Source organism: Streptomyces humi (assembly GCF_001005085.2).
Taxonomy (GTDB): domain Bacteria; phylum Actinomycetota; class Actinomycetes; order Streptomycetales; family Streptomycetaceae; genus Streptomyces; species Streptomyces humi.
The window spans coordinates 113936-229278 of record NZ_LBMU02000003.1; the positions used below are offsets into that span (position 1 = coordinate 113936).

Genomic DNA, 115343 nt, shown 5'->3' on the forward strand with positions numbered 1-115343 from the left:
GCCCTGCCGATCGGCCTCGGCACCGTACTGATCGCGGGCTGTATCGCGCTGAGCGCGTCCGCCGGCGACCTGACGACGTTCGCGTCCGGCGAGATCGCCTGGAACCTGCTCTACCCGGTGGTCCTGTCGTACGTCATCGGGCTGGCCGCCGCCCTGGACCCGCGGGGCCGCTGGGCCGTCCTGGTCGGCTCGGCGTCGTCGCTGGGGACGGCCGTCGGCCCGATGACCGGCAGCCTGCTGGCGGCCCGGGCGGGTTTCCCGGCGATGGGGGCGGTCCTCGCGGTGGGCCTGCTGGCGGTCGCGGTACCGCTGACGGCGGTGGCGCTGCGGCGCAGGACCACCACCGTCGCGGCCGGCCCGGCGCTCACCGACGCCGACGGGGCGACGGTACGGCTGGACGTGGCGGCCTAGGCGCCGTCCGGCGGATCGTAGGCACCGTCCGGCGGATCCTGGGCGCCGTCCGGCGGATCCTGGGCGCCGTCCGGCGGATCGTAGGCACCGTCCGGCGGATCCTGGGCACCGTCCGGCGGGTCAGGCGGGTCCGGCGGGTCCTAGGCGGGTCCGGCGCCGAACTCGTAGGCCTCGACCTCGGCGAGGTAGCGGGCCCGCAGTTCCTCGTCGTCCTCCAGGAAGGACGCGAGGAAGGAGTTGCGGGCCAGCTCCCGCATCTGCTCCCGGGACAGGCCCAGGGTGTCGCGCACGGCGTGGTAGTTGTCGGCGACGTACCCGCCGAAGTACGCCGGGTCGTCGGAGTTGACCGTGCACAGCAGCCCGGCCTCGATCATGGCCGGAAGCGGGTGCTCGGCCAGCACGTCGACGGCGCGGAGGCGGACGTTGGACAGCGGGCACAGCGTCAGCGGGATCCGCTCCCGCACCAGCCGCGCCACCAGTTCGGGGTCCTCCATGCAGCGCAGCCCGTGGTCGACGCGTTCCACCCCGAGCAGGTCCAGCGCCTCGGTGATGTAGGCCGGCGGCCCCTCCTCACCGGCGTGCGCCACCCGCCGCAGCCCGAGTGCGGCGGCGGCCTCGTACACCTCGCGGAACTTGACGGGCGGGTTCCCGACCTCGGCCGAGTCCAGTCCGACACCGGTGATCCGGTCGAGGTACGGCTTCGCCGCCTCCAGCGTCGCCATCGCCGACCCGGCGGACTCGTCCCGCAGGAAGCACATGATCAGGCGGGTGGTGATCCCGTGGTTCTCGGCGCTCCGGCCGAGCGCCCGCCACAGGCCCTCGACGACCGTCCCCATGTCCACGCCCCGCGCGAGGTGCGCCTGCGGGTCGAAGAAGATCTCGGCGTGCCGCACGCCCTGCGCGGCGGCCCGCGAGAGGTACGCGTCGGCGAGGTCGTCGAAGTCCCGCTCGGTGCGCAGGACGGCCATGAGCTCGTAGTACAGGTTCAGGAAGGACTGTAGGTCCTCGAACTGGTAGGCCTTGCGCAGCGCTTCGGTGTCCGCGTAGGGCAGCTCGACGCCGTTGCGCGCGGCCAGCATGAACGCCAGCTCGGGCTCCAGGGTGCCTTCGATGTGGAGGTGCAGTTCTGCTTTCGGGAGGGGCATCAAAGCATCGTACGGCCGCTTCACCTGCGCTTCGGTACCGGCACTCGGAGCAGGTCGTGGGCGACGGTCAGCTCGCCGTCGTAGCCGGCGGCCCGTGCCTGCCGTTCGAACTCCTCGGGGTTCGCCGGTTCGGGATAGCGCTGGCTGAAGTGGGTCAGAACCAGGTGCCGTACACCCGCGTCCCGGGCGACGGCCGCCGCCTGCCCGGCGGTCAGGTGACCGTGTTCCTCGGCGAGCCGGGCGTCCTCGTCGAGGAAGGTGGACTCGATGACGAGCAGGTCGCAGCCCGCCGCGAGGACGTGCACGCCCTCGCACAGCCGGGTGTCCATGACGAACGCGAACCGCTGGCCGCGCCGCACCTCGCTGACCTCCTCCAGCGTGACGTCCCCGAGGACGCCCTCGCGCTGGATCCGGCCGACGTCGGGGCCCTTGACGCCGTGCGCGGCGAGCAGTTCGGGCAGCATGCGGCGGCTGTCGGGTTCGACGAGCCGGTAGCCGTAGGACTCCACCGGGTGGGAGAGCCGGCGGGCCTGGAGCGTGTACGACCGGGTGGCGGCGACATCGCCGTCCGCGTCGACGGGGACCTCGGTGATGCCGACGGTCTCGCGGTAGGCGGTGGCGTGGCGGAGCCGGTCGAAGAAGTGCTGCCCGGACCTCGGGTAGTGCGCGGTGACCGGGTGCGGGACCTGGTCGAGGTTGATCCGCTGGATCACGCCCGCCAGACCCAGGGAGTGGTCGCCGTGGAAGTGGGTGACGCAGATCCGGTTCAGGTCGTGCGCGGCGACCCCGGCGCGCAGCATCTGCCGCTGGGTGCCCTCGCCGGGGTCGAAGAGGATGCCCTCGCCGTCCCAGCGCAGCAGGTAGCCGTTGTGGTTGCGGTGCCGGGTGGGCACCTGGCTGGCCGTGCCGAGGACCACCAGTTCACGTACGGACACGGTGGCCTAGCCGGGCGGCCACTGGAGGCCGCGGCCGCCGAGGATGTGGGCGTGGGTGTGCCAGACGGTCTGGCCCGCGCCGCTGCCGGTGTTGAAGACGATGCGGTAGCTCTCCAGCTTCTCGTCGTCGGCGACGGCCTGGGCCTCGCGCAGTATGTCGGCGGCGATCGCGGGTTCGCCCTCGGCGAGTTCGGCCGCGTTCTTGTAGTGGACCCGGGGGATCACCAGGACGTGGGTGGGGGCCTGGGGGTTGATGTCCCGGAAGGCGACGGTGGTGTCCGTCTCCCGGACGATCGTCGCGGGGACATGACCTGCGACGATCTTGCAGAAGAGGCAGTCGTCCTGGGGTTCCCCTGGCATGTTTTCTCCTCACCCGGTGATCGGTTTCGGGGGCATCGTATCGTCGTCGGGTGCGGGTCCGGTGGGGGCTTGTCGCGCGGTTCCTCCCCCGGCCTTCGGCCGGGGGGGGGGTACCGTCGGCGCCCCTCAGGTGGGCAGCGTGGGCGGCGTCTTGGCGGGAGCCGTCTCCAGCGCCTCCAGCGCGAGGCGGACGGCCTCGTCCAGTTGGGGGTCCCGGCCCGCGCCCCAGTCCTGCGGGGTCTGTACGACCTCCACGTCCGGGTCGACGCCGTGGTTCTCCACGCCCCAGCCGTAACCCTCCAGCCAGAACGCGTACTTCGGCTGGGTGACCAGCGTGCCGTCGACCAGGCGGTAGCGGCTGTCGATGCCGATGACGCCGCCCCAGGTACGGGTGCCGACCACCGGGCCGATGCCCAGCGCCTTGATCGCCGCGTTGACGATGTCGCCGTCCGAACCGGAGAACTCGTTCGCCACGACGACCACCGGCCCCCGGGGCGCGTCCTTCGGGTAGCTGAGCGGGCGCATGCCGCGCGGCAGGTCCCAGCCGACGATGCGGCGGGCCAGTTTCTCCACCACGAGCTGGGAGGTGTGCCCGCCGCGGTTCTCGCGGACGTCCACGACGATGCCCTCACGGGCCATCTCCACGTTCAGGTCGCGGTGGATCTGGGCCCAGCCCGGCGCCTGCATGTCGGGCACGTGGAGGTAGCCGAGCCGGCCGCCGGACGCCGCGTGCACGTGGGCGCGGCGGTCGGCGACCCAGGCGTGGTAGCGCAGCGGTTCCTCGTCGGAGACGGGGACGACCACGGGGTGGCGCAGGTCGCCGCCGCCGGCCGGGGACACGGTCAGCTCGACCGCCTTGCCGGCGGTGCCGACGAGCAGCGGGGCGGGGCCGGTCACCGGGTCGACGGGACGGCCGGCGACGGCCACGATCGCGTCGCCGGGGCGCACCGCGGCGCCGGGTGCCGCCAGCGGGGATCGGGCGCCCGGGTCGGACGTCTCGGTGGGCAGGATCCGGTCGATGCGCCAGCTGCCGTCCTCGTGACGGGAGATGTCGGCGCCGAGCAGGCCCTGGTGGGCGCCGCCGCCGTAGCCGCCGCGCGGGGTGACGTAGGCGTGCGAGGTGCCGAGTTCGCCCTGCACCTCCCAGAGCAGGTCGACGAGGTCGTCGTGGGTGGCGCACCGGTCGACGAGCGGACGGTAGCGGTCGAGGACGCCGGCCCAGTCGACGCCGCCGAGGTCCGGCCGCCAGAACTGGTCGCGCATGATGCGGCCGGTCTCGTCGAACATCTGCCGCCACTCGGCGGCCGGGTCGACGGTCTGCCGGACCCGGGACAGGTCGACGGTGATGTTGCTGTCGCTGTCGTCGTCGCCGGAGGCGCGGCGGTCGCTCGGTACGACCCTGAGCTTGCCGTCGGCCCACAGCAGGACGCGTTTGCCGTCGCCGCTGACCTCGAAGTGGTCGGCGTCGGAGGCGAGGTACTCGATGCGCTGCTGGGCGAGGTCGTAGCGCTCCAGCTCGGTCTTGGGCGCCGGGTCCTCGGGGTGGGCGCGGGAGGCGCCGAGCACGCCGCGCACCGGGTGACGCAGCCACAGGACGCCGTCCTTGGCGGCGCGCAGCCCGGAGTAGCGGCCGGCCTCCACCGGGAACGGCACGATCCGGTCGGCGAGACCCTCCAGGTCGATGCGGGTGGCGGGGGTGCCCTCGGCGTCCGGGGTCTCGTCCTTGTCGGGGGTCTCGAAGGGGCGGCCGTGGCGCTGCGGGCCGAACGGCGACGGGGTGGTGGCCGCGAGCGTGATCAGGTGCGGGCGGTCGCCGACCACGAACGCCAGGTCGAAGACGTGCTCGTCGTAGACCGGGTCGAAGGAGCGGGTGGAGAGGAAGGCGAGGTGTTTGCCGTCGCGGGTGAAGACGGGGTCGTAGTCCCGGAACCGCAGCGGGGTGGCCTCGGTGACGGTGAGGTCGGTGGTGTGGGCGACGCGGAGCTGGCAGAGACCGCCGGCGCCGGGGTGGGACCAGGCCAGCCAGCCCGAGTCCGGGGAGAAGACGAGGCCCGACACGTCGCCGTCCTCGCTGCGGTCGACCTCGCGGACCTCGCCCGTCTCGCGTTCCACCAGGAGCAGCCGTCCGTCGTGCGCGGCGACGGCGACCCGGCCGCCGTCGGGGGCGACGGCGAGGTCCAGGACCCGGCCGAGCTGTCCGGCGGCGATCCGGCGCGGGGTCGAGCCGGGGACGAGGCCGGTGGCGGGGGCGAACTCCAGGGCGTCCTCGCCCTCGGCGTCCGTCACCCACACCACCCATTCCTCCGCGTCCGCGCGGAAGGTGACGGGCAGCCGGGCCCGCACCCCGGGCCGGGCGGCGAGGGCGCGCGCCGGCCCGGACCGGTGGGTCACCCAGTGGACGCCGCCGCGTACCAGGACGGCGCTGCCGCGCGCGGTGTGGTCGGGCGAGGCCGAGCTGAACCAGCGGGCCGCGTTGACCGGGTACGGCTGCCGGTCCACCCGCTGCCCGCCGAGCCGGACGTCCAGCGGGCGCGGCTCGGCGCCCTCCAGGTCGTCGAGGAGCCAGAGCTCACCGGCCGAGGCGTAGACGACCCGGGTGCCGTCGGTCGCCGCGTGCCGGGCGTAGAAACCGTCGAGCGGGGTGTGCCGGCGCAGGTCGGAGCCGTCGGCGAGGGAGGAGTACAGCGCTCCGGTGCCCTCGTGGTCGGAGAGGAACGAGATCCGGTCGCCGACCCACCCGGGGTACTCCAGGTTCCCGTCGAGTTCCTCGTGCAGCCGTACGAACTCGCCGTCCCCGGCCCGGTCGATCCACAGCTTCCCTGCGGTGCCGCCGCGGTACCGCTTCCACCAGGCCGCCTCCCGTCCCATCGGGGCGGACAGCAGCACGGTGGCCGGACCGTGGGCGACATGGCCGACGGGGCCGTACGGCAGGACGGTGGAGGGACCGCCGTCGAGCGGGACCGTGTGGGCCCAGCTGCGCCGGAGGCTGGACTGGCCGTGGGTGGTGATCGCGAGGACCTGCCCGTCGTCGGTCCAGCCGCGCACCTGGGTACGGGAACTCCCCCAGTGCGTCAGGCGGGTCGAGGGGCCGCCGTCGACGGGGGCGATGTGGATCTCGGGCGCGCCGTCGCGGGTGGACGTCCAGGCGACGGTGGTCCCGTCGGGCGAGATCCGCGGCAGGGCCACCGGCATGTTGTCGGCGCTGGCCCGCCAGGCCCGGCCGCCGTCGAGGGGCGCGAGCCACACGTCGTCCTCGGCGGTGAAGGCGATCAGGTCGCCCTGGACGTGGGGAAATCGGAGGTAGGACCGCGGTCCTGTCGCTGCACCCTGAGTCACCCGCTCAGCCTATGCACCACGGCCCGTCCGCGGCGGCCGATTTCGATCACTTTCCCTGCACGGGCCGGCACTTGGGGTCACTCTCACACCAGATCGTCCTCGTCACGGTCACGGTGGCGCCCGGCTGCTGCCCGTAGGTGGGCGGCCGGTAGGTGCTGTACGCGGGTCCGGGCGTGGCGTCGCAGTTCCCCAGGCCGTTCACCCGGAACCACTCCTTGCCGCCGACCTTCGCGACCAGGTTGCCGCGCACACAGGCCCCGCTGACCGCCTTCGTGACCCGCCCGGTGACGGTGATCGCCCGCCCGTCCTTGGTCCGGCCGTTGCAGTCGACGGAGACGACGGTGGTCTCGGACGCCGAGGGTGTCCTGGCCGACGAACCCGCCGCGCGGGTCGTGCCGGCCGAGCCGTAGCTGCCGTTGCAGGTGAGCCAACTGACGTCCACGTGCTGCCGTTTCAGCTCGGCGGTGGCCGTCTGGTCGGTGGTGTACGCGACGGTCGCGGTGTTCAGGTCGCTGGGCCGGCAGCCGACCAGGCCGCCGACGGCGACCACCGCGAGCCCCGCCACGGCCGCCGCCCTGCTGCCGCGCGGCCGGCGCCAAATCCGCCTCAATGCCCCCATGGAGGGCAGCCTGCCACCGTACCGGCCGCGGCGGTAGAGGGCTTACGGCCACTCACGTGTTCGGAACCGTCACCCGTCAGGTGCGGAGCAGCAGCCACTCCTGGAGTTCCACCAGGTTGCCCTCCGGGTCCTTGAGGTGGGCGACCCGCATCCGCTGCGTCATGGGTGCGGGCCCGTGCACCAGGACGGCGCCGCGTCCGGTGATCTGCTCGCAGTAGGCGTCGAGGTCGTCGACGCGGAGCACCACCAGCGAACGGTGCCCGGTGGCCGCGTCGCCGAGTTCACCCAGTATCTCGGCCATCATCGCCCGGTCCTGCAAGGCGATCCCGGCGGACCCGGCGTGCGGACCGAACTTCTCGTACGGTCCCTCGCCCGTCCCCGACTGCGGCCTGAGACCCAGCACTTCGGCGTAGAAGCGGTAGCAGGCGGCGAAGTCGGTGACCAGGAGCCGGACTTGGGCGAGTTCCACGGCGTGTGCCCCCAGGATGCGGTGCGGGTGTGCTGCGGTGCGGGTGTGGTGCGGGTCTTCTGCGGTGTGGGTGTGGTGCGGGTCTGCTGCGGTGCGGGTCTGCTGCGGTGCGGGTGTGGTGCGGTGCGGGTGTGGTGCGGTGCGGGTGTGGTGCGGTGCGGGTGTGGTGCGGGTCTTCTGCGGTGCGGGTCTGCTGCGGTGCGGGTGTGGTGCGGGTGTCGTCGGGTCAGGACCAGCGGCCGGTGCGGCCCAGCAGCAGGGCCGCCGCCACGGTGCCCGCCGTCGACGTACGCATCACCGTAGGCCCCAGGGTGTACGCCCGCGCACCCGCCTCCTCGAACAGTGCCAACTCGTCCCGGGCGACGCCCCCTTCGGGCCCGACGACCAGCACGATCTCGCCCTCGGCGGGCAGTTCGGCGGTGGCGAGCGGCGCGCTGTCGTGCTCGAAGTCGGAGTGGAGCACGGCGGCGAAGTCCGCTCCGGCGAGCAGCGCCGCGACCTGCCTGGTGGTCGCGGCGTCCGCGACCTCGGGGAAGCGCACCCGGCGGGACTGCTTCCCGGCCTCCCGGGCGGTGGCCCGCCACTTGGCGAGCGACCTGAGCCCCCGGTCGCCCTTCCACTGGGTGATGCAGCGGGCGGCCTGCCAGGGCACGACGCCGTCGACGCCGACCTCGGTCATGGTCTCCACGGCGACCTCCCCGCGGTCGCCCTTGGGCAGTGCCTGCACCACGGTGATCCGGGGCGCGGGCACCGGCTCCTCGGCCACCGTGCCCAGGTGCACGACCAGCCGGTCCTTGCCCTCGGCGGCGATCACCTCGCACACGGCGTAGCGGCCGGCGCCGTCGGTGAGCACGACCTCCTCGCCGGCCTCCAGCCGTTTCACGGAGACCGCGTGCCGCCCCTCGGGGCCGTCCAGTACGTACTGACCGCCGCCTGCGGCAGGCAGCCGCTCCACGACGAACACGGGAGCTGTCATCGCCCCTCCTCCTTGGCGGACAACGCTGTCGAAGCGGCCGCGAGTTCTTCCACCAAGGCCGCCACCAGCCGGGCCGCGGGCAGTTCCCGGGCCAGCCGGTGGCCCTGCCCGGCCCACAGGGCCATGCCCTGGGCGTCCCCGGCACGGGCGGCGGCCTTGCGCAGCGGGGCGGTGAGGTGGTGGACCTCCGGGTAGGCGGCGGGCGCGTACGGGCCGTGCTCGCGCAGGAAACGGTTGACGAGACCGCGGGCGGGCCGCCCGGAGAACGCCCGGGTCAGCTCGGTACGGGCGAACAGGGGATCGGTCAGGGCCCGCTTGTGCGGGTCGGCGGCGCCGGACTCCGGGGTGGCCAGGAACGCCGTGCCCAGCTGCGCCGCGGTCGCCCCCGCCGCGAGCACGGCGGCCAGCTGGCTGCCGCGCATGATCCCGCCCGCGGCCACCACCGGCAGGCTCACGGTCTCCCGTATCTGCGCGAGCAGCGCGAGCAGCCCGATCCCGGCGCCGTCGTTCTCGGGGACGTCCCGGTGGGTGCCCTGGTGCCCGCCGGCCTCGACGCCCTGCGCGATCACCGCGTCCGCGCCGGCCCGCTCGACGGCGCGGGCCTCCTCGGCGGTGGTCGCGGTGACCAGGGTGAAGGTGCCCGCCCGGCGCAGCGAGTCCAGCACCTCGGGGCTCGGCACGCCGAAGTGGAAGGAGACCGCTGCCACCGGGTCGTCGAGGAGCACGGCGAGCTTGGCGTCGTACCCGTCGTCCCGGCCGCTGTCCGGATCACCGAGCTCGGTCCCGTACCAGGAGGCCTCACCGGCCAGCTGGTGCGCGTAGAGGTCCACGGCCCCGGACTCCGCGTGCTCCGGCTGCGGCACGAACAGGTTGACCCCGAAGGGACGGCCGGTCAGCCCCCGCATCTGCTTGATCTCCTGGTACATCCCGTCGGCGGTCTTGTACCCGGCGGCCAGGAACCCCAGCGCGCCCGCCTCGGACACGGCGGCGGCGAGCTGGGGTACGGAGACCCCGCCCGCCATGGGGGCCTGCACGATCGGAAAGCGGCAGAGATCGGTCAGTGCGGAGGACATGACGGCATGTTGTCACGTCCTCCGAACAAGACCGAATCGGCCGTCGCTTTGGCACATGCCAGAAATGTCGCGGGCGGTCAGCGCCCGTCGAACGCGGTCAGCGTCCGTTGAACGCGTCCTTCAACCGGCTGAACAGGCCCTGCTGACCGGGCTGGAACTGCCCCGTCGGCCGCTCCTCCCCGCGCAGCTTCGCCAGCTCCCGCAGCAACCGCTCCTGCTCGGGGTCGAGCTTGGTGGGAGTGGTCACCTCGACGTGGACGATCAGGTCGCCCCGGCCGCCGCCCCGCAGGTGCGTGACCCCGCGCCCGTGCAGCGGGATCGACTGCCCGGACTGGGTGCCCGGCCGGATGTCGACCTCCTCCAGCCCGTCCAGCGTCTCCAGCGGCACCTTCGTACCGAGCGAGGCCGCCGTCATCGGGATGGTCACCGTGCAGTGCAGGTCGTCACCACGCCGCTGGAACGTGGAGTGCGGCAGCTCGTGGATCTCGACGTACAGGTCACCGGCGGGACCGCCGCCGGGCCCGACCTCGCCCTCACCGGCGAGCTGGATCCGCGTGCCGTTGTCGACGCCCGCCGGGATCTTCACGGTCAGCGTCCGCCGCGACCGCACCCGCCCGTCACCGGCGCACTCGGGGCACGGCGTCGGCACGACCGTCCCGAAGCCCTGGCACTGCGGACACGGCCGGGACGTCATGACCTGGCCCAGGAACGACCGCGTCACCTGCGAGACCTCACCACGGCCCCGGCACATGTCACACGTCTGGGCGGTGGTGCCCGGCGCCGCGCCCTCACCGTTGCAGGTGTTGCAGACGACCGCCGTGTCGACCTGGATGTCCTTGGTCGTGCCGAAGGCCGCCTCGTCGAGCTCGACCTCGATCCGGATCATCGCGTCCTGGCCGCGCCGCGTCCGCGACCTCGGCCCACGCTGCGACGCCGTACCGAAGAACGCGTCCATGATGTCCGAGAAGTTCCCGAACCCACCGGCGCCGAAGCCGCCCGCGCCCCCGCCGCCGCTCTGCGACAGCGGATCCCCGCCCAGGTCGTAGACCTGCTTCTTCTGCGGATCGGAGAGCACCTCGTAAGCGGCGTTGATCTCCTTGAACCGCTCCTGGGTCTTCGGATCCGGGTTGACGTCCGGGTGCAGCTCGCGCGCGAGCCGACGGAAGGCCTTCTTGATCTCTTCCTGCGACGCGTCGCGGCGCACGCCGAGAACGGCGTAGTAGTCCGTGGCCACTTACGACTCCGCCAGGATCTGTCCGACGTACCGTGCCACCGCTCGTACCGCTCCCATCGTTCCCGGGTAATCCATGCGGGTCGGTCCGACCACGCCGAGTTTGGCGAGTGCCTCGCCGCCCGAACCGTAACCGACCGACACCACGGACGTGGAGTTGAGTCCCTCGTGGGCGTTCTCGTGACCGATGCGTACGGTCATGCCCGAATCCCCTGCCTCGCCCATGAGTTTGAGGAGGACGACATGCTCCTCCAGAGCCTCCAGGACGGGCCGGATCATGAGGGGGAAGTCATGCCCGAAGCGGGTGAGATTGGCGGTGCCGCCGATCACCAGCCGCTCCTCGTTCTCCTCGACGAGCGTCTCCAGCAGGGTGGAGAGCACCGCCGAGACCGCGCCGCGGTCCTCGGCCTCGAAGGCGTCCGGCAGGTCCTCCACCAGCCGGGGCACGTCCGAGAACCGGCGCCCCGCGACCCGGCTGTTCAGCCGCGCCCGCAGATCCGCCAGCGACGTCTCCCCGAACGGCGCCGGGCAGTCCACCAGCCGCTGCTCGACCCGCCCGGTGTCGGTGATCAGCACCAGCATCAGCCGCGCGGGGGCGAGCGCGAGCAGTTCCACATGCCGCACGGTCGACCGTGTCAGCGACGGGTACTGCACCACGGCCACCTGCCGCGTCAGCTGGGCCAGCAGCCGGACCGTCCGCGCCACGACGTCGTCGAGGTCGACGGCGCCGTCGAGGAAGTTCTGGATGGCACGCCGCTCTGGCGCGCTCATCGGTTTGACACCGGCCAGCTTGTCGACGAACAGCCGGTAGCCCTTGTCGGTGGGGATCCGCCCCGCACTGGTGTGCGGCTGCGCGATGTAACCCTCGTCCTCCAGGGCGGCCATGTCGTTGCGCACCGTCGCCGGCGAGACGCCGAGGTTGTGCCGCTCGGTCAGCGCCTTCGACCCGACCGGCTCCTCGGTCCCGACATAGTCCTGGACGATGGCGCGCAACACCTGGAGCCTGCGTTCACTCAGCATCCGCGCCACACCTCCAGAGAGTCGTCCCCGTGGCCTTTCGGGTCCTTCGAGTCTTTCGAGTCTTTCGTCTGGCACTCTGCGAGCCCGAGTGCCAGCGTCCCCGGCCCAGTGTACGGCCGTCGGGTACTGACTGGGCAAGGTCGGTACGGGGACGGTACGGACCCGCCGGGTGCTACGGCTAGCGTCGCGGTATGACGGTGACTTGGGAAGAGCAGGGCTGGGAGCGGCTGGCCGAGGGCGTCGGCCGGTGCCGGCTGCCCGGCTGGGACTGCACGGCGGGGCTGGTTCTCGGGGTGGGCACGGCCCTCATGGTGGACGCCGGGTCGAGCCTCGCGGAGGGCGCGCGGTTGCGTACCGAGGCGCAGACGCTCGCCGGCCGCCGTGTGACCCATCTCGCGCTCACCCACCCTCACTTCGATCACGTCCTCGGCGCGGCGGCCTTCCCGGACACCGACCTGTACGCGGCGGTCGGCATGGAAACCCTCCTCGCCCACGGCCGTGAGGAGCTGCGCCTGGACGCCGTCCGCAACGGCCTCCCGGCCCCCGAGGCGGAGGAGGCCGCCGACGCCCTCGCCGTCCCCCGGCACCTGGTCTCCGGCGAGTGGACCCTCGACCTCGGCGACGGCCGCCAGGCGCTGCTCGCCAACGTGGGTCCCGGCCACACCGCCCACGACCTCGCGGTCCTCGTCCCCGGCGACCCCGAGGTGGTCTTCTGCGGCGACCTGGTGGAGGAGTCCGGCGACCCGCAGGCCGGCCCCGACGCCGTACCGTCACGGTGGCCGGCCGCCCTGGACCGGCTGCTGGCGCTCGGCGGCGACCGCGCCCGGTACGTACCCGGTCACGGAGCGGTGGTGGACGCGGCGTTCGTACGGGCCCAGCGCGACGCCCTGGCAGCACGTTTCGGCGTGTCGTAGGCGCGCCGGATCCGCTTCTCCTATCGTCATCCGAATGCGCCAGTACTCGCCCGACCTGACTCCGCCCTGGAAGAAGCCGAAGCCGGTGCCCGAGGTGGCCGCCGAACCCGGCCTGGTCGTCGAGGAACCCGGCACCGGATTCTGCGGCGCGGTGATCCGCTGCGAGGCGGGCACTGTCACCCTGGAGGACCGCTTCGGCAAACACCGGGTCTTCCCGCTGGAGCCGCGCGGCTTCCTGCTGGAGGGCCGGGTGGTCACCCTCGTACGGCCCGCGTCCGGCGGTCCGGCACGCCCCTCCCGCACCGCCTCCGGCTCGGTCGCGGTCCCGGGCGCCCGCGCGCGTGTCGCCCGCGCCGGCCGCATCTACGTGGAGGGCCGCCACGACGCGGAACTGGTCGAGAAGGTGTGGGGCGACGACCTGCGCATCGAGGGCGTGGTCGTGGAGTACCTGGGAGGCGTCGACGACCTGCCGTCGATCGTGGCCGAATTCGCACCGGGCCCGGACGCCCGGCTCGGCGTGCTGGTGGACCACCTGGTGCCGGGCACCAAGGAGTGGCGCATCGCGCAGGCGGTCACCGGCGACCACGCACTGGTGGTCGGGCACCCGTACATCGACATCTGGGAGGCCGTGAAACCGTCGTCCGTGGGGATCGACGCCTGGCCCCGCGTCCCGCACGGCCAGGACTGGAAGACCGGCGTCTGCAAGGCACTCGGCTGGCCCTCGGACAACACGGGCGCGGTGTGGCAGGCGATCCTCGCGCGCGTGGGCACCTACAAGGACCTGGAACCGGAACTGCTGGGACGGGTCGAGGAACTGATCGACTTCGTCACCGGCAGCGGCGCGGCCTGACCTTCCCACAAGCAGCGAACTCGCCGGTCTCCGGTGTAGTGCCGAGAGGTTTCTCGGCATCCGCCGTCCTCCGGTGGAATGCCGAGAGGTTTCTCGTCGGCATTCGCCGGTCTTCGATGGAGTGCCGAGAAGTTTCTCGTCGGCATTCGCCGGTCTTCGATGGAATGCCAGGAGTTCCTTGGCCCGCTCCGGTGCCGCACCCGGCCACCACGAGGTCAGGCCGGTCCACCCGCCCAAGTGATCAGTCGACCAGATCCCTGACCACCGCGTCCGCCAGCAGCCGCCCGCGCAGCGTCAGCACCGCCCGCCCCTCGTCGTACGCACCGCTCTCCAGCAGCCCCTCCCCCAGGGCCCGCCGCGAAGCCGCGAGGCCCGCCTCCTTCAGCAGCCCCAGCGGCACCCCCTCGCGCAGCCGCAGCTCCAGCAGGATCCGCTCCACCCGCCGGTCCTCGTCCGACAGGACCTCGCGCCCGGCCCCCGGCGACCGCCCGGACGCCAGCGCCGCCGCGTACGCCCCCGGATGCTTGACGTTCCACCAGCGCACCCCGCCGACGTGCGAGTGCGCCCCCGGTCCCGCGCCCCACCAGTCCGCACCCCGCCAGTACAGCTCGTTGTGCAGGCAGCGGCCCGCCTCGGAGGTCGCCCAGTTCGACACCTCGTACCAGTCGAAACCCGCCTCCGCCAGCACCGACTCGGCGATCAGGTACCGGTCGGCGTGCACGTCGTCGTCGGTCATCGGCACCTCGCCCCGCCGGATCCGGCGCGCCAGCTGCGTACCCTCCTCGACGATCAGCGCGTACGCCGACACGTGGTCGGGTCCCGCCCCGATCGCCGCGTCGAGGGAGGCCCGCCAGTCGTCGTCGGACTCACCGGGCGTGCCGTAGATCAGGTCCAGGTTGACGTGCTCGAAGCCGGCCGCGCGGGCCTCGGCCACGCACGCCTCGGGTCGTCCGGGGGTGTGCGTCCGGTCGAGCACCCGCAGCACGTGCTGCCGGGCGCTCTGCATGCCGAAGGAGATCCGGTTGAAGCCGCCCTCCCGCAGGGCCGCCAGGTACGCCGGGTCGACGGACTCCGGGTTCGCCTCCGTGGTGATCTCCGCGTCCGCCGCGAGCCCGAACTCGTCCCGGATCGCGCCCAGCATCCGCACCAGGTCACCGGCGGCCAGCAGGGTCGGCGTACCGCCGCCCACGAAGACCGTGCGCACCTCGCGCGGGTCGTCGCCGAGGACCTTCCTGGCCAGCCTGACCTCGTCGACGAGTGTGTCCGCGTAGTTGTCACGGGAGGCCAGCACCCCGCCGGTGCCGCGCAGCTCGGTCGCCGTGTAGGTGTTGAAGTCGCAGTAGCCGCAGCGGGTCGCGCAGTACGGGACGTGCAGGTAGAACCCGAGGGGGCGGGCGGCGGCGCCGGCCAGCGCGGACGCCGGGAGCGTGCCGTCGTCCGGAACCGGCTCGCCGTCGGGAAGTGCGGAAGGCATGTCCCCCATTGTCCCGTACCCGCCGCGAACCGGTTCCCACCGCCGGCACGGCCCGTACGACACCGTACGCGCGCGTGCCCTGCACGACCCTGTACACGCGCGTGCCCTGCACGACCCTGTACACACGCGTGCCCTGCACGGCCTCGTCCGCGGGGCGTGCCCCGGTCCGGTGGGGCTCCGGCCTCGTGCGGCCCCGGCGGCCGCGTGGTCATTCCGCCTGGAGGACCAGCAGTGCCAGGTCGTCCTCGGGCTGGCCGCCGCCGAACTCGTGGACGAGCCGTCTGATCCGCTCGGCGATCAGCTCGGCGCTCAGCCCCACGCAGCCGGCCAGCGCCTGCGCGAGCCCGTCGCCGTCGTCGAACTGGCGGGAACCGGAACGGCGCTCGGTGACCCCGTCGGTCACGCACAGCAGGCTGTCGCCGGGCGCGAGCTCGATGGTCTCGCTGGTGTACGTCTCGTCCTCGACGACCCCGAGCAGCGTCTGCGGCCGGGCGGCGGTGCGTACCTCGCCGTCGGGGCCGAGCAGCAGCGGCAGCGGATGCCCGGCGCTGGCGAGGGTACAGCGGGCACCGCCCTCCTCCAGGAGGGTCAGTTCGCCGTAGAGGAGGGACAGGAACCGGGTCTGCGGCCCGTCCCCGGCGGGCAGCGGATGGCCGCCGGCGGCGACCAGGGCGCGGGCGGCGGCGTCGGCGGCCTCGGTGGCGTCGTCGAGGAGCAGCTGGTTCAGGCGGTCGAGGACGTCGGCGACCCGGTAGCCCTCGCGCGCGAGGAGCCGCAGCCAGGGCCGCGCCAGGCCGATGACGACGGCCGCCTCCGGGCCCTTGCCCTGGACGTCGCCGACGGCGAAGCACCAGCGGCCGTCACCGGCCGGGAACAGGTCGTAGAAGTCGCCGCTGGGACCGCCCATGTCACACGGCTCGTAGACGAGCGCGCTGCGCAGGCCCGGGATCTCGGCGACCGCGCCGGGCAGCAGCCCCCGCTGGAGGACGGCGCTGATGGTGGCCTGCCGGGCGTACTGGCGGGCCGCGCCGATGGCGAGGGCGACCCGGCGTCCGAAGTCCTCGACCAGGCCGGTGATCTCGTCGGGGAAGCCGTCCGGGCCGGCGCGTCCGATGACGAGGGTGCCGAGCGGACGGCCACCCGCGATCAGCCGGTAGGCGAGCGCCGCGCCGTGGGCGCCCTGCGGGCCGAGCGCCGCGCCGGGCCAGGGATACGGCTCGGGCCCGGACCGTAAGCCGCCCTTCGCGCCCGGCGGGTCCTTCTCCAGGGCCCTGCGCAGTTCCTCGATGCGGTTCTCGCTGCTGTGCCAGACCCGGGCCAGCCGCGGCCCGCCGGCACCCGTGGGGTCGTTCCAGCCGCCGCGTACGGTCGCCTCGTCCTCCAGCCACACCGCGCACCAGTCGGCGAGCCTCGGCACGATCAGCTGGCCGGTGAGCGCGGCCACCAGGTTCTCGTCGAGCTGTCCGGCGAGCAGGTCGGAGGCCTCGGCGAGGAAGGTCAGGGCGCCCCGGTTGAGCCAGTCCCGGTCCCGCTCGGGCCGGTGCGGGCATCCCTGGTCGGGCGCGGGCGACGGCGCGGGAGACGGGGTGTGCGGCTCCGAGGAGGCAGGCGGTTCGGGGGCGAGGATCCCGGCGACCCGCAGTTCCTGCTCGTCGGGCAGGGTGCCGCCGCGGCCGGTCAGCCGGGCCCACACCGACTTCGCGCCGGTCCGGTAGGTCACCCCCCAGGACTCGGCGAGCGAGGCGACCAGCCGCAGCCCCCGCCCGAACTCCGGCGTCTCGTACGGCGTCTCGCCCGCGTGGTCGCGGGGGGCACGAGAGGGATGGTGGTCGGTCACCTCGACGACGAGCGCCGTCCCTTCATGCCGCTCGTGCTGTTGGTGCTGTTCGCGCTGTTCATGCTGTTCATGCTGTTCGCGCTGTTCGCGCTGTTCGCGCTGTTGACGCTTCTCGCGTTGTGCATGTTGCTGGTGCTGTTCGACTGCGGGCTGCTCCAGCCACCAGTCGATCTCGACGTCGGTGCCGGCGTGCACCACGGCGTTGGTGACCAGTTCGCTGACGACGATCATGGCGTCCTCGGCGACCCGCCGCTGTTCCCGGCCCAGCAGTCCGCAGTCCGTCCACTCGTCCAGGGAAGCGCGCACCAGCGCGCGGGCGGAACCGGGTGCCAGCGGGCTCCCCGGCAGAGTCGCGCGCCCCTGCGCGCGCGGGACCGTGCTTTCGTGCGCGGGCGCCTCGTCGCGCGCAGGCGCCTCACGGACCGGGGAGACGGTCTCCCGTTGCGTGGGTATGGCCCCCATGTCCAGCTCCCCGAGCAGTTCGGACGAATACATCCCGATGGATGCGGACAGAGTGACAGACTGACTGCGCCCATAAGCACCGAGTTACCGAAGTGGGCCGCCATGAGTGAGAACAGTGCTACGCGTGTGCTCGAAGACGGACAGAAACCGGAACAACTCCGAGCATCCGAACTGCGCCCGCTGCTCGCCGCGATGACCGCCGCGCGGGACGGCGACTTCACCAAGGCGCCGGAGACCGGGGAGGGGATCGTCGCCGAACTCACCGCGGTCTTCAACCAGATCTTGGACCGCAGCGTTCACTTCAACACCGAGGTGCAGCGCGTGAAACGGGAACTGGTACGCCACGGCCGTCTCGACGAACGGCTGTCGGCGAGCCCCGGCCAGGGCGCCTGGACCTCCCGTGTCAACGACGTCAACCAGGTGCTCGACGCCCTGGTCGCCCCCGCGGCGAACGCCACGCGCGTGCTCGACGCGGTGGCCGGCGGCGACCTCACCCAGCGGGTCGACCTGCACGACGGCAGCCGCCAGTTGCGCGGCGACCTGCGCCGGCTGGGCCGCACGGTGAACAAGACGGTCGACCAGCTGTCCCTGTTCACCGGCGAGGTGACCCGGGTGGCCCGCGAAGTCGGCACCGAGGGCCGGCTCGGCGGCCGGGCCAAGGTGCAGGGCCTGTCGGGCAGCTGGCGGGACGTGACCGAGGCCGTCAACACCATGGCGTCCCGGCTGACCGCGCAGGTCCGTGACATCGCCCTGGTGACGACCGCGGTGGCCCGCGGCGACCTCACCCGCACGGTGACCGTCGAGGCGACCGGTGAGCTGCTGGAGCTGAAGCTCACCGTGAACACGATGGTCGACCAGCTCTCCGCCTTCGCCGACGAGGTCACCCGGGTCGCCCGCGAAGTCGGCACCGAGGGCCAGCTGGGCGGCCGCGCCCAGGTACGGGGTGTCTCCGGCGTGTGGAAGGACCTCACGGACAACGTCAACTTCATGGCGTCGAACCTGACGTCCCAGGTCCGCAACATCGCCCAGGTGACGACAGCCGTCGCCAACGGCGACCTTTCGCAGAAAATCACCGTCGACGCGAAAGGCGAGATCCTTGAACTGAAGTCGACCATCAACACGATGGTCGACCAGCTCTCCGCCTTCGCCGACGAAGTCACCCGCGTCGCCCGCGAAGTCGGCACCGAAGGAAACCTCGGCGGCCGAGCGCAGGTCAGAGGCGTCTCCGGCGTCTGGAAAGACCTCACCGAGAACGTCAACTTCATGGCGGACAACCTGACCTCGCAGGTCCGCAACATCGCCCTCGTCTCCACGGCCGTCGCCCAGGGCGATCTCGGCAAGAAGATCACGGTGGAGGCGAAAGGCGAGATCCTTGAACTGAAGTCGACCATCAACACGATGGTCGACCAGCTCTCCGCCTTCGCCGACGAAGTCACCCGCGTCGCCCGCGAAGTCGGCACCGAAGGAAACCTCGGCGGTCAGGCGCAGGTCAGAGGCGTCTCGGGCGTCTGGAAAGACCTCACGGACAACGTCAACTTCATGGCGCTCAACCTGACCTCGCAGGTCCGCAACATCGCCCAGGTGACGACAGCCGTCGCCAACGGCGACCTTTCCAAGAAAATCACCGTCGACGCACGCGGCGAGATCCTCGAACTCAAGGACACCGTCAACACGATGGTCCAACAACTGCGGGCCTTCGCCGACGAGGTGACCCGCGTGGCCCGCGAGGTCGGCACCGACGGCCGGCTCGGCGGCCGGGCCCAGGTCCTCGGCGTCTCCGGGGTCTGGCGGGACCTCACCGACAACGTCAACTACATGGCCGACAACCTCACCTCCCAGGTGCGCAACATCGCCCAGGTCGCGACGGCCGTCGCCCAGGGCGACCTGTCCCGGAAGATCGACGTGGACGCGCGCGGCGAGATCCTGGAACTGAAGACCACCATCAACACGATGGTCGACACGCTGTCGTCCTTCGCGTCCGAGGTGACCCGCGTGGCCCGGGAGGTGGGATCCGAGGGCCAGCTCGGCGGCCAGGCCCGGGTGGAGGGCGTGTACGGCACCTGGAAGCGCCTGACGACCAACGTGAACGAACTCGCGCTCAACCTCACCACCCAGGTCCGCGCGATCGCCGAGGTCGCCTCCGCCGTCGCCCAGGGCGACATGTCCCGCTCGATCACGGTCGAGGCCCGCGGCGAGGTAGCCGAACTGAAGGACAACATCAACCTGATGGTGGCCAACCTGCGCGAGACCACCCGCGCGAAGGACTGGCTGGAGTCCAACCTGGCCCGGCTCGCCGCACTGATGCAGGGCCACCGGGACCTGATGGAGGTCGCCGACCTGATCCTGCGCGAACTGACCCCGCTGGTGAACGCCCAGTACGGCGCGTTCTTCCTGGCCGACCCGGACGACGACGGCGCCACCGTGCCCACGGCCGTACCGGCGAAGGGCCTCGCCTTCATCGCCGGCTACGGCTCCGCGCAGGGCGCGACCGTCGAGACCGGCGGTCTCCCCGTGCACGGCCTGATCCACCAGGCAGCCCGTGAGAAGAAGCGGATCCTCGTCGAGGAGACCCCACCGGACTACATCAAGATCAACAGCGGGCTGGGGGAAGCCGCGCCGACGACGATCGTCATCATCCCGATCCTCTTCGAGGACAAACTCCTCGGCGTGATCGAACTGGCCTCCTTCTCCCGCTTCTCCGACGTCCACCTGGCGTTCTTCGACCAGTTCGTCAACACCATCGGTGTGGCGATCAACACGATCATCGCCAACTCCCGCACCGAGTCCCTGCTCGGCGAGTCGCAACGGCTGGCGATGCAGCTCCAGGAACGCTCGGACGAACTCCAGGAACAACAGGCCGAACTACAGCGTTCCAACGCCGAACTGGAGGAGAAAGCAGCCCTGCTGGCGACCTCCTCCCAGTACAAGTCCGAGTTCCTGGCGAACATGTCCCACGAACTGCGCACCCCGCTGAACTCCCTGCTGATCCTGGCCCGGCTGCTGTCCGACAACCCGGACGGCCGCCTCTCCGACCAGGAGGTCCAGTTCGCCACGACGATCCACCGTTCGGGCTCGGACCTGCTCCAGCTCATCAACGACATCCTCGACCTGTCGAAGATCGAGGCCGGCCGGATGGACGTCCGCCCCAAACGACTCCCCCTGATCAAACTCCTCGACTACGTCCACGCCACCTTCCGCCCGCTCACCCTGGACCGGGGGCTGGCCTTCGAGGTCGCGGTCGGCGAGGACGTACCGCGCGAGATGTACTCGGACGAACAACGCCTCCAGCAGATCCTGCGCAACCTGCTCTCCAACGCCATCAAGTTCACCGCCAAAGGACGCGTGGAACTCCGGGTGTCCCGGGTCAAGGACCCCGAGCACCACTACGTCCGCGACAGCGACGACGTGATCGCCTTCCAGGTCACCGACACCGGCATCGGAATCGCCGCCGAAAAACTCCCAGTGATCTTCGAGGCGTTCCAGCAGGCCGACGGCACCACGAACCGCAAGTACGGCGGCACCGGCCTCGGCCTGTCCATCAGCCGGGAGATCGCCGGCCTGCTCGGCGGCCACATCGTCGCCGAGAGCGAACCGGGCACCGGCTCGACGTTCACCCTGTACGTCCCGGTCGTCAGCCCCGGCCACACGGCCGCCGGCCCGACCGCACCGGAGGGCCGCCCTCTCGCACTGCCCGGCCCCGCCGCCCCCCACGACACGGACGACGCCTGGCCCGCACCGGCGAAACTCAAGGCCTGGCAGTCCGGCCGCGCCGGCCGGATCCTCCCCGGCCGCCGCGTCCTGATCATCGACGACGACATCCGCAACGTCTTCGCGCTCACCCACGTCCTGGGCCGCGTCGGCATGCCGGTGCTGTACGCGGAGAACGGCCGGGAAGGCATCGAGACCCTCGAACGCAACCCGGACGTCGAACTCGTCCTGATGGACATCATGATGCCGGAGATGGACGGCTACGAGACCATCGCGGCCATCCGCCGAGCCCCACGCTGGACAGGCCTGCCGATCGTCGCCCTCACGGCGAAGGTGATGCCCGGCGACCGGGAGAAGTCCATCGCGCACGGCGCCAACGACTACGTGCCCAAGCCGGTGGACGTCGACCGGCTGCTCACCGTCGTCACGGCGCTCCTGGACCCCGACACCACGGAAACCGTCGCCACGGCCGACAACGAACGGACGGAGCAATGATCCCTGACGAGCGGGCCGGCATCCTCCTGGTCGACGACATGGAGGACAACCTCATCGCGCTGGAAGCCGTTCTCGGCTCACTGAACGAGCCCATAGTGCGGGCACGTTCCGGTGAGGAGGCGATGAAGGCCCTGCTGCGCCGCCGTTTCGCCGTGGTCCTCCTCGACATCCGCATGCCGGGCATGGACGGCTTCGAGACGGCCGCGAACATCAAACGACTCGACCAGACGAAAGACGTCCCGATCATCTTCCTGACGGGCATGGAGGAGGACGCGGGATACGCGTTCCGCGGCTACGCGACGGGCGCGGCCGACTACCTGACCAAGCCGTTCGACCCGTGGGTGCTGCGGGCGAAGGTCAACGTGTTCCTGGAACTGCACCGGAAGAACCAGCAACTCCAGGCACTGCTGAACCGGGAACAGGCGAGCTTCAACGAACTCAGCAAGCGACTGGCGGTCCTGGAGGACCGCCTGTCCGAGGAACCCGTCGACGTAGCAACACTGAAGAAAGAAGCCGGAAAACTGCGTCAACTGCTGAGCAAGGAAAGGTCGTACTGACGCGAACGGGCGCGGGGAACCGTGCGACCGGCCCCCACGCGCCCGTACCTGACAGCTCTAGGCTTCCCGCGCCCCGGCGTACATCTCGTCGATGAGATGCTTGTACTCCCGCTCCACGACCGGCCTCTTCAGCTTCAGACTCGGCGTGATCTCCCCGTGCTCCACGTCGAGGTCCCGGGGAAGCAGCCGGAACTTCTTGATGGTCTGCCACTTCTGGAGACCTTCGTTGAGCTGCTTGACGTATCCGTCGACCATCTCGACGGTCACCGGCGCGGCCACGACCTCGGCGTAGGACTTGCCGTCCAGGCCGTTCTCCTTGGCCCATTCGAGGATCGCGGGCTCGTCGAGGGCGATCAGCGCGGTGCAGAAGTTCCGGTCGGCGCCGTGCACGAGGATGTTGGAGACGTACGGGCAGACCGCCTTGAACTGTCCCTCGACCTCGGCCGGCGCGATGTACTTGCCGCCGGACGTCTTGATGAGGTCCTTCTTCCGGTCGGTGATCCGCAGATAACCGTCAGGGGACAGTTCGCCGATGTCACCGGTGTGGAACCAGCCGTCGCTCTCCAGGACCTCGGCGGTCTTCTCCGGCAGCCCGTGGTAGCCCTGCATGATGCCGGGGCCGCGCAGCAGGATCTCCCCGTCGTCGGCGATCCGGACCTCGCAGCCGGGCAGCGGCTTTCCGACCGTACCGGTGCGGTAGGCCTCGCCGGGGTTCACGAAGGACGCGGCCGAGGACTCCGTCAGGCCGTAGCCCTCCAGGATGTGCACGCCGGCGCCGGCGAAGAAGTAGCCGATCTCGGGTGCCAGCGCGGCGGAGCCGGAGACACAGGCCCGCAGCCGTCCGCCGAAGGCCTCGCGCAGCTTGGAGTACACCAGGCCGTCGGCGACCTTGTGCTTGGCGGCCAGCCCGAAGGGCGCGGTCGCGGCGCCGGTGCGGCGGAAGTTGTCCTGGGTGACCTTGGCGTACTCGCGGGCGACCTCGGCCGCCCACTGGAAGATCTTGTACTTGGCCGCGCCGCCCGCCCGGGCCTTCGCCGCGACGCCGTTGTAGACCTTCTCGAAGATGCGCGGCACGGCGGCCATGTACGTCGGCTGCACGACCGGCAGATTCTCGATGATCTTGTCGACGCGGCCGTCGACGGCGGTGACGTGACCGACCTCGATCTGCCCGGAGGTGAGCACCTTGCCGAAGACGTGGGCGAGCGGCAGCCACAGGTACTGCACGTCCTCGCCGCTGATCAGCCCGGTCGCGGCGATCGCCTTCGCCATGTACGACCAGTTGTCCTGCGGCAGCCGCACACCCTTGGGGCGGCCGGTGGTACCGGAGGTGTAGATCAGCGTGGCGAGCTGGTCCTTGGTGATCGCGCCGACCCGCTCCTTGATCAGCTCGGGGTGCTTCTCCAGGTACTTGGCGCCGCGCTGTTCCAGTTCGGCGAGGGTGATGACCCAGTCGCCGGTCTCGACGCCGGCCCCGTCGATGACGACGACCTGGGTGAGCTCGGGCAGTTCCGCGCGCTTCTCGACGGCCTTGGCGAGCTGGGCCGCGTCCTCCGCGATCAGCACCCGGCTCTCGGAGTCGGAGAGGATGAACGCCGACTCCTCGGCGTTGGTCTGCGGGTAGACGGTCGTGGTGGCCGCGCCGGCGCACAGGATGCCGAGGTCGGCGAGGATCCACTCGACGCGGGTGGAGGAGGCGAGGGCGACCCGCTGCTCGGGCTGGATGCCGAGTTCGATGAGGCCGGCCGCGATGGCGTAGACCCGTTCGGCCGCCTGCGCCCAGCTGAGCGACTTCCAGTCGTCCGGGCCCTCGCCGGAGGCGGCGGGTACCGGGTAGCGGTAGGCCTCGGCGTCCGGTGTGGCCGTCACCCGATCCAGGAAGAGGGCCGCCACGGACGGCGGTCGGTTCTCGATCAGTGTCTGTGTGTCGCTCACGACATCCTCCGGGACCCGCGACGGTGCGGCTGGCTCAGTGCGGCTGGGTGTACTCACGGTGGGGCTGACGCTGGTTGTTTAACTCGCGAGTAACTATCGAGCAGGGATCAGAGTAAGCCGCGACCGGGCTGTGCGTAAGGGGCATCGGCCTGTCTGTTTCCCCGCATCTTCCACGCAGAGCGACGCTACGCGCGCGTAGGGGCCCGCCGCGCTTTCGTACGGCGGACCCCTGTTGCGCCCGGTTTGCGACCGCGATCGACTGTTACCGTCGGTTACTTCTTGCTCTTGGCCGATCCCGCGCTGTCATCACTGCTCAGGACCGCGATGAAGGCCTCCTGAGGAACCTCCACGGAACCCACCATCTTCATCCGCTTCTTGCCTTCCTTCTGCTTCTCCAGCAGCTTGCGCTTGCGGGAGATGTCGCCGCCGTAGCACTTGGCGAGGACGTCCTTGCGGATGGCACGGATGGTCTCGCGGGCGATGACCCGGGAGCCGATGGCGGCCTGGATGGGCACCTCGAAGGCCTGCCGGGGAATCAGCTCGCGCAGCTTCGCGACGAGCCGCACACCGTAGGCGTAGGCCGCGTCCTTGTGCGTGATCGCCGAGAACGCGTCGACCTTGTCGCCGTGCAGCAGGATGTCGACCTTCACCAGGCTGGACGTCTGCTCACCGGTGGGCTCGTAGTCGAGCGAGGCGTAACCACGGGTCTTCGACTTCAACTGGTCGAAGAAGTCGAAGACGATCTCCGCGAGGGGAAGGGTGTACCGGATCTCGACCCGGTCCTCGGAGAGGTAGTCCATCCCGAGCAGCGTGCCGCGCCGGGTCTGGCACAGCTCCATGATCGAGCCGATGAACTCGGTCGGCGCGAGGATCGTGGCCCGTACGACGGGCTCGTACACCTCGTTGATCTTCCCCTCGGGGAATTCGCTCGGATTGGTGACGGTGTACTCGGTCCCGTCCTCCATGACCACGCGGTAGACCACGTTGGGCGCGGTGGCGATGAGATCGAGACCGAACTCGCGCTCCAGCCGCTCCCGGATCACGTCCAGGTGCAGCAGGCCGAGGAAGCCGACGCGGAAACCGAAGCCGAGGGCGGCGGAGGTCTCCGGTTCGTAGACGAGCGCGGCATCGTTGAGCTGCAACTTGTCCAGCGCCTCGCGCAGCTCCGGATAGTCGGAGCCGTCGAGCGGATAGAGCCCGGAGAAGACCATGGGCTTCGGGTCCTTGTAGCCGCCCAGGGCCTCCGTGGCGCCCTTGTTCTGACTGGTGACGGTGTCACCGACCTTGGACTGCCGGACATCCTTCACACCGGTGATCAGGTAACCGACCTCGCCGACGCCCAGGCCGTCCGCGGACAGCATCTCCGGCGAGTTGGTCCCGATCTCCAGCAGCTCGTGCGTGGCACCCGTCGACATCATCCTGATGCGCTCGCGCTTGTTGAGCTGGCCGTCGATGACACGGACGTACGTCACGACACCGCGGTAGGAGTCGTAGACCGAGTCGAAGATCATGGCCCGGGCGGGCGCGTCGGCGACACCGACCGGCGCCGGAATCTCCTTGACGACCTTGTTCAGCAGCGCGTCGACGCCGACACCGGTCTTCGCGGAGACCCGCAGCACGTCGTCCGGGTCGCAGCCGACCAGGTTCGCCAGTTCCTCGGCGAACTTCTCCGGCTGCGCCGCCGGCAGGTCGATCTTGTTGAGCACGGGGATGATCGTGAGGTCGTTCTCCATCGCCAGGTACAGGTTGGCGAGGGTCTGCGCCTCGATGCCCTGGGCGGCGTCGACAAGGAGGATGGTGCCCTCGCAGGCCGCCAGCGACCGCGAGACCTCATAGGTGAAGTCGACGTGCCCCGGGGTGTCGATCATGTTGAGGATGTGCGTGCTGCCCTGGTCCGGGCCCTCGGTGGGGGCCCAGGGCAGACGCACCGCCTGGGACTTGATCGTGATGCCGCGTTCGCGCTCGATGTCCATCCGGTCGAGGTACTGAGCACGCATCTGCCGCTGCTCGACCACACCGGTCAGCTGGAGCATCCGGTCGGCGAGCGTGGACTTGCCGTGGTCGATGTGCGCGATGATGCAGAAATTGCGGATCAGAGCCGGGGCGGTACGGCTCGGCTCGGGCACATTGTTAGGGGTCGCGGGCACGCAGGGTCCTGTCTCTTGAGGCGCCTTATGCCTCGGGTCGGATCGATACGTAGCCTCCATGGTCCCATGGAGAGCGACCGGGGGACGGTTTGGGCTGGCAGCCACCCCGCTGCTAGTCTGGGCAGCTGTGTCTCATGCCCTCTCAGCGCGAGGCACTGTCAATCAGAAAACACCCGGTACGCGACCCGGATCTCTCCATGCCTTCGTTGCCCGGAGAAATCCTGGCCCGTGCCTGAACCTGAAAAGGCTCATTCGTGGCGAACATCAAGTCCCAGATCAAGCGGATCAAGACCAACGAGAAGGCTCGGCTGCGCAACAAGGCCGTCAAGTCCTCCCTGAAGACCGCGATCCGCAAGGCCCGCGAGGCCGCTGCCGCGGGTGACGTCCAGAAGGCCACCGAGCTCCAGCGCGCTGCCGCGCGTCAGCTCGACAAGGCCGTCTCCAAGGGCGTCATCCACAAGAACCAGGCCGCCAACAAGAAGTCGGCGCTTGCTTCCAAGGTCGCTTCCCTCCAGGGCTGAACCTCTTCTTTCTTGATCTGACCGCCGGAAGGACCCAGAGCGGGCCCTCTCTCATCCGCTCCCGACCGGCACACCGAGGATCGACGCGCGGCCTGCGTTCGCCACGCGGGCGTTGATCCGACAGCTTGAACCGAAGGCCCCGTCCTCCGCCCTTCCCCAGGGCGACGGACGGGGCCTTCGGTGCGCGCGGCTCCGGGCACCCGGAGCACGGGCCGGCCGGCGCTAGCCGCGCCCCCGCGACCGTGCGGCGCGCGCGATGGTCACCACGGCCTTCTCCAGGGCGTACTCGGGGTCGTCCCCGCCGCCCTTCACCCCCGCGTCGGCCTCGGCAACGGCCCGCAGCGCGACCGCGACCCCGTCCGGTGTCCAGCCGCGCATCTGCTGCCGTACCCGGTCGATCTTCCACGGCGGCATCCCGAGTTCCCGCGCGAGATCGGCGGGCCGGCCGCCCCGGGCTCCGGACAGCTTCCCGATCGCCCGCACGCCCTGCGCGAGCGCGCTCGTGATCATCACCGGTGCGACCCCGGTCGCCAGCGACCAGCGCAACGCCTCCAGCGCCTCGGCCGTCCGTCCTTCCACGGCCCGGTCGGCGACGGTGAAGCTCGACGCCTCGGCCCGCCCCGTGTAGTACCGCCCGACGACTGCCTCGTCGACGGTGCCCTCGACGTCCGCGGTGAGCTGCGACACCGCCGACGCCAGTTCCCGCAGATCACTGCCGATGGCGTCGACGAGGGCCTGGCAGGCCTCCGGCGTCGCGGACCGCCCGAGCGCCCGGAACTCACCGCGTACGAACGCGAGCCGGTCGGCGGGCTTGGTCATCTTCGGGCACGCGACCTCCCGCGCCCCCGCCTTGCGGGCCGCGTCCAGCACTCCCTTGCCCTTGACGCCGCCCGCGTGCAGCAGCACGAGCGTGATCTCCTCGGCGGGCGCCCCGAGATACGCCTTCACGTCCTTGACGGTGTCGGCGGACAGGTCCTGCGCGTTGCGTACGACCACGACCTTGCGCTCGGCGAACAGCGACGGGCTGGTCAGCTCCGCGAGGGTGCCGGGCTGCAACTGGTCCGGGGCCAGGTCCCGGACGTCCGTGTCGGCGTCGGCGGCCCGGGCGGCGGCCACCACCTGCTGCACGGCACGGTCGAGCAGCAGGTCCTCCTGGCCCACGGCAAGGGTCACCGGGGCGAGCGGATCGTCATCAGCAGTCTTCTTGGCCATCGCGCCAAGCATCCCACGGTCCACTGACAACGCGGCCGGACAGCCGGCCGCCGCTCACCGGCACCTCCGCCGGGAACGGCACCTTCGACAAGAACGGCACGTCCGCCGGGAAGGGCAGGTCACGGCTCCTCCCGCCAGCCCTCCCACTCCCCCGCGAACTCGTCCAGCGCCGCCGGGTCCAGCAGGCCTTCCTCGTCCCTCAGCAGCACCAGCCACTGCGCGTCCTCCGCGTCGTCCTCCCCCGCCAGCGCGTCCCGTACCAGCCGTGGCTCCTCGGCGACTGCGAACCGCTCCCCGAGCGCCTCGGCCGCCTCCTCCGCCGCGTCCCGGTCCGGCAGCACCAGCACATGTCTCACATCGCTCACGGCATCATTCTCGGGCACCGCCGCGCACCGGACCGAGCCAGGACGGCCGGCTCAGCCCTTGGGCACGATCTGCACGTCCAGGTCGATCCGGATGCTCGGTCCGACGACCGCGATCCCGCGCGCCAGCATGGTCTGCCAGCTCACGGTGAAGTCGTCGCGGTGCAGTTCGGTGGTGGCCCGGCAGGCCGCCCGCACCTCGCCCTCCATGCCGTTGCCGAGGCCGAGGTACTCGGTGTCCAGCGTGACCGTCCGCGTCACGCCGTGCAGCGACAGCGCCCCGGTGACGGCCCACCTGGCGCCGCCCCTGTGCACGAACCGCTCGCTGTAGAACTCCAGCGTCGGGAACCGCTGCACGTCCAGGAAGTCCGCCGACCTCAAATGGTCGTCCCGCATCCGCACACGCGTGTCGATGGTCGCGGCGTCGATCACCACGTGCATCGCGGACTGCTCCATCTGTTCGGCGATCCGCACCGCACCCGCGAACGAGTTGAACCGCCCGTGGATCCGGGCCAGCCCGATGTGCCGCGCGGTGAACCCGATCGAGGAGTGCGCGGGCTCGATCTCCCAGTCCCCGGGGGGCGGCAGTTCGGGCGGCTGGGCGACCTGAAGTGTCACGTCGCCGAGCGAGGCGAGGGAGTTCTCGCCGACCTGCGCGGTGGCCCGGTACGGCGTGAACCCCTCGGCGAACACCGCCAGCCGGTACTCCCCGGCCGGCACGGTCGTCATGAACGACCCGTAGGGGTCGGCGCCCCCGCTGACCACCGTGCGCCCCATGGCATCGCTGACCGCGAACTCCGCATTCGCCACCGGTTCGTTGACCGGGTCGAGCACCCGGCAGCTCAGCACCCCGGCATCCGGCGGAATGTGCACCGCCGCGAGGGGGCTCGTCCGCTGCACCCGGTTCGTTCGGTTTCCCATCAAGCGGCCGAACATCCACGCCACCCCTGTACGCCTCGCCACCACCCGTTACCGGAGATACATTCGATCACTGATGAGGCTTTCGAGGCAACACAGGCCCACATAGCGGTAATCCAGCCCATGCGCCGCGACTACCCACGAGTAGCACACTATGCGGCACTAGTGGCGTGTAATCCCGTGACGACCGAATCAGCCGATCTGGTCGTCCTTTCGTAGCTTTCGCACAGCCGGCACACGGTCCAGTTCGATCCCGAACCGAACCCGGTAGACCCCGAGCACCTCCTCGTCACTCCCCAACTCCCGCACGTCGCGCGCTCCCTCCGCCGTCGTCACCGTCAGCGTCCGTCCCCCGAGCGTGATCCGGCCGCCGTCCTCGGTGACCCGGGAACAGACCAGTGACTGCGTGAAGTGCGACGCCGGCGAGGTGCTGTGCCACCACACCCCGGCCGTGAAATCCCCGAGCACCCGCGGCCTGACCTCCAGCCGGTACTCCGGCCGCCCGTTCCGCAGCACGTCCAGATCCCCGGACGCCCCGTCGCCCGCTCCGCCCGCCGCCGCCTCCGCCGCGTCCGGTCCGGTTTCCGTGATCCGGAACGACCCGCCCGGGTCAGCCTGTTCGCCCCGCTCCGCGAACGCCAGCGGGTAGTGGCTGTGCGCCCCGAACCCGACGTCCGCCAGCCATTCGCTCCCGTCCACCGTCCGTACCCGCAGCGCGAGATGGTCGTACGGGATCCCCAACCTCCCCGCCTCCCCGTACACCCGCCCCGCCAGCGGCGTCACCCCGAAGCCCAGCGCGGTGAGCAGGACGGCGAACGCGCCGTTGAGCTCGTAGCAGAACCCGCCGCGGCCCGCACCCACCACCTTGTCCAGCAGCCGCTCCTCCTCCAGCACGATCTCCTCACCGAGGTGGATCGACAGGTTCTCGAAGGGCACCGTCAGCAGATGCCGCAGATGCAGCTCACGCAGGGCAGCGGCGCTGGGCCGGGGCGGACGGGCGGTGCCGAGACGGTGGAGGTAGGCGTCGATCCGCGCGGAGTTCACCGAGTTCATGCCCTCAGTCTCGCGCCACTCCCAGTTCCCCCGCCCGCCGTCCGCTGCCGCCACCGGTCACCGCGAGCGCCCCGTCCCGGTCCGTGCGCAGCACGACCGCCCCCAGGGCCTCCAGTCCGGCGACGGTCCCCGGTGCCGGATGCCCGTACGGGTTGTCCGCCCCGCAGGAGATCAGCGCGATCCTCGGCGCCACCCGCCGTATCAACTCCGGGTCCTGGAAAGCGGACCCGTGATGGGCGACCTTCAGCACATCCACCCGGCCCAGCACGGCGGCCGCCGGTGATCTCAGGAGTTCCTGCTGGGCCGGGGGTTCGAGATCCCCGAGCAGCAGCATGCGCAGCCCCGCCGAACGCACCAGCAGGGTGACACTGGCGTCGTTCGGCCCGTCCGGTTCCGGCGCCGGATCCGGCGGCGGCCACAGCACCTGCCAGTCCAGCGGCCCGGTCCTGCGCCGCTCCCCGGCCACCGCGCGCGTGAGAGGGACACCGTGCGCGGCCGCCTCCCGTGTGACGAACTCCGCCTGGTCCGCCGGTTCCGGAAACCCGGTCGTCTCGATCTGCGCGACCTCACGTCCCCGCAGCACCCCGGGCAGTCCGGCCACGTGATCGGCGTGGAAGTGGGTGAGGACGACCAGCGGAACGCGGGTGATGCCGAGTTCCCTCAGGCAGTGGTCGACCAGCTTCGGATCGGGCCCGGCGTCCACCACCACTCCCGTGCCCGCGCCCGCCGCGAGCACCGTCGCGTCGCCCTGCCCCACGTCGCACATCGCCAGCCGCCAGCCGGGCGGCGGCCAGCCCGTGACCACCCGGGTCAGCGGCGCCGGCCGTACCACCAGCAGGACCAGCAGCACCCCCAGTGCCCCGCACCACCACGGATGCCGCAGCAACCGCCGTCCCAGCGGTACGACGGCCACCGTGATCCCGGCCAGCAGCAGCGCCCCCGCCCAGCTCCCCGGCCAGTCCACCCCCGCCCCTGGCAGCCCGGCCCCGGTCCGGGCGATCCCCGCGATCCACCCGGCGGGCCAACCCGCGCACCACGCCAGCACCTTGGCCACCGGCATCGCCACCGGAGCGACCGCGAGCGCCGCGAACCCCAGAACCGTGGCCGGCGCGACCGCGAGCTCCGCCAGCAGGTTGCAGGGCACCGCCACCAGACTCACCCGCGCCGACAGCACCGCTACCACCGGCCCGCACACCGCCTGCGCGGCGGCCGCCGCGGCCAAACCCTCGGCCAGCCGCTCCGGCACCCCACGCCGCCGCAGCGCCTCGCTCCACCCCGGCGCCAGCACCAGCAGCGATCCGGTGGCCAGCACGGACAGCAGGAAACCGTAGCTGCGGGACAGCCACGGGTCGTAGAGCACCAGCAGCAGTACCGCCGTGGCCAGCGCCGGCATCAGGGACCGGCGGCGGCCGGTGGCCAGGGCCATCAGGGCGACGGCCCCGCAGGCAGCCGCCCGCAGCACGCTGGGATCCGGCCGGCACACGACGACGAACCCGAGCGTGAGCGCCGACGAGAACAGCGCGGTCGCCCGCAGCGACAGCCCCAGACGCGGGGCGAGCCCGCGCCGCTCGACCTGCTGCGCCAGTCCCGGCGGCCCGATGAGCAGCGCGAGCAGGATGGTGAGGTTGCTGCCCGACACCGCGAGGGTGTGTGCGAGATCGGTCTCCTCGAAGGCCTCGTCCAGTTCGGGGGTGATCCTCGAGGTGTCGCCGACGACCAGTCCCGGCAGCAGCGCCCGCGCGTCCTCGGGCAGCCCGTCGGTCGCCTCCCGCAGCCCTGCCCGCAGCCGTCCGGCCAGCCGCTGCGGTCCGCTCGGCTCGCCCACCACGGCCGGCGCGGGGTGCTCCCGTACCCGGAGCATCGCCGCGACCCGGTCCCCTCCCGTGGTCGGCGCCGCCAGCCGCCCGGTCACCCGCAGCCGCGTGGAGGGCAGCAGCCCCAGCCACTCGGCCCGGCCGCCACCGCCGGGCGCCGCCACCCCGGTGTCGACGACCACCAGCACCGGCGAACGCGTCGTCACCACCGTCCCGTCGCCCCGCTCCACCCGCCTCACCTCACCGCGCGCCAGCACGGCGGCCGACGTGGCGTGGTCTCCCCGTACCCGGGGCCTGCTGACCCAGGGGTCACCGGTGAGTTCCACCTCCGCGGTCACGGTCGCGTACTCGTGGGCCAGTCCCGGCACCGGCCCCCGGCGCACATCCGCCCCGTGCAACCCCGCGGAGACGGCCGCCCCGGCGACGCAGAGCAGCAGCGCACCGACGGAAGCTCCCCGCCAGGCCGGCCGGGGTGGCGGTGCGTCGCCGGTCATGTTCCGCGGTCGTGCCCCCGCCCGGCTCCGCCACAGCAGGATCAACCCGGTCACCAGGCAGCCGACGAAGATCCCGGCCGTCCACCCCGGCGGCGCGTCCAGCGCCAGCGCCGCCGTCACCCAGACCGCGAGGGCAGGCGGCACCAGCCGCAGGTCCGCGGTGCCGTCGTTCCGGGGAGGTACGGTCCCCCGCCGCGGGTCCGAGCCTGAATGGCCGGACCCGTGCGGGGCCGCGGACCGGGGCATGGGCAGGGGCAGGGGCATGGAGTGGGGCACGGATCGCGGCGGGGTGCCGTCGGTCGCCCGGCTCATGGCCGTACCAGGTCCCGCAGGTCGGAGAAGCGGCGATCGCCGATGCCCTTGACCTGGCGGAGTTCGTCGACCGAACGGAAACCGACATGCCGGGTGCGGTAGTCGACGATGTGCTGGGCCAGCACAGGCCCAACTCCCGGCAGAGCGTCGAGCTGCTCCACCGTCGCCGTGTTCAGGGAGACCGGCTCCGAAGGACCGGCTCCCGCACCGACACCCCCAGCGGTCCGGCCCGCCTGCCCGGCCTGGCCCGCCGCGGCCGGCGGAGCGGGACCCCCGACGACGATCTGTTCGCCGTCCATCAGGAAACGGGCCCGATTGAGTCCGTCGGTGTCCGCTCCGGGCCGTACCCCGCCGGCCGCCCGCAGCGCGTCGGCCACCCGGGACCCGGCCGGCAGGGTGTGCACCCCCGGCTCACGGACCTTCCCGGTGACGTCCACCACGACCTCACCACCGGCCCCACCGGCCGCCGCGGTGGTGCCGGGGCCGGCTGCGGTGCCCATGCCGGCACCGGCGGCCGCCACGTTCTCCCCGTTGTTCCTCTCGGGCCGCCCGGGCTGCGGATTCCTCTCGAACGGTGTCTGGGCGCGCACCACCTCCGGGGCGCTCACGGACTCGGTCCGGCCCGTCCAGAAGTGCTGCACGGCCAGCGCCCCGGCCACGACGAGAACCACCCCGAGGGCTACCGCACCCCGGCGTTCCAGACCGCAGCGCGTCTGCACCCACACCGGCATCCGTTCCCGCACGGCGACCCCGAACCGAGCCCGAAGCCCGGGAAGCGCCGACGCGCGCCGGTCCCTGTTCTCACCGGCGAGGGTGCGGGCCGACGACACGACGGCCGCCGCCGTCGACAGCGCCGCCACGGCGGTGCGCATCCCGGTGCCGGCCGTGCGCACCGCGGTGGTCGCCGCGGTCAGTCCGGGCGCTGAACCGGTGCCGGTCACCGTCCCCGCGGCAGGAGGTCCTTGTCCCTGCCCTCGCCGCTGCCTGGTGACCCCTCGTTCGCCGAAGAGGAGTTCCGCCCGGCGGCGCAGTTCGTCCGCGGGAGCGGGGCGGTGACGGGCGCCGGCCCGGACCGGGGGCCGCCGGTGCCGGGTGCGGCCGTCGGAAGCAGGGCCCCGGCCCGGGCCGCTGGTCGCGTGTGTCTCGTGTGAGCGTGATCGAAGTGCCATGCGACGAGGATCGGGCTTCGCACGGATCCGCGATGATCTTGCTCGGTTTCCGTGGACCACGACCGGGTTGTGGACAACTCCGCCACCCGGACGAGTGATCGTGCCGGGCCGGGGTCCGGGGTCCGCAGGTCAGCGTGGGGAGACGACCGCTCCGAGCAACCCGGGTCCGGTGTGTGCCCCGATGACCGCGCCGACCTCGCTCACATGAAGGTCGGCCAGCCCCGGCACCCGGGCCCGCAGCCGGTCGGCGAGAGCGGCGGCCCGGTCGGGGGCCGCGAGATGGTGGACGGCGATGTCCACCTCGGCGTCGCCGGCCCGCTCGGTCGCGAGTTCCTCGAGCCGGGCGATGGCCCGGGACGCCGTCCGTACCTTCTCCAGGAGATCGATCCGACCGCCGTCCAGCTGGAGCAGGGGCTTCACGGCGAGCGCGGAACCCAGCAGGGCCTGGGCGGCGCCGATACGGCCGCCGCGGCGCAGATAGTCGAGGGTGTCGACGTAGAAGTACGCCGAGGTGCCCGCGGCCCGCTTCTCCGCCGCCGTGACGGCCTCGTCCAAGGTGCCGCCGGCGTCGGCGGCCTCGGCCGCCGCGAGCGCGCAGAAACCGAGCGCCATCGCGACCATCCCGGTGTCCACCACCCGCACGGGAACCGGTGCTTGGCGGGCCGCGACGACCGCGGCGTCGTACGTGCCCGACAGTTCGGCGGACAGGTGCAGCGAGACGATGCCGGTCGCCCCCGACTCGGCGACCCTGCGGTAGGTTTCGGCGAACACCTCGGGGCTGGGCCGGGACGTGGTGACGGGACGCCGCTTCTGCAACGCCTGAGCCAGCGAACGGGTCGAGATCTCCGTGCCCTCTTCGAGTGCCCGGTTGCCCAGGACCACGGTCAGGGGAACCGCGGTGATGCCGTGCCGCTCCATCGTCCGCGGCGGCAGGTAGGCCGTTGAATCGGTGACGATCGCGACATGGCGGGACATGAGCTGGAGGTTACCTGGCGTAGCCCGGGCGCGGCAGCCCGCCCCCGCTCACCCGGACCGGGACCGGCCGCCTCAAGTGGTGCTCTCCGGCCGGGGCTTCTTCTGCCACGGGTACACCCGTGGCGGGCCGGGCGGAGTGATCGCGGACTGTCCGGGCTCCTCAGCCGTGTCCGGCCGGGGCGCCTCCGGCCAGGTCTGACGGTCACCCTGTCCGGGGGCCGCCGCGGGCCACGGCGGGGTCTCGGGCCCGGAGGCGGGCCGGGCCCAGTGGCGCAGGGCGTCCGCCTCGACACCGATCTGCGCGCTCAGGGTGTCCAGATCGTCGTCGGCGAAGCGGCGGGCCCGGTCGCGGGCCGCCCAGCGCAACGCGTCCGCGGACTCGGTGACACGCTTCGTACGCCGACGCAGCCCGGGCAGTCTCGTGACGAGCGTCGCCCGGTCCGGTTCGGTCTCCAGGCGCCTGAGTTCACCGTCCAGTTCCTGCCCGTGGGCGCTGAGCCGCTCGAAGAGAGCGAGGGACTCCTTCAGCGACTCGTCCTCGGTGACGCCCGCGTGCAACGCGTCCTGGGTGGCCCGCATGGAGGTGCGCAGGGCGAGGCGGAGCTGGGCGATCTCGGCCGCGGGGCCGATCTGGACCATGGACCTGGCGCGCAGTGTGTGGTCCTCGACCGTACGCCGGGCCTGCGTGATCGTACGGTCCACTCCGCGCTTGGCGGCACCGACCGCCTTGAAGGTGACATAGGCCCCGCCTGCGACGAAGAGCAGGAACAGCACGGCGAATACGGCGATCACTGCTTCCACGGTGCTCCTCCTCGCTCCCGACCACCCCGACCGCCCGAAGAGCCCGGCACGGGTGGCCGCGCTCTCCAACGGTAAACGCAGAGGGCAGGCCCGGAGTTCCAGAAAAACCCCGAACCTGCCCGTAGGGGACCACCCGGAGGCGGCCGGAGCGTCAGCCCGTGACGATGTTCACCAGCTTCGGCGCACGCACGATCACCTTGCGGATCCCGGCGCCGCCCAGGGCCTTGACGACCGTCTCGTCGGCCAGCGCCACCTTCTCCAGCTCCGCGTCGGAGATGGCCGGCGACACCTCCAGACGGGCCTTGACCTTGCCCTTGATCTGCACGACACAGGTCACGGTCTCGTCGACGACGTAGTGCGGGTCGGCGACGGGGAAGTCCCGGTGCACGACCGAGTCGGTGTGGCCCAGCTTGCGCCACAGCTCCTCGGCGATGTGCGGGGCCAGGGACGCGATCAGCAGCACCAGCGGCTCGGCGACCGCGCGCGACACCGCGCCGCCCGCCTTGGTCAGGTGGTTGTTCAGTTCGGTGACCTTGGCGATGGCGGTGTTGAAACGCAGGCCCTCCAGGTCCTGACGGACACCGTCGATCGCCTTGTGCAGGGCGCGCAGCGTCTCCTCGTCGGGCTCGGCGTCGGTGACGGTGACCTCACCGGTGGCCTCGTCGACGATGTTGCGCCACAGCCGCTGGAGCAGACGGAACTGGCCCACCACCGCGCGCGTGTCCCACGGCCGGGAGACGTCCAGCGGACCCATCGCCATCTCGTACAGGCGCAGGGTGTCGGCGCCGTACTCGGCGCAGATCTCGTCCGGGGTCACCGCGTTCTTCAGCGACTTGCCCATCTTGCCCAGCAGCCGGCTGACCTTCTCGCCCTCGTAGTAGTAGGCGCCGTCCTGCTCCTCCACCTCGGCGGCGGGCACCGGGAAGCCACGGCCGTCGCGGTAGACATAGGCCTGGATCATGCCCTGGTTGAACAGCTTGTGGAACGGCTCAGCGGACGACACGTGTCCCAGGTCGTAGAGCACCTTCGACCAGAAACGGGCGTACAGCAGGTGCAGCACGGCGTGCTCGGCACCGCCGACGTACAGGTCGACACCGCCGTGGGGCATGCCCTGGCGCGGACCCATCCAGTACTGCTCGACCTCCGGGTCGACCAGGTGCTCGCTGTTGTACGGATCCAGGTAGCGCAGCTCGTACCAGCAGGAACCGGCCCAGTTGGGCATGGTGTTGGTCTCGCGGCGGTACTTCTTCGGCCCGTCGCCCAGGTCCAGGGTGACGTTGACCCATTCGGCGTTGCGGGACAGCGGCGTCTCGGGCTGGGTGTCGGCGTCCTCGGGATCGAAGGTGCGCGGCGAGTAGTCCTCGACCTCGGGCAGTTCCAGCGGCAGCATCGACTCGGGCAGCGCGTGGGCGACGCCGTCCTCGTCGTAGACGATCGGGAACGGCTCGCCCCAGTAGCGCTGACGGCTGAACAGCCAGTCACGCAGCCGGAAGTTGACGGTGCCCTCGCCGATTCCCTTGCGGGCCAGCCACTCGGTGATGCGGGCCTTGGCCTCGGGAACCGGCAGGCCGTCCAGATGGATGTCGCCGTTGGAAGAGTTGATGATCTTCGCGTCGTAGGAGGCGAAGGCGTTCTCCCATGTGGAGGTGTCGGTGCCACGGCCGTCGGTCGGCTCGACGATGCAGACGATCGGCAGCTCGAAGGCGCGCGCGAACTCGAAGTCGCGCTGGTCGCCGGCCGGGACGGCCATGATCGCGCCGGTGCCGTAGCCCATCAGGACGTAGTCGGCGATGAAGACGGGGACCCGCTCGCCGTTGACCGGGTTGGTGGCGTACTCGCCGGTGAAGACGCCTGTCTTGTCCTTGGCCTCGGCCTGTCGCTCGACGTCGGATTTCGACGCGGCCTGCGCCCGGTACGCGGCGACGGCCTCAGCCGGTGTGGCGTGTCCGCCGGTCCACGCCTCGTGGGTTCCCTCGGGCCAGGCGGCCGGGGTGAACTTGTCGACCAGCGGGTGTTCGGGAGCCAGCACCATGTAGGTCGCGCCGAACAGGGTGTCCGGTCGGGTGGTGAAGACCGTGATGTTCTCGCCGTCGATCGGGAAGTCGACGCGGGCGCCCTCGCTGCGGCCGATCCAGTTGCGCTGCTGCAACTTGATGGCCTCGGGCCAGTCCAGCTCGTTCAGGTCGTCCAGCAGCCGGTCGGCGTAGGCGGTGATGCGCATGTTCCACTGGCGCAGCTTGGCCTTGAAGACCGGGAAGTTGCCCCGCTCGGAACGGCCGTCGGCGGTGACCTCCTCGTTGGCCAGGACGGTGCCCAGGCCGGGGCACCAGTTGACCGGCGCGTCGGAGGCGTAGGCCAGACGGAACTCGCCCAGGACGTCGCCGCGCTCGGCGGCGGTCAGCTCGTTCCACGCGCGCGTGTGGCCCGGTACGGCGCGCTCACCGCTCTCGAACTGGGCGATCAGCTCGGAGATCGGGCGGGCCTTGTCGGCTTCGTCGTCGTACCAGGAGTTGAAGATCTGCAAGAAGATCCACTGGGTCCACTTGTAGTAGTCCGGGTCGATCGTGGCGAACGAGCGGCGCTTGTCGTGGCCCAGGCCCAGCCGGCGCAGCTGCGCCTTCATGTTCTCGATGTTGGCCTCGGTGGACACACGCGGGTGCGTGCCGGTCTGCACCGCGTACTGCTCGGCGGGCAGGCCGAAGGCGTCGAAGCCCAGCGTGTGCAGAACGTTGTGGCCGTTCATCCGCTGGAAACGGGCGAAGACGTCGGTCGCGATGTAGCCCAGAGGGTGGCCGACGTGCAGGCCCGCACCGGACGGATACGGGAACATGTCCATGATGAACTTTTTGGGCCTGGCGACCAGCTCGGGGTCGCCGGCCAGGTCACCCTTGGGGTTGGGGGCCGCGTAGGTGCCGTCGGCGTCCCAGAAGTCCTGCCAGCGTGCCTCGATCTCGGCGGCCAGAGCGGCCGTGTAGCGGTGCGGCGCGGCCTCCGCCGACATGGCGGTGGCCGCGGGGTTCGTCTCGCTCATGATCCTCAAAGCTCCATCGGTCGTCTCTGCCTGCGGCTGCGAACTTCTAGAAACGAAAAATCCCCTCGCACAGGAGGGGACGCCGCGCCGATGCCGACCAGCCGTTTCGTCCGGCGGTCGGGACTGATCAGCGCGGCCCGCTAAGCAGAAGGCGTACGGCACGCATGGCGTCAGGGTACCGCAGCCCTTGAGCAAGCTGCGACGCGCTTACGTATCAACGGTTGACACGTGCGTCTAAGGCGACCATCGGGACGAGAGTTGAACCAGGTTCAAAAATTTCTTCGCGTAACGTCCGCTAAGGGACACCGCAAGGGCCGCGGCGCCCTTTGATAACAACGCAATAACTCAAACCTCGTACTGATCGGTATGGCGCCACTTAGGCTGCGGCACCGGGACCGCTTTCCCGAACTGCTCGGAGTTGCCCCCATGAACCCTCGTCGTAGTAACAGCTCGCTCCCCAAACCAGGCCGCTCGGCCTACGGGGTGGCGTCCGCTGTCGTCCTGCTGCTGATACCCATAGTCGTCCTGTTGGGAGGCGACTGGCTGCAGCAGTTCCTGAACTTCGGTGCGGGCGTTCTGGCGCTCGTCTGCCTCACCTGCTCGTGCATCTGGGGCCTGGTGGCCCAGGACCGCATCCTTCTCAACATCCGCCAGCGGATCGTGGCCCAGGCCATCCACCGGGTCACGGCGGTCGCCTCGATCGCGTTCCTGCTGGTGCACATCGGGGTGAAGATCGCGCTGGACCACGCCGACTGGATCGCGGCCCTGATCCCCTTCGGCTGGCTGGTCACCGGAAGCGGCGGCGCGAACCCGGGCAGCGCCACCCTCGTCGGCATGGGCTCCCTGGCCGCATACCTCATGATCTTCGTGGGCATCACCGGTGCACTGCGCAACCAGTTCGCCGCCCCGGCCATGGTGGCCGCCCGCTGGCGCGCGATGCACATGCTGGCCTACCCGGCCCTGTGCTTCGCCCTGCTCCACGGCCTCTTCGCGGGGCGCCCGGCGAAGACGTTCTTCATGGTGTCGTACGAGCTGTGCCTGGCCGGGATCATGGCGGCCCTGCTCCTGCGCGCCGCACCCCGCCCGTTCAAGCGCAGGTTCGCCGACCGGCTGGTCACGCTCCTCGGTGACTCGGACCGGTCCCGCATGAGCGACCTCGACGCGAGCCGCGCCAGGATGAGCGAATCCGGCCTGTCCGGCTACGACAGCCCCCGCGAGCGCGAGCCCAGGGGGCCGCGTGGCGACACCTCGTCCACGCAGTCGAACCCGCTGTTCCCGTCCGCCGCCCCCGCCTCCGACCCGGCCTCCGGCTACGCGGCCGCCTACCGGGCCACGAACGCGCCCGGGCAGTCCCAGTCGCCCTTCGCGGCCGGCCAGACCGCGCGCATGGAGCGGCTGGACGTCCAGTCCACCGGGCCCGTCCCGCGCGTGGACGGCCCCTCCAGCACCTCGGGCAGCTGGCCGGTCCCGTCCCCACCGCCGGTCGGCGAGGCACCCCCGTCGGCGTACGACCCGCTCCAGGACACCGGATACAACATCCCGGTCTATGGCAATCCGGGCGCCGGCGGTACAGGCGGACGTGATGTGTACGACACGGGTGAGACGAACGCCCGCTATGGGACGTACAACTCGAATGACACGTACAACAGCGGTCCCGCCAACGAACCAGCGCCCGGCGCGTCCTTCGACTCACCGGGTTCGGGCGAACCTTGGAACACGCCTTCCGGAGGCTATAGGTGAACGAGGCCCTGCCCGACGTACCAGAAGTCCGCGTGGTCGGCCTTCCGCAGCTCACGTCGGGCTTCGACCTTGTCGAACGACTCGATCTGCCCATGCACCTCAAGGTGCACGGGCCGCTTGAACCCCTGGGCGGGGAGCAGCTCGCGCAGCTCTCCGAACGCATCAACCTGAAGGGCCGCGGCGGCGCGGGCTTCCCCTTCCACAAAAAGCTGCGTTCGGTCGCCGAGGCCGCGATCAAACGCGGCGTACGGCCGGTCGTCGTCGTCAACGGCAGCGAGGACGAGCCGGCCTGCCGCAAGGACACGGTACTGATCAACCGTGCACCGCATCTCATCCTGGACGGCGCGCTGCTGTGCGCCGAGGCCCTGGGCGCCCGCACGCTCGTCATCGGTGTCACGCGGGAGTCCACCCAGCGCTCCATGGAGCAGGCACTCGCCGAGCGCGGCCTCAGCAACGGCCGCCGTTCCGCTCTGAAGGCATTCGTCCAGCGCAACCCGGTCCGTATGGTCACGGGTGCCGCCGCATCGCTGATCCGCTCGATCGACGGCGGCCCGGCGATCCCTCCCGGCCGCAAGACCAGCGCCTCGCAGAACGGCGTCGGCGGCGCGCCGACTCTGCTGTCGAACGCGGAGACGTTCGCGCAGCTGGCGATCGCCGCGCGTATCGGCCCCGAGCGTTATGGCAACACCGGCCTGTACGACGAGCCGGGCACCGTCATGCTGACGGTCTCCGGTGCCGTCGCCCGCCCCATGGTGATCGAGGTACCCACCGGCGTGCCGCTGCGCTACGTGCTACAGCTGGCCGGCGCCCCGCCGGTGCCGCAGGGCGTGCTCACCGGCGGTTACCACGGCAAGTGGATCGACGCGGCCACGGTCAACGAGGCGATCGTCTCCCGTAACTCGCTCGACGCGGTGGGTGGCGCGCTGGGCGCCGGGGCGATCCTGCCGATCACGCAGGACACCTGTCCGCTGGGCGAGTCGCTGCGGGTCGCCCAGTGGCTGGCGGAGGAGAGCGCGGGACAGTGCGGTCCCTGCTACCTCGGTCTGCCGGCGGCCGCGCGCGGCATGGAGGACATCCTCAACGGCGGCGGTCCGGCCGCCCTGGAGGCGCTCAAGCAGGTCGCGAAGAACGTGAAGCGCCGCGGGGCGTGCTCGCACCCGGACGGCTCCGCGATGTTCCTCGAGTCGACGATCAAGGCGTTCACGGACGACCTGGCCGCGCATGTCCTCGGAAATGGCTGCGGACGCCCCGTGGAAGGCGTTCTGCCGCTCTTCGAGGACGGCAAGATGCCCACCGGCATCCCCGGCGGCGGAGAGCCCGAGGACAACGGTGGCGGGAGCCGCCAGAAGATCTACGTCGACTGGACGCTGTGCCGGGGTCACGGTCTGTGCGCGGACATCCTTCCGGAGGTCTTCGAGCTCGGCGCGGACGGTTTCCCGACGGTCGCTCAGGCGAAGGTGCCGCGGTTCGCGGAGGCCAAGGCGATCCGTGCGGTGCGCCGCTGCCCGGCGCTCGCGCTGCGACTCGAGGAGGACACACGCTCCCAGGCGCCTGCGAAGAACCTGCCGGTGCTGTCGCAGGGTCGCGGCCGCCGGGCGCTGGGGCGCTGACCGCGGACCCACCGACGAAAGCGTGAAGGGGGCCACCCGCTGCGGGTGGCCCCCTTCGCGCACTCGGGTCGGTCGGGAAGATTTCCGGCAACGCCGAAGGCGGACCATCCGTCCGGATGATCCGCCTTCGATTTCTGTGGAGCTAAGGAGAATTGAACTCCTGACCTCCTGCATGCCATGCAGGCGCTCTACCAACTGAGCTATAGCCCCGTGTTTTGTTCCGCCCGGTTTCCCTGGTGGCGACGCCAACATTACACGGTCGACGGGGTGCATCACCAAATCGTTTCCGGTCTGTACGGATACGGGCGATAGTGTCGGGCTTCGTGACCGTGATCGCGTTCTCCGAGACGCGGCGCCGGGTGTCGGCGCCGCTGGGGGCGTGCCTGTTGTCGTTCACGGTGTTCTGGCTGGCGCAGCGGGCCGCGCACGTGTCGATGATCGACCTGATGGTCTACCGGGCGGAGGGGGCGACCGTCCGTGCGGGCGGCGACCTCTACGCGCTGCGCGTCACCGCGGCACATCTGCCGTCCACGTACCCGCCGTTCGCGGCTCTGCTGTTCACGCCGCTGACGCTGCTGGACGTACCGAGCATGCGCGCGCTGGCGACGGCCGGGAATCTCGCGCTCCTGCTGGCGTTCGTCGGGCTGTCGCTGCGGCTCGTGGGCCACGCGCGCGTGAGGTGCGTTCTGTGGGTCACGGCGGTGGCGGTGTGGTGTGAGCCGGTGTGGACGACGGTGCGTTACGGGCAGGTCAATCTGCTGCTGGCGGTGCTGGTCCTGTGGGATCTGTCACGCCGGCCCGCCGAACGCCCGGACCGCTGGGCGGGGGTGGGCGTCGGGCTCGCCGCCGCGGTCAAGCTGACGCCGGCCCTGTTCGCCGTCTTCCTGCTCGTCACGGGCCTGGTGGCGCGTTTCGGGGGCCGGGACGGGGGGCCGTGGCTGCGGCACGCGCGCGGGGCGGCCGGCGCCTTCGCGGGGGCGACCCTGCTGGCGGCGGCCGTCCTGCCGTACGACTCGTGGCGGTTCTGGACCACGATGGTGTTCCGCACCGGACGCGTGGGTCAGGCCGAGGAAACCGCGAATCAGGCCCTGCGTGGCGTTCTGGCGCGTTTGCTGCACACCGCTGAGCCGGGAGCCCTGTGGACGGCCGCGGCGGCTCTGACGGCCGTTCTGGGGCTCGCGGTGGCGGTCGTCGTGGAATTGCGTGGCGGGCGGGCCTGGGCGGTGGCCGTGTGCGCGGTCACCGCGCTGTTCATCAGCCCCGTGTCCTGGTCCCACCACTGGGTGTGGTGCGTCCCCGTGGTGCTGCTGCTGTGGTCGCGCGGGCACCGGGCGGTGGCCGCGGGGACGCTGCTGGTCTTCTGCTCGTACGCCCTGTGGTGGGTGCCGCACGGGCAGGGGCGGCCCGAACTGCACCAGAACACGCTCGACTTCGCGCTGTCGGCGCTCTACCCGGTCACCGGTGCGCTGTTCCTGGCGCTCGCCCGGACATCGTTGCCACGGCCGGCTCCCGCTCAGGCCGTGACGAACGAGTAGAACCTCTTGAGCGTGCAGTGCTCCTCCAGGAGACGGCCGTAGATCGGCTCGCCCTCCAGCTCACGGTAGGTCTCGATCGGGTCGCCTTTTATGATCAGCGCCCGCGCGCATTCCTCGCACCAGTACTGGTAGTCGGGGTTGATCGGCTCCATGTCGCGGACGATCGGGGTGCCGCTCCCGCACCAGTCGCACTTCCGCCTGTGTGCACCCATCGATCAGCTCCAGCTGTGGCCGCAGGCCGTGCACACGTAGGAGATCCCGCCGTTGTCGCCGAGTACTTGGGCCACATGCACGGAACCGCAGGAAGGGCAGAGCAGCCGGGTGATCGTGTCCCGTATCAACGCCGCACCGAGGAGGTGGCCGCCCTCCTCAAGGATGCTCGCAGGCATCGCTACTCCTCCCGTCGGGCCGCGCCCCCTTCCGGCCGTTTGATTCTGCCACGGCCGGACCAATACGGTCAGCGACGCCTCAGTACCAGTCCGGACACGGCGCCCGCGGCCGCCGTCGCGGCGAGCGTCCATGCGCAGGCTGACAGCGCCTCCGCAGAGGTATACGCCCCCGGGGCCCCAAGTGACTCAAGCCGGTTCAAGAACAGTGTGCCGAACGCCGCGACCCCGGTGAGCTGACCGAGTTGGGTGACGCTCGCGAGGAGACCGCTGGCGTCCGCCGCGTCCTCGGGGCGCACGGTTGCGAGCGCGCCCGTGAGGGTGGGACTGAAGGCAAGCGCGAGCCCTGCTCCCACTCCGGCGTACGCCAGAAAAAGCCACACGCCCCCGTCGCCGCCCCCGTGGAAGGCCACTCCGACGCCGGCCGTGCCCAGCGCGGTCAGCGCGAACCCGGCCGGGGTCAGCGCCCGCTGCCAGGAGCCGGGCCACCTGCGCCAGGTGAGGGCGACCGTACCGAACACGACGGCGGTCGGCGCGAAGGTGAGTCCGGCGCGCAGCGCGCTGTAGCCCAGGCCGTCCTGGACGTGCAGGGTGAGGGTGAACAGGAATCCCGCGTTGACGGCCATGACGGCGAGGATGCGCACCACGGCCAGGCTCATGCCGGGGTGCCGGAGCACCCTGGGGGCGATCAGCGGGGCGCCGCCGCGCCGGGCCAGCCTCGACTCGTAGCCGCAGAACAGGGCGAACAGGAGCGCCGCGGCGGTCAGGGACAGCCAGGACCACAGCGGCCAGCCTTCCTCCTGGCCGAGCACCAGCGGCACGGTCAGCAGGGACACGGCGGACCCCAGCAGGACCAGGCCGGGCAGGTCGAGGCCCCGCGCCCGCTGCGCCCCGGATCCGGTGCCGGACGGCAGGACACGCCGGCCGAGGACGAGGAGTACGGCGCCGACGGGCACGTTGACGAGGAACACCGGCCGCCATCCGGTGCCGAACAGGTCGGCGCCGACCAGGACGCCGCCGATGATCTGGCCGGCGGCGGCGCCGACCGCGAGGACCGCCGAGTAGGCGCCGAGTGCCCGGATCCGTGCCTCGCCGGTGAACGCGCGCTGGATGATGCTGAGGACCTGCGGGATCATCACGGCCGAACCGGCGCCCTGCACCAGCCGGAACGCGATCAGCGCGGTGGCCCCCTGGGCCAGGCCGCAGGCCAGCGAGGCCGTCGTGAACAGGGCGAGGCCGGCGAGGTGGACCCGGCCGTGGCCGAACCGGTCGCCGAGCCGGGCACCGGTGATCAGCAGCACCGCGTAGCTGATGGCGTAACCGGCCACGACCAGCTGCAAGTCGGCACCGGAGGCGTGCAGTTCGGAACCCATGGTGGGGGCCGCGACGTTCACGATGAAGACGTCCAGCACGGCCATGAACAGGGCCGCGAGGACGACCGGGAGGAGCAGCCGGGACCGGTTGTCGGTGCCGGGTGCTTCACTTTTGGCAGGGCTCGGAACGGGCGCGGGGCCCGGTCCGGTCCGGGATGTCGTCGTCATGTGTCCGAGCGTGACGACGGGCCGGTACGGGTGCCGAGAGCCCGCCGATGCTGGTACTGGCAGCACCTGGTACGCGGCGGGTGCCGCGGCCACGATGGAGGACGTGACAACGGGGGACATGCAGATGGGGACGGCAGGACACCGCCGCAGGCCGGAGCTGGCCGCGTTCCTGCGCACCAGGCGGGCGCGGGTGACACCGGCGGACGTCGGTATGCCACCGGGGCTGCGACGGCGCACTCCCGGGCTGCGCCGGGAGGAGGTCGCCCAGCTCTCGGGCGTGGGTGTGACCTGGTACACGTGGCTGGAGCAGGGCCGGCCGATCAACGCGTCGCCGCAGGTGCTGGACGCGGTGGCGCGCACGCTGCGTCTGGACACGCCGGAGCGGGAGCATCTGTACCGGCTGGCGGAGGTCGCGTACGCGCCGGCGCCGGAGGGCCTGTCCCGGTCGGTCGCCGCGGAGGTGCAGGGCATCATCGACGCCCTGGATCCGCTGATGGCGGTCGTGTACACGTCGCGCTACGACGTGCTGGCCACCAACGCCGCCTACCGGGATCTCTTCCTGGTTCCGGAGACGGTTCGGATCGGGGTGCCGAACGTGTTGTGGACGCTGTTCACGGTGCCGGAGGAGGACAGTCCCGTGGTGCACCTGGAGCGTGAGCTGCCGATGATGGTGGCGACCCTGCGCTCCAGCTACGGCAGACACGTGGGCGAGCCGGCCTGGGAGGACTTCATACGCGCGCTGTCCCGGACCAGTGCGCGCTTCGCCCGGTTGTGGGCGAGCGGGGCGGTGGCGCAGCCGGGGCCGCGGGTGAAGACGTTCCGTCACGGGGCGGTGGGCGAGGTGCGGATGACGTCGCAGTCGTTGTCGGTGGACGGGATGCCGGAGTCCCGGATCGTGGTCTACACACCGGAGGACGAACGGGCGCGGGAGAAGGTCGCGTTGCTGCGCGAGCGCAGGCAGCGGCTGTGGCCGGCGACGGATGAGACGGCCGCCGAGATCATCCGGGAGTGGAACAAAGAAAATCCCGCCCTCTGAAGAGGGCGGGATTCTCATCACCGATCTTTGACGACTCGACAGTGTGTGGAGTGTCGATCTGTGGAGCTAAGGAGAATTGAACTCCTGACCTCCTGCATGCCATGCAGGCGCTCTACCAACTGAGCTATAGCCCCTCGCGTTCTTCCCGTCTTTCCGCTCGGCGGGCTGAACAAGAAGAACTTTAGCCTGCGACCTGCCGGAAAGTGAAATCCGGGGTCCGGCGGGCCCGCGTCCCCGGTCGTCGTCAGTCGTCGTCGCCGAGGACGGGCTCGGGGAGGGTGCCCGCGTTGTGCTCCAGGAGCCGCCAGCCGCGGGCGCCTTCGCCGAGCACGGACCAGCAGCAGTTGGTGAGACCGCCGAGGCTCTCCCAGTGCTGGGCGTCCAGGCCGAGCAGGCGCCCGATGGTCGTGCGGATGGTGCCGCCGTGGCTGACGACCACGAGGGTGCCGTCCTCGGGCAGCTTCTCGGCGTGCCCGAGGACGACGGGAGCGGCCCGGTCGGCGACCTCGGTCTCCAGTTCGCCGCCACCGCGGCGCACCGGTTCGCCGCGCTTCCAGGCGGCGTACTCGTCGCCGTGGCGGGCGATGATCTCCTCGTGGGTGAGGCCCTGCCACACGCCCGCGTAGGTCTCGCGCAGCGCCTCGTCACGGACCACCTCGAGGCCGGTGAGCTCGGCGAGCCGGGCGGCCGTGTCGGAGGCCCGCTTCAGGTCGGAGGAGACGATCGCGTCGGGGGCCAGGGAGGCGAGCAGGCGGGCCGCGCGCCGGGCCTGGCCGATGCCGGTCTCGGTGAGCTCGACGTCGGTGGAGCCCTGGAAGCGGCGCTCCACGTTCCAGGCGGTCTGGCCGTGCCGCCACAGGATGATGCGGCGGCCGCGGCCCTTGCGGTCGGTGACCTCGCCGGTGGCGCTCATCACCACTCCCCGCCCGCCCCGGCCTCGCCGCTGTCGTCGGCGGCCTGCAACCTGGCGTGCTCCGCGGCCTTGCCGCGGGTGGCCTTGGCGTCGGCGGGCAGTTCGATCTCGGGGCAGTCCTTCCAGAGCCGCTCCAGGGCGTAGAAGACGCGCTCCTCGCTGTGCTGGACGTGGACGACGATGTCGACGTAGTCGAGCAGGATCCAGCGGGACTCGCGGTCTCCCTCACGGCGCACCGGCTTGGCGCCGAGTTCCTTCTGCAAGCGCTCCTCGATCTCGTCGACGATCGACTTGACCTGGCGGTCGTTGGGTGCGGAGGCCAGCAGGAAGGCGTCCGTGATCGACAGGACGTCGCTGACGTCGTAGGCGATGACGTCGTGGGCGAGCTTGTCGGCGGCCGCCTGGGCGGCGGCGGTGATGAGCTCGAGGGAACGGTCGGTGGCGGTCACTGCGTGGCTTTCCGTCGGCGGTCGTTTGAACCACAAGGGTCTCACGGACCGCCGGTCGCACCCCACGTGATTACCGCGTCACGTGAGGTGCGGCGGGCGGCCGCCTCAGGAGGAGGCCGGCTTGTAGTCCTGGCCGAGGACGACCGAGACGTCCGCGCCCGAGCCGACCGTGCCCTTGGTCACGTCCTTCGCGTCGAGGCCGAGGGTCTTGGCGACCTCGGTGGCGTTCTCCTTGTCGGAGGCGTCGGAGTACAGCACCTTGGAGACCGGCTGGGTGCCGGAGGCCGTACCGCCCTCCAGGAAGGTGTAACCGCCGTTGACGAGGACGACGCGGGCCTTCTCGGTGTTGTCCTTGACGCCGGTGGCGTTCTGGACGGAGACCCGGACCGCGGAACCCGCAGACGGGCTCTTGGCGGTGCCGCCGAGGATGTCCTTGACGACGCTGGAGCTGGTCTGGGCGCTGAGGGTGCCGTCCGTCTGGACGGGCAGCAGGGCGGTCTTGTAGTCGCCGCCCTTGGCGAGGTCGGCGAGCCTGGCGAGGAAGGTGCCGAGGTCCTTGTCGGTCAGCGAGGGGTCGAGGATCTGCGCCAGGGTCTGCACGGTGGTCGTGGCGGCCGACGCGTCGGAGGACATCTTGCGCAGCACGCCCTGCATGACCTGCCCGAACCGCTCCAGCTGGGCGTTCTGGGCCTCGCCCGAGGCGCGGTAGGTGGCGTAGGCGACGGCGGCCTTGCCGCCGAGGGTCTGGTCCTTGCCCTTGTTGACGAGGGGTTCCTCGCCCTTCTTCTTGGAGTCCGGGTCGGGGACGTCCGTGTTGGTGTCGATGTCGATGTTCCCGACGAGTTCGACGAGGTTTTGCAGGTATGGCGTGTCGAGGCGCCAGGTGCCCTCGATGTTGGTGCCGAGGACGGTGTCGAGTTGGTCGCGGGTGCCGGAGGAGCCGTCGTCGTCGACTGACTTGGCGAGGGTCGTGGTGGTGCCGTCGTCGTCGGTGAGGGCGAGGGCGTTGGGCAGCAGGACGGTGCTGCCCTGCTTGGTGGTGGTGTTGTCGACGAGCAGCGCGGTGGAGGTGCCGCCGCCGCTGGTGTTGTGCAGGTGGACGACGACGACGTCGCGTTTCTGGGCGGCCGCGGAGGTCGTCGTACCGCCCTTGGCTCCGGAGGAGGACAGTCCGGGGAGTTTTCCGGCGTACCAGAGGTAGCCGACGCCGCCGACCGCCACCAGGGCGAGGACGACGACCAGGGCGACCATCCGGGTGCGGGCGCGGCGCTTGGCCTCCTCGCGGCGCTCGGTGCGGTTCTCCGTGAAGTTCAGCCAGTCGATGACGTCCTCGGAGTCGCCGTCCGGCTCCTCGACGAACGCGAACTGCTCGGTGCCGTAGTCCCGGTCGCCCTGCCGGGCCTCGGCGGGCTCATCGGCCGGTCCGGCCTGCTGCGGGATGTGCGCGGTCTGTTCGGCGACGCGGGGCTGCCTGCCGCTGGCGGCCGTCTGCCCGTAGGGGGCGTAGCCGGTCTGGCCGGCGGTGTCGTACGGGTCGTACGCGGGCGTGGGCGGCTGGCGGCCGGTGTCGTGGACGGGGGCCTGCTGCCCGGTGTCGTACGACGGCGTGGGGTGCTGCCCGGTGCCGTAGGGGGCGTTGTGACGGCCGCCGTCGGCGTACGGGTCGTAGCCGTAGCCGTGTCCGGCGTACGGATCGTAGGTCTGCTGTTGTTGTTGCTGTTGTTGTTGCTGTGCCGGGATCTGGCGGTACACCGGCTGCCCGTACTCGTCGTAGCCGACGAGTTCGTACTGGTCGCTTCCGTAGCCCGCGTCGTATCGGTCGTTCACCGGTGCCCCTCTCGGCTCACTCGCCGCGGTACAGCTCGCGCTTGTCGATGTAGCGCACGACTCCGTCCGGCACCATGTACCAGATGGGGTCGCCCTTGGCGACTCTCGCACGGCAGTCTGTGGAGGAGATGGCGAGCGCGGGAACCTCCACCAGCGAGACACCGCCCTCGGGAAGACCGCGGTCGGTCAGCTGGTGGCCGGGCCGGGTGCAGCCGATGAAGTGCGCGAGGGAGAACAGTTCCTCCGAGTCCCGCCAGGTGAGGATCTGACCGAGGGCGTCCGCGCCGGTGATGAAGAAGAGATCGGTGTCGGGGTTGAGGGCCCGCAGGTCGCGCAGGGTGTCGACGGTGTAGGTGGGACCGCCGCGGTCGATGTCGATACGGCTGACGGAGAACTGCGGGTTCTCGGCGGTCGCGATGACCGTCATCAGATAGCGGTCCTCGGCCGGTGAGACCGCGCGGTGGGTCTTCTGCCACGGTTGCCCGGTGGGCACGAAGACCACCTCGTCCAGGTGGAACTGGGCGGCGACCTCGCTGGCCGCCACCAGGTGCCCGTGGTGGATCGGGTCGAACGTGCCGCCCATGACGCCGAGGCGGCGTTTGCCGGTGTCCCCGGGGCCGGCGGGTGTGTACCGCGGGGCTGTCACCGTGTCGTCGGCGTGGTCGGCCACGTCATTCGCCGGACCGGTAGGCATGTCCTGCTCTCCCATGCGTGCAGACCCTACCGGCCCGGCCCGTGGGCTCCGTCCGGAGGACGGGTGCCGGGTACGGCGGCCGGATCAGCGGTCGCGGTTGAAGCGGGTGGTGATCCACAGCAGGAGCAGCAGGATGATGAACGCGCTGCCCCCGGTGACGAGCGGGTTGAGGCTCTCGTGGTTGCCGCCGCCCTCGCCCTCGGCGGCGAGGGTGACCAACTGGGCAGCGGCGCTGTGGAGATTCATCATCTGCGGCAGGACCTATCGCGTGTGGGCGGGATAAAGATGTCGGCCCATCGTATGCGGGCGGTGTCGCGGCGATCACGCCGACTCCTCCGTTGGGCCGACGCACGCGTCCCCGCGCGCGGGGCACGAGGGGAACGATGCGGGCGGCTCAGTCGTCCTTCTGTTTGTACCCGCGCAACAGGAACCAGGCGGTCAGTGCGCAGCCGACGAACATGACGACGAGGACGACCCGGAGCAGATCGCCCGAGCCCTGATGCTGGGCGGCGCTCGCGGCCTGGGTGAGCCAGGCGGCCGGGGGGTGGTGCTCCATGAGGACTCCTTCGGCTGTACTGCCCGTCCAAGGTATCTCCGGCCTAGGCTGGGCCCTGCTTCGGGGGCACAGTGGGCACACTCACGTACATGGGGGATGACATGTCCGACGACGGCCACGAGCGGAACGGGCAGGGGCACGAGCGGGTGCCGAGCAGGCAGCGCAGGCGGTTCCCGGGGATCTCCTCGCGCGCGTACGAGCATCCGGCCGACCGTTCGGCGCTGGTGGCGCTGCGCAAGCTGAGCGGTTTCGACACGGTCTTCAAGGCGCTCAGCGGGCTGCTTCCGGAGCGCAGTCTGCGGCTGCTGTTCCTGTCCGATTCGGTCCGGGTCTCCGACCAGCAGTTCGCCCATCTGAACGACATGCTGCGGGACGCGTGTTACATCCTGGACCTGGAGAAGGTCCCGCCGATGTACGTCACGCAGGACCCGCAGCCGAACGCGATGTGCATCGGCCTGGACGAACCGATCATCGTGGTGACCACGGGCCTCGTGGAACTCCTGGACGAGGAGGAGATGCGGGCCGTCGTCGGCCACGAGGTGGGGCACGCCCTGTCCGGGCATTCGGTGTACCGGACGATCCTGCTGTTCCTGACCAGTCTCGCGCTGAAGGTGGCCTGGATCCCGCTCGGCAATCTCGCGATCCTGGCGATCGTGACGGCGTTGCGGGAGTGGTTCCGCAAGTCGGAGCTGTCCGCCGACCGCGCGGGCCTGCTGGTGGGTCAGGATCTGCGGGCCTCGATGCGGGGGCTGATGAAGATAGCGGGCGGCAATCATCTGCACGAGATGAACGTGGACGCGTTCCTGCGGCAGGCCGAGGAGTACGAGGCCGGCGGCGACCTGCGCGACTCGGTGCTGAAGATCCTGAACGTGCTGCCGCGTTCGCACCCCTTCACCACGGTCCGCGCGGCGGAGCTGAAGAAGTGGGCGGAGTCCCGCGACTACCAGCGGATCATGGACGGTCACTATGCGCGGCGCACCGAGGACAAGGACACCTCGGTCAGCGACTCGTTCAAGGAGTCGGCGGCGAGCTACGCGAGCGATGTGAAGTCCTCGAAGGATCCGCTGATGAAGCTGGTCACGGACATCGCGGGCGGGGCGGGTGGCCTGGGCGGCCGGGTCAAGCGGGGCTTCGAGGGCTTCGCGAGCGCCCCGCCGCCCAAGGGCGCGTCCGCGCAGGACTCCCCGCCGCAGGACTCCCCGCCGCAGGACACACCCCCGCGGGACGAGGAGTAGCGGGCCCGGCATCCGGGCGGCGGCGAGGTCCTAGACCTTCGGTTCCGCCGCGGCTGACAGCGTCCCGCACAGGGCCGTCGCGCTGTCCGTGGCGAACGGGTTCGTACCCGCCGGGCCGCCCGCCTTGGCCGTCTGGCCGGCCAGCAGGGGGTGCAGGTGGTCGGCGGCGTCCTCGGCGCAGGACAGCGGGCCCGCCTGGACGTAGGAGACGACCAGCTGGGCCTGGTGCAGGCGCAGGTCGTCGCGGTCGAAGCGGAAGGTCAGTTCGCGGCGGACGGTGAACAGGGAGGCCTGGGAGCCCGCCGGGGCGCCGGTGGGCCGCAGCGCGTAGACGAAGGTGTGGTCGGCGGTGACCTCCAGGGTGGCCGAGTCCGTCTCGGTCGCCGACAGGTTGCCCTGGACGCGGATCCTCGGGTCGGCGAGCTCGGCGCGGGTGGGGTCGAAGCGGACCAGCCATCCGGTGGGGGCGTGCCGTCCGTCCGCCGCGGGGTGGTCGAAGCTCTGGTCGAACTGGTCGAGCTGGCCGGGGTCGAGCAGCGCCCGCGCGGGCCGGACCGCGCTGCTGTCGAGGACCTCGGGGTAGAGCGAGGAGCGGACGAGGTAGTCCTTGGCGGTGGTCAGGGCGGTGACGACCTGGCTGTCGGAGAAGTGCGCGGTGCTGCGGGCGGGCGGCAGTGGTATCCCCTCGGCGCCTATCTCGTACTGCGCGGCGGGGCTGTGTGCGAACAGGGTCTCGGCGTTGGTGGCGCCGGGCACCGTGCCCTGCGGGGAGAGCGGGATGACGGTCATCCGCAGCGGTTCGACGGGCTGCTGCGCGTCCTGCGCGCCGTAGGGGTGGCGGACGCCCATGTAGATCGCGGTGCCGAAGGCGACGAGGACCAGCACGAAGAGGATCACGGCCTGCCGGGTGAGGCCCCGGCGCAGCGGCGGACGGCGGCGTACCGCGGGCGCGTGGTCGGTCATGCGTTCGCGCGCGGAGGACTCCTGGAGCCGGGCAGCGCGGACGAACGACTCGTCGAACACGACGGATCGGTACTCGTCCTCGCCACCCACGGGGCCGCCCTCGGGTGTCCCCTCCGGTGGGTCTCCTGGCCCGCCCATACTTTCAGAGTAGGTCTCGGGAGCCTCAGGTAAACGCCCAGCTACACGACAAGTTCTGACAGGTTCTCACCAGGAAGGACAAACCCCGTTCAGGGGGTGCGCGGGACCGCGGAGACCGCCTGCTGGGCGGGCTGGGAGTACTCGGCGGAGACCGAGGGTGCCGCCGCGGTGCCCTGTTCCAGGCCGGTGGAGGAGGGCCTGGGCACCTGGTCGCGGCTGCCGCCCGAGGAGGCGCTGCGGTAGACCGCGGCGAAGGCGAGCGCGACCATGCCTATGCCCATGACGACGGCGAGCAGCCAGGCGACGGGGCGGTGCCAGCGGACGTGTTTGCCGTACGTCCCGGTGGCGCCGTAGCGGTCCTCCAAGACGTCGGTGTCGTCCAGGTCGTCGAGTTCGCCGCCCGGATCGAAGACGGGTCCGTCGGGGCCGTAGCCCTCGTCGTAGCGGTCGCCTCTGCCGAGAGCGCGGCGGGCCTCGGCCTCGGAGGCCTCGGCTCTGGCCTGGGCGGCGGCAAGGAGGCGTTCGACCGCGGTCGGCTCGTGGATCACGGCCGCCTTCACGAAGGCCTCGTCGAAGACCACGGTGTCGAACTCTTCGTCCGACATTCCGTGGTCATGGTCGTCGTCGGGCTCCCAGCCGTCAGGGAACGGCGTGCCCCCCACGTCCTCCGGCACGGATCCAGAGTAGACCTGGGGGGTCAATTTGGGCAGACGGTATGGAAATTCATAGGCCCGGTGAGACGCCTCTCACGCCCGCCTCCCACGCCCCCTGGGGGTCCGGTGCGCCCTTGCGCGCGCCCGCGCGCCGTACGGGGGGCCGCGTTGGGCCGTACGGGTGGCCGGCGGCGGAGGTGTCGGTACGGGGCGACGGTCCGGCTGTCAGCGGCGGATGTGGCCGTCGCCGGTGACGATGTACTTGGTGCTGGTCAGCTCGGGCAGGCCCATGGGGCCGCGGGCGTGCAGCTTCTGGGTGGAGATGCCGATCTCGGCGCCGAAGCCGAACTGGCCGCCGTCGGTGAAGCGGGTGGACGCGTTCACGGCGACGGTGGTGGAGTCGACCAGCTGGGTGAACCGGCGGGCGGCCTGCTGCGAGGTGGTGACGATGGCCTCGGTGTGCCCGGACGTCCACAGCCGGATGTGTTCGACGGCCTTGTCGAGGGAGTCGACGACGGCGGCGGCGATGTCGTACGACAGGTACTCGGTCTCCCAGTCGTCCGGGACGGCTTCGACGACGGTCGCCTTGGAGTTCTCGGCGTAGGCGAGGACACGTTCGTCGGCGTGGACGGTGACGCCGGCCTCGGCGAGGGCGTCCAGGGCGCGCGGCAGGAACTCGGGGGCGATGTCCTGGTGGACGAGGAGGGTCTCGGCAGCGTTGCAGACGCTGACCCGCTGTGCCTTGGAGTTGATCAGGATGTCGATGGCCATGTCGATGTCGGCGTGGGCGTCGACGTAGACATGGCAGTTGCCGGTGCCGGTCTCGATGACGGGGACCTTGGACTCCATGACGACGGTCTGGATGAGGGAGGCGCCGCCACGCGGGATGAGGACGTCGACCAGGCCGCGGGCGCGCATCAGCTCGTGGACGGACTCGCGGCCCTCGCCGGGCACCAGCTGGACGGCGTCGGCGGGCAGCCCGGCGCCCCCGACGGCGTCCCGCAGGACCCTCACCAGGGCCGTGTTCGACTCGTAGGCGGAGGCGGAGCCGCGCAGCAGGACGGCGTTGCCGGACTTCAGGCAGAGGGCGGCGGCGTCGACGGTGACGTTCGGGCGGGCCTCGTAGATGATGCCGACGACACCGAGGGGGACGCGGACCTGTCGAAGGTCGATGCCGTTGGGGAGGGTGGAACCGCGGACGACCTCGCCGACCGGGTCGGGCAGCTTCGCCACGTCACGGACGTCGGAGGCGATGGCGCGGACCCGCTCGGGGGTGAGCGTGAGCCTGTCGACGATGGCTTCGCTGGTGCCGTTCTCGCGGGCCTTGGCGATGTCCTTGGCGTTGGCCTCGACGATCTCGCTGGTACGGACCTCCAGGGCGTCCGCGATGGCGAGCAGCGCGTCGTCCTTCACGGCGCGCGGCAGCGGCGCGAGGTCGGCGGCGGCGGCCTTGGCGCGGTAGGCGGCCTGCGTGACCGGGGACATGGCGTCGTACGGCGAGAGCGTGGTCATGAGGGAAGGGTAGTGCGCTCCGGCGGAGCGTCCACGCGTTGTTCCACACCGCGAGACGTAGAACAAAACGGGTCAATACCGGCCAGTGCGCAAGGCGGGTCAGAAGGGGTGGATGCCGACCGGTGTCGCGGGCGGCGGGCCGTAGCCCTCGGCGATCCGCTGGTGGTAGGTGGCGCGGTCGATGACTTCCAGGCCGACGATCTCCCAGGCGGGCAGGCCGGCGGTCTGCCGGTGCTCGCCCCACAGGCGCAGGGCGACGGCGGCGGCGTCGTGGAGGTCGCGGGCCTCTTCCCAGTAGCGGATCTCGGCGTGGTCGCAGGCGTAGCGGCTGGTGAGGAGGAACGGGTGGTCATGGGCCAGTTGTTCGAGTCCGCGGCGCAGTTCCGGCAGGGGGACCTCGGCACCGCAGACGCTGAGCGTGACGTGCCACAGGCGGGGCAGGTCCTTCGGCTCCTCGTAGGTGTCCCCGGCCGCGACGCTCGTCAGAGCACCGCGGGACGCCGCAGCCCCAGGGCGCACTCGTCTCACGACGGCCTCCTTCAGCTGTGCTCGTGCGGAACGTGGTCCTGGGACAAAGTTGAGCAGGCCGCAAGGGTTCGTGTGGCGGTTTTACGGAACGTCCCCCACCGGGGTCGTTCGTTGTGCCCCGTTTTACGGGTGCAGGATCACCAGGTCGTCCCTGTGTACGACCTCGCGTTCGTACGCCGGGCCCAGTTCGCGCGCCAACTCCCTGGTCGAACGCCCGATCAGCTGGGGGATCTCCTTGGCGTCGAAACTGACGAGGCCGCGCGCGACCGCGTGTCCGTCGGTGTCGCGCAGTTCGACGGGGTCGCCCGCGACGAAATCGCCCTCGACGGCGGCGATCCCCGCGGGCAGCAGCGACTTTCGGCCCTGTACGACCGCGCGCACGGCGCCGTCGTCGAGGGTGAGCGAGCCTTGCGGGGTGGAGGCGTGCTGAAGCCACAGGAGGCGGTCTGCGGACCGTTTGCCGGTGGGGTGGAAGTAGGTGCCGGTGTCGCCGCCGGAGAGCGCCTCGGCGGCGTGCACGGCGCTGGTGAGGACGACGGGGATGCCCGCGGCGGCGGCGATCCTGGCGGCCTCGACCTTGGTGACCATGCCGCCGGTGCCGACCCCGGCCTTCCCGGTGCTGCCGATCTCGACGCCCGCCAGGTCCTGCGGCCCCTTCACCTCCGCTATCCGCGAGGTGCCGGGCTTGCCGGGGTCGCCGTCGTAGACGCCGTCGACGTCGGAGAGGAGGACCAGCAGGTCGGCGTGGACGAGGTGGGCGACCAGGGCGGCGAGGCGGTCGTTGTCGCCGAAGCGGATCTCGTCGGTGGCGACGGTGTCGTTCTCGTTGACGACCGGGAGGGCGCCCATCGCGAGGAGTTTGTCCAGCGTGCGCGAGGCGTTGCGATGGTGGGCGCGCCGGCTCATGTCGTCGGAGGTCAGCAGGACCTGGCCGACACGGACGCCGTAGCGCGCGAAGGAGGCCGTGTAGCGGGCGACGAGCAGGCCCTGGCCGACGCTGGCGGCGGCCTGCTGGCGGGCCAGGTCGCGGGGGCGGCGACGCAGGCCGAGCGGGGCGAGACCGGCGGCGATCGCACCGGAGGAGACGAGGACGACCTCCTTCTCCCCGCCGCTGCGGCTCTTGGCGAGGACGTCGACGAGCGCGTCGACGCGGTCGGCGTCCAGGCCGCCGGAGGCCGTGGTGAGGGAGGAGGAGCCCACCTTGACGACAATCCTGCGGGCGTCGCCCACGGCCTGCCTTGCCCTTGCCACGTCCTGTCCCCACTTCCTCGCGCGTGGCAGAGAATCTACGCGAACGGGACCGGCGGCAGGCGGGCCCGTCCAGCCTGCGGACGACAGGGGGGCACGTCTCTGCGACGGGACGATCACAGTCCGCACACGGCAAAAAGGTTGCCCTGAATGCTTATAGAAACTGAAGCGAACGCAAAGTTAATTTGAAGTTTGTGTCATCTAAAGTTCGCCGCGTGAAGCGCATCCTCATCAGGTCGGGAAAGAGCCCCTACGACGTCGTCACCGTCGAGGAAGCCCTGCACCGGGACGTCATCGCCACAAACTCGGGCAACCTGATCTTCAGTGACGCCGCCCACAAGATCCTTGAGACGCCGGACACCGAGGTCGTCTCGAACGGCATGCCCTCCGACGTCTCCGCCGCCGCGCGCATCAACGAGGAGTACGACGCCTTCGTCGTCCCGCTCGCCAACGCCTTCCGTCCGTCCTTCGAGAGCGCGTTGAAGCGGATGACCCGGCTGATCTCGAAGTTGCGCATCCCGGTCGTCGTGCTCGGGGTCGGAGCGCAGACCGGTGTCAGCTACAACCCGGAACGGCTCAAGCGCATGGAGCCGACCGTTCGGGAGTTCTGCGCGGCGGTGCTGGAACGCAGCGCGTCGATCGGTGTGCGGGGCGAGTTCACCGAGCAGTACCTGCGGGACATGGGCTTCACGGATGTCGAGGTCATCGGCTGTCCTTCGCTGTTCATGCACGGTGACCGGCTGCCGGTGCACAAGACCGCGCCAGAGCTGACGTCCGAGTCGCGGATAGCGATCAACGGCTCGCACAGCGCCGTACGCGCGCAGGGCCTGGACCGGATCATCAGCCGTACCCACGAGCGTTACCCGAATCTCCGCTTCGTCGGCCAGAACCTCAGTGACGCACGGCAGTTGCACTGGCGGGACCTGTCGGATCCCAACGCCGCGGTGACCTCGATGCCGACCCACCCGGACCACCCGATGTACCGGGAGGACAAGGTGCGGGTGTACGTCGACCCCATCACGTGGATCGACGAGCTGCGTTCCTTCGACTTCTCCTTCGGTTCGCGCATCCACGGCAACATCGCGGCGCTGCTCGCCGGTACGCCGGCCACCGTGCTGTGCGGTGACTCGCGGACGCTGGAACTGTGCCGGTACTTCGAGATACCGCACCGGCGGCTGGACCAGGCCGCCAAGGATCCGGATTCGGCCGACCCGGCGAAGCTGTACGCGGAGGCCGACTTCGGCGGACTGGTCGGCGGTCACCGGGAGCGCTTCGAACGGTTCACGGGTTTTCTGGACAAGAACGGCCTGGACAACACGTTCACGCACGGGGACGGCGGGGCCGCCTTCGAGGAGCGGATGAGCGGGCTGGCGTTCCCGCCGGGCGTCCGCCCCTGGAACGACACGGACGTCACATCGCTCACCTCCCGGTTCGGCTGGCTGCACAGTCGTATCGACGAGCTGTCGCTCGACAACGCCCGGCTGGAGAAGGAACTGGCGCGCGCCGGGGCTCGCGCGAAGACCGCCGCCGCGGCGGCGGCGCCCACCTCGGTGTACCGGCGGGCCCGGCGGGCCGTGGGCAAGCCGCTCCGCCGGGCTCTGGGGACCGGCCAGTAGGACGGGGGCCGGCCTCGCGAGACCGGCCCGGTCAGGCGGCGGCCGTTTTGACGCCCCGGGTGGGCAGCGAGCGCCGGACCTTGCGCACCGCGCGTCGCAGGAAGGTGCCGGCGGCGTCCTCCCGGTAGCCCTCGACCGCGCGGGCCTCCCGGGGTTCGGCGAGGTAGATCCAGTCGGGGACACCGGCCGGCTTGGAACGGAAGTGGGGGTAGGCCAGGTACACGCGGGTGCCGCGCTTCTCCAGCAGGGCATCGGCCTGCTTCTTGGCGCGGACGAACTCGATGACCTCGGGGAGGAGTTCGGGGCGTCGTACGGCGACCAGGTGGAGTCGGAGTCGTTCGTGGACCCGCAGGCGGCGGGCGACCTCCGGGTTCCAGTGGGCGGCCATCAGCGGGGCGGCCAGTTCCATCTTGTGCTGCCGTATTCGCTCGTCATCCTTGAGGAACTTGGGGCCGAACTGCGGGAGCAGGGTGACGAGGAACGGCCGGACCATGAGGGTGTCACGGCGCGGTCCTGCCGGGACCATGTCGGCGATCAGGTTCATCAGGGCGCGCGCCGAGTCGAAACGCAGGGTGTAGCTGCCGCTCTTGGTGACGTGTTTTCCGTCCTCGCGGCCGACCAGGTAGTAGCAGGGGTAGTCGGCGACGACGGAGACGCCGTCGGCGCGGAGATAGGCCTCCATGGTGAACAGCGCGTCCTCGCCGGTCCACAGGGACTCGTCGAAGCGCATGTCGTGCCGTTCCAGGAGCGCGCGGCGGAAGAGTTTCTGGGCGCTGAGCGTGAACTTGATGTTGGACGAGAACACGTCGGTACGGTCGAGCGTCCTGCCCCACATCGACGTCGGGGGTTTGCGGTTGATCCCCTCGACCTTGCCGAGGACGACGTCCGTGCCGTTCTTGTCCGCCATGGCGACCATGCGTTCCAGGGCCTCGTCGCCGAGTCGGTCGTCGGCGTCCAGGAAGAACACGTAGCGGCCGGTGGCCTTGGCGAGGCCGACGTTGCGGGGGCCGCTGGGGCCGCCGGAGTTCTCCTGGCGGATCACGGTCACGGGCATGGCGGCGCGGGCCGCGAACTCCTCCAGGCACTCCCCCGTGCCGTCGGCCGATCCGTCGTCGACGGCGATGACCTCCATCCGTGCCGGGTCGAGGGTCTGGCGCTCGACGGAGGCCAGGCATTCGACGAGGTACGGCATCGCTTCGTACGCCCCGATGATGACGGTCACATCAGGCTGCGCAACGACGGTCACGTTTCCCCCTAATCAATGGTGCGTTCCCCCGGTGTCGACTCAGTCGCAACGTTGTAGATGGCTGATCGACGCGACCGGTTGCTCGGGAACGCACCTTCAGTGGCCCAGCTCACATGGCGAGCACACAGCCGGACGGTGTACGGCGGGTTACGCCGGACAGTACGGACGCGCGGTAAGAGCCACTCAGCGGAAACCGCGAAGCGCTGGTAAGAAGACACACCCTTGATCGCTAAGCAAAGGTAAGAGGAAGGGTTTGCGTGGTGGGGCATGCCGCATGCCGCATGCCGAACGGGCTCGGTTCCGGGGAGGAGTCCCCGGAACCGAGCCCGTTCGGTGTGGTGTGCGCGCGTGCGCGTGTCAGCCGGCGGTCGTGGTGCCTTCCGCCTCGCTGGCGGCCTTCAGCGGGTCCCCCGGCAGCGTCTCCGCGATGTCGGCGGCTTCCGCGTCACCGGCCGCGATCCGGGCCTGCTGACCGAGGTTGCGGGTTTCGGCCTTGCGGGCGAGTGCGGCCACCGCGCGGTTGAACTGCTCGATGGAGGTCGGCTCGTCCGGGCCCAGCAGGTAGTGCTTGAGTTCCTCGCGGTCCGCGGCCAGCGGATCGGCGGAGGGGTCGCGTACGGCGTCCAGCAGGCCGCCGAGTTCCTTGGCGCTGTTGGAGAGGATCACGGCGGCCCGTACAGCGGTGTTGGCCTGCTTGAACTCCTCCACGCCGACTCCGGCGGAGTCGGTGACGGCGTACGGCTTGCCGCTGGCGATGAAGTCGGAGACCACGCTGGAGATGTCGGAGACCATCGCGTCGGAGACGTTGAAGCAGTCGTACAGGCGGGGTTCGGCGCCCGTGATGACGCGGTGTTCGTGCTCGGGGAAGGAACGCCAGAGGGTGTCGTTCCATTCGGCGCGCAGCCGGGCGACTTCCTCGTGCTTCTTCAGGTCGACGACGTCGTCGCGGCTGGCCTCGGCCTCGTCGCGCTTCTCGTCGCCGGTGCCGGTCAGCTCGATCAGCCGGGCCTCGATACGGCTGAGTTCGGCCTGGGCCGCGGCCTGGGCGGCCGTGTCGACGGTGAAGCGGGGGTCGGTGGCGCGCTCGGCGGCGGCCTTCTCGATGAGGGCGGTGACGCGCCGGTGGGCGGCGCCGGCCTGGGCGCTGACGGTGCCGGTGAAGGGGTGCGGCTTGTAGAGGACGCGGACCGGCGGGTCGGCCTTGACGAGCTTCTTCACGATCTTCTCGCCGGCAAGTACGAGGGAGGTGTTGCCGGGGTTGCCGTCCCAGCCTTCCCAGGTGGGCGCGTAGAGGATGGTGGGGATGCGGCTGTCGGGGACGCCCTGCCAGGCCTGGATGGGGGCCAGCTGCGGGCGGCCGACCTCGACGATGTCGTCGTCGCGGACACCGACGTCGGCGATGGCGTAGCGGTCGCGGCCCGCGCGGCCGGCGGTCCACACCTCGTCGTACACCTTGCTGAACGGGTTGACGCTGGCCAGTTTGTCGCTGTCGCCGTGGCCGATGAAGACGTGCTTCATGGTGGGGACGCGCAGCAGGTGGATGTTCTTTCCGACGTTGGCCGCGTAGAGGGCGACGCGGACCGTAGACAGGTCCAGGTTCATCAGGTGCACGCCGCCGGGCACGCAGATGACGGGGGCGGTGGTCGGGGCGAGGCTCTGGAGGATGACCCGTTCGCGCAGCAGGACCAGCGGGCGCGTCTCCAGCTGCTCCATGGTTTCCAGCCACATGTTGACCTGGTAGGCGGAGTCCTTGGAGCCGGAGAAGTACAGGACGGTCTCGGGCTTGTACTCGGTGAGCCACTCGTCGACGGCGGCCAGCACGGTGTCGGCGTCCGGCGGGGTCTTGCGGCCGCGGACGTAGGGCATCAGCACCAGCACGTACAGGGAGCCGAGGGCGAGGGTCAGGCCGATGCCGACGAATCCGGCGATCGCGTTGTCCGTGATCGCCGAGATCAGCAGGCCGACGACGGCCGCGAGGTCGAGGTGCAGCATCTTCTCGGCGGAGCGGTCCAGCAGGCCCTGCGGCGGGGCGTCCGGGATGCGGATGCGGGACTTCAGGTCGACGTTGCGGGTGGCGACCGGCATCCGGCGGCGGTTGCGGATCAGCTGGACCAGCGCGCCGTGCGGGGCCTGTAGTCCGTAGAAGGCGATGAAGCAGGCGATCGCGCCGTAGAAGACCAGGCCGTTCGAGAGGTCCATGCGGGCCAGCAGCAGGATCAGCAGCAGCTGCCGGATCAGGAAGCGGATCGACAGGCCGGCCCGGACCTTGCTCAGGCGGCTGATGAGGTAGCTGCCCTTGCGGTGCAGGTAGTGGTCCGCCAGGTACGTGACGGCGGCCGCGGCCGCGAAGGCGTAAACGCTCGGGACGAGCGCGGCGATCATGAGCACCGGGAAGCCGAGGATCATGAGTGCCGCCGCGGCCAGCTCGGCCGCGCTGCCCACCCGGGCGACGCGAATAGCGGTGGATATCACGGAGAACCTTTTGCTGACAAAAAGGCCTGTATTTGACCTTGCGGACGATCTGGCGTGTGAGGCGATCTGAGTTTTTACGGGTTCAGGCCCCTGTGAATGCTCTACGAACAGAACACGCAACCACAGAGGCCTGAATTACAGATGACTATTGGAGGCTGATTATGCCACGCCGTCCTGCCGGTCCAGGACACTGGCCAGGGCCTGTTCGAAGCCGGAGGCCTCGCCGGCGGCCGCCGTCGGGTCCTGCTGGCGGACGTCGATGACATGGCCGGTGAGTTCGGAGAGCAGCACGTCGAGGGAGGTGCGGGCGACGGCCTCGGAGGAGAGCAGCGAGCCCGCCGGTTCCTGGCCGAAGGCCTTGGTGCGCATGGGGGTGGCGGTGCGTTCGGGGTTGATGCAGTTGACCCGGACGGAGTCGCCGGCCCACTCGTCGGACAGGGCCTGGGTGAGGTTCACCATGGCGGCCTTGGTGGAGGAGTAGAGGCTGTACTCGGCGCGGCCCCGGGTGTAGCTGCTGGAGGTGTAGAGGAGCAGCTGACCCTTGGTCTCGGCGAGGTACTTGTAGCTGGAACGGGCGATCTGCACGGGGGCCAGGTAGTTGACCTTCAGTGCTTCCTCGATGGTGGCGTTGTCGGTCTCGGCGAGCTTGCCGATGCGCAGCACGCCTGCCGTGTTGACGACGTAGTCGATCCGGCCGGTCTCGGCGTACGCCTTGGACAGGGCGTCGTCGACCTCCTCCGGGTTCTCCACGTGGGTGCCGGTGGTGGAGCGGCCCAGGGCGTAGACGTTGGCGCCGTAGGACTCGGCGAGTTCGGCGATGTCCTTGCCGATGCCGTACGAGCCACCGAAGATGACGGCGGTCTTGCCGGTGAGCAGTTGGCGGTAGGCCTCTTCGCCGTTCTGCTCGGGGGCGGCGGTGGAGGCGAGCTGGAACAGCTTGTCGGCGATGAAGACGTCGACGGGCTGGGTGACCTTCATGTTGTACTCGTCGCCGGCGACGACGTGGATCGGCACGTCCGGCAGGTACTTGAGGACCACGGAGCAGTCGTCGGTGGCCTGGAAGTTGGGGTCGCCGTCGGCGACCTGGTAGGCCCGCTTGATCGTGGACAGCTTGAACGCCTGCGGGGTCTGGCCGCGGCGCAGCCGGGAGCGGTCCGGGATCTCGGTGATGAACTCGCCGTCCTCGCCGTGGGTGCGGGTGACGATGATGGTGTCGGCGGACGGGATGGCGACGTCGACGGCCTGGTAGCGGTCCAGGGCGGCGACGCAGTCGTCGATGACGCGCTGCGACAGCAGGGGGCGTACGGCGTCGTGGAAGAGGACGTTGAGGTCCTCTCCGTCGGCCAGGCCCTCGCCGAGGGCCTGGATGGCGCGCTCGGTGGTCTCGTTGCGGGTGCTGCCGCCTTCGATGACCTTCTTGACCTTGGTGAAGCCGGCCTTGGCGACGATCTTCTCGATGTCCGCGACGTAGCCCGGTGCCATCAGCACGATGATGTCGTCGATCGAGTCGGCCTTCTCGAAGGTGGCCAGGGTGTGCTCGATGACTGCCTTGCCGGCGATCTTCAGCAGCTGCTTGGGGATCGACAGACCCACCCGCTGGCCGGTGCCACCGGCCAGGATCACTGCGGTGGTTCGGGGCTTGGCTATGTGCTGGGACACAGGTGACCTACCTTGGGGCATCAGGGAACGGGGAAAGCGTCCCACTTCGGGTAACCGCTGTGCAAGGTGAGCGCCGTCCGCCGCATATGTATCCGCAACCTTTCATTCACCTTGCACCGCTGGTGATGGCCTCGCCTGTCGGCCGCCCGGGGAAGTTCCGTGAATTTGCTGTGAGTAACTACACAGGGCATTCCGATTGCTGAGAGTGAGGTCCGAGCTTCAGTGATGCTAAGCCGTTCCGCACGGACGACTTAGCAGAGCTAAGCCGTCCGGCCTCGGTCACCGCCGTCCGTCCGGCCTCCGTCACCGCCGTCGCAGCCTCTTGAGACATCGGTGTCCCAGTACCCGCACGAGTTCCTTCGACGACGTCTGGTGCACGGTCCGGGCTTTCGCCTCCGCCGTGTGGCGGACCGGCGCCGCGGCCGCCGCGGCGAGCGCGCCATACAGGGCGTGGGCGGCGACCTCCGGAGCGATGCGGGCCTCGCCGGTGGCCGGTTCCGGGCGCTCCGGGGCGGCGGAGAGCAGGGCGGGGTCGCCGATGACGCGGACGCCCGTGGCGGCGACGCGTTCCGCCATCTCGGCGCCGATGCGCGAGGCGGCCTCGACGGCCCAGTCGGGGGTGGAGATCTTCACGTCACCGGCGGTGGGGCTGCACGTGTTCTTCATATGCATGACCGCGCCGTTGCGGATGAGCTTGGAATAGAGCTCGTCGGGCAGGCCATTGCCGCGGAATTCCATGTTGAGCTTTCGCAGCATTTCGGTCTCGGCGAGGGTGAGGGAGCGGTTCGCCGCGTCCGGAACCGGCTGGAGTAGTTTCTCGGGAAGGCCGAGCAGTGCTTCGAAGGTGCGCAGCAGGCCGTCGCGGTCGCGGTCGTCGACCACGACGACGGTGACCCGGTCGGCGCCGACGGCGCGGATCCAGCGTTCGACGAGCCGGTCGTGCCGGTGCCGGCGCCAGAAGCTGGGGTTGGGCTTCTCGTAGGGGGCCTTGCGGAGCATGTGGTCGAGCCAGTCCTCGTACCCCATGCGCAGGCCGTTCTGCACGTACTGCTGCCACTGCGAGGGCATGATCTTGGCGATCGGGCGCAGGGTGACGAGGACGTGGACGCGTTCGCCGCCGAGTTGCCGGACGATCCGGGAGACGGTCTCGTCGTCGGCGGCGTCGGCGAAGAACTCGCTGCTGATGACAGCCGTACGGGGCCCGGTGGCGTCGACCTGCTGGAGCAGCCGTGTCCAGTGCTTCTCGGTGGGCACGGTGTCGCCCATCATCGCGGGCCGGGCGCACGCCGCGAGGGCGGCTTCCATCGGGTGCCGGGTGGTCGCCGGGAACTCCACGCCGTGCGCGGGGAGTTTGTCCCTGGCGGCGAAGAGGGCGCCCTGGATGGCCGTGGTGCCGGTCTTGTGCGGGCCGATGTGCAGCAGGCGGGTGCCGGCGGGCAGGGCGGCGGGGGGACCGATGGGGCCTATCGGGGCGTTGTTCACCGGGGCTTCGCCTCTCGTACAGTCCGTCTCCATGGTTAACGAAAGGTAAGAGGTTTACCTGAGGTTCACCTGAGAGGAGCCTGGGACACAGATGAGTCCCAGGCTCCTGTTACACGGAATTGACGTTCGGCGCCCTGTTTCTCAGCTCACGCGATGTTTCTCACTTACATGACCTGTACGCCCGGTTCATCCGCCGCCACGTGGAGGGTGGCGAGGGTGCGGGCGGTGGCCTGCGGGCTGACGACGGTGTCGACGACCCGGACGCGCGCGTCGATGCCGTGGCGGCGGATGTCGAAGAGGTGGTAGCCGCGGTGGGCGTCGATGACCTTCCAGTGCGGGTTGTCGGCCTTCAGGGGGTCGAACTGGGCGTGGAAGGCGGCCTGGTCCTGGTCGCCGTTGCTGGAGACGGAGGTTCCGACGAACTCGGCGCCGACGACGTCCGACGAGGGGTCCGCGAAGTCCTTCTTCAGGTCGCTGATCATGGTCAGGTGCCGGTCGCCGCTGAGGACGACGGGGTTGCGGACGGAGGCGAAGTCGTCGAGGAGGGCGTTGCGTTCGGCCTGGTAGCCGTCCCAGGCGTCGTAGTACCAGAGTTTTCCGTCGCCGGGCAGGATGTCGGTCTCGGCCATCATGATCTGCGAGGCGATCAGGTTCCAGCGGGCCGGTGAGTCGTGCAGTCCGTCGAGCAGCCACTGTTTCTGCCGGGCGCCGAGCATGGTGAGCGAGGGGTCCTCGGCGGCGGCCTGGCTGGTGGCCTGGTCGCTGCGGAACTGCCGGGTGTCGAGGACGTTGAGCCGGACGAGGCGGCCGAACTCCAGGCGGCGGTACATCTGGATGTGGGGTCCGTCCGGGATCGCGGTGGCGCGGACCGGCATGTGCTCGTAGTAGGCCTGGAAGGCGGCGGCCAGGCGGGTGACGAAGGCGTCGTGGGTCTGTTTGTCGGGGTCCTGGGGGATCTCGCCGGCCCAGTCGTTGTCGACCTCGTGGTCGTCGAAGGTGACCACCCAGGGGGCGTTCGCGTGCATCGCGGCGAGGTCGGGGTCGCTGCGGTACTGGGCGTAGCGGTTGCGGTACTGCTCGAGGGTGTACGGCTCGCCCTTGCCCTCGTGGCGGCGCGGGCCGGAGGAGGACGGCGCGGACTCGTAGATGTAGTCGCCGACGAAGAGGACGGCGTCGGGGTCCTGGGCGAGCATGTCGGCGTAGGGGGTGAAGTAGCCGTGCTGCCAGTTCTGGCAGGAGGCGAGGGCCACGCGCAGGGAGCCGCCCTTGGCGTGCGGGTGGGGGGCGGTGCGGGTGCGGCCCGTCGGGGAGATCCTGCCGCCGGCGCGGAAGCGGTACCAGTAGGAGCGGCCGGGGCGCAGTCCTCGTACGTCCACGTGGACGCTGTGCCCGTATTCGGGCCGGGCGTGGGCGGTGCCGCGGCGGACGACCTTGTGGAGGCGTTCGTCCTCGGCGATCTCCCATTCGACGGGCACGGTCTCGTCGGGCATGCCGCCGCCGGCGAGGGGGTCGGGGGCGAGCCGGGTCCAGAGCACGATGCCGTCGGGGAGCGGGTCGCCGGAGGCGATGCCGAGGCTGAACACGTTCTCGGGCAGCGGGGGTTCGGCGGCGCGGGCGGCGGCCGGCAGCCAGAGCTGGGCGGAGGCGGCGGCCCCGAGGACGGCGGCACCGGCGGTCAGAAAGCGGCGTCGGTCGGGCGATGGTGCTCCGGTCATGCGCGGACTCCCTTGCCACAGTGGCCTCTTGGACGGTCTGACCTTCGGAAGCTCCCACGGCAGGTGGGTCCGTCCGCTGAATGCAGGCATGCGTGCGCATGACAACTAGGGAGACAACAGAAAACCCGTTGCGGCCGGGAACGTGTCCCGGCCGCGACGGGCCTCGACGGGTCTGGCGGTGGGTCGGCAGTGGTGGGTCGGCGGCCCCGGTGTCCCGGGGCCGGGGGTACGGCTACTCGAACGGGTCGAAGTCGCCGTACTCGCGCAGGGATTCGTCGCGTTCCGCGTCGCGGTCGCGGCGGCGCTGGACGGCCGGGCGCTGTTCCTCGAAGCGGTGGTCCTCGCCGCGGCGGCCGAGCATCTCGGCGCCGGACATCATGGACGGCTCCCAGTCGAAGACGACGGCGTTGTCCTCGGGGCCGATGGCGACGCCGTCGCCGGCGCGGGCGCCCGCCTTCATCAGCTGCTCTTCCACGCCGAGCCGGTTGAGGCGGTCGGCGAGGTAGCCGACGGCCTCGTCGTTGTTGAAGTCGGTCTGGCGGACCCAGCGTTCGGGCTTCTCGCCGCGTACCCGGAAGAGGCCGTCGTCCTCCTGGGTGACGGTGAAGCCGGCGTCGTCGACGGCCTTGGGCCGGATGACGATGCGGGTCGCCTCCTCCTTGGGCCTGGTCGCCCGGGCCTTGCCGACCAGTTCACCGAGTGCGAAGGTCAGCTCGCGCAGGCCGGTGTGGGCGACCGCGGAGACCTCGAAGACGCGGTAGCCGCGGGCCTCCAGGTCGGGGCGGACCATCTCGGCGAGGTCCTTGCCGTCGGGGACGTCGATCTTGTTGAGGACGACGATCCGGGGCCGGTCGCCGAGGCCGCCGTACTGCTTGAGCTCCTCCTCGATGACGTCGAGGTCGGAGACGGGGTCGCGCTCGGACTCCAGGGTGGCGGTGTCCAGGACGTGCACGAGGACGCTGCACCGCTCGACGTGGCGCAGGAACTCCAGGCCCAGGCCCTTGCCCTGGCTGGCGCCGGGGATGAGGCCGGGGACGTCGGCGATGGTGTAGACGGTGGAACCGGCGGTCACCACTCCGAGGTTGGGCACCAGGGTGGTGAACGGGTAGTCGGCGATCTTCGGCTTGGCGGCGGACAGCACGGAGATCAGGGAGGACTTGCCGGCGCTCGGGTAGCCGACCAGGGCCACGTCGGCGACGGTCTTGAGCTCCAGGACGATGTCCCCGAAGTCTCCGGGCTCGCCGAGCAGCGCGAAGCCGGGGGCCTTGCGGCGGGCGCTGGCGAGGGCCGCGTTGCCGAGGCCGCCGCGGCCGCCCTGGGCGGCGACGTAGGAGGTGCCGTGGCCGACGAGGTCGGCGAGGACGTTGCCCGCCTTGTCCAGCACCACCGTGCCGTCGGGCACCGGCAGGATCAGGTCCTGGCCGTCCTTGCCGGCTCGGTTGCCGCCCTCGCCGGGCTTGCCGTTGGTGGCCTTGCGGTGCGGGGAGTGGTGGTAGTCGAGGAGCGTCGTCACGGACTGGTCGACGGTCAGGATGACGTCGCCGCCGCGGCCGCCGTTGCCGCCGTCGGGGCCGCCGAGCGGCTTGAACTTCTCCCGGTGCACGGAGGCGCAGCCGTGGCCTCCGTTACCCGCGGCGATGTGCAGCTCGACGCGGTCCACGAAGGTGGTCATGGTGCAGTGCCTCCTGGGGGTCCCCCCGGCCGGAGGCTGGGGGATTACGGGGTGATACCTATGTCAACACGCGAAAGGCGGACCCGCCTTCCCGATCGGGAAGTGAGGTCCGCCTCGCGAAATGTTCGGTCAGAGCCGTGCTGTCAGCAGACTCAGGCGACCGGAACGATGTTCACGACCTTGCGGCCACGGTGGGTACCGAACTCCACCGCGCCGGCGTTCAGCGCGAACAGCGTGTCGTCGCCGCCACGGCCGACGCCCGCACCCGGGTGGAAGTGGGTGCCACGCTGGCGGACCAGGATCTCGCCCGCGCTGACGACCTGACCGCCGAAACGCTTCACGCCGAGGCGCTGAGCGTTGGAGTCACGACCGTTACGGGTGGACGATGCGCCCTTCTTGTGTGCCATCTCTCCTCAGTCCCTTACTTCGCAGCCGCGGGGATCTCAGTGACCTTGATCGCCGTGTACTGCTGGCGGTGGCCCTGACGACGGCGGTAGCCGGTCTTGTTCTTGTAGCGCAGAATGTCGATCTTCTGGCCCTTGTGGTGGTCCACGACCTCGGCCTGGACCTTGATGCCGGCCAGCACCCACGGGTCGCTGGTCACAGCGTCGCCGTCGACAACGAGCAGGGTCGAGAGCTCGACCGTGTCGCCAACCTTGGCGGTGGAAATCTTGTCAACCTCGACGATGTCACCGACAGCAACCTTGTGCTGGCGGCCACCGCTGCGCACGATGGCGTACACGCGGATCTCACTCTCTCGCTCGGGAACGGCACCCCCGCAGTCCAGCCGCCCGGCAGACGCGGGCCGCCTCTTCGGAACACGTGGTGTTCCGAAGGAAGAGGTTTACGGGGATGTGGCGTGTCCTCATATCCATGGACACGCCGACGGTCAAGGTTACGGGGCGGTGGCCTGGAGGGTCAAACCGGGCCCCGGAGGGTGTGGGGCCGGTCACTCGGCCCCGGTGGAGCGGTGTGGGGGCGGTCCATCGGCCCCGGTGGAGCGGTGTGGGGCCGATGGCTCTGCCGTGGTGGAGCGGTGTGGGGCCGGTCACCGGGACCGGCCCCACGGGCGGGCGTCAGCCCTCGTCGGTGGCGGCGGGGACCGTGGTGGTCTTCTTCGCCGTCGACTTGGCGGCGGCCGTCTTGACGGTCTTGGCCGCCTTCTTGGCCGTCGTCTTCTTGGCGGCCGTCTTCTTCGCCGCGGTCTTCTTGGCGGCCGTCTTCTTCGCCGGGGCCTTCTTGGCGGCCGTCTTACGGGCCGTCTTCTTGGCCGGGGCGGCCTCCTCGGCGACCGGCTCCTCGGCCGCCGGGGCCTCGGCCGCCGGCGTCTCGGGCTCCGCCGTCGGTACGACCACGACGGCCGTCTCCTCGGACGCGGTCGGCGCGGTGGCCTTGCGCACCGCACGGCGGCGCGGACGGGCCGGTGCGACGCTCTCGGCGGGCGCGGCCTGCTCGGGCTCCACGGCGGGCTCCACGGCGGGCTCGGCGGCCGGCTCGGCGACCGGTTCCGCCGCGGTCACCGCGGCCGGCTCGGCCACCGTTTCCGGCGCCGCGCTCTCGGCGAGGACGGTCACCACGGTCGCCTCGGCCCCCGCCGGGGAGCCGGCGGGCGCCGACACCTTCCGGGTGGCACGCCGACGCGTACGGCCCTTCGGCGCGGCCTCCTCGGCCTCCGGGGCGGCGGGAGCGGCCTGGGCGGCCGGAGCCGTCTCGGTGGCCTCCGGCGCCTGGACGACCGGGTCCTCCACGGCGACCGGCTCGGCGTGCACCTCGGCGGCAGGCTCCGGCAGCACCTCCCGCTCGGCCTCGACGGCGGCCGGTACGGCCTGGGCGGTCGGCGCCTCCTGCTCGGCACCCCGGTTGCGGGCGGCACGCTCCTTGGGCGCACCGGCCGGAGCGGAGGCCCGGCGGCTCGCCCGGCGACGGGTACGGCCGCGGCCGGCCGCGGCCTCCGCCTCGGCGACGCTGCTGTACAGCTCCTCGTCCGGCGCGAAGTCGGGCGCGGACAGCGCGACGGGTTCGGCGACCTCGGCGGCCACCTCGGCCGCCGTCTCGACGGCGTGGACGGCCTCGGCGTGCTCGACGGACCCGTCGGCGACGACCTCGTGGGTCTCGTGGACGTCGTGGTCGTGCTCGTGTCCGTCGCCGCCGCGGCCGCGCTTCTTGCGCTTGCCGCCGCCACCGCCGCCGGAGGAGCCGGGCTGCTCCATGTGGACGATGACGCCGCGGCCGTTGCAGTGCACGCAGGTCTCGGAGAAGGACTCCAGCAGGCCCTGGCCGACGCGCTTGCGGGTCATCTGGACCAGGCCCAGCGAGGTGACCTCGGCCACCTGGTGCTTGGTCCGGTCCCGCCCGAGGCATTCGAGCAGGCGGCGCAGCACCAGGTCGCGGTTGGACTCCAGGACCATGTCGATGAAGTCGATGACGATGATGCCGCCGAGGTCGCGCAGCCGCAGCTGGCGGACGATCTCCTCGGCCGCCTCCAGGTTGTTGCGCGTCACCGTCTCTTCGAGGTTGCCGCCCTGGCCGGTGAACTTGCCGGTGTTGACGTCGACGACGACCATCGCCTCGGTCCGGTCGATGACCAGCGAACCGCCGCTGGGCAGCCAGACCTTGCGGTCCAGGGCCTTGGCGAGCTGCTCGTCGATCCGGTAGGTGGCGAAGACGTCGACCTCGGAGGTCCACTTCGACAGCCGGCCTGCGAGGTCGGGGGCGACGTGCGAGACGTAGCCGTGGACGGTGTCCCAGGCCTCGTCACCGCTGACGACGACCTTGGAGAAGTCCTCGTTGAAGATGTCGCGGACGACCCGGACGGTCATGTCGGGCTCGCCGTAGAGCAGCGACGGGGCGTTCGAGCTGCCGCCGTTCTTCGACTTCTTCCGGATGTCGTCCCACTGCGCCTGGAGCCGTTCGACGTCGCGGCGCAGTTCGTCCTCGCTGGCGCCCTCGGCGGCGGTGCGCACGATGACGCCCGCGTCCTCGGGGACGATCTTCTTGAGGATGGTCTTCAGCCGGGCCCGCTCGGTGTCGGGCAGCTTGCGGCTGATGCCGGTCATCGAGCCTTCGGGGACGTACACGAGGTAGCGGCCCGGGAGGGAGACCTGGCTGGTGAGGCGGGCGCCCTTGTGGCCGATCGGGTCCTTCGTCACCTGCACGAGGACGGACTGGCCGGACTTCAGGGCGGACTCGATGCGGCGCGGCCCGTTGGCCATGCCGAGGGCCTCGAAGTTGACCTCACCGGCGTAGAGCACGGCGTTGCGGCCCTTGCCGATGTCGATGAAGGCGGCCTCCATCGACGGCAGCACGTTCTGCACCTTGCCGAGGTACACGTTGCCGACGTACGAGGTCGACTGCTCCTTGTTGACGTAGTGCTCGACGAGCACGCCGTCCTCCAGGACGCCGATCTGGGTGCGGTCGCCGTGCTGGCGGACGACCATCACGCGCTCGACGGCCTCGCGGCGGGCGAGGAACTCGGCCTCGGTGATGATCGGGACGCGGCGGCGGCCCTGCTCGCGGCCCTCGCGGCGGCGCTGCTTCTTGGCCTCCAGGCGGGTGGAGCCCTTGATGGACTGCACCTCGTCGGAGGGCTCGGAGGGCTTGCGGGGTTCGCGGACCTTGACGACGGTGCGCTCCGGGTCGCCCTCGCCGGGCTCGGCGTCGCCGGAGCTGTCGCCGGCGCGCCGCCTGCGGCGACGGCGACGGCGGCTGCTGGAGGAGGAGGCGCCGGCCTCGTCGTGGGCCTCCTCGTCGTCCTCTTCCTCCTGCTCGGCGGTGTCCTCGGCGTCCTGTTCGGCCTGCTCGGCGGCAAGCTCGTCGGATCCGTCCTCGGCGCCGTCGCCGTCGGCGGCGTCACCGCGGCGACGGCGGCGGCCGCCCCGGCGGCGGCGCCGGCGGGAGCCGGACTCCTCGGTCTCGTCGTCGGCGTCGGCGTCGGCCGTGTCGGCGGCGTCCTCGACGGACTCCTCCGGCTCCTCGGTCTCGTCGTCGGCGGCGGCCTCGGTGACCGGGGCCTCCTCGACGGCGCCCCGGCGGCGGCGACGGCGCCGGGAACCGGCCTCGGTCTGCTCGGCGGGCTCCGCGGCGACGGCGGGCGTGGTGGCCCCGGTGGCCGCGGCGGACGGGGTGGCGTCCTCGGGCTCGCCGGTGCCGGCGGACGCGGCGGCGGCCTCGGCGGCGGCGCGCTCCGGGGTCTGGAACTTGGGCTCGGTGAACACGGGCGCCTGGAAGACGGCGACGGCGGGCCGGGCCGGGCGGCGCGGCTCCTCGTCGGCGGCCCGGCGGGCGGGCTCGGAGAACCCGGTGGCGGCCTGGCGCACGACCCGGCGTCGGCGGCGCGGCGTCTCGGCCTCCGCGGGCTCGGCGGCCTCCGCGGGCTCGGTCGCGGCCGGGGCGGTCGCGGCCTCGGCGGCCGGGGCGGGGGCGGCCGGGGTCTCGACGACAGCCGCGGCGGCGGTGTCGGCGGCCTCGGGCGCACCGGCGGGCGTGGACACCCGGCGGGTGGCGCGGCGGCGCGCACGCGGGGCCGGAGCGGCCTCCTCGGCGGCGGCGGCCTGCGTGGCCTCACCGGCCTCGTCGACCTCAGGAGCCTCGGTCGTCTCGACCGCTTCAGCGGTCTCGGCGGTCTCGGCGGTCTGTGCGGCGACGGCGGGCGCGGCGGTCTCGTCCGTGGCCTCGGCGGCCTCGGTGGCCTCCGGGGTCGCGGCGGGCGCGGACACCCGGCGGGTGGCACGGCGGCGCGCACGGGGAGCCGGAGCGGCCTCCTCGGCGGCCTCCACGGGCTCCGCGGCTTCGGTGGCCGCGGTGGTCTCTGTGGCGTCGCCGACCTCAGGAGCCTCGGTGGCCCCGGTGGCCCCGGTCGCGGCGGCCGGTGCTCCGGCGGGCGCGGACGCGCGGCGCGTGGCACGTCGGCGGGTGCGGGGCGGGGTGGCCTCCTCGCTCTGCGCGGCGGCCTCGGCGGAGCTCTCGGCGGGCTCGGTTACCGCGGCGGTCGCGGGCACCACCGTCTCCGCGGCCTCGGCGGCCTCGGTGGCCTCCGGGGTCGCGGCGGGCGCGGACACCCGGCGGGTGGCACGGCGGCGCGCACGCGGGGCCGGAGCGGCCTCCTCGGCGGCGGCAGGGGCCGTCTCTGCGGTCTCCGCGACCTCGGTGGTCTGGGCGGCCGGCACGGCCGGAACGGTGGTCTCGGCCTCGTTCTCCGTCACGGCCTCGGCCCCGACGGGCGGCCCCGCGGGGCGGGACGCGGCACGGCGACGCCTGCGCGGCGGCAGGGTGTCGCTGGGGGTGTTCGGTTCGGAGCCCTCGATGGGCTCGGTCGGTTCGAGCATGCGGGCGTTTCTCCCGTCAGGCTCCCGGGCGCCGCGCCTGGTCCGGCGTCGATCTGTTCGAGCGACCACCGGTGACGTCCACGGCTCGCGCGATGCGCGGTGCCGCCGTGTGGGGCGCGGGCGCCGCACAGGAGCTCTCTGTGTCCTGTCTCGCCGGTTCCGTACGCCTTGTCGCGGACGGCCTGGCGAAAGTCTTCTGGTCGGTGCGCTGCCCGACCCAGGTGGCTCCCGAGTACGAGGGCTGCGCTACGACGTCCGTCCTTCGCGGGACCTTCCTTACGCCGGCGCCGTCGCGGTGGCAGTGGGTTCGGCCTTCGAAAGGGCCTCCACTGCCTCGCGGTCGGGCGCGAGCGGGTCGGTCACCGTGCCGGTCTCTTCATCGAGCAGCCCCTGCGCCAGCCTGGTCACCGCTGCGGGGACCGGCGGCGCCAGGTCGGCCACGGCGCGGAGACCGGACAGGACGTCGTCGGGTCGTACGGCAGGCGTCACGTGCCGAACAACCAGCCGCAGTATCGCACAGGCCTGGTCGGTCGGCCTATCAGCCGTTTCACTCTGTGTCTCAAGTTGTACGACGGCGGGGCGGGCGTCGAAGGTGCGGACGCCGTTCTTGGTCATGCGCTGGACCTCGACGGTCCCGGCGGTGTTGAACGCGGCGACGGCCTGTTCGGCCATGGCCGGGTCCACGACGGGCAGCCGGAGCTCCCACACGGAGGCGGTGAGCCGGTCGGCCAGTCCTGACGTGCGTGCCTCGACCGCGTCGACGATGTCGAGCCCGGTGGGCAGGGACTCGTCGAGGAGGGCGCGCAGCCGCTCCGGGTCGCGGGGTGCGGCGAGCGCGATCTCCAGGTACTCCGCCTCGCTGCCCGTGCCGGTGGGTGCGGCATTGGCGTACGACACCTTCGGGTGCGGTGTGAACCCCGCCGAGTAGGCCATCGGCACCTCGGCGCGGCGCAGCGCACGCTCGAAGGCGCGCTGGAAGTCACGGTGGCTGGTGAACCGGAGGCGGCCGCGCTTGGTGTAGCGCAGTCGGATGCGCTGCACCGCGGGTGCGGGCGGCGGGCCTTCGGGCTGTCGCTTGCCCAGTGTCGTCAGTCCTTCGTGGTTCTCGTGAGGTTGTCGCCACAGTGGCCGTACCGCTGTCGGCCGTACCCCTGTGCACTGCTTCCATCCAGAGTACGTGTGTCGCGGCCCGGGGGTTCCCGTCCGGTCGGGGACCGCCGGCCGGCGGGTTGCAGGTCGGGCGGGTGCGGGTGCCACGAAAATCCACCTGAAGGTGGGACGCGATCCGTTCGGATCCGGTTGATCACCGAATGGCGGCGACACGGTAACGGTTGACCCGCTCACGCCAATCTGAATGGAACCAGCCATCCCGGCTTGATTTGCTGAGAGCCAATCAAGCCTTGATCCCCGGGGGGACGAGTAATGAACTGGTACGTGGACGTACTCAAGAAGTACGCGGTGTTCAGCGGCCGTGCGCGCCGGCAGGAATACTGGATGTTCTTCCTGTTCAACCTGATCATCAGCATCGTGCTGGCGGTCGTCGGGCGGCTCATCGGGTTCGCCGCCCTCAGCTCGATCTACGCGCTCGCGGTCCTGCTGCCCGGTCTGGGCGTCGCGGTCCGCCGGCTGCACGACACCGGCCGTTCCGGCTGGCTGATCCTGATCGGCATCATCCCGCTGGTCGGCTGGATCATCGTGCTTGTCTGGCTCGCCTCCGAGGGCAAGCCGGAGGAGAACCAGTACGGCCCCAACCCGAAGTACGCGGGCGCCGTCTGACCTGGCATCACCTGGGGGCCCGCCGGATCCGTCCGGCGGGCCCTCGGGCTGTTTCGGGCTGTTCTTCGGACTGATTCGGGCTGTTTCGGCGCTATCCGGCGGCCGACGAGCCGCGGTTGCGTTCGGTCTGGAGGTGCAAGACCAGGAAGACGACGCGCAGCAGGTCGTCCGGCAGGTCCTGCCGGCCGGCGGGCAGTTCGATGCGGCGGGGCCGGTTGCCCAGGAAGTCGTACGAGACGGACAGCGGTCCGATCGCGCGCACCCGTCCGCTGAACCTGGGGTGGTCCACGGGGTACGGTCCGACGCGCTGCGGAATCCCGGACCAGGCGGCGCTGTCCACGTCCCAGGTGCCGAACGTCCTCGGGACGCTGCCCAGCCGTCCGTAGCCGATCTCCGTGTCGCCGATCCGCCGCAGCCGGCTGCCGAGCATGTCGTACTCCAGGGGATGCGGGCCGAGTGCCAGCGGCCGGCCGCCCCACCGGCCGTAGGTGAGCGGGACGTCCCCGATGGCGCGGAGCCTGCCGCCCAGCCAGTCGTAGCTCAGTTCCAGTTCCATGACCGCCGGCTCCCCCGCCGCTCGTCCGACTCGGTTGCCAAGAATTGTGCGGGCGGGGCGGTACGGCTTCCATGGCGGTCCTGTCACGGTTTCGCAGCGCCCCGGAGGCTCCCGCCCCCGGCGGGCGTCCCCGGTCTCACCCGCCCCGGGTGAGGCGTGTCGGCCCGGCCCGCCGCATCCTCGACACGGCAGGATTACGGCGTCGGGGAGCCGTGTCGGAGGGACGACCATGAACCCGCAGCCCCGTCAGCCGTACGACCGCCCGTCCCACGGCGCGTTCCGGAACGGCCACGCGTCCCCGACCGGCCCTCGCTCGGGCGGCGTCGGCGATCCGGCCGCGGACGTCCGCGACCCGCGCGCGTGCGGCCCCGTCGACCCGCGCGCGTATCGCCCCGTCGACCCGCGCGCGTGCGGCCCCGTCGATCCGCGCGCGTACCGTCCCGTCGACCCGCGCGCGGGCGGCGTCGTGCGGGGAGCGGCCTCCCGTGCCGGGCATCCGGTCGTGAGCGGCGGTCATGCGGCGGGCTGAGCGGCTGACGGCCTTCTCCTGGGCGCGGGTGGCGGTGATCGCGCTGCTCGGCAGCCTGCTCGTGCTGCTCGTCGCCGCCGGGCTGCGCAGCCTGCTGTGGGTGCTGGTCGCCATGGCCGCGGTGGCCCTGGCCGGCGTCGGCCTGTGGTGGACCCTCGCGCACCCCGGACCGCTGCGCGCGGCCGGGGCTCTGCTGGCGGCTGCCGCGCCCGTCACCGCCCTGGCCCTGTTCGTCGGCCACGGCATGCTGGTGCCCGCCTGTCTGGCCCTCGGCCTGTGGCTGCTGGCGCTGACGGCGGCGCGGATCGCGACGACCCCGGCGGCCGGGTCCGGCGGGCGCGGCCGCGAACCCGTCGCGGTACCGCCGGCCAACCGGCCGTGGGTGGTGATGAACCCGCGTTCCGGCGGGGGCAAGGTGGCGCGCTTCGGACTCGCCGAGAAGGCGCGGGCGGCGGGTGCCCAGGTGGTCCTGCTGGATCCCGCGCACCACCAGGACGTGGCGGAGCTGGCCCGGCGCGCGGTGGCGGACGGCGCCGACCTGCTGGCGGTGGCGGGCGGGGACGGCACCCAGGCACTGGTCGCCGAGGTCGCGGCCCGGCACGACGTGCCGTTCGTGGTGATCCCGGCCGGCACCCGCAACCACTTCGCCCTCGACCTGGGTCTCGACCGCGACGACCCGGCGGCCGCCCTGGAGGCCTTCACCGACGCCGTCGAGTTCCGGGTGGACCTCGGGTTCGCCGCGGGGCGGGTGTTCGTCAACAACGCGTCCTTCGGCACGTACGCGGCCGTGGTCGGCGAGCCCGGCTACCGGGACGCGAAACTGCAAACCGTGCTGCGGGCGCTGCCCGCCCTGCTCACCGGCCCCGACGCGCCCCGCCTGAGGATGCGTGCCGGGCACCGGCGCGCCCGCGGGCTGCAAGCCGTGCTGGTCAGCAACAACCCCTACCGGCGCCTCGGTGACCCGGCCCGTCCCGGGCTGCGGGAGGGCCTGGACTCCGGGCGGCTGGGCGTCCTCGGCGTGTGCGTCGACAGCTCCGCCCGGGCGGCCCGGCTGCTGACCCGCGGGGCGCCGGCCCTGACCCGCCTGACCACGCACGAGGTCGTCGTCGACACGGACACCGGCGCGACCCCGGACGCGGGCGGCGATGTGGCCCCGGGCGCAGGCGGCGGTGCGGGCGGCGGCGCGGGTGTCGTGCCGGCCGGGATCGACGGCGAGTCCGTCGTGCTGCCCGCTCCGGTGGTGTGCCGGATCTCCCCCGGCGCGCTGCGGGTCCGGGTCCCCCGGCACCGGCCGGGCACCCCGCCGAACCGGCCTCCGGCCGACTGGCGGCGGGTGCTGCGTCTGGCGCTCACGCCCCGCCGGCGGCGCGCCGGCGGGGCCGGTCCTCGTGCCTGACCCGCGGAGCGCACGTCACGTGCTCGCGGTGGGCCGGCCGTTCCAGCGGGCGAGGAACTTGCCGAGCTCCCACAGTGCCAGCAGCGCGAGCGCCGGGACGAGCGTCCACGCGAACTGGGCCAGGTCCAGCTCGGTCGTCCCCAGCAGGCGGCGGAAGGCGTCCATCTGGGTGACCAGGACCGCGAGGACGAACTCGATCAGCATCGCCCGGTTCATCTGCTTGCTGTCGAAGCTGGCGGTGGTGAACACGGTGGCCCGCTCGCTGCGGCACTCCAGGGCGGCCACGATCAGGCAGAGCGCGAAGGACGTGAACGCCATCGACTGGCCGATCGGGACACTGCCGTAGCGGGACCTGCCGAGCTCGATCAGGCAGAGCAGCCCGATGGTGATCGCGAGACCGGACAGGCCGACGGTGAGCAGCACGCCCCGGGACAGCACGTGCGCGCCGCGCGGACGCGGCCGGCGGGCCATCAGGCCGGGGCTCTGCCGGTCGAAGCCGAGGGCGAAGCCGAACGCCGCGTTGACGAAGAAGTGGATCCACAGCACCTGCGCCGGGGTGAACGGCTCCCCCGCGGCGATGTCGAACAGGGTCGCGCCGAGGAACGTCAGCACGAACACCACGAGCAGGACGAGCACGAACCGGATGTACTTGGTGAGGTTGTCGTAGATCTTGCGGCCCTGCTCGACGGCGAAGACGATCGTGGCGAAGTTGTCGTCGGCGAGCACCATGCGGCCGGCGTTCTTGGCGACCTCGGTGCCGGAGCCCATGGCGATGCCGACGTCGGCGGCCTTGATGGCGGGGGCGTCGTTGACGCCGTCGCCGGTCATGGCCACCACGCGGCCCTTCTTCTTCAGGGTCTCGGCGAGCAGCACCTTGTGCTCGGGGGCGACCCGGCCGACGACGCCGATGCCGTCGATCCTGGCCAGCCGTTCGCTCTCCGGGAGGGCGGCGAAGTCCGCGCCGAGCACGGCCTCGCCCTCGATGCCGAGCTGCCGGGCGATGGCGGCGCCGGTGACGACGTCGTCGCCGGTGACCATGCGGACCTTGATGTGGGCGGCCTGCGCGTCGGCGACGGCGGCCTTCGACTCGGCGCGCGGCGGGTCGACCATCCCGACCAGGCTGGTCATCTGGAGGTCGGTGACATGACCGAGCAGGTCGCCGTCCGGATCGAAGAGGTCCGGGTCGAAGAGGTCCGGGTCGAGGTCGCGGCGGGCGGCGGCCATCACCCTCAGGCCCTCGCCGCCCATCCGCTCGACGTGCTCCTGCGCGCGTTGCCGCAGCGTGTCGTCCCAGGGAACCGACGTGCCCTGCCGCAGGGCCGTCGCCGCGCGGGCCATCATGGCGGGCGCCGCGCCCTTCACGAAGCAGCGCACGACCGGGCGGCCGTCGTCGTCGGTGGCCCTGTTGAAGGTGGCCATCAGCTTGTAGGACGGGTCGAAGGGCAGCACGGCCAGCCGCGGCAGCCGCTCCCGGGTGGCGTCGACGTCCAGGCCCGCCTTGTGGCCGAGGACCAGCAGGGCGCCCTCCGTGGGGTCGCCGACGACCTTGCCGTCCACCAGTCGGGCGTCGTTGGCCACCAGGTAGGGCAGGATCGCGTCCGTCATGTCCGGGGCGCTGCCGACCGGGTGCTGGATCCTGCCCTCCAGGCCGTAGCCGGTGCCGGAGACGGTGTAGCGGTCGCCGGGGTCGATGACCTCGACCGCGGTCATCTGGTTCATGGTGAGCGTGCCGGTCTTGTCGGAGTTGATCGCCGAGGTGAACCCCAGCGCCTCCACCGACGGCAGGTCCTTCACGATCGCCTGCCGCCGGGACAGGTCGATCGCGCCGATGGACAGGATCGTCTGGGAGACCGTCGGCAGGGCTTCGGGGATGGCGGCGATCGCCAGCGACACGGCGCTGACGAACAGCGCGTCCCATGCCGTGCCCCGGCTGCGGCCGAGCACGAACATCAGGATCATCGTCACGCCGGCGGTCGCCGTGATCCACAGGGTGAGGCGGTCCATCTCCCGGGTCAGCGGCGAGGCCTCCCGCGGCGTGCTCGACAACATGCCGGAGATCCGGCCGAGTTCGGTGTCGGCGCCGGTGGCCGTGACGATCACGGTGGCGCTGCCGTGGGTGACGGGCGTGTTCATGAACGCCATGTTGTGGCGTTCGCCGGGCGGCAGATCTGTGCCGGTGAGCGGGCCCGACTCCTTCGCGGCCGGCACGCTCTCGCCGGTCAGCGCGGACTCGTCGATCTGTAGGGCGTTCGCCGTGACGATACGGCCGTCCGCCGGTACCTCGTCGCCTGCGGCGAGCAGCACCACGTCACCCGGGACGACCTCCTCGGCCGGGACTTTCGACTCGGTGCCGTCCCTGCGTACCCGCGCGGACGCCTTCATCATCGACTTCAGCGCGTTCATGGCGCTGTCGGCCTTGCCTTCCTGGCGCATCCCGGCGACCGCGTTGACGACGGTCAGGACGAGCAGCAGGATTCCGGTGCTCCACTCCTTGATGACGAGCGAGACGACGGCGGCACTCACCAGAACCAGCTGCATGTAGCTGCGGTACTGGGCGAGGTAGCGGCGCCAGCCGGGGAGCGGCTTCTCCTCGGGCAGTGCGTTGGGGCCGTGCTTACGGAGCAGCTCCGCGGCGCGGGCGGTGGACAGTCCGGTGGCCGGATCGACCTCGAAGGCCGCGGCCACCTCCTCCGGCGGACGCACGTACCACGTCCGGTCGTCGGCCTCCCGGTCCTGCGGGGCGTCTGTCTGCGCGGTCATGTAGGTGCCTCCGTTCCCGGCCCCCGTCCCTCGCACTCCCACTAACTGCCGTGCTTCTTGCTGCCGGCCTTCTTCTTTTTGCTGCTCTTCTTGTTGTTGTTCCTGCTGTTGTTCTCGCTGTTGTTCTTGCTGTTGCTCTTGCTGTTCTTCTTGCTGTTCTTCTTGTTGGCGTCGGGTGCCTCCGCCTCCAGTTCGCGCCTGACGTCGGCCAGTTCACGCCTGGTCTCGGCGCTGACGCGTGGGTACTGGGGGTCGATGTCGATGAGGGTGTGCGCGAGCACGGCAGCCGCGCAGACCCGGGCGAACCACTTGTGGTCGGCGGGAACGACGTACCAGGGCGCCCATGGCGTGCTGGTCGCGGACAGCATCTTGGAGAACGCCCGCTGGTAGTCGTCCCACCGGGCCCGTTCGCGTACGTCGGCCGACGAGAACTTCCAGTTCCGTTCGGGAACGTCGATACGTTTGAGGAAACGGGTGCGCTGTTCTTCCTTCGACAGATTCAGGAACAGTTTCACGAGCCTGAAGCCGTTGTCGCTGAGATAGCGCTCCCAGTCGTTGATCTCCCGGTACCGTCGCTCCCAGACGTCCTTGCCGCGTGCCGCGTCGGGCAGCTTCTGGCGGCGCAGGTTCTCCGGGTGGACCCGCACGACGAGCACTTCCTCGTAGTGGGAACGGTTGAAGATGCCGATCTCGCCGCGCTGGGGCAGCTCGCGGGAGTAGCGCCACAGGTAGTCGTGGTCGAGTTCCTCGTTCGAGGGCACCTTGAAGCTGGAGACGCGCACGCCCTGCGGGTTCACTCCGCTCATGACGTGGCGGATGGTGCCGTCCTTACCGCCGGCGTCCAGCGCTTGCAGGCACAACAGCACCCCGTAGGTGTCCTGGGCGGCCAGCCTCCGCTGGTAGTCGGCGAGCAGTTCGGTGCCGCTGCGGAGGAGTTCGACGCCGTCCTTCTTCTTGCGGATGCCCCCTCTGTAGGCGGGGTCGAAGTCGTCGGCCAGTCGCACCTTGGTCCCGGGTTCGACCAGCAGCGGCTCGATGAACTGCGCTATGCGCTCCGCCCGCTCGTCGCGTTCGGCTCCGTCGCCCATCGTCGGTTCGTCCCTTCGTCCGCCCGGTCGCGTGGTCCGCCCGGTCGCGTGGTCCGCCCGGTCGCGTAGTCCGCCCGGTCGCACGGCCGTGTCGGCCGTCCCGGCGGCCGGGGGCCGCTCCCCAGCAGCATCCGGCGGGGCGGTACGAGCCGCCTCACCCTTGCCGGGTGGTTCCGGCGCCGGACACGAGAAGCGGGAACGGCTCAGGGGGCGCCCGCCGGGCGATCCGGGTCCGGCGGGCGGGGGGCCGACGCGGCCGCGCGGGCGGCCCTGGCCAGCAGCGCGGCCCGGCGGCGGGGCCACCACAGCAGGTCGGTCAGGAGGAGCCCGACCGCCAGCCAGGAGGCGATCATCTCGCCGGTGGCGCCGCGCACGGTGTCGTAGCAGGCGAGAACGACCGCGAGCACGGTGACCACCAGGACGACCGTGCGGCGCGGCCGGTCGTCCTCGGCGGCCCTTCGCAGACCGGCCGCGTAGGCGACGACGTGAGGTGTCAGCCGGGGGTCCGCGACGGCTTCGCCCCGCCGCGTGGCGCGTACGACGGTCGCCCGGCCGGTGTCGTTCAGGCTTCCCGCGTCGGGCCAGATCCGGTTCATACGGCGGGCCGCCCGGACTCCGTGGAACGGGCTCAGCGCCACGAGCACCACCAGGGCGCCGGCCCGTGATCCCGACTCGACGAGGACGAAGGCCGCGCAGAGGACACCGGCGGCGAGGCCGACGGCCGCGCCCCGGCTCACCGGGCTCCGCCGCCACAACCAGCCCGGAACGAGGATCACCCGTCCACGGTGGCCGTCACCCGTCGTCGGCGCAAACACCGCACCGGCACGTCGGCACCGGCGCACACACACGGCGCATGGCGCACGCCTGGCCTCAGAGCCGTCAGGTCAGGGGCGCGTCGGCCCTCAGCCGCGCCGGGGCAGTACGCCGGCCTCGACCAGCGAGTCGTACAGCCGCTGCTGCTCCTCGTCGAGTCCGGAGTACAGCATGTCGTACGCCTCCTCCTCGCCCCGCATCACTTCGACGGGGTCCCACTCGGCGCCGAGCGCGTTCATGACGTGGGCGCGCCGGGTCAGCTCGTGCCCGGTGAGATCGACGGAGAACTCGACCGGCTCAGTGGGAAGGGCGGAATCTTGGTCGGACATATGACCGAATTTAGGTAGTCCGTCCGGCCCCGACAAGACCTCGTGGGAGACATCACAGCCGTCCGCGCTCCGCCCGCCCCCTCAGCCGACTCCGAGCCGACCCCGAGCCGACCCCGAGCCGACCCCGAGCCGACCCCGCGTGCCGGACCAACCCGCGGTGTTAGCCCACCTGGCCGGGTGCAACTGTGCCGGTCGGCGGTGCACGGCGTCGCGCGTGCTTGCATCCTGCGAGGAGCCCCTGCAACGCCGACGCAACCACCTCCCCGACGAAACCCCGCCCGGACACCACCACCGTCGTACCCATGCCTGGAGGAACCGGCTGATGGCCGCGGACAACGAGACAGACATCTGCCCGTTCGACTTCAGCGAAGCGCTCGACTTCGACCCGGCGCTCGCGGATCTGATGGGCCGCCGTGCCCCGGCGCGCATCCGGCTCCCCTACGGCGCCGCGGACGCCTGGCTGATCACCGGGTTCGACTCCGTCAAGCAGGTGACCACCGACCCGAGGTTCAGCAGGGCGGGCATCATCGGTCACGACTACCCGCGGATGACGCCGGAGCCCATCGTCTCGCCGGAGTCGATCAACGTGATGGACCCGCCGCACAGCAGCCGGGTGCGCCACCTGGCCTCGCAGGCCTTCACGCAGCAGCAGGTCGACGGCATGCGGCACCGGATCGTGCGGCTCGCTGACCGCCTGCTGGACGACATGGAGCGGGAGGGACCGCCGGCGGACGTGGTCACGCACCTGTCCGACAAGCTCCCCCAGCACGCCGTGCTGGACCTCCTCGGTATCGAGAGGGAGGAGTGGCCGCGGATCGAGGAGTCCGTGCACCGGCTGCTCGTCGTCGGCGCGGGCAACAAGGAGGCCGCGGCGACGGCGAAGGCCGAGCTGACGGACTACTTCGCCGACCTCGTCCGGCTGCGCCGCGACTCCCCCGGCACCGACCTGATCAGTGTGATGGCCGCGGCGCGGGAGGGTGAGGAACAGCTCGACGACAGGGAACTGGCCGTCATGACGCTGACGCTGGCACTCAGCGGGCAGGACACGGCGACCTGCCAGATCAGCAACATCGTCTACCTGCTCCTGACCCGCCCCGAGCTGATGCGGCACCTCGCGGAGCAGCCGGAGACCCTGACCGACGTCGTGCACGAACTACTCCGCTGCATCCCGTTCCGCAAGGGCGTCGGCATCCCCCGCGTGGCGCTCGAGGACGTGGAGCTGGACGGCGCGCGGATCAGGGCGGGCGACTTCGTGCACGTGTCGTACCTGACGGCCAACCGCGACCCGGAACGCTATCCGGACCCGCACGTCATCGACCTGGGCCGGCCCAGCGCTCCGCACATGACCTTCGGCTGGGGCGGACACCGGTGCATCGCGATGCCGTTGGCCATGGCGGAACTCGAGGTGGCCGTCGGCCGCCTGGTGGAGCGGTTCCCCGGCCTGCGGCTCGCGGTGCCGCCGGAACGGCTGCGGTGGGACACGGAGACGATCAGACGGTTCCCGCTGGAGCTGCCGGTGACCTGGTAGCCGCGAGGGCCCTCAGACCGCCGCCGTCACCGCCGTCACCGTCGTCACCGCCGTTGCCGTCGTCGCCGTCCTCACGGTTCCCGGACCGCGCCGGGGCCGTCGTCGGCTCGCAGCTCGAACCACATGGTCTTGCCGGTGGCGGTACGGACGCTGCCCCAGGAGTCCGCGAGCAGGTCGAGGAGTTCGATGCCCCGGCCGTTCTCCGCGTCCGCGTCGGCGACGGCGCGGACGGGAGAGGCGGTCTCCGTGTCCTCCACCTCGCACAGCAGGCGGGAGTGGCGCAGCTGCACGTTGAGCCTGAGCGCACCGCGGGTGTGCCGCAGGGCGTTGGTGACCAGTTCGCTGACCAGCAGCTCGGCGGTGTCGGTGAGCTCGTGAGCGCCCCACTCGCCGAGTTGCGCGGTCACCAGTCGGCGGGCCCGGCGCACGGAGGTCAGTTCCCGCCGCAGCGGCCAGGAGGCGTCCTGGGCCGTAACGCGGCCGCGCGGCGCGTCCAGCGGTCGCAGCGGCGCGAGCATCCGGGACCACAGCGCCCACTGCCGGGCGAGCCGCGAGGGCGTGTCGGCGGCGAGTGGCCGTCCTCCCCGCTGGAAGCCGACGCGGTAGCCGATGCGGAAGCCGATGGCCCGGGTGGCCATGACGATCAGTCCCTTCTGTGGCAGCCGGCACGTAGCAGTCGCTACATCCCGCAAAGATGTAACCATTGCTACAGTAAAAACACTATAAAACCACCCTTTACCGGCATCCGTGGAGCCATTCGATCCTCACCCGTCCGGGAGCCGCCATGCCCCGCCGACCCGATCCGGCCAAGCGTCGCGATCTCCTGGAGCAGGTCCGTGCGTACGTCATGCGCAACGGGCTGACGGACCTGTCCCTGCGCCCGTTGGCCAGAGCCCTGGGGACCAGCGACCGCATGCTCCTGTACTACTTCGGCACGAAGGAGCGGATGGTCGCGGAGGCCCTCGGCGTCTACGAGCGCCGGCCCTTCCTGCGCAGCCGCGAGCTGCTGAAGGCCGTGGGCCCGCCCACGGACCCTGCGGGCCTGCGCCGCTTCATGGAGGAGGTGTGGCAGCAGTTCGGCGACCCCGAGGTACGCGCCGCGCTCCCCCTCTACCTGGAGATCATGAGCGCCAGCGTGCTGCACCCGGACCGCTACGGGCCCGTCATGCACGACGTCGTCACGGAATGGACGACCCTGCTCACCTCGGTCTTCCGCGACCTCGGCATGACACAGGACCGCGCGCGGGCACAGGCCACGCTCCTGGTCGGCGCCACCCTCGGCCTCGTGATCACCCCGCTGGCGAACGGCACGTGGGACGAGACCCAGAGGGCCTTCCGTACCCTCCTCGACTGCCTGGAGCCCGGCTGGCACACCACGGCCTGACGACCCCGGCCTGACGACCCGACGGCCAGCCCGGCTCCGCCGGCAGGACCGCCGGGCGCGCCAGACGTCAACGACACAGCCCGCCGATCATCCCGGCCGCCCCGCCCGCACCGTTCGCCCCGCCCGCACCGTTCGCCCCGCGCCTCTACGGCTCGCACACTGTCAGTGAGCGTGTCCGCTCGGCGCCGGCGCCGCGTTCTTCACCGTGAGCGGCAGGAGCTTCTTGCCGGTCGGGCCGCTGGATGCTGGTGTCCATCTGCGGGCGCGGTCCGTACCACAACCGCTCAGGCTTGCCGCCGGGAGAGCGACAACCGGCGCCGCTCCCGGTCGACATCCACGACGACGACCGTCAGCTCATCGCCGACCTGTACGACTTCCTCCGGCGCGGACACGGGCACCGGGCTCAGCTCGGACAGATGCACCATGCCCTCGATGCCGTCGGCGACCTCCACAAAGACACCGAACGGGACCAGCCTCGTCACCCGCCCACTCAGCCTCTGTCCCACCACGATGCCGTCGGCGAACCCCAGAAAGGGATCCGGCTCCATCGCCCGCAGGGACAGCCGAGCCTCCCCGTTCCAGTCGTCGAACTGCAAGAACTCGCACACCACCCGCTGCCCGACCTCGACGACGTCGCAAGCGGCCTCGAAATGACGCCAGGACAGCTCGGGATACGTGATGAAGCCGACGCCGGGAAACACCGGATGCTCAGGCCCCTCGTCCAGCGCCACGAAGACCCCGAACGACTCGATCGCCGCCACCGTGCCGGCCAAGCGCTCACCAGGACGAAGCCCCTTGAGGAACGCCCAGAGCTCCGGATTCTCAATGGCCGCCACCGAAAGCCGCACCCCGCCCTCGTCCACCGCCGTCACCTCGCCGGCGATCCTCTGTCCGACCACAGCGACGTCGGCGAAGCGCCGGCGCCAGGAACCCTCCAACGGCCCCACCGTGCCGAGCGGCCGGTCGGTGAAGCCGTCCAGGACCACCTGGATCCCGGACCGGGAAACCCCGACGACCGTCCCATGACACACGTCCCCGACACCGATCGCTGCCAGAAACCTACGGACGCCCCCTCCAGCCGACGCATCCCCCATATCGCGAAGGCTCACACAGAGGGACCGCTAAACCCACTCCACCTCGGACTCAATGACTGCGCTGCTCCCCCGCACGGGCAGAGGCGTACGGGAAGAGAGCGATGGCACCGATGGACGCGGGAGTGAAGTACTCAAAGCGGCCATCAGTCCAGCCACGTCCTCCTCCAGTCCAGCCACGTCCTCCTCGCTCACCCCCGCCAGCGCCTCAATCACCCGATCGAGTGCCTCACTCACCTCAGTGCGTGTGACCGCTCGAAGCCGGCGTCGGACCCGCGTTCTTGACCGTCAGAGGCAGCAGCTTCTTGCCGGTCGGGCCGATCTGGATGCTGGTGTCCATCTGCGGGCACACCCCGCAGTCGAAGCAGGGGGTCCAGCGGCAGTCCTCGACCTCCGTCTCGTCGAGGGCGTCCTGCCAGTCCTCCCAGAGCCAGTCCTTGTCGAGGCCGGAGTCGAGGTGGTCCCAGGGCAGGACCTCCTCGTAGGTGCGCTCGCGGGTGGTGTACCAGTCGACGTCCACGCCGAAGGGGGCGAGGGACTTGTCGGCGCAGGCCATCCAGCGGTCGTAGGAGAAGTGCTCGCGCCAGCCGTCGAAGCGGCCGCCGTCCTCGTAGACCGCGCGGATGACCGCGCCGATGCGGCGGTCGCCGCGGGAGAGCAAGCCCTCGACGATGCCGGGCTTGCCGTCGTGGTACCGGAAGCCGATCGAGCGGCCGTACTTCTTGTCGCCGCGGATCTTGTCGCGCAGCTTCTCCAGGCGGGCGTCGGTCTCCTCGGCGGAGAGCTGCGGGGCCCACTGGAAGGGGGTGTGGGGCTTGGGGACGAAGCCGCCGATGGACACCGTGCAGCGGATGTCGTTGGAGCGGGAGACCTCGCGGCCCTTGGCGATGACCTTCGTCGCCATGTCAGCGATCTGGAGGACGTCGTCGTCGGTCTCGGTGGGCAGGCCGCACATGAAGTACAGCTTCACCTGGCGCCAGCCGTTGCCGTAGGCCGTCGAGACGGTGCGGATCAGGTCGTCCTCGGAGACCATCTTGTTGATGACCTTGCGGATGCGTTCCGAGCCGCCTTCGGGGGCGAAGGTCAGGCCGGAGCGGCGGCCGTTGCGGGTGAGTTCGTTGGCCAGGTCGATGTTGAAGGCGTCGACGCGGGTGGAGGGCAGGGAGAGGCCGATCTTGTCCTCGGTGTAGCGGTCGGCCAGGCCCTTGGCGATGTCGCCGATCTCGGAGTGGTCGGCGGAGGAGAGGGAAAGGAGGCCGACCTCTTCGAAGCCGGTCGCCTTGAGGCCCTTGTCGACCATCTCGCCGATGCCGGTGATGGAGCGCTCGCGGACCGGGCGGGTGATCATGCCGGCCTGGCAGAAGCGGCAGCCGCGGGTGCAGCCGCGGAAGATCTCCACGGACATGCGTTCGTGGACCGTCTCGGCGAGCGGGACGAGGGGCTGCTTGGGGTAGGGCCATTCGTCGAGGTCCATGACGGTGTGCTTGGACACGCGCCACGGGACGCCCGACTTGTTGGGGACCACGCGGGCGATACGGCCGTCGGGGAGGTACTCGACGTCGTAGAAGGCCGGGATGTAGACGCTGCCGGTCTTCGCGAGGCGGAAGAGGACCTCCTCGCGGCCGCCGGGGCGGCCCTCCGCCTTCCAGTCCCGGATGATCCTCGTCATGTCGAGGACGGCCTGCTCGCCGTCGCCGATGATCGCCGCGTCGATGAAGTCCGCGATCGGTTCGGGGTTGAAGGCCGCGTGGCCGCCCGCGAGGACGATCGGGTCGTCGAGGGTGCGGTCCTTGGACTCCAGGGGGATGCCCGCGAGGTCCAGGGCCGTGAGCATGTTGGTGTAGCCGAGCTCGGTGGAGAAGGACAGGCCGAAGACGTCGAAGGCCTTCACCGGGCGGTGGCTGTCGACCGTGAACTGCGGGACGCGGTGTTCGCGCATCAGCGCCTCGAGGTCCGGCCACACGCTGTAGGTGCGCTCGGCGAGGACGCCCTCCTGCTCGTTGAGGACCTCGTAGAGGATCATGACGCCCTGGTTGGGCAGGCCGACCTCGTAGGCGTCCGGGTACATGAGCGCCCAGCGGACGTCGCAGGACTCCCACGGCTTGACCGTGGAGTTGAGCTCTCCGCCGACGTACTGGATCGGCTTCTGCACGTGCGGGAGCAGAGCTTCCAGCTGCGGGAACACAGACTCGGCGACGTGGGCTGCGGCTTCGGCAGGCATCTCGCGGACCTTTGTGAGCTGACTGGGGGCACCCCCGGCCGTGAGGCTGGGGGGAGGGTGACCATCTAGCCTAACGTGCCCGGCGGTGTCCCCCGTACGTCCGCTCAGACGTGCGCCGTCTTCCTGGTCTTCTTCCAGGCGTCCGGGATCCGGGCCTCCACGTCGGCGGCCCGCTGTTCCTCGCGGCCGTAGAGCAGTCCGTAGGTGAACGCGCTCTCGCCGGCCGCGTGCGCGACGGCGGACAGTTCCCGTACGGTCTCGCGGGCCATCACGCTGTCCTGGTGTTCGCCGAGCCGGGACTGGAGCGACTTCATGGATTTGACCAGGTCCTTCGCCGGTTTGCCGAGGGCGGGGCGGGCCGCTTCGGCGGCGTAGCGGGTGCGCTTGGCCTTCTTGCGGGCCTCGTGCAGGCCCAGGTCGCGGTCGTGGCCGCGGGGCTCGGCCATGGCGGTCTCGATCAGGTGGGCGACCTTGGCGAAGTCCTTGCGTACGGCCTTGGTGAGCACCTTCCCTGGTTTCTTCGCCGCCGCCTTCAGCAGGGGCGGGTCGACGATCAGGGTGTCGAGGGTGTCGAGGAGGTCGAGGTAGCGGCGGGAGTTCAGGACGCCGAGCAGCCGGTGCCGGGAGCCGCGCTCGCCGGCGTCGGCCCAGGCCCGCAGGCGGTCGTGGACGGGTCCTGAGACCAGGGCGGGGGGTACGTCGGCGAGGGCGGCGGTGAGGCGTTCGGCGAGGACCTCCAGGTCGCGGCCCACGCCCAGTTCACCGGCCAGCCATTTCAGCTCGGCGGCGACCGGGTCGGTGATCTTCCGGTCGAGCACCTTGCCGAAGGAGCGGAACGTGCTGCGCAGCCGGCGGGTGGCGACCCGCATGTCGTGCACGCCCTCCTCGGTGTCCAGGCGGACGGCGGGGTCGAGGGCGACGATGGCGTCCCGCTGGGCGCGCACGTAGGCGAGGACGTGGTCGCCCGCGGTGACGGGCTTGCCGGGGGCCGGCTCGGGGTGCGGTTTGCCGCCCTGGGTCTCGGCGAGGGCCCGGGCGAGTTTCGACGGGGAGTCGGAGCGTCGTACGCCCGCCTTGCGCAACCGTTTCTCCGCCTTGTCGAGGAAGGCCGGGTCGCCGCCGTCGGCGAGTTCGACCTCGATCTCGGTCCACTGGGCGGTGCCCTTGCCGCCGAAGAGCCGGTCGGCGCGGACCCGGTCCACGCTCACCTCGGCGAGGAGATGCCCCTTGGCGTCGACGAGGTTCTGTACGTCGCGTGTGGTGCGCAGGCGGATCACGGGGACCAGTTGGCCCTCGCGGACCCGGGAGCGGGCCAGGGCGGCGAGTTCGTCGGGGACGGTGTCCGCGAGGGGGGAGTGGATCTCGTCCCGGACGCCGGGGGCGACGGGGAGTTTCAGGTGCCAGCCGGCGTCGCTGCCGCCCTTGCGGCGGCGCAGGGTGATGCCGGCCGTGGCCAGCCGCAGGTCCGAGGTGTCGTGGTAGGTCGCGTCGAGTTCCGTGGTGCCCTTGTCGAGGACGCCGGCCACGCCGGCGACCCCGGTCAGGTCGGGCAGGCCACTGTCGTCGGACTGGTACTTGCGCTCGATTTCACGCTTCGTATCCGCCATGAACTGAATCTAATCGTCCGGCCGCCGCGAGGGCAGAGGTAACAGTGGGTGAATCAGAGGGGGACCGGGAGTGCGGCTGGGGTGAACACGCCACGACGGACGCCCTCACCCCAGTGGGTTCCCCGAACCACTTCTCCTATGCGGACATGGGCCGCTGGGCTCTGATCGACTGGAGCAGCCCCACCGCCACCCAGACCGCGAACATCGACGAGCCGCCGTACGAGACGAACGGCAGCGGGAGGCCGGTGACCGGCATGATCCCGAGGGTCATCCCGATGTTCTCGAACGCCTGGAACGCGAACCAGGCCACGATCCCGGCCGCGACGATCGTGCCGTACAGCTCGGTCGCCTCGCGGGCGATACGGCAGGCGCGCCACAGGATGATCCCGATGAGCAGGATGATCAGGCCCGCGCCGACGAAGCCCAGTTCCTCCCCCGCGACCGTGAAGACGAAGTCGGTCTGCTGCTCGGGCACGAACTGGCCGGTGGTCTGGGAGCCGTGGAAGAGTCCCGCGCCGGTCAGGCCGCCGGAGCCGATGGCGATCCGGGCCTGGTTGGTGTTGTAGCCGACGCCGGCCGGGTCGAGGCTCGGGTTGGCGAAGGCGGCGAAGCGGGCGATCTGGTACTCGTCCAGGATGTGCAGCTGCCAGATCGCGACGCAGCCGATCACACCGGCGGTGAGCAGGCCGAAGACCCAGCGGTTGGAGGCGCCGGAGGCGAGCAGCACGCCGAGGATGATCGTCACCATGACCAGGACCGTGCCGAGGTCGGGCATGAGCAGCACGATCAGGATCGGCACCGCGGCCAGGCCCAGGGCCTGGAGGACGGTGCGGTGGTCGGGGTACTTCTTGTCACCGGCGTCGACCCGCGCCGCCAGTATCATCGCCATGCCCAGGATGATCGTGATCTTCACGAACTCGGCGGGCTGGAGCGAGAAGCCGCCGCCGAGGACGATCCAGTTGCGGCTGCCGTTGATGGTGGCGCCCAGCGGGGTGAGCACCGCGAGGATGCCGGCCAGCGAGAGGCCGTAGAGGATCGGTACGGCGTTGCGCAGCTGGCGGTGGCCGACCCAGATGGTGCCGATCATCAGGGCGAGCCCGATGCCGGTGTTCATCAGGTGCCGCAGCAGGAAGTAGTACTGGTCGCCCTGGTTGATCTCGGTGCGGTTGCGGGTCGCCGAGTAGACCAGCAGCGAGCCCAGCAGGGACAGGGCGATCGCCGCCAGCAGCATCGGCCAGTCCAGGCGGCGGGCCAGCGAGTCCCGGGCGAAGACCCGGGTCCAGCCGGCCCGCGCCGGGCCGTACCCGGAGACGGAGAAGCTGTTGCCGGTCATGTGAGCATCCTCCGGCTTCCCCGCCTGCGCGGTCGCCTGCGGGTGTTGCGGTTGCCCGTCGACGGTGAGGCCGTGGTGGCGGCCGGGGTCTGGCCGTCGTCCTGCTTGTCGCCCTGCTGGGAGGCCTGGAAGTCCTTGACCGGGTCCTTGGAGACCTTCGGGGCGGCGATGGTGCCGTCCGTGCGGACCTTCGGCAGGCCCTTCTGCGGGGTGTAGAGCAGCGCCTTGTTCTTGTCGATGGAGCCGTCGGCGCCGACGCCGTACAGCGCGCTGTAGATGTTGCGGACCGCCTCGCCGGAGGCACCGGAACCGGTACCGGCCTGGGCGATGGTCATGATGACCGTGTAGTCCTTGCTGTAGGTGGCCAGCCAGGACGTGGTCTGCTTGCCGTAGACCTCGGCGGTACCGGTCTTGCCGTGCAGGGCGATCTTGTCCTGCGGCCAGCCGCCGAACTTCCAGGCGGCGGTACCGCGGGTGATGACGCCCGCGAAGGCGTCGTCCATGCCCTTGAGGGTGGCCTGGCTGACGGGCAGCTTGCGGACCGCCTTGGGCTTGATCTCCTGGACGGTCTTGCCGTCGGCGCTGATGACGGCCTTGCCGATGGTCGGCTGGTACTCGGTGCCGCCGTTGGCCACGGCGCCGTAGATCATGGCCTCCTGGATCGGCGTGACGAGGGTGTCGCCCTGGCCGATGGAGTAGTTGATCTCGTCGCCCTCGCGCATCTTGTTGCCTTCGAGGCAGTTCTCGTACTCGATCTTCTCGACGTAGGTGCCGTCCTTCTTGCCGGACTTGCACCAGGCGTCCTTGTTGGCCTTCCAGTAGTCGAGCTTCCACTGGCGGTCGGGGACCCGGCCGGTGACCTCGTTGGGCAGGTCGACGCCGGTCTCCTTGCCGAGGCCGAACTGGTGGGCGGTCTTGAAGAACCAGTCCTTCGGCTCGCCCTTCTTCGGGTTGATGCCGCCGTCCTTCTTCCACTCGCGGTCGGCGAGGCCGTAGAAGACGGTGTCGCAGGAGACCTCGAGGGCCCGGCCGAGCGAGATCGGGCCGAAGTTCTCGCCCTCGAAGTTCTTGAAGACCTGGCCGCCGACCGAGTAGGAGCTGGTGCAGGGGTAGCCGCCGTCCCACACGTAGCCGGCCTGGACGGCGGCCGCGGTGGAGACCACCTTGAACGTCGAACCGGGCGCGGCCTGACCCTGTATGGCCCGGTTGAGCAGCGGGTAGTCGGAGTTCTTGCCGGTGAGGGCCTTGTAGTCCTTGCCGGAGATGCCGCCGACCCAGACGTTGGGGTCGTAGTCGGGCGCGGAGGCCATGGCGACGATCCGGCCGGTCTTGGCCTCCATCACGACGACGGCACCGGAGTCCGCCTTGTAGTTCTCCTGGGTGATCTTGTCGTACTGCTGGCGGGCGACCTTCATCGCCTTGTCCAGTTCGTACTCGGCGACCCGCTGGACGCGGGAGTCGATGCTGGTGACCAGGTTGGCGCCGGGTTCGGCGGCGTCGGACTTGGCCTTGCCGATGACGCGGCCGAGGTTGTCGACCTCGTAGCGGGTGACGCCGGCCTTGCCGCGCAGTTCCTTGTCGTACTCGCGCTCGAGCCCCGAGCGGCCGACCATGTCGGAGCGCAGGTAGGGCGAGGAGGTGTCCTTGGCCTGCTGGATCTCGTCGTCGGTGACCGGGGAGAGGTAGCCGAGGACCTGGGCGGTGTGGGCCTTGCCGGGGGCCGGGTAGCGGCGCACGGCCTCGGGCTCGGCGGTGATGCCGGGGAAGTCCTCGGAGCGCTCGCGGATCTGAAGGGCCTGCTTGGCGGTGGCCTCGTCGGTGATCGGGATCGGCTGGTACGGCGAACCGTTCCAGCAGGGCTGGGGGGTCTTGGCGTCGCAGAGGCGGACCTTCTGCACGACCTCCTCGGGCTTCATCCCGAGGACGCCCGCGAGCTTGGTGAGGACCGCCTTGCCGTCGTCCTTCTGCTTGAGCAGGTCGGTACGGGAGGCGGAGACCACGAGGCGGGTCTCGTTGTCGGCGAGGGGCACTCCGCGGGCGTCCAGGATCGAGCCGCGCACGGCGGGGTCGACGACCTGCTGGACGTGGTTGCCGGAGGCCTCCTTCTGGTACTCGGAGCCCTCACGGATCTGGAGGTACCACAGGCGGCCGCCGAGGGTGCCGAGCAGCGAGAGGACGAGGATCTGGATGACGACGAGCCGGATCTGGACCCGTGGGGTCCGGCCGGTCTCGGGAATGTTGGTCACTGGGCTGCTCCCCCTCTCAGCGGTGTGTGTACGTGTCATATACGACGGAGCTGTGAATGGCTCCGTCGCCCAACTCCGCCGTGCTCACAGGCGCTTGACCCCCTTGATGCGGCCGACCCGGACGGTGCGGGTGCGGGCCCTGGCCTTCAGCGAGCCGAGGCCGCCGCGCTGGCCGCCGATGCGCAGTCCGGTGCCGGAGGAGATCCAGCCCGAGGAGACGTTCCCGGCCTTGGTACCGGAGTTGGCCTCCGCGAGGGGGTCGTTGTCGGCGCGGCGGGCCAGGGCCATGACGCCGGGGACCACGAACGGGGCGAGCAGCAGGTCGTACAGGGCGGCCGTGATCAGCAGGCTGGTCATGCCGACGTGCCGGGCGGCGGTGTCGCCGACGAGGGCGCCGACGCCCGCGTACAGCAGCGTGGAGCCGACGGCGGCGGCGACCACGACGAGCATGGGGCCGGTCGCGGACTTGAGGCGGCCGTTCTCGGGCTTGATGAGGCCCGCGAAGTAACCGACGACGCACAGCACGAGGGCGTAGCGGCCGGCCGCGTGGTCGGCGGGCGGGGCGAGGTCGGCGAGCAGTCCGGCGCCGAAGCCGACGAGGGCGCCGCCCACATGGCCGTAGACCATGGCGAGGCCGAGGACGGTGAGGAGCATCAGGTCGGGGACGGCGCCCGGCAGGTGCAGGCGGGCGAGGACGCTCACCTGGATCACCAGGGCGACGACGACGAGGGCGGAGGAGAGCAGGATCCGGTTGACGCGCATGGGGGATTCAGCTCCTACTGCTGCTCGCCGTTGGTGTCGGTCCCGTTCGCGTCAGCGGACGCGGACGGGGTGACCGTGACGGTCACCGTCGGGGTCGGGGTGGGTTTCGGTTTGGCCGGGAGCACTTCGTCGCGTGGGTCCTTCTTGGGTGCCTGGACGACCACGCCGACGACGTCGAGCTTGGTGAAGGACACGAACGGCGTGACGTACAGGGTGCGGGTGAGGCCGCCGTTGGAGGGGTCGACGCTCGTGACGGTGCCGACCGGGACGCCGGGCACGAAGGGCTTGTCGGCCTGCGAGCCGAAGGTGACGAGCCGGTCGCCCTTCTTCACCTCGGCCTTGCCGTTGAGGAGTTCGACGCGCAGGGGGCGGTCGCCCTGTCCGGAGGCGAAGCCGAGTTCGTCGCTGCCCTCCATGCGGGTGCCGACGGTGAAGTCGGGGTCGTTGGCGAGCAGCACGGTGGAGGCGTCCGGGCCGACCGTGGTGACGCGGCCGACGAGACCGCTGCCGTTGAGGACGGTCATGTCCCGTTTGATGCCGTCGTTGTAGCCGACGTCGATGGTGATGGTCCAGGAGAAGCCCTGCGCCGACCCTATGGCGATGACCTGGGCGCCCTTGATGCCGTACTGGCCCTCCGCGGCGATGTTCAGCATCTTGTCGAGCTGTGCCAGGCGGCTGCGGTTGCGGTCGTCGCTGCCGAGTTTCGCCTTGAGGGCCGCGTTCTGGTTCTCCAGCCGGGCGAGGCGGTCGTGCCGGTCGCCGGAGTCGCGGATGGCGGAGACGGCGTTGCCCACCGGGTCCACCACCGTCGACATGCCGTTCTCGATCGGGCCGAAGACCGCGGCGGCGGCCTGCCGGGCGCCGTCGACCGGGGAGTTCCGGCCCCCTCGGATGTCCACCGTGATCAGCGCGAACGCGATGGCGATCAGCAGGACCAGGAGCAGCCGGCTCTCTTTCGTGTCCCTCACGTGCGGCGGCCGTGCCTTCCTCGATAGGAACTTGGGGAGCTTCGTCGTATGGGGTGTTGGGGAAGCAGCGCTCGTTTTGTGTGAGCTTATGCCTCTATATCAACGATCCGCCGCACGAGAGGAGATCATCTCGTACGGCGGAATCGAAGAGTTACCTCATCTGCGCGGCTGGGCGTCGAGGACCTGCTGGAGGGCCTCGAACTCCTCGACGCACTTGCCGGAACCGAGCGCCACGCTGTCCAGCGGGTCCTCGGCGATGTGGATGGGCATACCGGTCTCGCGGCGCAGCCGCTCGTCCAGACCGCGCAGCAGGGCTCCGCCGCCGGTCAGAACGATTCCCCTGTCCATGATGTCGCCGGACAGCTCCGGCGGGCACTTGTCGAGGGTGGTCTTGACCGCGTCGACGATCGCGTTGACGGGTTCCTCGATCGCCTTGCGGACCTCGGCGGCCGAGATGACCACGGTCTTCGGCAGCCCGGACACCAGGTCGCGGCCGCGGATCTCGGTGTGTTCGTCGGAGTCGAGTTCGTACGCGGAACCGATCGTGATCTTGATCTGTTCGGCGGTCCGCTCACCGAGGAGGAGGCTGTACTCCTTCTTGATGTGCTGGATGATCGCGTTGTCCAGTTCGTCGCCGGCGACGCGGATGGACTGGGCGGTGACGATGCCGCCGAGCGAGATGACCGCGACCTCCGTGGTGCCGCCGCCGATGTCGACCACCATGTTGCCGGTGGCCTCGTGAACCGGCAGGCCGGAGCCGATGGCGGCGGCCATGGGCTCCTCGATGATGTGCACCTGGCGGGCACCGGCCTGTGACGAGGCCTCGATGACCGCGCGGCGCTCGACACCGGTGATGCCGGACGGCACGCACACGACCACGCGCGGGCGCGCGAGGTAGCGCCGCTTGTGGATCTTCAGGATGAAGTAGCGGAGCATCCGCTCGGTGATCTCGAAGTCGGCGATCACGCCGTCCTTCAGCGGCCGGACGGCGACGATGTTGCCGGGCGTGCGCCCGATCATCTTCTTCGCCTCCGCGCCGACCGCGAGAATTCCACCGGTGTTCGTGTTGATCGCGACGACTGACGGCTCGTTGAGTACGATCCCGCGACCCCTGACGTACACCAGCGTGTTGGCGGTCCCGAGGTCGACAGCCATGTCACGGCCGATGAACGACATTGAGTTCCCCATCAGGATTCGTCTGGCCTTCCCGGGAGCTTTTGAGGGCGTTTCAGGTCGGCGGAGTGGGTGCTGTGACGTGAAGGCTTCCATCGTAGACGCGCCTGCACGAACACTGCGCGAGGGTCTTCGCCATTGTCAGCACGTACGGGGCCGCCTCGCTTCTGGAGACGGTCCGACGGGGCCACTCGTTCCCCCGATCGGCACGCATATGCCGAGGGACGGCCGAAATCGTTCGGCCGTCCCAGGTCACGTGGATCGACGGACTGACAGCGCGTCAAAAACTTCCACGAAAACTCCGTACGGGTCCCGTCCGGGTCCCGTACGGGGGCCGTCCGGCCCCGCGGGGCCTAGGCGCGGGTCGGGAAGAAGATCTTGACCTCGCGTTCGGCGGACTCCTCGGAGTCGGAGGCGTGGATCAGGTTCTCGCGGACGATCACACCGAAGTCGCCGCGGATGGAGCCGGGCGCGGCGGCGATCGGGTCGGTGGGGCCGGCGAGCGCGCGGATGCCCTCGATGACCCGCTCGCCCTCGACGATCAGGGCGACGACGGGACCGGAGGACATGAACTCGACCAGCGGCTCGTAGAACGGCTTGCCGACGTGCTCGCCGTAGTGCTGCTCCAGGGTGGCCCGGTCCAGGGTGCGCAGCTCCAGCGCGGTGATCTGCCAGCCGGCCTTGCGCTCGATACGGCCGATGATCTCGCCGGTCAGGCCGCGACGGACGGCGTCGGGCTTGAGCAGGACGAGGGTGCGCTGGGTCACGGAGGCTCCTTCGGTACTGACGTGTGCGGTGAGGAGAGGCTACAGGGCGTCCTCAGGGACCTGTTACGCAGCGTCAGGTGCGGAGGAGGCCTCGGCCTGCGCCGCGAAGCGCGCCTTCGCCTCGTCGATCTTCCGGCCGTAGTGCACCGACGCCCACCAGAGTCCCGCGAAGACCGCGCCGAGGAAGTACATGGTCGGGACGAAGACGCCGGAGGCGACCAGGGCGAGTTGCAGGGCCCAGCCGAGGGCCGTGCCGCCGGGCCGGGTGATCACTCCGCACAGTGCCACGCACAGGACCATCGCGATGCCGCTGACCAGCCACACCGTGCCGGCGGTCAGGTCGGGGTCCTTCATGGCGACCAGGGCGGCGAAGCCGATCACGAAGAACTCGCCGATCAGGGTGGACGAACAGAGCGTGCGCATGGTCAGCCCCTCCCGAGGAGCAGTCGGGCCTCGCCCACGGTGATGACGGAGCCGGTGACGAGCACACCGCCGCCCGCGAACTCGCCCTCCTCCTCGGCCAGGGTGACGGCGGCCTCCAGGGCGTCCGGCAGCCGCGGTTCGACCTGGACGCGGTCCTCGCCGAACACCTCGACGGCGATCGCGGCCAGCTCGTCCGCGTCCATCGCGCGGTGGCTGGAGTTCTGGGTGATCACGACCTCGGCGAAGACCGGTTCGAAGGCTTCCAGCAGGCCGCGGACGTTCTTGTCGGCGCTCGCCCCGACCACGCCGATCAGCCGGCTGAAGTCGAAGGCCTCGCCGACGGCCTCGGCGGTGGCGCGGGCGCCGGCCGGGTTGTGCGCGGCGTCCAGGACGACGGTCGGAGAGCGGCGTACGACCTCCAGGCGGCCCGGCGAGGAGACCGCGGCGAACGCCTTGCGGACGGTGTCGATGTCGAGGGGTTCGGGGCGCTGGGAGCCGACGCCGAAGAACGCCTCCACCGCGGCGAGCGCGACGGCCGCGTTGTGGGCCTGGTAGGGGCCGTGCAGCGGGAGGTAGACCTCGCCGTACTCGCCGCCGAGGCCGCGCAGGGTGAGCAGCTGGCCGCCGACGGCGACCTGGCGGGCGACGACACCGAACTCCAGGCCCTCGCGGGCCACGGTGGCGTCGACCTCGACGGCCTTCTTCAACAGCACCTGGGCCGCGTCCACGGGCTGCTGCGCCAGGATGACCGTGGCGTCCTGCTTGATGATCCCGGCCTTCTCGCCGGCGATCTCCGCGGTGGTCCCGCCGAGCCGGTCGGTGTGGTCGAGGTCGATGGGCGTGACGACGGCGACGTCACCGTCGATGACGTTGGTGGCGTCCCAGGAGCCGCCCATGCCGACCTCGACGACGGCGACGTCCACGGGGGCGTCCGCGAAGGCCGCGTACGCCATGCCGGTGAGCACCTCGAAGAAGGACAGCCGGTACTCCTGCCGGGAGTCGACCATCTCGACGTACGGCTTGATGTCCCGGTACGTCTCGATGAACCGCTCGGCGGAGACCGGGGCGCCGTCGAGGCTGATGCGCTCGGTGATCGACTGCACGTGGGGGCTGGTGTAGCGGCCGGTGCGCAGGTCGAAGGCGCCGAGCAGGGCCTCGATCATGCGGGCGGTGGAGGTCTTGCCGTTGGTGCCGGTGATGTGGATCGAGGGGTACGACCGCTGTGGCTCGCCCAGCACGTCCATGAGGGCGGCGATGCGGGCGACCGAGGGCTCCAGCTTGGTCTCGCCCCAGCGGGTGGCGAGGTCCGCCTCCACCTCGCGCAGGGCCCGGTCGGTCTCCGGGTCCTCGGGGCGGCCCGGGACGTCGGCCTGCTGCGGGCCGCCCTGGGTACGCAGGGTCCGGCTGCCGGCCTCGATCACCGCGAGATCGGGGTCGCGGTCCGTCTCGGCCTCGATGATCTCGTCGAAGTCGTCGAAGCTCTCGTTGGGGTCGCGCGGGGGCAGATCACTCACGGGACCAGTCTACGGAGCCGCGCCGGCCCGCGTACGCCTCGGCCGTCGGCAGGGGCTGCTCGCACCAGATCGTCTTCCCGGCGGCGGTCTGCCGGGTGCCCCAGCGCAGGGTGAGCTGGGCGACGAGCAGCAGGCCCCGGCCGCCCTCGTCGAGGATCCGGGCCCGGCGGGCGTGCGGGGCGGTGCTGCTGCCGTCGGAGACCTCGCAGATCAGCATGGTGGTGTCCCGGATGAGGCGGAGCTGGATCGGGGCGCCGCCGTAACGGATGGCGTTGGTGACGAGTTCGCTGACGACCAGTTCGGTGGTGAACGACAGTTCCCCGAGCTGCCAGGCGTCGAGCTGGCCGGTGGTGAGCGACCGGGCCGTCGCGACGTGCTCGGGGTCCGCCCGGACCTCCCAGGTGGCCACCTGGTCGGCGGGCAGGGCGTGGGTGCGGGCGAGCAGCAGCGTCACGTCGTCGGCGGGCTCGCCGCTGCGCAGTTCCGCCACCACCCGGTCGCAGGTCGCCTCCAGCGACCGCCCGCCGGATCCCAGGGCACGGCGCAGCCGGTCGAGGCCGTGGCCGAGATCCAGGTGCCTGGAGTGCACCAGGCCGTTGCTGAACAGGGCGAGCGTGCTGCCGGTGGGCAGGTCGAGTTCGGTGGTCTCGAACGGCAGCCCGCCGAGCCCCAGCGGCGGCCCGGCCTCCCCCGGGGCGGACTCCACGGCCCCCTGGGGGGTGATCACGAAGGGCAGCGGATGGCCGGCGCTGGCCAGGGAGCAGTGCCGGGAGACCGGGTCGTACACGGCGTACAGACAGGTCGAGCCCACTTCTCCGGTGGGGTCCCCGGCGCCGTCGTCGAGGTGGATGACCAGGTCGTCGAGGTGGGTGAGGAGTTCGTCGGGCGGCAGGTCGACGTCCGCGAGGGTACGCACGGCCGTGCGCAGCCGGCCCATGGCCGCGGAGGCGTGGATGCCGTGTCCGACGACGTCTCCGACGACCAGGGCCACCCGGGTGCCCGACAGCGGGATCACGTCGAGCCAGTCGCCGCCGACGCCGGCCCGGGTGCCGGTGGGGAGGTAGCGGTAGGCGAAGTCGAGGGTGGGCCGCTCGGGCAGGCCGTGCGGCAGCAGACTGCGCTGGAGCGCCAGCGCGGTCTCGCGCTCCCGGGTGTAGCGGCGCGCGTTGTCGAGGGCGGCGGCGGTCTTCGCGGCCAGTTCCTCGGCGTCGGAGAGGTCGTCCGGTTCGAACGGCGGGGAGTCCCTGGTGCGCCAGAAGGCGACGGCGCCCAGCGGCACGCCCTGCGCCGACAGCGGCACGGTGATCAGCGAACCCATGCCGTACGCGAGGAGCGCGGCCGCCCGCTGCTCGTCGCCGGCCCAGGCCGCCGGGTCGGTGCGCAGGTCGGGCAGGAGGGCCGCGCCGCTGCCGGGGGCGGGCCGGGGCGGGCCGGCCGGGGTGTCGGCCGGGTCCAGCGGGGGGTCGTCGCGGACGCCGCCCCGGGCGACCCGTCGCAGGGCTCCCTCGCCGTCGTCCGCCGGGTCCCCGCCGGTCAGGACGGAGGGCGCCAGGTCGACGGTGACGAAGTCGGCGAACCGGGGTACGGCCACCCGGACCAGTTCGTCGGCGGTCCGCCGCACGTCGAGGGTGGTGCCGACGGACGTACCGGCGTCGTAGAGCAGCCGGAGCCTGCGGTGGCTCTTCTCCAGGGAGCCGGCCATGGTGTTGAACGCCGACTCCAGCTGGCCGATCTCCCGCCGCCCGGAGGGCGGCACCCGGGCGCTCAGGTCGCCGGCGGCGAGCCTGGTCGCGGTGGCCGCCATCCGGCGCACCGGCCAGACGATCACCCGGGTCACGTAGGCGCCGTAGCCGATGATCAGCAGGGTCGCGCCCGCCACTCCGACGGACGCCACCACCGTCAGCGTGTGCATGCGGGCTTCCAGGGCGCGTTCGCGCCGGTCGATGGCGGTCCGTTCGGCGGTGAGGTAGTGGGAGAGCCGGTCCCGGAGCGCCTGGACGCGCCGTTCGCCCTCCAGCGTCCGCGCCGCGCCGCGGGCGGCGGGGGCGCCGCGCCGGGCCGCGTCCACCAGCGGGACCGAGTAGTCGTCGATGAAGGACTGCCCGGCCTGGCGGATCTCCCGGGCGAGCCGCCGCTGGGCGGTGGACGTGCTGACGTCCACGAGGCGCTGCGCCCGGACGGGGAACGCCGTCCGCGCGGCCTGCCACTGTCTGAGGAACCCGTCCTGCCGGGTGAAGACGTAGCTCTCCTGCGAGGCCTCCACGTCGAGGACGGTCTTCTCCACCACCCCGACCTGGTCGAGGGCCGGTCTGCCGCCGCGGGCGGAGAGCAGCGAGCCGTGCGCGTCCTGGATCGCCCAGACCAGCATCACGAAGAGCAGGCCCACGAGGACGGCGAGCAGGGCGCCCGCGACGGCCGTCAGGGGGACGAGCCCCCTGTGCGGCGGTGTCTTCGTTCGGCGCTGCATCCGGGCGTTCCCTCCGCCGCAAAGCACCCCACCTCGGATGTCGGGGTCGCATTCCGGTCCTGTTCCTACCTTTGGATTGTAGGAACGGGGGGCTGTCGGTGCCTGGGGACGGCAGCGGGCGCCCGGCGGCCCCTGACCAGAGGGACTGCCGGGCGCCCGTGGGGACGCTCGGTGCTACGCCTGCGGCAGGCGGTCCAGCTGGGCCTGGATACGGGCGATGTCCTCGTCCGCCTTGGCCAGCCGGCCGCGGATCTTGTCCACCACGTTGTCCGGGGCCTTCGCGAGGAACGCCTCGTTGCCCAGTTTGGCCGTCGCCTGTGCCTTCTCCTTCTCGGCGGCGGCGAGGTCCTTCGCCAGGCGCTTGCGCTCGGCGGCGACGTCGATCGTGCCGGAGAGGTCGAGGGCGACGGTGGCGCCGGCGACCGGCAGGGTGGCGGTGGCCGCGAAGGCGTCGCCCTCCGGCTGGAGGCGCAGCAGCTGACGGATGGCGGCCTCGTGCGGGGCGAGGGCCGTGCCGTCCAGGGTGAGACGGGCCGGGACCCGCTGGCCGGGCTGGAGGCCCTGGTCGGCGCGGAAGCGGCGGACCTCGGTGATGACGGACTGGAGGGTCTCGATCTCCTGCTCCGCCGTGTCGTCGCGGAAGCCGCTGTCGGCCGGCCAGTCGGCGATCACGACCGATTCGCCGCCGGTCAGCGTGGTCCACAGGGTGTCCGTGACGAACGGGACGACCGGGTGGAGCAGCTTCAGGGTGACGTCGAGGACCTCGCCGAGGACGCGCCGGGAGACCTCGGCGCCCCGGCCGCCCGCCTGGAAGGTGGTCTTGGACAGCTCGACGTACCAGTCGAAGACCTCGTCCCACGCGAAGTGGTAGAGGGAGTCCGACAGCTTGGCGAACTGGAAGTCGTCGTAGAACGCGTCGACTTCGGCGACCGTCTTGTTGAGACGGGAGAGGATCCAGCGGTCCGTCGCCGACATCTCGGACGGGTCCGGGAGCGGGCCCTCGACGGTCGCGCCGTTCATCAGGGCGAAACGGGTCGCGTTCCAGATCTTGTTGGCGAAGTTCCGGGACGCCTGGACCCAGTCCTCGCCGATCGGGACGTCGGTGCCGGGGTTGGCGCCGCGGGCCAGGGTGAAGCGGACGGCGTCGGAGCCGTACTTGTCCATCCAGTCCAGCGGGTCGACGACGTTGCCGAAGGACTTCGACATCTTCTTGCCGCGTTCGTCACGGACCAGGCCGGTCAGCGCGATGGTCTTGAAGGGGACCTCGCCGTCCATGGCGTAGAGGCCGAACATCATCATCCGGGCGACCCAGAAGAAGATGATGTCGTGGCCGGTCAGCAGGACGTCGGTCGGGTAGAACTTCCGCAGGTCCGCGGTCTGTTCGGGCCAGCCGAGGGTGGAGAAGGGCCACAGGCCGGAGGAGAACCAGGTGTCGAGGACGTCGGTGTCCTGGCGCCAGCCCTCGCCGGTGGGCGGCTGCTCGTCGGGGCCGACGCAGACGACCTCGCCCTCCGGGCCGTACCAGACCGGGATGCGGTGGCCCCACCACAGCTGGCGCGAGATGCACCAGTCGTGCATGTTGTCGACCCAGTCGAAGTACCGCTTCGACATGTCCTCGGGGTGGATCTTCACCCGGCCGTCGCGGACCGCGTCACCGGCGGCCTTGGCGAGCGGGCCGACCTTGACCCACCACTGCATGGACAGCCGCGGCTCGATGGTGGTGCTGCACCGGGAGCAGTGGCCGACGCTGTGGACGTACGGCCGCTTCTCGGCGACGATCCGGCCCTGCGAGCGCAGCGCCGCGACGATGGCGGAGCGCGCCTCGAAGCGGTCCAGGCCCTCGAAGGGGCCGTGGACGGTGATGACCGCCCGCTCGTCCATCACGGTGATGGACTCCAGGTCGTGGCGCTGGCCGATCGCGAAGTCGTTCGGGTCGTGGGCCGGGGTGACCTTGACGGCGCCCGTGCCGAACTCCGGGTCGACGTGCGTGTCCGCGACGACGGGGATGGTGCGGTCGGTCAGCGGCAGCTTGATGCGCTTGCCGACCAGGTGCTTGTACCGCTCGTCGTCGGGGTGGACGGCGACCGCCGTGTCACCGAGCATCGTCTCCGCACGCGTGGTGGCGACGACCAGCGTCTCGTCCCCCTCGCCGTACTTGATGGAGACCAGCTCGCCGTCGTCCTCCTGGTACTCCACCTCGATGTCCGAGATGGCCGTCAGACAGCGCGGGCACCAGTTGATGATGCGCTCGGCGCGGTAGATCAGCTCGTCTTCGTAGAGCTTCTTGAAGATGGTCTGGACGGCCTTGGACAGGCCCTCGTCCATGGTGAAGCGCTCGCGGTCCCAGTCGACGCCGTCACCGAGGCGGCGCATCTGGCCGAGGATCCTGCCGCCGTACTCCTCCTTCCACTGCCAGACCCGCTCGACGAACTCCTCGCGGCCCAGGTCCTGGCGGGACTTGCCCTCCTCGGCGAGCTGCTGCTCGACCTTGTTCTGGGTGGCGATGCCGGCGTGGTCCATGCCGGGCAGCCACAGCGCCTCGAAGCCCTGCATCCGCTTGCGGCGGGTGAGGGCGTCCATCAGCGTGTGCTGGAAGGCGTGGCCCAGGTGGAGCGAGCCGGTGACGTTCGGCGGGGGGATGACGATGGTGTACGCGGGCTTGTCGCTCTTGGCGTCGGCCGCGAAGTAACCGCGCTCTACCCAGCGCTCGTACAGCGGCCCCTCTACGTCGGCCGGCGCGTACTGGGTCGGCAGTTCGGTGCTGGGCGCTGTGGGCTGCTGCTGAGCATTCTCGGTCACGGGGCTCAGTTTAGAGGTGTCCCGGGCGTGTCCCGAAACGCGTTTGTTCTGTAACGGTGGGCACCCCCGTGCCGTGAGTTCCCTGTGGCTGCGCCAGGATGTCAGGACCACATAAGCATCTGGAGGGGAACCCAGAGATGAGCTACAACCAGCCGGGCCCGTACGGGGGGCCGCCGCCTCAGCAGCCGGGACCGTACGGGCAGCAGCCGGGTCCGTACGGCCAGCCGCCGCAGGCGCCCCAGCCCGGCTATGGCTACCCCCAGCAGGCTCCCCCGGCGGGTCCGCCGCAGCCCGGTCCGCCGCAGGCCGGTCCGTACGGCCAGCAGCCCCCGCAGCCGGGCTACGGCTACCCGCAGCAGGGCGCGCCGGTCCCGCAGCAGCAGAACCCGTACGGCCAGCAGCAGCCCTACGGCCAGCCCCCGTACGGCCAGCAGCCCTACGGCGTGCCGCAGCCGCCGGCCCCGGGCGGCGGGAAGAAGAAGACCGGTCTGATCATCGGGGCGGTGGCGGTGGTGGCCGCGGTGGCGGTGGGCGCGTACTTCGTGCTGGCCGGCAGCGGAAGCAGCCTTGAGGACGACGGTCCGCACAAGCTGACCGCGCCGGCCTCGCTGCTGTCCGCCAAGTACAAGCGGGTCGGTGACGCCAGCGAGCAGAAGGCGAGTTCCAGCGACGCGAAGGACCTCGCCAGGTCGGGTGTCACCGGCGCCACCTCGGTCACCGCGATCTATTCGACCGTCGACCTTCAGTCCCTGGACACCAGCGACCCGACGGACGTGGCGAAGGCGGGGACCGCCGAGAACGTCACCCTGTTCGGGGTGTACGGCACGGTGAAGGACCCGCAGGCCGCGCTGGACGCCACCTTCGCCAACATGAAGAAGGACGGCTCCTCGTCCGAGGGTGTGCAGTTCGTCGGCGACGCGCAGTCCGTCTCTCCCGACGGCCTGGACGGAGCGGTGATGAAGTGCCAGCAGGCCAAGGGCAAGAACCAGCTGACCGGCAAGGCCCAGACCGCGTACCTGTGCATCTGGGCGGACTACAGCACCATCGGCATGGTGGAGCCGACGGCGGCGGTGAAGTCGTACAGCGTCGACGAGTCGGCGAAGATCGCGGCCGACGTGCGCGGCGAGGTGCGCGTCGCCCGGTAGGGCGGCCGGACACACCAGCGGCGCGCACGAACCGGCGGCGCGGAAGAACCGGCGGCGCGCACGAACCAGCGGCACGCACGAACCGGCGGCGCGGAAGCATCGGCCGCGCGGACCGACGAAAGCGCCGGGCCCCTCCGAAGAGGGGCCCGGCGCTTCGGTGTTGACGGGGTTACGCCGACTTCTGCTCGCCCGGGCCACGGCCGTTGCGGGCGTCGCGCGGGATCAGGGTCGGGTTGACGTTGGAGTGGACGACGTCGGCGGTGATGACGACACGGGCCACGTCCTTGCGGGACGGCACCTCGTACATCACCGACATCAGGACCTCTTCCATGATGGCGCGCAGGCCGCGGGCGCCGGTCTGGCGGAGGATGGCCTGGTCGGCGATGGCCTCCAGGGCCTCACGCTCGAAGTCCAGCTCCACGCCGTCCAGTTCGAACAGGCGCTGGTACTGCTTGACGAGCGCGTTGCGCGGCTCGACCAGGATCTGGAGCAGGGCTTCCCGGTCGAGGTTGTGGACGCTCGTGATGACGGGCAGGCGGCCGATGAACTCGGGGATCATGCCGAACTTGACCAGGTCCTCGGGCATGACGTCCTCGAACTGGTCCTTGGCCTCCAGCTCCCGCTTGGAGCGGATGGTGGCGCCGAAGCCGATGCCCTTGGCGCCCGCCCGGGACTCGATGATCTTCTCCAGGCCGGCGAACGCACCGCCCACGATGAACAGCACGTTCGTCGTGTCGATCTGGATGAACTCCTGGTGCGGGTGCTTGCGGCCGCCCTGCGGCGGGACCGAGGCCGTGGTGCCCTCCAGGATCTTCAGGAGCGCCTGCTGGACACCCTCGCCGGAGACGTCCCGGGTGATCGACGGGTTTTCACTCTTCCGCGCGACCTTGTCGATCTCGTCGATGTAGATGATCCCGGTCTCGGCCTTCTTGACGTCGTAGTCGGCGGCCTGGATCAGCTTGAGGAGGATGTTCTCGACGTCCTCGCCCACGTAGCCCGCCTCCGTGAGCGCGGTCGCGTCGGCGATCGCGAACGGGACGTTCAGCATGCGGGCCAGGGTCTGCGCCAGCAGCGTCTTGCCGGAGCCCGTGGGGCCCAGCAGCAGGATGTTGGACTTCGCCAACTCGATGGCGTCGTCACGGCCTTGGGCGCCGCCGTTCTCACCGGCCTGGACGCGCTTGTAGTGGTTGTACACCGCGACCGACAGGGCCTTCTTGGCGGCTTCCTGGCCGACCACGTAGCCCTCGAGGAACTCGTAGATCTCGCGGGGCTTGGGCAGTTCCTCCCAGCGCACCTCGCTCGTCTCGGCGAGTTCCTCCTCGATGATCTCGTTGCAGAGATCGATGCACTCGTCGCAGATGTACACACCGGGCCCTGCGATGAGCTTCTTGACCTGCTTCTGGCTCTTGCCGCAGAACGAGCACTTGAGCAGATCGCCGCCGTCACCGATGCGTGCCACGGTGTGCTTCCCCTTCGCCTGGGAGACGCCTGAACCCTTCCGAGTCCAGCGGCTCCTGGTGCTGCCTTATGTCGACGGTACCTTGCCGGGCCCCTCGTACGGGCCCCCCTTGGCACGGTTCACTTTGACGTGCACCTTGCCGAGCACGCGGTCGAGCCGCGCCAAGGGCGGCAGAGAATACATCCTCTGTCAGCGGCCTGTGTCAGCGGACGTCCGCGTTGTTCATCTTCCGGGTGGAGATGATCTGGTCCACGATGCCGTACTCCAGCGCTTCCTCGGCCGTGAGGATCTTGTCGCGCTCGATGTCCTCGCGGACCTTCTCGATCGGCCGGTTGGAGTGCTTGGCCAGCATGTTCTCCAGCTGCTCACGCATCCGCGTGAACTCGTTGGCGATGATCTCCAGGTCGGAGAGCTGGCCGCGGCCGGTGGAACCGGCCGGCTGGTGGATCAGCACACGCGAGTTCGGCAGCGCCATGCGCTTGCCGGGCGTGCCGGCGGCCAGCAGGATGGCCGCGGCGGAGGCCGCCTGGCCCATGCAGACCGTCTGGATGTCGGGCTTCACGAACTGCATCGTGTCGTAGATCGCCGTGAGGGCGGTCATGTCGCCGCCCGGGCTGTTGATGTAGATCGAGATGTCCCGGTCGGGGTCCATCGACTCCAGGCACAGCAGCTGCGCCATGACGTCGTTGGCGGAGGCGTCGTCGATCTGGACACCGAGGAAGATCACGCGCTCCTCGAAGAGCTTCGCGTACGGGTCGTACTCGCGGATGCCCTGGGAGGTGCGCTCCACGAAGCGCGGGATGACATAGCGGGCGTCGGGCCGGGGACCGTCGTAACGGGCGTCGGCGCCGCCGTGGAAGTTGCTCATGAGGGTGTTCACCGTCCTGGTGGCGTTCGGGGGGCTGGAATCTCGGCGGAGCGCGGCGTGGCCGGGCCTGTGGTCAGGCGCCGGTGCCGCCGCCTCCCGGAACACCGGAGGCATGCGTGATGATCCCGTCGATGAGACCGTACTCCTTGGCCTCCTCCGGGGTGAACCAGCGGTCGCGGTCGGCGTCGCGCAGGATCGTCTCGACCGACTGGCCGGAGTGGAGCGCGGTCAGCTCGGTCATGGTCTTCTTGGTGCGCAGCAGGTACTGGGCCTGGATCTTGATGTCCGAGACCGTACCGCCCAGGCCCGCGGAGCCCTGGTGCATCATGATGTCCGTGTGCGGCAGGGCGAAGCGCTTGCCGGCGGTGCCGCCGGTCAGCAGGAACTGGCCCATCGAGGCCGCCATGCCCATGCCGATGGTGACCACGTCGTTCGGGATGAACTGCATGGTGTCGTAGATCGCCATGCCGGCCGTCACCGAGCCGCCGGGGCTGTTGATGTAGAGGAAGATGTCCTTGGCGGGATCGGCCGCCAGCAGCAGCAGCTGCGCCGTGATCTTGTTGGCGATGTCGTCGTCGACCTGCTGGCCGAGGAAGACGATCCGCTCGCCGAGCAGCCGGTTGTACACCTGGTCGCCGAGGCCGCCACCGATGGAAGGCTCGCCGGCGGCGGAGGGCATCAGATTCGTCACGTATCCACCTGCTCGTCTTACGACGGCGCCGGGCCGTCTCACGTTTCCGTAGCCGGGGGCTTGGCTGCCCTCGTACTCATGGACCCTAACGCGATGGTCCCTTCGGGGAATCCCGGTAAGAGGGCTGTTCGCCGGGGGCGTAGCGGCAACGCCGTTGGGCCGATGGCTACTCGCCGTGATTGTGCCGGTGCGTGGGCGCGTGCGGGTGCGCTGTGGTCGCTCGCGCGGTTCCCCGCGCCCCTGACGGGGCGCCGCACCTCGGGCGTATGGCAAAGGGGCCCCCAGGGCAGTGCCCAGGAGCCCCTTGTACGCCGCTGGAGGCGCCGTGGGGGTCAGCCCTCGGTCTTCTCCTCGGCGGAGTCGTCCGTGGCGTCGGCGGCGGCCTCGGGGGCCTCCGTCTCGTCCTCGTCCTCGTCGTCCAGGTCGACGATCTCGCCGTTGGTGTCCTTCACCGTGGCGGCCTCGACCACGACGGCAAGGGCCTTGCCGCGGGCGACCTCGCCGACCAGGAGCGGGACCTGGCCGCCCTCGACGACGGCCTGGGCGAACTGGTCGGGGGACATGCCGGAGGAGGCCGCACGCCGCATGAGGTGCTCGGTGAGCTCCTCCTGGTTGACGTTGAGGTTCTCCTTCTTGACCAGCTCGTCGAGGACGAACTGGGTCTTGATGCCCTTGACCGCGGCCTCGCGGGTCTCGGTCTCGAACTCCTCGGCGGTCTTGCCCTGGATCTCCAGGTACTTCTCGAGGTCGAGGCCCATCTGGCCGAGCTGGTGGTGCTCCAGGTTGTGCTTGCGGGTGTTGATCTCGTCCTCGAGGAGCTTCTCGGGGACGGGCACCTCGACGAGCTCCAGGAGCTTCTCGAGGACGCGCTCCTGGGCCTGGGTGGCCTGGTCGTACGTCTTCATGTTGGCGAGCCGCTTGCGGCTGTCGGCCTTCAGCTCGTCCAGGGTGTCGAACTCGGAGGCGAGCTGCGCGAACTCGTCGTCCAGCTCGGGCAGTTCACGCGCGGCGACCTGGGTGACCTTGACGGTGACCTCGGCCTCCTTGCCGGCCGCGGAGCCGCCCTTGAGCTCGGAGGCGAAGGTGGCCTCCTCACCGGCCGACTTGCCCTTGACGGCGTCGTCGATGCCGTCGAGCAGCTCGCCGGAGCCGATGGTGTAGGACACGCCGTTCGCGATGCCGTCCTCCAGCACCTCGCCGTCGACCTTGGCCTCCAGGTCGATGGTGACGACGTCGCCGTCCTCGGCGGCGCGCTCGACCGGGGAGGTGGAGGCGAAGCGCTCACGGAGCTGCTCGACCGACTTCTCGACGTCCTCGTCGCTGACCTCGACGGCGTCGACCTCGACCTCGATGCCCGTGTAGTCCGGGATCTCCAGGGCGGGACGGACGTCGACCTCGGCGGTGAAGTTCAGCGTCTCGCCGTCCTTCAGCTCGGTGATGTCGACGTCGGGCTGGCCGAGCGGGCTGAGCTCGGCCTCGTTGACCGCCTCGGTGTAGAACTTCGGGAGCGCGTCGTTGACGGCCTCCTCCAGCACCGCACCGCGACCGAACCGCTGGTCGATGACCCGGGCCGGGATCTTGCCCTTGCGGAAGCCCTTCACCGTGACCTGCTGGTTGATCTTCTGGTACGCCGCGTCGAGGCTGTCCTTGAGCTCCTCGAAGGGCACCTCGACAGTGAGCCGAACCCGGGTCGGGTTCAGGGTCTCCACGGCGCTCTTCACGGTTCGGTCTCCTTGTGGCTGACTTCTTGGGTTCTGCCGGTGCCAGAGGGGCCCGGCGGAGTTTCGCCGCCCGGAGGAGTTCGTAGGCCGCCGTCTGGCGGGCCGGGACACACGGGCGCGCAGCTTGCATAGTAACCGCAGCCGCTCAGCGCCCCAAAAGGCGATCAAGACGGACGCCGTCAGGTGGTGGTCGGGGTGGCGGGATTTGAACCCACGGCCTTCCGCTCCCAAAGCGGACGCGCTACCAAGCTGCGCCACACCCCGTTTCCGTGCGACACGTAGGGTACATGCCCGGGCCGTCCGCGTCGGCCGCTTTGTTCACCCGCGTCGGGCCCGCGTCCGCGCAGCCCGACACGTTGGCCCGGACGGCGGGTGACCCGCTACGATGCCTCATGTGCCGCGGTCACCGACCTGCGGCGCGTGCGTGCGGGCGTAGCTCAATGGTAGAGCCCTAGTCTTCCAAACTAGCTACGCGGGTTCGATTCCCGTCGCCCGCTCCATACGGCTCAGGGCCAGGTCAGAGGATGATTCCTCCGCCTGGCCCTGATCGTTTCCGAGGGTTCCGACCAGCCCGCCGTGTCCCCCTCGTGCCCTTGCGCTTCCGATCTTGCTTCTCTTGGCCTTCCGAGCCCCCTTGCGGCCCTTGTCCACGAGCCCGCTCACGGGAGCGGGGAGGGTGGTGGGCCGAGGAGCGGCTGCGGCCTGACGCTAGATGTTCGCGCCGAGAAATGCTTGCAGCTGGGACTTACTGACCGCTCCGACCTTGGTGGCCGCGACTTGGCCGTCCTTGAACAGCAACAGCGTGGGGATGCCTCGGATCCCGTACTTCGGCGCCGTCTTCTCGTTGTCATCGATGTTGAGCTTGACCACGGTGAGCTCGTCCTCGTACTCCGAGGCGATGTCGTCCAGCAGCGGTGCGAGTGCCTTGCACGGCCCGCACCAGGCAGCCCAGAAGTCGACCAACACCGGACCCTCGGCTTTCAGTACCTCTGCGTCAAAGGACGCGTCGCTCACCTGCTTGATCAGGTCGGAGGACATCTGGCTCCCTGGTGCTTGAAGGCGCGCCCTCTCGTAACAGAAAGAGCTCGATCGGGCACTCAGAGTAACGCAACGTCTGCCGTTCGGTTCCTGACAAGGGCGATCAACGCGGGATGGCGACCAGTCGGCGTGTCTCCGCTGCGGCGAGGCCGACGGCTCCGCACGCGAGCGCGGGCGCATCACCCTCATGGCGAGCTACTGCCAGAAGTGCCGGGACGTACGGGTCCGTGCCGTGTCCCCTGCGTGCCCGATCACGCGGCGAGCGTCGGGGAACCCGCCGTCCCGCGGGGTCAGAAGTTGATCGAGTTTATGGTCTGGGCCAGCGAGTCCAGGAAGCGCTGGATGGACGGGGCCATCCCGGTGGAGGCGAGGAAGAAGCCGAAGAGCACGGCGACGATGGCGGGGCCGGCCTTGATGCTTCCCCCTCTCATGAGCACCACCAGGACGATCGCCAACAGCAACACCACAGACAGTGAAATGGCCACAACTGATCACACCCTCGGTCGGTCCGCTCTCCCGGCCCAGGGGTACGGCCCCCGCACCCCCGCCAGATCCATCGTGCCACCAACCCGGCCGCACTATGCGGCTCGTGACACAACGTGGACAACGCGCCCCCCACCGACAACCCCCCGCACGGCAATTCGAGGGGCCATCCAGCCCTGGGACCAAGGCAATTGACGACTTTGGTTTCGGTGTCCACACAACGCGTCCGCAGCTAATTCGAATTGTTGTCACAGGCATCACAAAACAGCCTTACATCCTGCCGTTATGCACCATTTAGTCGGGATGAACAAGGACATCACCGGCGGAAGTGCCGGATGGAACCGCATGGGTCACGACGTCGACCTCCGTAAATCATCCGGTGATTCAGGGGTCGTCACGGGCCTTGAGCAGCATTCGCGTCGGCGGTTTTACGAAATCCCACAGCCGCCGCTAAGGTGCCTCAGATGTCCGACGCCGCCACGTCCCCCGGCCAGAACCGAACACCACCTCCCCCGGCCCGACCGCCGGCCGACAGACCGCGCGACGCGTTCTTCGACAACGCCAAGTACCTGGCGATCGCCCTGGTCGCGATGGGTCACTCCTGGGAGCCGCTGAAGGGCGACAGCCGTGTCCTGGAGGCGATGTACTCCGTCGTCTACGCGTTCCACATGCCGGCGTTCATCATCATCTCCGGCTACTTCTCCCGCTCCTTCGACATGCGCCCGGACCGGCTGAAGCGGCTGGTCACCGGAGTCGTCGTGCCGTACGTCCTGTTCGAGACGGCCTACTCGCTCTTCGAACGGTCCGTCGGCGACTCCCCCGGCCAGGACATCAGCCTGCTCGACCCCTGGTACCTGACCTGGTTCCTGTGCGCGCTGTTCGTCTGGCGGCTGACCACGCCGATCTGGAAGGCCGTCCGCCATCCGCTGCCGCTCGCGTTCGCCGTCGCGATGCTGGCGTCCGTGGCCCCGAGCATCGGCGACGACCTGGACCTCCAGCGGGTCCTACAGTTCCTTCCCTACTTCGTGCTCGGCCTCTGCCTGCGGCCCGAACACTTCCGGCTGGTGCGCCGGTGGCCGGTGCGGATCGCCGCGCTGCCGGTGTTCGCCGTGGCGCTGGTGTTCGCCTGGTGGTCGGTGCCGCGCATGAACACCGGGTGGTTCTACCACCGTGACTCGGCTCAGGAGCTGGGGGCGCCGTGGTGGTGCGGGCCGGTGATGGTGCTCGCCCTGTTCGGCTGCTCGCTGCTGCTGACGGCCTGCTTCCTGTCCTGGGTGCCGGGCCGGCGGATGTGGTTCACGGCCCTGGGCGCGGGCACGCTGTACGGCTATCTGCTGCACGGGTTCGTCGTGAAACTCGCCGTCTACGAGGGCTGGTTCGATGCGGGGTGGCTGCGCCGGCCGCTCGGCGAGATCCTCGTCACGGCGATCGCGGGGGCCGGGGTGACGCTGCTGTGCACCGGGCCCGTCCGGCGGGTGTTCCGGTTCGCCATGGAGCCGAGGATGGACTGGGCGTTCCGGCGCGACGCGGTGGAACAGGCGCGGGAGCGGGGGCGGCAGGTTCAGGAGCACCGGGAGCCGGCCAACGCCTGACTGCGGGCGCCACGACCGACTCCGCTTACGGCCGACTCCGGCCACGACCGGCTCCGGTTACGACCGACTCCGCCTACGGCCGACCCCGGCCACGACCGGCTCCGGCTACGACGGTGGACCGAGGAGGGCGCGCATCCGGGCGTACTTCTCGGTCAGCCGTTTCCGGGTGCCCTCGTCCAGGAGGGCGAGCCGCCCCGGGTCGGCGTTGTGGGCGAGGTCCGCCTCCTTGACGAGCAGCGCGCCCGGGGTGCCGAGGATCCGGCGGGCGTACGACTCGGGGGGTTCGCCCGGGTGTCTGGTGAGGGCGAGCACGATGGCTTTCGTACGGTCGCTCAGCGGCGCGGCCGCCAGCCACTCCCCGGTCAGGGCGTGGTCCTCGACGGAGTCGTGCAGCCAGGCGGCGGCGAGCTGGTCGTCGTCCCCACCGCGGGCCCGCACCCCTTCGGCGACGGC

Annotated in this window: 92 protein-coding genes and 4 tRNA genes (2 of these 96 running past the window's edge); 20 read left to right on the top strand and 76 right to left on the bottom strand. The window is 70.8% G+C overall.

All coding sequences use genetic code 11. The features are described from left to right. A protein-coding gene (locus AAW13_RS01690) for an MFS transporter (RefSeq protein ID WP_046732891.1) crosses the window boundary here: on the top strand, nucleotides 1-411 show its final stretch. The gene continues 780 nt to the left of window position 1, outside the view; 411 of the gene's 1191 nt are visible here — the last part of the coding sequence; its start codon lies off the left edge, out of view; its stop codon occupies nucleotides 409-411. A 140-nt stretch (nucleotides 412-551) separates the two neighbouring features. Here AAW13_RS01690 and AAW13_RS01695 read toward each other — a convergent pair whose 3' ends face one another. From AAW13_RS01695 to hrcA, 10 genes are all read right to left on the bottom strand, one after another. Then, nucleotides 552-1556, bottom strand: coding sequence for an adenosine deaminase (locus tag AAW13_RS01695; RefSeq protein ID WP_046732892.1), 1005 nt, complete (start codon nucleotides 1554-1556; stop codon nucleotides 552-554). A 20-nt stretch (nucleotides 1557-1576) separates the two neighbouring features. Further along, complete coding sequence (locus tag AAW13_RS01700) at nucleotides 1577-2491, bottom strand: ribonuclease Z (RefSeq protein ID WP_046732893.1); 915 nt, start codon at nucleotides 2489-2491, stop codon at nucleotides 1577-1579. A gap of 6 nt (nucleotides 2492-2497) precedes the next feature. After that, nucleotides 2498-2851 carry a histidine triad nucleotide-binding protein gene (locus AAW13_RS01705; protein ID WP_046732894.1) on the bottom strand — a complete coding sequence of 118 codons (354 nt, stop codon included), beginning with the start codon at nucleotides 2849-2851 and terminating at the stop codon, nucleotides 2498-2500. A 126-nt stretch (nucleotides 2852-2977) separates the two neighbouring features. Beyond that, complete coding sequence (locus tag AAW13_RS01710) at nucleotides 2978-6187, bottom strand: S41 family peptidase (RefSeq protein WP_046732895.1); 3210 nt, start codon at nucleotides 6185-6187, stop codon at nucleotides 2978-2980. A gap of 46 nt (nucleotides 6188-6233) precedes the next feature. After that, the gene (locus AAW13_RS01715; RefSeq protein WP_206306126.1) at nucleotides 6234-6806 is read right to left on the bottom strand and encodes a hypothetical protein; all 573 of its coding nucleotides are present in this window, start codon (nucleotides 6804-6806) and stop codon (nucleotides 6234-6236) included. 76 nt (nucleotides 6807-6882) lie between these two features. Next, nucleotides 6883-7275 (bottom strand): VOC family protein, encoded by a 393-nt coding sequence (locus AAW13_RS01720; protein WP_046732897.1) that lies wholly within the window; start codon nucleotides 7273-7275, stop codon nucleotides 6883-6885. 226 nt (nucleotides 7276-7501) lie between these two features. Then, nucleotides 7502-8251: a 16S rRNA (uracil(1498)-N(3))-methyltransferase gene (locus AAW13_RS01725; RefSeq protein WP_046733192.1), complete on the bottom strand. Its 750-nt coding sequence runs from the start codon at nucleotides 8249-8251 to the stop codon at nucleotides 7502-7504. After that, the gene (locus tag AAW13_RS01730) at nucleotides 8248-9324 is read right to left on the bottom strand and encodes a nitronate monooxygenase (RefSeq protein WP_046733193.1); all 1077 of its coding nucleotides are present in this window, start codon (nucleotides 9322-9324) and stop codon (nucleotides 8248-8250) included. The genes AAW13_RS01725 and AAW13_RS01730 overlap by 4 nt, the downstream gene beginning before the upstream one ends. A 97-nt stretch (nucleotides 9325-9421) precedes the next feature. After that, on the bottom strand, nucleotides 9422-10558 hold the full coding sequence (gene dnaJ / locus AAW13_RS01735; protein ID WP_046733194.1) for a molecular chaperone DnaJ: 1137 nt from the start codon (nucleotides 10556-10558) through the stop codon (nucleotides 9422-9424). Continuing rightward, nucleotides 10559-11575 carry a heat-inducible transcriptional repressor HrcA gene (gene hrcA, locus AAW13_RS01740; protein ID WP_046733195.1) on the bottom strand — a complete coding sequence of 339 codons (1017 nt, stop codon included), beginning with the start codon at nucleotides 11573-11575 and terminating at the stop codon, nucleotides 10559-10561. A 191-nt stretch (nucleotides 11576-11766) separates the two neighbouring features. Between hrcA and AAW13_RS01745 the strand changes: the two genes are divergently transcribed. Both AAW13_RS01745 and AAW13_RS01750 read left to right on the top strand, forming a co-directional pair. Continuing rightward, nucleotides 11767-12489 (top strand): MBL fold metallo-hydrolase, encoded by a 723-nt coding sequence (locus AAW13_RS01745; protein ID WP_046733196.1) that lies wholly within the window; start codon nucleotides 11767-11769, stop codon nucleotides 12487-12489. 34 nt (nucleotides 12490-12523) lie between these two features. Beyond that, nucleotides 12524-13339, top strand: coding sequence for a DUF3097 domain-containing protein (locus AAW13_RS01750; protein ID WP_046733197.1), 816 nt, complete (start codon nucleotides 12524-12526; stop codon nucleotides 13337-13339). Between the two features lie 241 nt (nucleotides 13340-13580). Here AAW13_RS01750 and hemW read toward each other — a convergent pair whose 3' ends face one another. Together hemW and AAW13_RS01760 are read right to left on the bottom strand one after the other, a co-directional pair. Next, nucleotides 13581-14813, bottom strand: a complete 1233-nt coding sequence (gene hemW, locus AAW13_RS01755) for a radical SAM family heme chaperone HemW (protein ID WP_046733228.1) — start codon at nucleotides 14811-14813, stop codon at nucleotides 13581-13583. Nucleotides 14814-15021: 208 nt separating this feature from the next. Further along, nucleotides 15022-17112, bottom strand: coding sequence for a SpoIIE family protein phosphatase (locus AAW13_RS01760; RefSeq protein ID WP_240528497.1), 2091 nt, complete (start codon nucleotides 17110-17112; stop codon nucleotides 15022-15024). A gap of 102 nt (nucleotides 17113-17214) precedes the next feature. Here AAW13_RS01760 and AAW13_RS01765 point away from each other — a divergent pair, with 102 nt between their 5' ends. Together AAW13_RS01765 and AAW13_RS01770 are read left to right on the top strand one after the other, a co-directional pair. Further along, entirely contained in the window at nucleotides 17215-21315 is a 4101-nt protein-coding gene (locus tag AAW13_RS01765) for a HAMP domain-containing protein (protein WP_206306127.1), read from the top strand. After that, the gene (locus AAW13_RS01770; RefSeq protein WP_046733198.1) at nucleotides 21312-21872 is read left to right on the top strand and encodes a response regulator; all 561 of its coding nucleotides are present in this window, start codon (nucleotides 21312-21314) and stop codon (nucleotides 21870-21872) included. Before AAW13_RS01765 ends, AAW13_RS01770 begins: the two co-directional genes overlap by 4 nt. Before the next feature lie 57 nt (nucleotides 21873-21929). Here AAW13_RS01770 and AAW13_RS01775 read toward each other — a convergent pair whose 3' ends face one another. Beyond that, nucleotides 21930-23804, bottom strand: a complete 1875-nt coding sequence (locus AAW13_RS01775; protein WP_046733199.1) for an AMP-dependent synthetase/ligase — start codon at nucleotides 23802-23804, stop codon at nucleotides 21930-21932. A 272-nt stretch (nucleotides 23805-24076) separates the two neighbouring features. Next, nucleotides 24077-25951, bottom strand: coding sequence for a translation elongation factor 4 (lepA, locus tag AAW13_RS01780; protein WP_046733200.1), 1875 nt, complete (start codon nucleotides 25949-25951; stop codon nucleotides 24077-24079). A gap of 254 nt (nucleotides 25952-26205) precedes the next feature. Here lepA and rpsT point away from each other — a divergent pair, with 254 nt between their 5' ends. Beyond that, the gene (rpsT, locus tag AAW13_RS01785) at nucleotides 26206-26472 is read left to right on the top strand and encodes a 30S ribosomal protein S20 (RefSeq protein WP_046733201.1); all 267 of its coding nucleotides are present in this window, start codon (nucleotides 26206-26208) and stop codon (nucleotides 26470-26472) included. 222 nt (nucleotides 26473-26694) lie between these two features. Here the strand turns inward: rpsT and holA are convergent, their stop codons facing one another. The 9 genes from holA to leuS all read right to left on the bottom strand — a co-directional run bounded on the left by holA (nucleotide 26695) and on the right by leuS (nucleotide 38613). Further along, complete coding sequence (gene holA, locus AAW13_RS01790; RefSeq protein WP_206306128.1) at nucleotides 26695-27684, bottom strand: DNA polymerase III subunit delta; 990 nt, start codon at nucleotides 27682-27684, stop codon at nucleotides 26695-26697. A 119-nt stretch (nucleotides 27685-27803) separates the two neighbouring features. Then, complete coding sequence (locus AAW13_RS01795) at nucleotides 27804-28049, bottom strand: hypothetical protein (RefSeq protein WP_046733203.1); 246 nt, start codon at nucleotides 28047-28049, stop codon at nucleotides 27804-27806. A gap of 51 nt (nucleotides 28050-28100) precedes the next feature. Continuing rightward, the gene (locus AAW13_RS01800) at nucleotides 28101-28982 is read right to left on the bottom strand and encodes a YceI family protein (protein ID WP_071659384.1); all 882 of its coding nucleotides are present in this window, start codon (nucleotides 28980-28982) and stop codon (nucleotides 28101-28103) included. Nucleotides 28983-29156: 174 nt separating this feature from the next. Continuing rightward, nucleotides 29157-30017: an arylamine N-acetyltransferase family protein gene (locus AAW13_RS01805; RefSeq protein WP_046733231.1), complete on the bottom strand. Its 861-nt coding sequence runs from the start codon at nucleotides 30015-30017 to the stop codon at nucleotides 29157-29159. A gap of 4 nt (nucleotides 30018-30021) precedes the next feature. Next, the gene (locus AAW13_RS01810) at nucleotides 30022-32589 is read right to left on the bottom strand and encodes a ComEC/Rec2 family competence protein (RefSeq protein ID WP_046733232.1); all 2568 of its coding nucleotides are present in this window, start codon (nucleotides 32587-32589) and stop codon (nucleotides 30022-30024) included. A gap of 44 nt (nucleotides 32590-32633) precedes the next feature. Continuing rightward, nucleotides 32634-33806: a ComEA family DNA-binding protein gene (locus tag AAW13_RS01815; RefSeq protein ID WP_046733205.1), complete on the bottom strand. Its 1173-nt coding sequence runs from the start codon at nucleotides 33804-33806 to the stop codon at nucleotides 32634-32636. A gap of 129 nt (nucleotides 33807-33935) precedes the next feature. After that, nucleotides 33936-34781, bottom strand: a complete 846-nt coding sequence (locus AAW13_RS01820) for a DegV family protein (RefSeq protein WP_046733206.1) — start codon at nucleotides 34779-34781, stop codon at nucleotides 33936-33938. Between the two features lie 72 nt (nucleotides 34782-34853). After that, nucleotides 34854-35582, bottom strand: a complete 729-nt coding sequence (locus AAW13_RS01825; RefSeq protein WP_046733207.1) for a hypothetical protein — start codon at nucleotides 35580-35582, stop codon at nucleotides 34854-34856. A gap of 151 nt (nucleotides 35583-35733) precedes the next feature. Further along, on the bottom strand, nucleotides 35734-38613 hold the full coding sequence (gene leuS / locus AAW13_RS01830) for a leucine--tRNA ligase (RefSeq protein WP_046733208.1): 2880 nt from the start codon (nucleotides 38611-38613) through the stop codon (nucleotides 35734-35736). Between the two features lie 426 nt (nucleotides 38614-39039). Here leuS and AAW13_RS01840 point away from each other — a divergent pair, with 426 nt between their 5' ends. Together AAW13_RS01840 and AAW13_RS01845 are read left to right on the top strand one after the other, a co-directional pair. Then, nucleotides 39040-40353: a ferric reductase-like transmembrane domain-containing protein gene (locus tag AAW13_RS01840; RefSeq protein WP_206306129.1), complete on the top strand. Its 1314-nt coding sequence runs from the start codon at nucleotides 39040-39042 to the stop codon at nucleotides 40351-40353. Further along, on the top strand, nucleotides 40350-41963 hold the full coding sequence (locus tag AAW13_RS01845) for an NADH-quinone oxidoreductase subunit NuoF family protein (protein ID WP_046733210.1): 1614 nt from the start codon (nucleotides 40350-40352) through the stop codon (nucleotides 41961-41963). The genes AAW13_RS01840 and AAW13_RS01845 overlap by 4 nt, the downstream gene beginning before the upstream one ends. A 137-nt stretch (nucleotides 41964-42100) precedes the next feature. Here AAW13_RS01845 and AAW13_RS01850 read toward each other — a convergent pair. Beyond that, nucleotides 42101-42173: transfer RNA gene (locus AAW13_RS01850), tRNA-Ala, on the bottom strand. A gap of 113 nt (nucleotides 42174-42286) precedes the next feature. On the opposite strand from AAW13_RS01850, the gene AAW13_RS01855 reads away from it, so the two are divergent. After that, on the top strand, nucleotides 42287-43498 hold the full coding sequence (locus AAW13_RS01855; protein WP_046733233.1) for a glycosyltransferase 87 family protein: 1212 nt from the start codon (nucleotides 42287-42289) through the stop codon (nucleotides 43496-43498). Here AAW13_RS01855 and AAW13_RS01860 read toward each other — a convergent pair. The 3 genes from AAW13_RS01860 to AAW13_RS01865 form a co-directional block, all read right to left on the bottom strand. Beyond that, nucleotides 43477-43710 (bottom strand): hypothetical protein, encoded by a 234-nt coding sequence (locus tag AAW13_RS01860; RefSeq protein WP_006136074.1) that lies wholly within the window; start codon nucleotides 43708-43710, stop codon nucleotides 43477-43479. The genes AAW13_RS01855 and AAW13_RS01860 overlap by 22 nt on opposite strands. Nucleotides 43711-43713: 3 nt before the next feature. Then, a complete protein-coding gene (locus AAW13_RS44635) occupies nucleotides 43714-43887 on the bottom strand; it encodes a hypothetical protein (RefSeq protein ID WP_107483215.1) in 174 nt (57 codons plus the stop codon). A gap of 68 nt (nucleotides 43888-43955) precedes the next feature. After that, nucleotides 43956-45425, bottom strand: coding sequence for an MFS transporter (locus tag AAW13_RS01865; RefSeq protein WP_079178674.1), 1470 nt, complete (start codon nucleotides 45423-45425; stop codon nucleotides 43956-43958). A gap of 94 nt (nucleotides 45426-45519) precedes the next feature. On the opposite strand from AAW13_RS01865, the gene AAW13_RS01870 reads away from it, so the two are divergent. Next, nucleotides 45520-46461, top strand: coding sequence for a helix-turn-helix transcriptional regulator (locus tag AAW13_RS01870; RefSeq protein WP_046733234.1), 942 nt, complete (start codon nucleotides 45520-45522; stop codon nucleotides 46459-46461). A 61-nt stretch (nucleotides 46462-46522) separates the two neighbouring features. Here the strand turns inward: AAW13_RS01870 and AAW13_RS01875 are convergent. The 7 genes from AAW13_RS01875 to AAW13_RS45730 all read right to left on the bottom strand — a co-directional run bounded on the left by AAW13_RS01875 (nucleotide 46523) and on the right by AAW13_RS45730 (nucleotide 50900). Beyond that, a tRNA-Ala gene (locus AAW13_RS01875) sits at nucleotides 46523-46595 on the bottom strand. 110 nt (nucleotides 46596-46705) lie between these two features. After that, nucleotides 46706-47374 carry a histidine phosphatase family protein gene (locus AAW13_RS01880; RefSeq protein ID WP_046733212.1) on the bottom strand — a complete coding sequence of 223 codons (669 nt, stop codon included), beginning with the start codon at nucleotides 47372-47374 and terminating at the stop codon, nucleotides 46706-46708. Beyond that, a complete protein-coding gene (rsfS, locus tag AAW13_RS01885; RefSeq protein ID WP_046733213.1) occupies nucleotides 47374-47823 on the bottom strand; it encodes a ribosome silencing factor in 450 nt (149 codons plus the stop codon). The genes AAW13_RS01880 and rsfS overlap by 1 nt, the downstream gene beginning before the upstream one ends. 105 nt (nucleotides 47824-47928) lie before the next feature. Beyond that, nucleotides 47929-49650: an LCP family protein gene (locus tag AAW13_RS01890; protein WP_046733214.1), complete on the bottom strand. Its 1722-nt coding sequence runs from the start codon at nucleotides 49648-49650 to the stop codon at nucleotides 47929-47931. A gap of 16 nt (nucleotides 49651-49666) precedes the next feature. Beyond that, the gene (nadD, locus tag AAW13_RS01895) at nucleotides 49667-50359 is read right to left on the bottom strand and encodes a nicotinate-nucleotide adenylyltransferase (protein WP_071659386.1); all 693 of its coding nucleotides are present in this window, start codon (nucleotides 50357-50359) and stop codon (nucleotides 49667-49669) included. A 69-nt stretch (nucleotides 50360-50428) separates the two neighbouring features. Continuing rightward, entirely contained in the window at nucleotides 50429-50593 is a 165-nt protein-coding gene (locus AAW13_RS45725) for a hypothetical protein (RefSeq protein ID WP_165941386.1), read from the bottom strand. A gap of 145 nt (nucleotides 50594-50738) precedes the next feature. Then, nucleotides 50739-50900 carry a hypothetical protein gene (locus AAW13_RS45730; protein ID WP_046733215.1) on the bottom strand — a complete coding sequence of 54 codons (162 nt, stop codon included), beginning with the start codon at nucleotides 50898-50900 and terminating at the stop codon, nucleotides 50739-50741. 101 nt (nucleotides 50901-51001) lie between these two features. On the opposite strand from AAW13_RS45730, the gene AAW13_RS01900 reads away from it, so the two are divergent. Further along, nucleotides 51002-52135, top strand: a complete 1134-nt coding sequence (locus AAW13_RS01900) for a M48 family metallopeptidase (protein ID WP_046733216.1) — start codon at nucleotides 51002-51004, stop codon at nucleotides 52133-52135. Nucleotides 52136-52165: 30 nt separating this feature from the next. On the opposite strand, the gene AAW13_RS01905 is transcribed toward AAW13_RS01900, so the two are convergent. The 5 genes from AAW13_RS01905 to proB form a co-directional block, all read right to left on the bottom strand. Continuing rightward, complete coding sequence (locus AAW13_RS01905; protein ID WP_046733217.1) at nucleotides 52166-53236, bottom strand: SCO2583 family membrane protein; 1071 nt, start codon at nucleotides 53234-53236, stop codon at nucleotides 52166-52168. Nucleotides 53237-53325: 89 nt separating this feature from the next. Beyond that, the gene (locus AAW13_RS01910) at nucleotides 53326-53910 is read right to left on the bottom strand and encodes an SCO2584 family spore wall biosynthesis protein (protein ID WP_046733218.1); all 585 of its coding nucleotides are present in this window, start codon (nucleotides 53908-53910) and stop codon (nucleotides 53326-53328) included. Between the two features lie 204 nt (nucleotides 53911-54114). Then, nucleotides 54115-55401: a glutamate-5-semialdehyde dehydrogenase gene (locus AAW13_RS01915; protein WP_046733219.1), complete on the bottom strand. Its 1287-nt coding sequence runs from the start codon at nucleotides 55399-55401 to the stop codon at nucleotides 54115-54117. A gap of 99 nt (nucleotides 55402-55500) precedes the next feature. After that, nucleotides 55501-55929: a hypothetical protein gene (locus tag AAW13_RS01920; RefSeq protein ID WP_046733220.1), complete on the bottom strand. Its 429-nt coding sequence runs from the start codon at nucleotides 55927-55929 to the stop codon at nucleotides 55501-55503. 123 nt (nucleotides 55930-56052) lie between these two features. After that, complete coding sequence (gene proB, locus AAW13_RS01925) at nucleotides 56053-57159, bottom strand: glutamate 5-kinase (protein ID WP_046733221.1); 1107 nt, start codon at nucleotides 57157-57159, stop codon at nucleotides 56053-56055. 233 nt (nucleotides 57160-57392) lie between these two features. Between proB and AAW13_RS01930 the strand changes: the two genes are divergently transcribed. Continuing rightward, nucleotides 57393-58793 carry a polysaccharide pyruvyl transferase family protein gene (locus tag AAW13_RS01930; protein WP_046733222.1) on the top strand — a complete coding sequence of 467 codons (1401 nt, stop codon included), beginning with the start codon at nucleotides 57393-57395 and terminating at the stop codon, nucleotides 58791-58793. Nucleotides 58794-58824: 31 nt separating this feature from the next. On the opposite strand, the gene AAW13_RS01935 is transcribed toward AAW13_RS01930, so the two are convergent. From AAW13_RS01935 to AAW13_RS01980, 10 genes are all read right to left on the bottom strand, one after another. Continuing rightward, nucleotides 58825-59985 carry a glycosyltransferase family 2 protein gene (locus tag AAW13_RS01935; RefSeq protein WP_046733237.1) on the bottom strand — a complete coding sequence of 387 codons (1161 nt, stop codon included), beginning with the start codon at nucleotides 59983-59985 and terminating at the stop codon, nucleotides 58825-58827. Nucleotides 59986-60396: 411 nt separating this feature from the next. Then, entirely contained in the window at nucleotides 60397-62481 is a 2085-nt protein-coding gene (locus AAW13_RS01940; RefSeq protein ID WP_046733223.1) for a hypothetical protein, read from the bottom strand. 189 nt (nucleotides 62482-62670) lie between these two features. Beyond that, nucleotides 62671-64170, bottom strand: coding sequence for a bifunctional cytidylyltransferase/SDR family oxidoreductase (locus tag AAW13_RS01945; protein WP_046733224.1), 1500 nt, complete (start codon nucleotides 64168-64170; stop codon nucleotides 62671-62673). A gap of 303 nt (nucleotides 64171-64473) precedes the next feature. Next, nucleotides 64474-65685, bottom strand: a complete 1212-nt coding sequence (locus AAW13_RS01950; RefSeq protein ID WP_052768721.1) for a hypothetical protein — start codon at nucleotides 65683-65685, stop codon at nucleotides 64474-64476. Between the two features lie 131 nt (nucleotides 65686-65816). After that, nucleotides 65817-67367 (bottom strand): alkaline phosphatase D family protein, encoded by a 1551-nt coding sequence (locus AAW13_RS01955; RefSeq protein WP_046733225.1) that lies wholly within the window; start codon nucleotides 67365-67367, stop codon nucleotides 65817-65819. 232 nt (nucleotides 67368-67599) lie between these two features. After that, complete coding sequence (gene obgE, locus AAW13_RS01960) at nucleotides 67600-69039, bottom strand: GTPase ObgE (RefSeq protein ID WP_046733226.1); 1440 nt, start codon at nucleotides 69037-69039, stop codon at nucleotides 67600-67602. Nucleotides 69040-69191: 152 nt separating this feature from the next. Continuing rightward, nucleotides 69192-69446, bottom strand: a complete 255-nt coding sequence (gene rpmA / locus AAW13_RS01965) for a 50S ribosomal protein L27 (protein WP_015660411.1) — start codon at nucleotides 69444-69446, stop codon at nucleotides 69192-69194. A 14-nt stretch (nucleotides 69447-69460) separates the two neighbouring features. Then, the gene (gene rplU / locus AAW13_RS01970; protein ID WP_004931419.1) at nucleotides 69461-69781 is read right to left on the bottom strand and encodes a 50S ribosomal protein L21; all 321 of its coding nucleotides are present in this window, start codon (nucleotides 69779-69781) and stop codon (nucleotides 69461-69463) included. 334 nt (nucleotides 69782-70115) lie between these two features. Then, nucleotides 70116-74363: an Rne/Rng family ribonuclease gene (locus AAW13_RS01975; RefSeq protein WP_071659388.1), complete on the bottom strand. Its 4248-nt coding sequence runs from the start codon at nucleotides 74361-74363 to the stop codon at nucleotides 70116-70118. Nucleotides 74364-74639: 276 nt separating this feature from the next. Continuing rightward, nucleotides 74640-75404 carry a TIGR03936 family radical SAM-associated protein gene (locus AAW13_RS01980; protein ID WP_046734359.1) on the bottom strand — a complete coding sequence of 255 codons (765 nt, stop codon included), beginning with the start codon at nucleotides 75402-75404 and terminating at the stop codon, nucleotides 74640-74642. A 381-nt stretch (nucleotides 75405-75785) separates the two neighbouring features. Between AAW13_RS01980 and AAW13_RS01985 the strand changes: the two genes are divergently transcribed. Beyond that, nucleotides 75786-76139, top strand: coding sequence for a DUF805 domain-containing protein (locus AAW13_RS01985; RefSeq protein WP_046734358.1), 354 nt, complete (start codon nucleotides 75786-75788; stop codon nucleotides 76137-76139). Between the two features lie 91 nt (nucleotides 76140-76230). Here AAW13_RS01985 and AAW13_RS01990 read toward each other — a convergent pair whose 3' ends face one another. After that, nucleotides 76231-76695, bottom strand: coding sequence for a hypothetical protein (locus tag AAW13_RS01990; RefSeq protein ID WP_046734357.1), 465 nt, complete (start codon nucleotides 76693-76695; stop codon nucleotides 76231-76233). Nucleotides 76696-76924: 229 nt separating this feature from the next. On the opposite strand from AAW13_RS01990, the gene AAW13_RS01995 reads away from it, so the two are divergent. Beyond that, entirely contained in the window at nucleotides 76925-77224 is a 300-nt protein-coding gene (locus AAW13_RS01995; protein WP_046734356.1) for a hypothetical protein, read from the top strand. Next, on the top strand, nucleotides 77211-78620 hold the full coding sequence (locus tag AAW13_RS02000; RefSeq protein WP_046734355.1) for a diacylglycerol/lipid kinase family protein: 1410 nt from the start codon (nucleotides 77211-77213) through the stop codon (nucleotides 78618-78620). Before AAW13_RS01995 ends, AAW13_RS02000 begins: the two co-directional genes overlap by 14 nt. A 15-nt stretch (nucleotides 78621-78635) precedes the next feature. Here the strand turns inward: AAW13_RS02000 and AAW13_RS02005 are convergent, their stop codons facing one another. The 4 genes from AAW13_RS02005 to AAW13_RS02020 form a co-directional block, all read right to left on the bottom strand. Beyond that, nucleotides 78636-81380, bottom strand: coding sequence for a cation-translocating P-type ATPase (locus tag AAW13_RS02005; RefSeq protein WP_046734354.1), 2745 nt, complete (start codon nucleotides 81378-81380; stop codon nucleotides 78636-78638). Between the two features lie 41 nt (nucleotides 81381-81421). Then, nucleotides 81422-82468, bottom strand: a complete 1047-nt coding sequence (locus AAW13_RS02010; protein ID WP_046734353.1) for a polyphosphate kinase 2 family protein — start codon at nucleotides 82466-82468, stop codon at nucleotides 81422-81424. Between the two features lie 203 nt (nucleotides 82469-82671). Further along, nucleotides 82672-83244, bottom strand: coding sequence for a hypothetical protein (locus AAW13_RS02015; RefSeq protein WP_046734352.1), 573 nt, complete (start codon nucleotides 83242-83244; stop codon nucleotides 82672-82674). 126 nt (nucleotides 83245-83370) lie between these two features. Next, complete coding sequence (locus tag AAW13_RS02020) at nucleotides 83371-83610, bottom strand: DUF6400 family protein (RefSeq protein ID WP_046734351.1); 240 nt, start codon at nucleotides 83608-83610, stop codon at nucleotides 83371-83373. 322 nt (nucleotides 83611-83932) lie between these two features. On the opposite strand from AAW13_RS02020, the gene AAW13_RS02025 reads away from it, so the two are divergent. Beyond that, nucleotides 83933-85138: a cytochrome P450 gene (locus tag AAW13_RS02025; protein ID WP_046734350.1), complete on the top strand. Its 1206-nt coding sequence runs from the start codon at nucleotides 83933-83935 to the stop codon at nucleotides 85136-85138. Between the two features lie 71 nt (nucleotides 85139-85209). Here the strand turns inward: AAW13_RS02025 and AAW13_RS02030 are convergent, their stop codons facing one another. Beyond that, on the bottom strand, nucleotides 85210-85776 hold the full coding sequence (locus AAW13_RS02030; protein ID WP_240528499.1) for an ATP-binding protein: 567 nt from the start codon (nucleotides 85774-85776) through the stop codon (nucleotides 85210-85212). Nucleotides 85777-85922: 146 nt separating this feature from the next. Here AAW13_RS02030 and AAW13_RS02035 point away from each other — a divergent pair, with 146 nt between their 5' ends. Then, complete coding sequence (locus AAW13_RS02035) at nucleotides 85923-86522, top strand: TetR/AcrR family transcriptional regulator (RefSeq protein WP_046734349.1); 600 nt, start codon at nucleotides 85923-85925, stop codon at nucleotides 86520-86522. 284 nt (nucleotides 86523-86806) lie between these two features. Here the strand turns inward: AAW13_RS02035 and AAW13_RS02040 are convergent, their stop codons facing one another. The 13 genes from AAW13_RS02040 to AAW13_RS02100 form a co-directional block, all read right to left on the bottom strand. Beyond that, nucleotides 86807-87616: a S1 RNA-binding domain-containing protein gene (locus AAW13_RS02040; protein WP_046734348.1), complete on the bottom strand. Its 810-nt coding sequence runs from the start codon at nucleotides 87614-87616 to the stop codon at nucleotides 86807-86809. 235 nt (nucleotides 87617-87851) lie between these two features. Beyond that, nucleotides 87852-89834: a TIGR03960 family B12-binding radical SAM protein gene (locus tag AAW13_RS02045; RefSeq protein ID WP_046734347.1), complete on the bottom strand. Its 1983-nt coding sequence runs from the start codon at nucleotides 89832-89834 to the stop codon at nucleotides 87852-87854. A 104-nt stretch (nucleotides 89835-89938) separates the two neighbouring features. Beyond that, complete coding sequence (locus AAW13_RS02050) at nucleotides 89939-91441, bottom strand: CYTH and CHAD domain-containing protein (RefSeq protein WP_046734346.1); 1503 nt, start codon at nucleotides 91439-91441, stop codon at nucleotides 89939-89941. A gap of 136 nt (nucleotides 91442-91577) precedes the next feature. Then, nucleotides 91578-92774 carry a rod shape-determining protein RodA gene (rodA, locus tag AAW13_RS02055; RefSeq protein ID WP_046734345.1) on the bottom strand — a complete coding sequence of 399 codons (1197 nt, stop codon included), beginning with the start codon at nucleotides 92772-92774 and terminating at the stop codon, nucleotides 91578-91580. Then, nucleotides 92771-95020: a penicillin-binding protein 2 gene (gene mrdA / locus AAW13_RS02060; RefSeq protein WP_046734344.1), complete on the bottom strand. Its 2250-nt coding sequence runs from the start codon at nucleotides 95018-95020 to the stop codon at nucleotides 92771-92773. The genes rodA and mrdA overlap by 4 nt, the downstream gene beginning before the upstream one ends. Nucleotides 95021-95104: 84 nt before the next feature. Beyond that, nucleotides 95105-95782 carry a rod shape-determining protein MreD gene (mreD, locus tag AAW13_RS02065; protein WP_046734343.1) on the bottom strand — a complete coding sequence of 226 codons (678 nt, stop codon included), beginning with the start codon at nucleotides 95780-95782 and terminating at the stop codon, nucleotides 95105-95107. 14 nt (nucleotides 95783-95796) lie between these two features. After that, entirely contained in the window at nucleotides 95797-96750 is a 954-nt protein-coding gene (gene mreC, locus AAW13_RS02070; protein ID WP_046734342.1) for a rod shape-determining protein MreC, read from the bottom strand. Nucleotides 96751-96906: 156 nt separating this feature from the next. Next, nucleotides 96907-97926 (bottom strand): rod shape-determining protein, encoded by a 1020-nt coding sequence (locus AAW13_RS02075; protein WP_046734341.1) that lies wholly within the window; start codon nucleotides 97924-97926, stop codon nucleotides 96907-96909. Between the two features lie 350 nt (nucleotides 97927-98276). Further along, entirely contained in the window at nucleotides 98277-98690 is a 414-nt protein-coding gene (gene ndk, locus AAW13_RS02080) for a nucleoside-diphosphate kinase (protein WP_046734340.1), read from the bottom strand. A gap of 63 nt (nucleotides 98691-98753) precedes the next feature. Then, entirely contained in the window at nucleotides 98754-99113 is a 360-nt protein-coding gene (locus AAW13_RS02085; protein WP_046734339.1) for a DUF4233 domain-containing protein, read from the bottom strand. A 2-nt stretch (nucleotides 99114-99115) separates the two neighbouring features. Further along, nucleotides 99116-100627, bottom strand: a complete 1512-nt coding sequence (folC, locus tag AAW13_RS02090) for a bifunctional tetrahydrofolate synthase/dihydrofolate synthase (protein ID WP_046734338.1) — start codon at nucleotides 100625-100627, stop codon at nucleotides 99116-99118. Continuing rightward, entirely contained in the window at nucleotides 100620-103094 is a 2475-nt protein-coding gene (locus AAW13_RS02095; RefSeq protein WP_052768760.1) for a SpoIIE family protein phosphatase, read from the bottom strand. Before AAW13_RS02095 ends, folC begins: the two co-directional genes overlap by 8 nt. Nucleotides 103095-103268: 174 nt before the next feature. Beyond that, a complete protein-coding gene (locus AAW13_RS02100) occupies nucleotides 103269-105893 on the bottom strand; it encodes a valine--tRNA ligase (RefSeq protein WP_046734337.1) in 2625 nt (874 codons plus the stop codon). A 137-nt stretch (nucleotides 105894-106030) separates the two neighbouring features. On the opposite strand from AAW13_RS02100, the gene AAW13_RS02105 reads away from it, so the two are divergent. Continuing rightward, nucleotides 106031-107038 (top strand): hypothetical protein, encoded by a 1008-nt coding sequence (locus AAW13_RS02105; RefSeq protein ID WP_046734336.1) that lies wholly within the window; start codon nucleotides 106031-106033, stop codon nucleotides 107036-107038. Between the two features lie 169 nt (nucleotides 107039-107207). Here AAW13_RS02105 and clpX read toward each other — a convergent pair whose 3' ends face one another. The 5 genes from clpX to AAW13_RS02130 form a co-directional block, all read right to left on the bottom strand. Continuing rightward, on the bottom strand, nucleotides 107208-108497 hold the full coding sequence (gene clpX / locus AAW13_RS02110) for an ATP-dependent Clp protease ATP-binding subunit ClpX (protein WP_046734335.1): 1290 nt from the start codon (nucleotides 108495-108497) through the stop codon (nucleotides 107208-107210). A gap of 202 nt (nucleotides 108498-108699) precedes the next feature. After that, complete coding sequence (locus AAW13_RS02115; RefSeq protein ID WP_046734362.1) at nucleotides 108700-109365, bottom strand: ATP-dependent Clp protease proteolytic subunit; 666 nt, start codon at nucleotides 109363-109365, stop codon at nucleotides 108700-108702. A 73-nt stretch (nucleotides 109366-109438) separates the two neighbouring features. After that, nucleotides 109439-110044 carry an ATP-dependent Clp protease proteolytic subunit gene (locus tag AAW13_RS02120; protein WP_046734334.1) on the bottom strand — a complete coding sequence of 202 codons (606 nt, stop codon included), beginning with the start codon at nucleotides 110042-110044 and terminating at the stop codon, nucleotides 109439-109441. A gap of 344 nt (nucleotides 110045-110388) precedes the next feature. Further along, nucleotides 110389-111777 carry a trigger factor gene (tig, locus tag AAW13_RS02125; RefSeq protein WP_046734333.1) on the bottom strand — a complete coding sequence of 463 codons (1389 nt, stop codon included), beginning with the start codon at nucleotides 111775-111777 and terminating at the stop codon, nucleotides 110389-110391. Between the two features lie 187 nt (nucleotides 111778-111964). Then, nucleotides 111965-112041: transfer RNA gene (locus AAW13_RS02130), tRNA-Pro, on the bottom strand. Nucleotides 112042-112203: 162 nt separating this feature from the next. Between AAW13_RS02130 and AAW13_RS02135 the strand changes: the two genes are divergently transcribed. Then, nucleotides 112204-112277 (top strand) — tRNA-Gly (locus AAW13_RS02135). A 208-nt stretch (nucleotides 112278-112485) separates the two neighbouring features. Here AAW13_RS02135 and trxA read toward each other — a convergent pair. Both trxA and AAW13_RS02145 read right to left on the bottom strand, forming a co-directional pair. Continuing rightward, nucleotides 112486-112815: a thioredoxin TrxA gene (trxA, locus tag AAW13_RS02140; RefSeq protein WP_046734332.1), complete on the bottom strand. Its 330-nt coding sequence runs from the start codon at nucleotides 112813-112815 to the stop codon at nucleotides 112486-112488. Between the two features lie 290 nt (nucleotides 112816-113105). Beyond that, the gene (locus AAW13_RS02145) at nucleotides 113106-113300 is read right to left on the bottom strand and encodes a hypothetical protein (RefSeq protein ID WP_046734331.1); all 195 of its coding nucleotides are present in this window, start codon (nucleotides 113298-113300) and stop codon (nucleotides 113106-113108) included. 462 nt (nucleotides 113301-113762) lie between these two features. Here AAW13_RS02145 and AAW13_RS02150 point away from each other — a divergent pair, with 462 nt between their 5' ends. Beyond that, complete coding sequence (locus AAW13_RS02150; RefSeq protein WP_046734330.1) at nucleotides 113763-114890, top strand: acyltransferase family protein; 1128 nt, start codon at nucleotides 113763-113765, stop codon at nucleotides 114888-114890. 105 nt (nucleotides 114891-114995) lie between these two features. On the opposite strand, the gene AAW13_RS02155 is transcribed toward AAW13_RS02150, so the two are convergent. Next, nucleotides 114996-115343: the 3' portion of an HD domain-containing protein gene (locus tag AAW13_RS02155; RefSeq protein WP_046734329.1), read on the bottom strand. The gene runs 105 nt beyond the window's last position; the window shows 348 of its 453 coding nt (coding positions 106-453); its start codon lies off the right edge, out of view; its stop codon occupies nucleotides 114996-114998.

Bases quoted from the DNA above. Each gene is read 5' to 3' on its own strand.
- AAW13_RS02085 (WP_046734339.1), bottom strand. From the start codon at position 99,113: ATGCGCACGCTCTGTTCGTCCACCCTGATCGGCGAGTTCTTCGTGATC.
- AAW13_RS01880 (WP_046733212.1), bottom strand. From the start codon at position 47,374: ATGAGCGCCACCGGCGAGGTCACCGACCGCAAGGGCCGCGGCCGCCGC.
- AAW13_RS01990 (WP_046734357.1), bottom strand. From the start codon at position 76,695: ATGGAACTGGAACTGAGCTACGACTGGCTGGGCGGCAGGCTCCGCGCC.
- AAW13_RS01805 (WP_046733231.1), bottom strand. From the start codon at position 30,017: ATGAACTCGGTGAACTCCGCGCGGATCGACGCCTACCTCCACCGTCTC.
- AAW13_RS01950 (WP_052768721.1), bottom strand. From the start codon at position 65,685: ATGGAGACGGACTGTACGAGAGGCGAAGCCCCGGTGAACAACGCCCCG.
- AAW13_RS01815 (WP_046733205.1), bottom strand. From the start codon at position 33,806: ATGGCACTTCGATCACGCTCACACGAGACACACGCGACCAGCGGCCCG.
- AAW13_RS01760 (WP_240528497.1), bottom strand. From the start codon at position 17,112: ATGGGGGCCATACCCACGCAACGGGAGACCGTCTCCCCGGTCCGTGAG.
- leuS (WP_046733208.1), bottom strand. From the start codon at position 38,613: ATGAGCGAGACGAACCCCGCGGCCACCGCCATGTCGGCGGAGGCCGCG.
- rodA (WP_046734345.1), bottom strand. From the start codon at position 92,774: ATGACCGGCAACAGCTTCTCCGTCTCCGGGTACGGCCCGGCGCGGGCC.
- AAW13_RS01900 (WP_046733216.1), top strand. From the start codon at position 51,002: ATGTCCGACGACGGCCACGAGCGGAACGGGCAGGGGCACGAGCGGGTG.
- AAW13_RS01695 (WP_046732892.1), bottom strand. From the start codon at position 1,556: ATGCCCCTCCCGAAAGCAGAACTGCACCTCCACATCGAAGGCACCCTG.
- nadD (WP_071659386.1), bottom strand. From the start codon at position 50,359: ATGGGAGAGCAGGACATGCCTACCGGTCCGGCGAATGACGTGGCCGAC.
- AAW13_RS02050 (WP_046734346.1), bottom strand. From the start codon at position 91,441: ATGGCGGATACGAAGCGTGAAATCGAGCGCAAGTACCAGTCCGACGAC.
- hrcA (WP_046733195.1), bottom strand. From the start codon at position 11,575: ATGCTGAGTGAACGCAGGCTCCAGGTGTTGCGCGCCATCGTCCAGGAC.
- AAW13_RS02000 (WP_046734355.1), top strand. From the start codon at position 77,211: ATGCGGCGGGCTGAGCGGCTGACGGCCTTCTCCTGGGCGCGGGTGGCG.
- AAW13_RS01870 (WP_046733234.1), top strand. From the start codon at position 45,520: ATGGAGGACGTGACAACGGGGGACATGCAGATGGGGACGGCAGGACAC.
- rpmA (WP_015660411.1), bottom strand. From the start codon at position 69,446: ATGGCACACAAGAAGGGCGCATCGTCCACCCGTAACGGTCGTGACTCC.
- AAW13_RS01765 (WP_206306127.1), top strand. From the start codon at position 17,215: ATGAGTGAGAACAGTGCTACGCGTGTGCTCGAAGACGGACAGAAACCG.
- trxA (WP_046734332.1), bottom strand. From the start codon at position 112,815: ATGTCCTCCGACCTGATCAAGCAGGTGAGCGACGCGTCCTTTGACGCA.
- AAW13_RS01915 (WP_046733219.1), bottom strand. From the start codon at position 55,401: ATGACCACGCTCTCGCCGTACGACGCCATGTCCCCGGTCACGCAGGCC.
- AAW13_RS01975 (WP_071659388.1), bottom strand. From the start codon at position 74,363: ATGCTCGAACCGACCGAGCCCATCGAGGGCTCCGAACCGAACACCCCC.
- AAW13_RS01715 (WP_206306126.1), bottom strand. From the start codon at position 6,806: ATGGGGGCATTGAGGCGGATTTGGCGCCGGCCGCGCGGCAGCAGGGCG.
- AAW13_RS02150 (WP_046734330.1), top strand. From the start codon at position 113,763: ATGTCCGACGCCGCCACGTCCCCCGGCCAGAACCGAACACCACCTCCC.
- AAW13_RS02115 (WP_046734362.1), bottom strand. From the start codon at position 109,365: ATGAGCAACTTCCACGGCGGCGCCGACGCCCGTTACGACGGTCCCCGG.
- AAW13_RS01750 (WP_046733197.1), top strand. From the start codon at position 12,524: ATGCGCCAGTACTCGCCCGACCTGACTCCGCCCTGGAAGAAGCCGAAG.
- AAW13_RS01810 (WP_046733232.1), bottom strand. From the start codon at position 32,589: ATGCCCCTGCCCCTGCCCATGCCCCGGTCCGCGGCCCCGCACGGGTCC.
- obgE (WP_046733226.1), bottom strand. From the start codon at position 69,039: ATGACCACCTTCGTGGACCGCGTCGAGCTGCACATCGCCGCGGGTAAC.
- AAW13_RS01725 (WP_046733192.1), bottom strand. From the start codon at position 8,251: ATGACAGCTCCCGTGTTCGTCGTGGAGCGGCTGCCTGCCGCAGGCGGC.
- AAW13_RS01865 (WP_079178674.1), bottom strand. From the start codon at position 45,425: ATGACGACGACATCCCGGACCGGACCGGGCCCCGCGCCCGTTCCGAGC.
- AAW13_RS02040 (WP_046734348.1), bottom strand. From the start codon at position 87,616: ATGGGGGATGCGTCGGCTGGAGGGGGCGTCCGTAGGTTTCTGGCAGCG.
- AAW13_RS02095 (WP_052768760.1), bottom strand. From the start codon at position 103,094: ATGCAGCGCCGAACGAAGACACCGCCGCACAGGGGGCTCGTCCCCCTG.
- AAW13_RS02075 (WP_046734341.1), bottom strand. From the start codon at position 97,926: ATGTCGTTCATCGGCCGTGACATGGCTGTCGACCTCGGGACCGCCAAC.
- AAW13_RS01730 (WP_046733193.1), bottom strand. From the start codon at position 9,324: ATGTCCTCCGCACTGACCGATCTCTGCCGCTTTCCGATCGTGCAGGCC.
- AAW13_RS02010 (WP_046734353.1), bottom strand. From the start codon at position 82,468: ATGGGCGACGGAGCCGAACGCGACGAGCGGGCGGAGCGCATAGCGCAG.
- AAW13_RS45730 (WP_046733215.1), bottom strand. From the start codon at position 50,900: ATGGAGCACCACCCCCCGGCCGCCTGGCTCACCCAGGCCGCGAGCGCC.
- AAW13_RS01905 (WP_046733217.1), bottom strand. From the start codon at position 53,236: ATGGGCGGGCCAGGAGACCCACCGGAGGGGACACCCGAGGGCGGCCCC.
- AAW13_RS01705 (WP_046732894.1), bottom strand. From the start codon at position 2,851: ATGCCAGGGGAACCCCAGGACGACTGCCTCTTCTGCAAGATCGTCGCA.
- AAW13_RS01995 (WP_046734356.1), top strand. From the start codon at position 76,925: ATGAACCCGCAGCCCCGTCAGCCGTACGACCGCCCGTCCCACGGCGCG.
- AAW13_RS02105 (WP_046734336.1), top strand. From the start codon at position 106,031: ATGAGCTACAACCAGCCGGGCCCGTACGGGGGGCCGCCGCCTCAGCAG.
- AAW13_RS02035 (WP_046734349.1), top strand. From the start codon at position 85,923: ATGCCCCGCCGACCCGATCCGGCCAAGCGTCGCGATCTCCTGGAGCAG.
- AAW13_RS01770 (WP_046733198.1), top strand. From the start codon at position 21,312: ATGATCCCTGACGAGCGGGCCGGCATCCTCCTGGTCGACGACATGGAG.
- AAW13_RS45725 (WP_165941386.1), bottom strand. From the start codon at position 50,593: ATGATGAATCTCCACAGCGCCGCTGCCCAGTTGGTCACCCTCGCCGCC.
- AAW13_RS01985 (WP_046734358.1), top strand. From the start codon at position 75,786: ATGAACTGGTACGTGGACGTACTCAAGAAGTACGCGGTGTTCAGCGGC.
- AAW13_RS01955 (WP_046733225.1), bottom strand. From the start codon at position 67,367: ATGACCGGAGCACCATCGCCCGACCGACGCCGCTTTCTGACCGCCGGT.
- AAW13_RS01860 (WP_006136074.1), bottom strand. From the start codon at position 43,710: ATGGGTGCACACAGGCGGAAGTGCGACTGGTGCGGGAGCGGCACCCCG.
- AAW13_RS01800 (WP_071659384.1), bottom strand. From the start codon at position 28,982: ATGTTCGGCCGCTTGATGGGAAACCGAACGAACCGGGTGCAGCGGACG.
- AAW13_RS02030 (WP_240528499.1), bottom strand. From the start codon at position 85,776: ATGGCCACCCGGGCCATCGGCTTCCGCATCGGCTACCGCGTCGGCTTC.
- hemW (WP_046733228.1), bottom strand. From the start codon at position 14,813: ATGCCTTCCGCACTTCCCGACGGCGAGCCGGTTCCGGACGACGGCACG.
- AAW13_RS02045 (WP_046734347.1), bottom strand. From the start codon at position 89,834: ATGCCTGCCGAAGCCGCAGCCCACGTCGCCGAGTCTGTGTTCCCGCAG.
- mreD (WP_046734343.1), bottom strand. From the start codon at position 95,782: ATGCGCGTCAACCGGATCCTGCTCTCCTCCGCCCTCGTCGTCGTCGCC.
- AAW13_RS02020 (WP_046734351.1), bottom strand. From the start codon at position 83,610: ATGTCCGACCAAGATTCCGCCCTTCCCACTGAGCCGGTCGAGTTCTCC.
- AAW13_RS01935 (WP_046733237.1), bottom strand. From the start codon at position 59,985: ATGCCGTACCTCGTCGAATGCCTGGCCTCCGTCGAGCGCCAGACCCTC.
- holA (WP_206306128.1), bottom strand. From the start codon at position 27,684: ATGGCCAAGAAGACTGCTGATGACGATCCGCTCGCCCCGGTGACCCTT.
- AAW13_RS01840 (WP_206306129.1), top strand. From the start codon at position 39,040: ATGAACCCTCGTCGTAGTAACAGCTCGCTCCCCAAACCAGGCCGCTCG.
- AAW13_RS44635 (WP_107483215.1), bottom strand. From the start codon at position 43,887: ATGCCTGCGAGCATCCTTGAGGAGGGCGGCCACCTCCTCGGTGCGGCG.
- AAW13_RS01820 (WP_046733206.1), bottom strand. From the start codon at position 34,781: ATGTCCCGCCATGTCGCGATCGTCACCGATTCAACGGCCTACCTGCCG.
- AAW13_RS02025 (WP_046734350.1), top strand. From the start codon at position 83,933: ATGGCCGCGGACAACGAGACAGACATCTGCCCGTTCGACTTCAGCGAA.
- AAW13_RS02005 (WP_046734354.1), bottom strand. From the start codon at position 81,380: ATGACCGCGCAGACAGACGCCCCGCAGGACCGGGAGGCCGACGACCGG.
- AAW13_RS02120 (WP_046734334.1), bottom strand. From the start codon at position 110,044: ATGCCCTCCGCCGCCGGCGAGCCTTCCATCGGTGGCGGCCTCGGCGAC.
- AAW13_RS01745 (WP_046733196.1), top strand. From the start codon at position 11,767: ATGACGGTGACTTGGGAAGAGCAGGGCTGGGAGCGGCTGGCCGAGGGC.